The organism is Corynebacterium neomassiliense (assembly GCF_900626215.1).
Classification (GTDB): domain Bacteria; phylum Actinomycetota; class Actinomycetes; order Mycobacteriales; family Mycobacteriaceae; genus Corynebacterium; species Corynebacterium neomassiliense.
Genome location: NZ_LR131106.1, coordinates 2,148,705 through 2,263,299 on the forward strand (window position 1 = coordinate 2,148,705; position 114,595 = coordinate 2,263,299).

A 114,595-nucleotide genomic window follows, 5' to 3' on the forward strand; every position below is an offset into this window, starting at 1 on the left:
TGGTGCGGCGGCCGCCGAGATCTACACTATGTTCTTGGTCGGCAGCGTCAGGTGTGTATAGGAGGCAGGGGGGTCCTGTGGGAAGGGGGGAGTGGAGGTCATGAAACGTCTCATTTCGTGTGGGTGACCGTCGTCACAGACGTCCGGTCCGGTCGGAAGGTCATGAAGTCAGGTGACCCGGGCAGCCGGCGACATGAACACCGGCCTGCCCGGAGTGTCCGTGGTGCTTGGTGGCGGTCGGAGGTCTGGTCTCTCCGTAGGACACGGTGAGCATCATGGCGCAGGCACCGGACACGGAAATCCCGTGTTCGAGTGTTACGGCGCAACCTGTTCGAACAGCGGCGTATCGGAGGGGTGGCGCCGTTGCGCGCAGCCTGGATGCGACCATCGGCGGGGCACATGACAGTGAAGGATGCGGAAAGCACCGTAGCTTCAGCTGGGGCTTCCTCCGGGCCATCTGGAGCAACGACTGCCTGCTGTCCAGGTTCAGGGCTACCACAGTGGTGTAGACGAGGGCGGTCTCTCAGGCGACCTGCACAACCAGAACACAGGATTCTCGAGGATGGTCCTCACGAGCCTTCCACGGTCAGAATTCTGGTTTCACTCAGCGGTCCCGGTTCGGTGAACGCCGAGTCGCAGAAGTCACGCCGATCGCGGTCAACGTCGCCCCGCCTAAAACTGCCACTCCGCTCATAACAAAACCCATCACTGCTGAGAGGAGATAAGTCCTTGTGAGGGTGCTCTCGATGCTAAGTATCTTGTGTGGGTCATTCTCTGACACATGCGCGAACGGGGTCCCGTCAGTTTCCTCCAGCAAATGTGTCTGGACCACCTCGGCCTGGGAGAATGCGCTTAAGGGGCCGTCCACTGGTTGGCCGGGGAAGAATCTCCCCTCCTGGGATACGATGATGTGCTGACTGGCGAGCTCTTCCCTCCAAGAGCCCCACCCTGCCACCCCCAGAGTGAGGATAACTGCACCAGCGAGTGCGACCATGGTGCCGACCACGGGGAACGGTGGACGGTCCGGTGAACTGTGATCAGACATGGGCAACCACGAACGGTCGGGTGAATTCTCGGAAGTCATGATCACGCACTTCTTGTGGATATCGTTTGGTTCGACTGGTGCAGGTTCTCGAAATGACCTAATTCATCGGACGCAACTTTCTTAATGTAAAAACCACATGGTGCCTCATTTTTTCTGCCGCAGCGGGAAACGATAGAAGAAAAATACTATTGGCGATGTTGTTGAAAAATCCACGAAAGAGCTGCATTCATAACCGCGACCATTGAGGGTTCATGCGATTTTTTGGTACCACCTGTCTAGGTCGTGTTCTGGTCAGTGGTGCGGTTCTTCTGGTCGGGTGATTCGCCGACCGACGTCGGCAGAGAATCTTTTTTCATCTCGGACATCTCTGACTTGAAGATGCGCATCGACCTGCCCAGGGACCGTGCCGTGTCCGGCAGGCGCGAGGAGCCGAATAACAAGATGAGAACGATAACCACTATGAGCAGGTGATATGGAGAGAGTGCGCCCATGGAGAACCCCTATGCGTAGACAAGATCGTTACCTCGGACCTTACGCTGTCAGCGGGAGTATCACACCCTCCGTGGCCAACTGCGTGGGGCAACGGGCAGCCGGGGGCAGGGACGGGACCGAGTGCGTCGGGGCCGGGCGGATCCGGTGACCGACGTGGAGCTCTTAATGTCGGCATCGTACGACCGCGCACACTCCGCCACCGTTGGGTGACAGTGATCTTCGTGGGTGAGGCACCGGTGGTGCGTCCCGGAGGGTGTAGAACGCAGAGATCAGGCACCGCTGACCTGGGGTAGTGGACCCGATTGCCACGGTACAGCTGTCCGGATGGTGTCCTCCAAGCTCGTTCACCGTCGCTGTACCCGCTCTGAAGTCTCTGCGAGTAGACCACCGTTGCTCGGGTCGATCAGCGAGGTGGTGGCCGGCGTGACCCTCGGCAGGAGTCTGTTCAGATTGGACTTCGCACTCGGCGTCACTGCGTCAGTGGTGTTCGTGAAAGGGAATGGCCGACACCCCGACGCAGAACGGAGTCAGGGTCCACCTGCGGTGGGCAATCGAACAAACACTATGGGAGCACAATCCTCTGTCTGACTCTCACGGACGTGTGCTGGCAGGATTGCGGGGGACGGGCGGCCCGTCATCACCGCGGTGGAGCGTGGAGCCTGCAGGGGGCAGGTACAGGGAACCTCGTACGTGGCGGGCATCCGGGCGATCGCTCCGGGCGGCTACGGATCCGTTCGGACACGGCTTCGGATGAGTCTGAAGTCGCCGGGGGTCGACGACCGTCGGAGCAGGCTCAGGGACCGCCGGGGACCCGCCCGAGCGCTGCCGGTAACCTCGGTGGTCCGCTCGCAGTCGCAGCATTCATCGCGCTCCGACCTGGTGTGGTTCTGCCCCCGTAGAAGCTGTTTCTGGCATTCTTGTGGAACAGCATCGTCAGCGTAGGAGAGTGCACGATGTCAGAAGCTCCGCCAGTCAGCTCCTACAGGAACCGTGTTCTTGCCGGACTAATCATCCTGCTGTGGCTGAGTGTGGCCGCTCTAGGAGGGCCAAGGTTCGGTGACATAGGCGATGTCGCCACTAATGACCAGTCCTCCTTCCTTCCTGAGTCGGCTGAATCAACCGTGGTCAGCGAGAGGCTGGGGGACTTTCAAGACTCCAGATCGGCACCTGCGATAGTTGTGGTCACTTCGGACACCGACGGGGGCAGGGTCAACGCCGATTCACTGGGCGACATCCCCGCCCAGATTGCGGCCGCAGTGGACAGGGGTACCGACACGTCCGGTACAGAGGTGAGTCCCGCGATACCGTCAGAGGACGGTCAGGCGGCGCAGATCGTTGTCGTTCCCCCTGAGTCTGCGGCGTCGGCAGACGCCGTTGAAGTGCTTCGTGCCCAAATGGGATCACTTCTGCCCGAGGGGCTGCAGGCACAGGTGACCGGACCTGCGGGGTTCAGTGCAGATCTCGCGGAGGCCTTCTCCGGGATCGATGGGGTACTCCTTCTAGTGGCCGTAGCTTCTGTTCTTGTGATTCTCGTATTTGTCTACAGGTCTCCTTTTCTCCCACTTATAGTCCTGCTAAGTTCAATGGTCGCCCTGTGCGCTGCAGTTCTGGTCAACGTCGCGTTGGCCAGATCCGGAGCGGTGATGATCAACGGACAGATACAGGGAATCCTCTTCATACTTGTGATCGGTGCGGCCACTGACTACGGTCTGCTCTATACAGCGCGTTTTCGGGAGGAACTGGGCCGACACGCCGACTCCTGGACCGCAACTGCAGCAGCCATACGAGGAACCTGGCGACCAGTACTGGCTTCAGCAGCCACAGTGATTGCGGGTCTGCTATGCCTTCTCTTTTCGGATCTGGCATCAAACGCCGGCCTTGGTCCCGTGGCAGCCGTGGGGATAGCTGCAGCTTTCTTCACCTCGCTGACGTTCATTCCTGCCGTCCTCGGGCTGGCAGGAAGAAAAGCTTTCTGGCCGAAGGTACCCAGATGCACCGAACAAGATTTGGACACAAAAATAGAAATCTCTACTGAGTCAAGAAACATATGGTGGAGAATCGCTGATGTTGTGGAACGCGCTCCCCGCCGCATCGCTGCCGGGGTGGGTCTGCTGCTCGTCGCTGGCTGCGCGGGCCTGGTAGCTCTCGACGCGAATGGCGTCCCGACCAGTGACTACGTGATCGGGGACAGCGATGCCCGAGACGGGCAAACCACACTCGACACTCACTTCCCTGCAGGAACAGGTGCCCCGACCTACATTCTCGTTCCCCAGAAGTACAGTGAAACCGTCGGTGACGCGGTCGCCCGCCTGGATGGCGTCCAGTCTCTGGGTAGTGGGGACGAGTCAGACCATCCGGTGGTGGACGGACAGGTACTTCTTGAGGTCACCCTAGTTGACTCTCCGTACTCTGACGCTGCAGAAGACACTGTCCGGGAGATTCGGGACGCAGTGGGTGACTATGGTGCCAAGGTTGGGGGTACAACCGCCACGGAGCTGGATACGAAGGAGACTGCAGTCTCCGATCTGAACGTCATCATACCGGTGGTACTCCTCGTGATCACGGCCATGCTGGCCCTATTGCTCCGAGCAGTCGTGGCACCACTGGTGCTGTTGGTATCTACAGTGCTGAGCTTCGGAACAGCTCTGGGTATCGGTGCGGCAGTCTTTGTGCTTGTAGGTTTCAACGGCTCAGATCCTTCGGTGCCCCTGTACGCTTTCGTGTTTCTAGTAGCACTGGCGATAGACTACAATATCTTCCTGATGACCCGGGTCAGAGAAGAATCTATGGTGCATGGTACTCCCGCCGGTGTCCGTCGCGGTCTGGTCAGTACAGGCGGGGTGATCACCAGCGCGGGGATTGTCCTGGCGGCTACTTTCGCAGCACTGTTGGTCGTCCCGATCCAGTTCCTGGTGCAACTCGCGATTATTATTTCCGTGGGGGTGCTGATCGACACATTCCTTGTCCGTTCATTCTTGGTGCCAGCAGTCACGCAGATCCTCGGAGATCGTATCTGGTGGCCGTGGCATTTCGCTGCCACCAGCCCTCGTGATAGACAACCCGAACGGCAGTAGACCACCGTCCAGGCTACCTTTGACCTGGACATCTCACCCCACATTCTTTCCGTCAGAATTCGATCGCTATTCTGTACTCTCCGGCCGTAGAGTAAAAACGAACTGTTGAGTGTATGCTGCGTGGAAAAGTGGCTCTTCGTGTTTGGGAGTGCGTAGCTGAGCCGTGATGGGGATCCGGGGTGGGGCTCGGTGTGCCGACATGAAGAGGCCCTGGTCGGTACAGGATGAGAGTCACCACACCTTCATCTGAGGGGAACCAGGACCCTGCCGTGCACCCTACCGGCAACCTCGTCGCCGACACTTTTCACGCCGCACCGCAGAACTCGGCCCGACGATCACCGACGCCGCCGACGCGGGCACCCTCACCGTCATCAACGCCTGCCCGGTGGATGTGGTCGACGCCTGCCCGGGCTGTGCGATGCCTGGGGTGAAGTGGTTCCGCATCCGACGTCGACTCGTTGATCTGCCGGTCGTGGGTTTGCCCACCTGCCTGGACGTCCGAGGTTCCCGCTTAACCTGCACCGACCCCGCCTGCGGCAGGAAGATCTTCGAGACCTCCCTGCCGTGCGCCGACGACGGAGCGAAACTGACCCGCCGGGTGACCGGCTGGATCCTGCGACGCCTCGTCGTCGACAGGATGAGTGTCGCGGCGACCGTCAAGGCCCTCGGGGTGGGTTGGGCACTGGTCACCAACATCGCGGTCACCGCCGCCCGCGATGTTGTCTCCGCCGGTCCGTCGCACCTGGCCGGGGTGCGGATGCTCGGGGTTGCCGTGCACGTGCGGGAAGCGTACCCGCCGGCCCGGTGTGCCGTTGTCGATGGTCACCGTGCTGGTGGATCTGATCCCACTGGGCGACGGGTCAGGCCCGGCACGCCTGGTCGACATGCGGTCTTCGGCGCAGTGCGGACGTCTTGGACACCCGGGTGCAGGACCGTGAGTCGGACTTCCGGGACACCGTCGAGCTCGTGACGAGTGGCACCGGGTCACCGGAGACGGCCTCCGCCGTCGACCACGTCTTGCCGACCGCGCGGAAGGTCATGGGCTAGGTTCCATGTCGTCCACCTGACCGTAGCGAAACACACTGGGTGTCGGCAACGGTTGCGGTGTGAAACCACGTGGCCGGCGCGGGAGGAAGGATGATCTGTTGTGCAAGTACCGTCGGGCGTTGTTGGCCGGGTCGGGCTTCCTTACTGCGTGGGAGAGACAACGGCGGGAGCTGCTGTGGGACACCGATGATGTCTAGGTCGCGTTGCAGGTCACCTGGCAGTTTCTAGCAGGATCTGATCGGCGCGTACGGTCAGCCGGACAGGTCCCGGGGCAGGAAGCTGATGGGTCAGGTGGTCACCATGCTGGGTAAGGGGCTGTCTGCGGGGTTGGAGGGGTTGGTGCAGCTAGGCAGAGCTTTGTGGTGCGCAGAGCTTTGTGGTGCCGGCGGCTGGACATCGTCGCGTGATTCGACGTCGGGGTATCCGACGGGCTGGTCGAGGCCTGAATCAACGGAGGGTTGGAGCACCTGCGGGGTATCGGCCTGGGGTTCTTCGAACTTGGGTCACTACATGTTGCGGTCGATGATCCACTCAGGACAGTTGCAGGACCGGATCAACGCACTGTGAACTGCGAAGAGCCGGGAAAGTATTTGACAATTCTATACCAGGGTCGTGAAATGTCCCATACTCTGTGGCGACCGCGGTAATCATCCCTAGGCATGAGGCTATATCATCTCTGAGTACGACTCCCTATCACGCCGTTAGCGGGATAATGTGTGGGTGAACAGGACAAACAACTCCAAGTTTATGTGTCTTCCGACGGTGGGCAGGGCAGCGGCCGCCGCTTCTCTTGTATGTTCTCTCCTTATTGCGTCGTGTTCTGCTCCTCAAACTAATTACAGTGGAACAGATGATTTATTTCCGAGCATGGGGGACGAGAATATAGACATTGATAGCTATGCATTAAACCTAAAGTACCGTGAAAACGACAGATCAATTGTTGCCCGAGCACTACTTCAGGGAAGACTTACTAAGAGTAAAGTCGACAAAATAGAGCTGGACTTGCTTGGATTAACGGTAGATTCGGTGGTTGTAGATGGCGAGGAATCGGCCTTCTACAGGACTTCAAAAGATCGATATAATGCAAGCAAGCTGGTAATTACACCGAAAACACACCTGTCTGGTACCTTTACTCTGGATATTCGCTACCATGGGGTCCTCCGATCTATGATTGGCGCCGGTGGATCCCGAGAGGGATGGATGGATACACCTCACGGTTTCACAACGCTGAATCAACCAATTGGAGCCATGACGTTCGCGCCGGTAAATAATCTAGTATCAGATAAGTGGCTCTTCACGATTCACAGTGCGTTGATTCGGTCCTGAAGCTGTCCGGAGTGGATCAGTGACCTCAAGATGTAGTGGTCCAGGTTCCTGAAGCCCAGGGCGATGCCACGCAGATGCTCCAACCGGCCGTTGATGGCTTCGACCGGACCGTTGGACGCTCCGATGTCGAAGTACGCCAGGATGTCATCACGGCGGCTCCACAGTGTCCGGCCGAACTGTGCAAGCTCCTCCAGTCCGCTCGGCAGTCCCTTGCGCAGAGTGTTGATCAGGCGTTTCATCAACTTCTTTTCCTCGGTCCTGCGCGGATGCGAGTACGCGGCAATGACGTCCTGGTAGAAATCCCAGGTGACCTGCAGGGCGACGTAGTCGTCGTCGGTGTCCCACAGCAGCTCCAGGTGTTGTTTCTGCCGGTCGGTGAGATAATTCGTCCTGGTCAGCAGACTCCGGCGGTGCTTGTACAGCGGATCATCCTTCCTTCCGCGTCGCCCGGTGGTTTCCCTCTGCAGGCGTTGCCGACACCCGGTGAGCTTGTCGGCGGCCAAGTGCACGATGTGGAACGGATCCATGACCTTCCGCGCCGCCGGAAGGGCGTGGTCCACGGCCGTGGCATAGCCAGCGAACCCATCCATCGTCACCACCGACACCTGGTCACGGAACTGTTGGCCGCGTTGCTGCAGCCAGGTTCTCAGGACATCTGCGCTGCGCCGAAGGCCGCATGTCGATCAGCCGTGCCGGCCCGTGCCCATCGACCAGTGGAGTCAGGTCCACCAGCACCGTGACCATCGAGGAGGGCTCGCCGGGCCGGCGGGTGTGTTTCCACACGTGCTCGTCGACCCCGAGAATCCGCCCCCCGTCTAGATGCGCCGAGTCAGCGTAGACCAGATCACGGACGGCATCGACAGCAATCCTGTTGACCAGCTCCCAACCCACGCCCAGGGCTTTGGCGGTGGCGGACACGCTCATCCGATCGACCGCGAGGCATTGGAGGATCCAGCGGGTCACCCGGTGGGTGAGTTTTGCCCTGTCGTCAGCACAGGCCAGTGAGGGCTGGAAGATTCTCCTGGTGCACCGCGTGTTGGGACAGGTGAATCGTGGTACCCGGACGTGGAGTCGGGTGGGGAAACCTACGACCGGCAGGTCGACGAGTCGACGCTGAACATGATCCCGCTTCACCCCAGGCTCCCTGCAGTCCGGGCAGGAGTCGACCACCGCTACCGGGTCGGCGTCGATGATGGTGAAGGTGCCGGCGTCGGCAGCATCGGTAATTGTCAGGCCGAGTTCTGCGGTGCGGCAGATGGTATCGGCGACGAGGTTGCCAGTAGTGTGCATTGTAGGGTCCTGGTTCGGTCAGATGAAGGCTTCGCAACTCTCATCTTGTACCGGCCAGGGCCTCTACATGTTGTGCCACACCGGGTCCCACCCTTCAGCTATCTACGCACTCCAAACCGCGAAGAGCCGATTAACCCGCAGGGGTCTTATGTTCACCGAGTTGCGATCCACATCAGCGTGACCTACGTCTATGCTTTCACCGCCGCGATAGCTGTGGCCTTGCCCGCAAATCGTGGACAGGTAACTAAGCTGCCTCAGGTTCCTCAGCAGCAGGTTTGTTGAACAGATTCATTTCGAACTCCACCGGCGGCACATACCCCAGCGACGAGTGCAGCCGTCGTCGGTTGTAGACCACTTCAATCCAGCGGGCCACAGCCTGCCGAGCCTCGGCCCGCGTGTGCCAGGTGTACCGGTCGTAGAACTCGGTCTTCAGCGTCGCCCACACACTCTCGGCCATCGCATTGTCCCAACACACCCCGGTCCGGCCCATTGACTGCAGTACCTGCAGGTCCTGGCACACCCGGTGCATCTGTTCGCTGGTGAACTGGCACCCACGATCAGCGTGGAACACCACATCAACGGGCAGCTCACCGCGTATCGTGTGGGCCATACGCAGGGCTCGTTCCACCAGGTCAGTGTGCATGTGGGTGTCCATCGCCCAGCCGATGATCCGCCGGGAATGCGCGTCGGTGACCGCCGCCAGATACACCCAGCCTTCACCGGTGCGCAGATAGGTGATATCGGAAATCCAGCACCGGTCGAGCCCGCCTTTGTCCCAGCAACGTCGTGCCCGGTCGGGGATCGCGTGGGTGTTGACACCAGGCAGCGTGGTCACCGGGGAGAACTTCTTGGGACTGATCCCCTCCAAGCCCTGGCGCAGCATCGACTTCGCCACGGTCTTGCGGTCAACGACCGTCCCCTCACGAGCCAGCTGGGCATGCACCCGGGGAGCGCCGTAGACCTCGTCGGACTCGGTGAACACCGTCCGGACCTTCGCGTCGAGGTCGTCGCGCTCACGGCGTCTGGGCGATGGTTCTCTCGCTTGCCTGGCCGCCCAGGCATAGAACCCAGACCGGGACACTCCCAGCAGGCGGGCCATACGGGTGACCTCGTAATTCGCCTTCTCCTGCGCCATCAGTTCGAACCGTTCGTCGGTGGCTGCTTGGCAGCGAAGAAGGCTGCTGCTTTTCCCAGAAACTCATTGTCCTTGTGCAGATCAGCGACCTGGCGGCGCAGTCGTTTGAGTTCGGCGCGTTCATCCAGGTCCAGCTCACCGGTGGGTTCACCGGCGTCTTTAGCGCGTTCGGTGGCGACCCACTTGCCCAAGGTCTGGGCACCGACGCCGAGTTCGCGGGCGACTTCGGCGATGGTGCGTCCGGTGTCGATCACCAGTCGGGCGGCTTCGTGTTTGTATTCCGGGCTGAAGTTTCGCCGTGGTCGCCGGCCAGCGGTGTTGTCGGTCATGGTGACATCCTCTCGTGCGGGACGGATCCCGCTAAATCGGGTGTCCACTCAACGAGGGTAGGGCCACTGCCAATATAGGCAGAAGAGCGAGAGCGTGACTGCACTTGCCATCCTGACTAACCGTGAGATCTGCCGACGCACGAGCTTCGCCCAGCTGTTCGTCGACCGGGTAGCGGTGACGTGCCCGGCAGGTGCAGTACTGTCGGCCGGTCTCGATGAATTACAGTGAGGTTGACGCCCGTATCTCGCGGACAGCGAAGTACTCGGACTGTTTCCAAGTGTGCGGTACGTCAACGACAGTGCTCCTGGCGATGAACGGATTTGTCTGCGTGAGGCTTGAAGTTTCTGATTCAGACGAGATGGCGGCGATCTTTCTGTACTGGTGGTCTACAGTGGTAGCGTCAATTCTGCAATTACATCAGCAGAGGAGTCTCATTCGGCTGTAGGGTAGATGGACCTCCCCATGGTGGTCTCGGATAACACCAGGATCCGTGGTAAGTCCCCTGGGGGTTCGTGAATACCATGTCATATGAGCAGCTTCGTGGAGAGCAAATGTCGATGATGATCCGTGACTCGGTGTCCGTCGTGCTCGGTGCTGCTATTCGTGCTGAATGACCCCTCCCCAAGACTTTCTGATGGGCCTTCCTTCTCGACTTCTCGAACACACGCTCATCCTCGGCGTATCCTGTCCCCGCACGGTACGTCGACCACTTCTGACGCTCACTAAGAAGATCAGAGCAGGAGAGGTTCCGCCACGCCGGTGTCACTTTTCCCCCGTCACAGCCGCCATATTCTTCGCGTATTTTCCACGAGTTTTTTTGCGGGTGGGGCCGACTCCCGCCGCAGTCACTGACCCCTGTCCCCGGTACAGCGCCGAACTGACGGTCGTGGTGGGTGTTGGGCTGCCGGCGCGGTCGGCGTGTGTGCGGTCATCGGCGTCATTTTTACCGGCCTGCTGTATTTCGGCGCCTACCTTTTTGGTGAGAAGCTCGGAGCCCTGGCCGAGAGACAGGATTCTGGCCGGTGTGAGGCGGAGGGGCAGGGTCTGGTCTACGACAGGATCCACCGCACTGTCGCGGACGGGCAGTTCGTCCTCACGCACTCGGAAGGGTCAGTGGCCGGGGTGCGTCATTCCTATGCGGAGCTCTGGCATCTCAGTGACGGTGTGCTCACCGAGATGTGGGACGCCGTCACCGAGGTACCCGCCGATGCTGAGGCCCTGCACGACCACGGCATCTTCTGACCTGGTTTCCTGACCCCGCTCCCCGTGCCCCTGTGGGTTATTTTTTTACGGAGTAGAGGCGTTTGTTGACGAACTCGTCGATACCCAACGGGCCGAGTTCACGACCGTACCCGGAGCGTTTCACCCCGCCGAACGGCATCCCCTCAGTCTCCGGGGCGGACTGGTTGACCCCGGTCATCCCGGCGTCGAGTCCCTCGGCGAACGCCTCGGCCCGGCCCGGTTCCACCGCGAACACCGTCGACCCCAGCCCGTACTGGGTGTTGTTGGCCAGGGCCAGGGCCTCGGCGTCCGAACCTGCCCGGTACACGGTGACGACCGGGCCGAAGAACTCCTCGTAGTAGATCTGCGAACCCACCGGAATCCCGGTGACCACCGCCGGGGAGACGTAGAACCCGTCGGCGAACGCGCCGCCGACCCGGGTGCCGCCGACATGCACCGTCGCCCTGGCGGCGACGGCCCGGTCAAGCTGGTCGAGCAGGCCCTGCGCCGCCCGCTGCGACGGCAGCGGACCGTAGGCGCGCCCGGCGGTGTAGTCACTGATCTGCGCGGGATCGCGGGGGCTGAGCCCGGAGACGATGTCGACGGCGGCGTCGACGAACCGGTCGTAGATGTCGTCGGCGACGATGATGCGCTTGTTGGAGTTGCAGGCCTGTCCGGTGTTCTCCAGGCGTACGGCCACCGCGTCGGCGGCGGCGGCGTGCACGTCCGTGGTCGACAGGATGACGTAGGGGTCGGATCCGCCGAGTTCGAGGACGGCTTTGGTCAGCGCGGCGCCGGCCTGGGCGGCGATCGCGGCGCCGGCGCGTTCCGACCCGGTCAGTGACACCCCCTGGACCCGGGGGTCGTTGATGACGGTGCTGATCTGGTCGTGGGTGGCGAAGATGTTGGTGTACACCGCTTCGGGGTGGCCGGTGTCGCGTAGGGCCTGGTGGATGATCTTCTCGATGGCCAGGGCGCAGCCGGGGACGGATTCGGCGTGTTTGAGCACGATGGTGTTGCCGGCGACGAGGTTGGGGGCGACGAACCGGGCGATCTGGTAGTAGGGGTAGTTCCACGGCATGATGCCCAGCAGGACGCCGACGGGGCGGTGCTGGATGACGGTGCGGGAGGTGTCGGAGTCGTCGAGGACCCGGTCGGCGCAGAGGGAGGGGCCGTTGTCGGCGTAGTAGGTGAAGATGTCGGCGGAGAATTCCGCTTCGCCGACGGCTTCGCCGAGGGGATTGCCCATTTCGGCGGTGGCGGTGGCGGCGAGTTCCCGGGCGTGTCGGCGCAGCAGGTCGGCGATGCGGGCGGCCACGGCGGCGCGGTGGGTGACGGGGGTGGCCCGCCAGGTTGCTGCGGCTGCCGCGGCGGTGTCGAGGATGCCGGCCAGTTCGGTGTCGGTGAGGTGGGGGTAGGTGGCGGTGGTGGTGCCGGTGGCGGGGTTGACGGCCCGGTACACCGGCCCAGACGACGCAGACGGCCCAGACGACGCAGAGGCAGCGGAGGTGGTGGAGGCGGTGGAAGGGGAATGGGTGGTCATGGTTACTCCTCAGAATCGGTGGATGTGACGTGGTTGACGTGGCTGACGTGGTTGCCGGTATCGGCAGGACTGGCAGGGCTGGCAGGGCCGGCACCGGTGGGCGGTGCGGATACCGGGGACACCACCAGTTCGGTGACCGGGCGGTCGGGAACCTCTTCACGGGAGGACCCGGCGCCCCCGGCGTCCCCGGTGGCGGAATCCGCCTCCGACCGCGAGTGACAGTGCAGGAGTGTCTCTCCCCGGAAGAATGACGGGTCACGGAGCCTCACCCAGAGCATCACCACGACACCGAGGATGAGGACGCCCGCACCGAGGATGAAGACCATCCCCACACCGCCGATGGACGACCCCGAACCGTAGGACGGGTCGAGGGAGTCGACGGCGGTGTAGAAGAACATCACCAGCAGTACCAGGCCTCCGGCCAGCGGGAACAGGAACATGAAGAGCATGTTGCGCAGGGAGTCGAACATCTCGTGGCGGAAGTACCAGACGCAGGCGACGGCGGTGATCCCGTAGTAGAAGCAGATCATCAGACCCAGTGCGCTGATCGTGTCCCACAGGGCGTTCTCACTGACGAGACGGGTGACGGTGTAGAAGGTTCCGGCGGCGGCCGCGGAGATCACTGTGGCGGTGGACGGGGTACGGAACCTGGGGCTGATCTTCGCGAAGGACGGTGGCAGGGCCTTGTAGTAGCCCATCGCCAGCAGCGTCCGGGACGGGGAGATCATGGTCGACTGCAGGGAGGCGAAGGAGGAGCTGAGTATCGCCAGGGACATGAGGATGCCCCACTTGCCGAGCACCGGGTCGGCCAGTGCGGCGAAGATGGACTCCTGGTTGTCGGGGTTTCCGGCGCCGAGGCCCCCGGTTCCGGTTCCGGCCCAGGCGATGACGCCGACCGCGCAGAGTGCGTAGACCGCCATGATGACGAGGACGACGATGGTGGAGGCCCTGCCTGCGGTGCGTCGGGGGTCCTTCGTCTCCTCGTTCATCGTGAGGGTGGCGTCCCAGCCCCAGAACATGAAGATCGACAGTGAGACTCCGGCGGCGACGGTGGAGAAGGAGCCCGTGGCGTCCATGTCGAAGGGGTTGAACCAGGAGAGCTCAACGTCGGTGGGGTCGAAGCTGGTGCCCTTGTCCGCCTGGGCGAGGGCGACGACGGCGAAGCCCGTGAGTACGACGAGCTGGAAGCCGACGAGCCAGTACTGCAGGTTCTTCGTGGATTCGACTCCCCGGTAGGCCACCCACGCCGCCACGGTGATGAAGACGAGGGTGGTGGGGATGTTGATCCACAGGTTCGTCGTGAGGTCGGCGATGTCCGGGTTGTCGAACACCTGGGACAGCAGCAGGTAGAAGAAGTCGACGGCCACGGCGGCGAGGTTGGACAGGACGATGACGGTCGCTGTGACGAGTCCCCATCCTCCCATCCAGCCGACCCACGGGTTGAAGGCTTTCGTCGCCCAGGTGAAGGAGGTGCCGGAGTCCGGGACGCGGTTGTTGAGTTCCCGGTAGCCGAAGGCGATGAGCAGCATGGGCAGGAAGCCGAGCAGCAGGATGCCGGGCACCTGGGTGCCGACTTCGGAGATGGTGGGGCCGAGCCCGGAGGTCAGGGTGTAGGCGGGGGCGATACAGGAGATGCCGACGACGACGGCACCGAGGACGCCGATCTTGCCGGCGGCGAGACCTTTTCCGTTGTCACTCACTGTCACTCCTGTTCGCAGGGTGTGTGTAGTCGGCGGGGATGACCACGACCGGTACCGGGGTGGTGCGCATCATTTTCGTGGCGGTCTTGCCGAGGAAGAGGTGTCCGTGGGCGGCCAGGCGGGAGGACGCCACGAGCACGATCTCGTCGTCCCTCCAGTCGAGTTCGTGCAGGGCGTCGGTGACCGAGCGTCCGGTGGCGATGACGGTGGTGGCCGTGCCTGCCGAGACCATGTCGGCGGCTTCGGCTGCGAGGCGTCCGGTGGCTTCGCTGTACACCTCGTTGATGACCTGCATGTTGATCGCGGCGGTGTCGACGGTCGGGTCGGTGTCTCCGTCGGGTTCGTCGACCATGACGAGGGAGACCAGGCGCAGCGGGATGTCGCGGTCGCGGGCGGTCTCCAGTCCGACGGCGATGACGTCGGTTCCTCCGGGGCGTCCTCCGAACATGGTGGTGACCCGGCCCAACGGGCCGGTGAAGCTGTAGCCGGTGGGTGCCAGGGCGACGGGGACGGGGGAGGCGTGCAGAAGGGTCGACGCCATGGGTCCGAGGCGATGGCGGCGCAGCAGGCCGCCGGAGCGGGCCCCGATGACCAGCAGTCCGGCGTCGAGGGTCCGGGCGGCGGCGAGCAGGCCTTCGGCGGCGTCCACGGCGCGGACGAGGTGTCCGGAGGCGGTGACGTCGGCGGGCACCGTGCCCAGGGCGTCGGTGAGCCACTGTTCGAGCTGGCTGGTGAGGATGTCGTCATAGCTGCGGTCGTACCCGTGGGCGGGGGAGTAGCCGGTGTCCTCGGGGGCGACGAGCACGAGGTGGAGGTTGAGGTTCTGCCGGCGGGCGACGGCGATTCCCAGTGACAGGGCGTCCCTGCCGGTGGCGGTGGCAGAGTACCCGACGACGACGGGGGCACGGTGGCGGGTCTGTGACGGACCGGTCATGAGTACTGCCTGTCGCCCTGCCCGGCATGCAGCCCGGCATGCTGCCCGGTGTGCTGTACGGCATCCTGCGCGGCGAGGACGGCCAGGGCCGCTGCCTCACCCTGGCGCACGGCGCCGTCGACGTGCTGGTAACCCTCGGCGGCGATGTCGGAGCAGGCGTAGTGCACCGGTCCGGTGGGCCGGTTCTGGAGGTGGCCCCACCGGTGAAGGCCGCCGAGATCGTAGCTGGTGGCGTAGGCGCCGCGGGTCCATTCCTCGGCCGCCATGTCGGACAGGTAGAAAGCCACCGGTTCCATGGTCTGCGGTCCCAGGTACTCGGCCATGGCGGACAGGATCCGGTGACGTCGCTCCTCTTCCGGGAGTGCCCACATCTGTTCTGCGTTCACGTCGGAGACGAATCCGACGAGGGTGCCGAAGGGGTCCTCGGCGGTGGTCCCGTCCGGACCGTAGGGACCGTAGTTCGTGTTGTCGTAGACCTCCTGCACCAGGCGTCCTCCGCCGAAAGCTGTGCCGGACAGGCCCGCCTCCCGCCAGAAGGGGGTGTCGTAGACGGCGTGGACCTTGATGACGAGTCCCATGGAGATGTGCTGGTGGGCGATGTGCTGTTCGCGTGGCAGCGGGGGCACGAAGCGGATCCGGTTGTAGAGGTTCGGGGGTACCGCGAGCACCGCGTCGGTGGCGTGGACGGTGACCTCGCCGTCGGGCCCGGTGGCGTGGACGGTGACTGAACCGCTGCTGCCGTTGCCGCTGACGCCGTCGCGTACGTCCGCGGGGATGCCGTTGAGAGGGTCGGCGGTGTCCGGGTCGACGTCATGCCAGTCGATCTGGTGTGCCGGGGTCTCCAGGAGGATGCGCCCTCCCAGTTCGCGGATCTTCTCCGCGAGCCGGACGGAAACTGTCTGCATTCCGCCGATGACGCGTCGGTCGAGGATGAAGTTCTCGTCGACGAGGTTGGAGAAGGAACCGGCGGAGGCTGCCATGAGCACCGCCTGCAGGGTGGAGAAGGCGTAGGAGGGTTTGGTGAGCATCCCGGAGGCGACGTAGATGGACACGTTGTCGATGGCTTCCCGGTCGTCGGAGTGCCGGTGCAGCCAGGTGCGGAAGGCGACTGTGTCGAGTTCCTCGGCGCGGGCCGCCGCCCACGGGGTTTCGGCACCGACCTCTTCGGCGAGGTCGTCCATGAGGGCGATGAGCTTCTCCGTCTCCTCCCGGGTGTGGTCGGAGACGGGGAGCCGGTCGCCGGTGTAGGTGTGGCGGGTGCCGTCGGGTGAGATGTAGACGGACTGTCCGTCGCGGTACCGGGGGAAGGTCTCCAGTCCCAGTTCGTCGACGAGTGCGCTGAGGCGGGTCTGGTCGGGGGAGATCCACTGTCCGCCGATCTCGATGAAGTGTTCCCGGCCACGGTCGTCGAGGACTGTCCCGTTCCAGGTGCGTCCGCCGACACGGTTCCGGGCTTCGATGACGGTGACTCTTCTTCCTGCTTTCGCCAGCGTGTATGCGGCGGTGAGTCCTGCGGGGCCGGCTCCGATGACGACGACGTCGGTGATCTCGGTGACGTCGGTCGCCGTTTCTGCGGCTGGTGCTGCGGTGGTGGCCATGTACGACTTTCCTCTCTAAAAAGAACGGCATTCGTTTGTTGGAGGACTGTACAGTTCCGACAGGCGCATGGGGAGGGTTCCTCTGTAAAATCCTTGTGACATGAACCGACGCCCCCGCTCCCCGTCCTCCGACCCCGGTGTCCGCCGCCGCGCCGGTCGTCCGGCGAAACCTCTTCTCAGCGGGGGACTCATCGCAGACGCGGCCCTGGACATCGTCACGGCGGACGGTATCGACGGGCTGACGATGAAGACACTCGCAGGCCGTCTGGGGGTGTCGGTGTCCTCCCTCTACAACCACATCGCCAACAAGGCTGAACTGCTCGCCTCGGTGCAGGACGCCGTCATGTCCCGGGTGGACGCGCAGGGTTTCACGGACGTCGGGGCGGCCGCGCCGGAGGAGAGGGCCGTCCGGCTCGCCGAGGCCCTGCGCCACTGGTCCCGGTCGTACCGGCAGGTGTTCGCCGACTACCCCTCGCTCGTCCCCCTGATAGCCACGATGCCGGTGACCGGTGCGCCGGAGACCCGCAGGATGTACGACACCGTGGCGGCCGGACTGCTCGCCGCAGGCGTCCCCTCTGCCCGGGTGGTTCCGGTGATCGTCGCCTTCGAGTCCTTCCTCTACGGTTCGGCGATGGACGCGCACGCCCCGGCCGGGATCTTCAGTTCCGCACCGGAGGAGTCCGACGCCCCGACCTTCCGCGCGGTGGTGGAGGCGTTCACCGCCGGCGGGGAAACGGAGGCGTTCACCGCCGGCGGGGAAACGGAGGCGTTCACCGCCGGCGGGGAAACGGAGGCGTTCACCGCCGGCGGGGAAACGGAGGCGTTCACCGCCGGCGCGGGCGGAGGGGATGATGCGGTTCCGCCGCGCTCCGGCGTCCCCAACCCCTACGCTGACCTGCCGTTCGAGTGGGGGTTGGACGCCCTGGTCGCCCGTACCCTCACGCTTCTGGGCTGACCGGACAGGCCCGGCCTCAGCGCCGCGTCACCGTCACCAGCAGCAGCTCCGCCCGCACCACAGGATCGTCCAGGTCGACCTCGCAGGCTTCGGCGATCCGGTTCAGCCTGGTCCTCACCGTGTGCCGGTGCACTCCCAGGGTCTCCGCCGTCGCCGCCGCCTTTCCGCCGGACCGCAGCCAGGTCTCCAGTGTCTGCATCAGCTCCCTCCCCTCCTCCGGGCTGCGTCCGGCGGCGGTGATCCTGTCCACCGTCTCCGAGGCGCGCAGGTCCAGGGCCTCGCGCACCGCCGGCCGGTCCAGCCAGTCGGTGCCCGCACCGTAGGGGCCGACGACCGACCCGGGGGTCAGCGTCCTGGCGGCGGTTTCCAGACGCCTCACCCGTTCCAGTGTCAGTTTCTCCCATTCCACCGGTTCCCCCACCGCGATGCGCACCCGTGGGCGTGCGGTTCCGAAGGTGCCGGCGATGTCCTCCACCGCCCGTGAGCCGCGGAAGAGGAAAACTGCGGTGGATGTCTCCAGCCTGGTGGTGACGAGGTGGCGTCCTCCCCGGGCGGTGGTGCGGTCCGCCTCCGCCCGGGCCTTGTCCAGGTCGGCGACCCTGTCTGCGGCGACGACGGTGGGGCGCACCAGTCCGTCGCCGTCGGCGGCCTGGTCGAGGATCTGTCCCCCTGAGGTTCCGGACCCTCCGAGACCCAGGTGGAGCCGCAGGGCCAGGGAGTTCAGTTCGGTACGCTCCCGTCGCAGGTAGGCGGGCCGTTGCAGCAGGATGTCAGCCAGTCCGGCGGCGTGTTTGAGCACGGAACGGTCGTGGGTGGTGAACGGGTGGTCGGCGAGCACGGTGATGAAGTGCACCCGTTCACCCTGGAGGGTCATGCGCTGGGTGATCCGCCACAGGTCAGGACGCCCCGGGCCGCGGGACACCCGGTGGTCGGCGCTGCTGTGGTTGTTCAGCGCGGCGTTCTTCGCGGCGTCCACCGCGCACAGTCGCACACCGTCGGCGGTCGTCCGGTCGCACCGTCCCTGGACGCGGCCGTCGTTGTCGGTGACTGCCACGGCCGCCGCGAGGTGGGAGGCGGTGTCGGTGATCAGGGCGGTGACGCCTCCCCGTACGGCGGCGGTGGAGAGCTGCTCCTGGGTGCTGATCAGGTGTTCCTGGTCCAGTCGGGCACGGCGGGTCCTCTCTGCCTGGACGGTGTTGAGGATGGAGATGAAGGCGGTGCTGCGGGGGACCTCGAACAGGGCGACACCCCGGTGGCGGGCGGCGTCGACCAGTTCGGGGGGGACGCGGGGGTAGAACAGTCCGGTTCCGAAGCCGACTGCGGTGACCTCCGCGTCGGCCAGCCGGTCGATGTATGCGGGGAAGGGACCGTGCTCCCGGGACAGTGCCACCCCGACGGTCAGGACGACGGCCTGCGGGGCGAGAAACTCCCCCGGATCGGTGAGTTCCGTGGGCTGGACCACGGTAAATCCCCGGTCGGGGGTGGCCGGCACGAGGGGGCGCAGATCGAGATTGTGCTGTGCGTACAACCAGGGCAGCCGGAGGGTGGGCAGATCATCGGGCATGGACTGACTGTACAAAATCAGAGGACATCTTCGACAGTCGGGCCATGAGCAGGAACACATCCTGTCAACCATCATGATCTGCGGTACCGCACCGGTGTATCCATCCCGGTGACCGTCCGGTGAACGCCGGCGGTCCCCCTGGTGAATCCGGTCCGGGGCACCGGCTGAAACCGCGGCAGCACATCGATCACCATCGATCAACACCGCTGAACACCGCTGAACATGAGGAGCATTCCATGACCGACCTCACCGATCTGACCACCCGCCTCCCGCAGGAACGGAAGATCGTCACCGACCAGCTGCCCGGACCGGCGTCCGCCGCCCTGGCCGCCCGTACCTCCGCCTCCGTGGCCCGTGGCATCGCCCCGGCACTCAAGGCGTACATCGTCGACGCCGACGGTGGCGTCCTCGTCGACGCCGACGGCAACTCCTTCATCGACTTCGCGTCCGGTATCGCCGTGACCAGCGTCGGCGCGTCCAACCCCGCAGTTGTCGAAGCGGTCCGTGAGGCGGTGGGACACTTCACCCACACCAACTTCACCACCTCCCCGTACGAGGCCTACACCGCTGTCGCCGAGAAGCTCAACGAGATCACCCCGGGTGACCACGAGAAGCGGACCGTGCTGCTGAACTCCGGCGCCGAGGCAGTCGAGAACGCGGTGAAGATCGCCAGGAACTACACCGGCCGCAACGCGGTCGTCGTGATGGACCGGGCATACCACGGCCGTACGAACCTCACGATGGCCATGACCGCCAAGAACGTCCCCTACAAGGACGGCTTCGGCCCCTTCGCCTCCGAGGTCTACCGTGCACCGATGAGCTACCCGCTGCACGACGGTCTCACCGGCCCGGAGGCCGCGGAGAAGACCATCTGGCAGATGGAGAAGGAGATCGGCGCCGACAACCTCGCCTGCGTCGTCATCGAGCCGATCCAGGGCGAGGGTGGATTCGTCGTCCCGGCCGAGGGCTTCCTCCCCGCGATCGCCGAATGGTGCCGTGCCAACGGTGTCGTCTTCATCGCCGACGAGATCCAGGCGGGCATGTGCCGCACCGGTGACTGGTTCGCGGTCAACCACGAGAACGTCATCCCGGACGTCATGACCACCGCAAAGGGCATCGCCGGCGGTATGCCGCTGTCCGCGGTCACCGGCCGCGCAGAGATCATGGACGCCCCCGGCCCCGGTTCCCTCGGCGGCACCTACGCCGGCTCCCCGGTGGCCTGCGCCGCAGCCCTCGCCGCCCTCGGCCAGATGGAGGAGCTCGACCTCGCCGGCCGGGCCCGCGGAATTGAGACGGTCGTCCGCGAGATCCTCGAGCCGCTCGTCACCGAGACCGGCGGCCGGGTCGCCGAGGTCCGTGGCCGTGGCGCCATGCTCGCCCTGGAGTTCGTCGACGCCGACGGCCACGCCGACGGTGCGACCGTGAAGAAGATCGTCGCCGACTGCCAGGCCGCCGGCCTGCTGACCCTGACCTGCGGTCTCAACGGCAATGTCATCCGCCTGCTGCCCCCGCTGGTCATCGGCGAGGCACTGCTGCGTGACGGCCTGACGGTGCTCGCCGAGGCGATCCGGAAGAACATCTGACCCATGACAGTCATCGGCACCCGGCTGCCCGCCGACCTTCCCACCCAGATCTGGTCCGGGCTGACCCCCGTCGACGCCTCTGACGGCGCCACCTTCGATGTCAGCGACCCTGCCACCGGTGAGGTCATCGCGACCGTCGCCGACGCCACCGTCGATGACGCCCTGACCGCCCTGACCAGGGCAGTCGAGGCGCAGAAGGCGTGGGCGGGATTCTCGCCCCAGGCGCGCTCGGACGTGCTGACCCGAATCTTCGGGCTCATCGGGGAACGCGCGGACGACTTCGCCGTCACCATGACCCTGGAGATGGGCAAGCCCCTGGCGGAGGCGTACGGGGAGGTCACCTACGGCAACAGCTACTTCCGCTGGTTCGCCGGGGAAGCGGTCCGCATCCCGGGCCGTTTCGCCACCTCCCCGAACGGCAACGGTCACATCCTCGTGACCCGCGGCCCGGTCGGCCCGGTGCTGGCGATCACCCCGTGGAACTTCCCCCTGGCGATGGCGACCCGCAAGATCGCCCCGGCGCTCGCCGCCGGATGCCCGGTGATCGTCAAACCCGCCGCCGAAACCCCGCTGACCATGCTCCTGCTCGGCGAGGTTCTCGCGCAGGCGTTCACCGAGGCCGGGGCCCCTGACGGACTCGTGTCGATCCTCCCGTCCACCAGGGACGCCGACATCTCGAAGACCCTCATGGCCGACGAGCGGCTGCGGAAGGTGACCTTCACCGGGTCCTCCCCGGTGGGGCGCCTGCTTGTCCGGCAGTCCGCTGACAGGCTGCTGCGCACCTCGATGGAGCTCGGCGGCAACGCCCCCTTCGTCGTGGCTGAGGACGCCGACCTCGATCTCGTCCTCACCGCCGCCATGCAGGCGAAGATGCGTAACGGGGGAGAGGCGTGCATCGCCGCGAACCGTTTCCTCGTCGCCGCTCCCGTGGCCGCGGAGTTCACCGGGCGACTCACCGCCGCGATGGACGCCGTCGTCACCGGTCACGGACTCGACGAGGGAACCACGCTGGGACCGGTCATCACCGCGAAGCAGCGTGACCGCATCGCCGCCCTCGTCGACGACGCTGTCTCCCGGGGTGCGACGGTCACCACCGGTGGCGTCGTCCCGGAGGGCCCGGGCAACTTCTACCCGGCGACCGTGCTCACCGACGTCCCCGCTGACGCCCGGATCCTCCACGAGGAGATCTTCGGTCCCGTCGCCACAGTCACGACCTTCCCCACTCTCGAGGAGGGGGTCGCCGCAGCGAACGACACCGAGTTCGGACTGGCGGCCTACGGGTTCACCGCGTCCGAGGAGACGGCCCGGTACTTCGCTGAGAACCTCGACGCCGGAATGGTCGGGATCAACCGGGCCGCCATCTCTGACGCCGCGGCCCCGTTCGGCGGCGTCGGACAGTCCGGCTTCGGACGTGAGGGAGGTGCCGAAGGAATCGGGGAATACCTCGAGACCCGGTACATCGCACTCAACTGATCCACCCACAACACCAGAACAGACAAAGGAACCACCATGGCCTCTTCAGCCGGAAGCTCCACCGTTCCCGGAGAGCAACCCGGGGCACACCCGGGCAGCGACCCGGAGAAAAGCCTCGCCCGAACGCAGAACGCCACGAAACTGCGCAACAGGCACGTCACCCTCATCGCGCTCGGCGGCATCATCGGTTCGAGCCTCTTCATCGGCTCGGGCAACATCATCCGATCGACCGGCCCCGCTGCGATCGTCTCGTACCTGCTCGGTGGTCTCCTGGTCTACCTGGCGATGAAGATGCTCGGCGAGATGGCCGCACACCGTCCCGCGGTGGGGTCCTTCATGGACTACGCCCGCGAAGGTCTCGGCGACGGGGCGTCCTACCTCGTCGGCTGGCTGTACTGGTACTTCTGGGTCGGCGTGCTGGCCTATGAGGCGGTCATCGGCGGCGAGACAATGCACGGGTGGTTCGGTGCCGTGCCGACCTGGGCGTGGTCGCTGATACTGCTGGCCGTGTTCGTCGCCTCCAACGCGGTGTCGACGCGCAGTTTCGGTGAGATCGAGTTCTGGCTGGCCGGGATCAAGGTCATCGCCGTGGTCGTCTTCCTCGTCGCGGGCACCCTGTTCGCACTGGGCCTGTGGCCGAACTCCGATTTCTCCGTCCAGAACCTCTGGGACGAGGGCGGGTTCGCCCCCAACGGTATCGGCAAGGCCTTCACCGGTGTCGCCATCGTGATCTTCGCCTACTTCGGTACCGAGATCGCGGTCATGGCCGCCGCCGAGTCCGAGGACCCGGGCCAGTCGGTCAAGCGGGCGACGAACACCGTGGTGTGGCGCATCCTGCTGTTCTTCGTCGGATCAGTCGCACTGATCGTCATGATCGTCCCCTGGGACGAACTGCCTGAGCCGACTGACGTCGCCTCGGCGCCGTTCACCTACGTCTTCGAGCTCTTCGGCCTGCCCGGCGCGGCGACGGTCATGCAGCTCATCATCTTCACCGCCGTACTGTCGGTGCTGAACTCGGGCCTGTACTCGGCGTCCCGCATGCTCGCGGCGATGGGTGACCAGGGATTCGCCCCGAAGGCCGTCACGGTGCGGACCCGTCACGGTGTCCCGGTGCTGGCTCTCATCGCCTCCACCGTCGGCGGCGTGGCTGCGACCATCGTGAACTTCGCGTTCCCGAACACCGGCATCTTCGACTTCATCATGAACTCCTCGGGCCTGGTCGCCCTCTTCGTGTACGTCATCATCGCGGCGACCCACTGGAACATGCGCCGGAAGATGACTCCGGAGGAGGTCAACTCCCTGGAGATGAAGGCCCCTCTGTACCCGTGGATGAACATTCTGCTCATCCTCGGTGTCATCGGAATATTCGTGGTCATGGTCATGGAGGATTCCAGCCGGACCCAGGTGTGGACCAGTCTCGTGGCCACCGCTGTCGTGGTCGTGCTGTGGCCGCTGGTGAAGCGGAACCTGGCGAAGCGACGTGCCGAGTAGGGCGGCGCCCTGTCGGATGCAGGACGCCAGGGCCCGTGAGCGCCGCTCCGGCTCAGAAGGCGGTGTGGACGTGGGTGAAATGCGTTGCTTCCGGCGGAGTCGCGAGGTGAGGCATGACGAGTTCGCGCCAGCCCGCGAACTCCGGGGAGTTCCGGAACCCCTCCGTGTGGTCCTCGAGAGTGCTCCACCGGATGTGCAGCCGGTAGTGGGAGGCATCCTCGAGCTGGCGGACCAGCGCGAAGGTCCGGGCGCCGGTGGCACGCTGGAACAGCGCCGCGGCATCCGACACCGCCTGTTCGAAGGCTTCCTCGGATCCCGGTGTGACGTGCAGGTCGACGACCTCGGTGACGGAGGTCCGCGCCCCTGCGGGCACCGTTCCGTCCGCAGCGTCCGCCGCCTCCCCGTCGATGCGGCCGTACTCGCCGGACCCGGTCAGGGTACGGGTCGCGTCGACTGACGCATAGGTCCACAGGATCCGCATCTCCTCGGTGTCGGAGGCGTTCTCGAAGTGGTGCGGGACATTGGCGGGGACGAAGGTCGTGTCGAAGGTGGTGAGTTCGGTCCGCTCTCCGTCGATGTCCACGACCGCGTTACCGGCGATGACCATGACGGATTCGACGACATTGTGGCTGTGGTGGCCGATCTGTGCACCGGGGCCGAAGATCGTGGTGCCGTTGAGGAAGGTCGTGGCACCCCGGGCGTAGGTGACCAGCGGGACCGTGCGGGCTCCGCCACCACGGTTCTTGGAGGGCAGCTCGTCCGGGCGGAGGACCAGGCTGGGGAACGAGGAGACGGGGGACTCTGAAGGCGTGGTGGTCATGGTTGTGCTCTACTTTCCGATCCAGATGGTCTTGGTGTTGGTGAACTCGCGGATGCCCAGGTGGGACAGCTCCCGGCCGTAACCGGACCGCTTGATTCCGCCGAACGGCAGGCGGGGGTCGGACGCGACCTTGCCGTTGATGAATACGGCGCCGGCCTCGATCTCCCCGGCGACGCGGCGTGCGGTGGCGGGGTCCCCGGAGAACACCGTGGCGCCGAGGCCGTACTCGGTGGTGTTGGCCAGCGCCACGGCCTCGTCCTCGCCGGCGGCACGGGTGATGGTGGCCACCGGGCCGAAGGTCTCCTCGTCGAAGGCGGCGTGTCCGGGGCGGACGTCGCCGAGGATGGTCGGCGGGTAGTAGGCGCCGGGGCCGTCGGGGACTTCACCGCCGAGCAGCAGGGTGGAGCCCTGGGCGATGCTGCGTTCCACCTGGTCGTGGAGGGCGGCCCGGAGATCGGCGCGGGCCATCGGGCCGATCTGGGTGGAGTCATCGGTCGGGTCGCCGACGGTGAGTGCCCCGGCCTTCGCCACGACGAGCTCGGTGAAGGCATCGGCCACGGACTCGTCGACGATGAACCGCTTGGCGTTGACGCAGGACTGGCCGTTGGAGTTGAACCGCGAGGCGACGGCGGTGGACGCGGCGGCCTCCAGGTCGGCGTCGGCCAGGACGACGAAGGGGTCGGAGCCGCCGAGTTCCAGGACCTGCTTCTTGAGCGCCTTGCCGGCCTGGGACGCGACGAGGGCGCCGACCTCGGTGGAACCGGTGAGGGTGACCGCGGCGATCCGGTCGTCCTCGATGACGGTGTGGACCTCGGAGGACGGGATGACCAGGGTCTGGAACAGGCCGGCGGGTGCGGAGACCTCGGCGAGGGCGGTGTCCACGATCTCCTGGATGGCCAGGGCGCATCCGGTGACATTGGAGGCGTGCTTGAGGACGGCACCGTTGCCGGCGGCGAAGGCGGGGGCGGCGAAGCGGAAGAACTGCCAGAACGGGTAGTTCCAGGGCATGATCGCCAGGACGACGCCGAGCGGGTCGTACTGCAGGCCACTGACCGCGGCATCAGAGGCGATCTCCTCGAAAGCGAGGAAGTCGGCGGCGTTCTCCGCGTAGTAGTCCAGCGTGAGTGCGGACTTGGCGACCTCTGCGCGAGCCTCGGTGACCGGCTTGCCCATCTCGGCGGTGATCAGCTGTGCGAAGCGCTCCTCGTCAGCGCGCAGGGCGGAGGCCATGGCGGTGAGCAGGGCGGTGCGGTCGGTGACCGGGACGGTCCGCCACTGCAGGAAGGCATCGTGGGCGGCGGTGAGACGGGTGTCCGTCTCCGCGGCGGTGTGGTCCGTGTACCGGGCGAGTACGTCGCCGGTGGCGGGGTTTATGGTGGTGGGCATCGTAGGTCCTTCCGGGGTTCAGGGTCCGGGAAGATCCTCGGCGGAATCCTCTCCGTGTTCGTGAGTGTACCCACAGGTATACCTGTTGGCAATGACGGTCCCGCCGGTTGGTCTGTGTCGGGGTGGAGGGCGGGTCCGGGGCTCGCACGCGTGCCCGCCCGGCTCAGCCCCGGATGTCGATCTCCCGACTGAAGGGGGAGTTGTCGGTGACCAGAGAGGTGAGGATGCTGCGCTCGACGTGGATGAGGTGCTGGCTGCAGGCCGCACCGGCCGGTCGGGGATCACCGGACGCGGTGGCCGTGCACATGTCGATGTGCTCCTCGACGGACTGACGCAGTCTCGCGGTATCGGCGTGGGCGATGACCCGGAGTCGCGCGGTGTGTGGCCTCAGGCCTTCGATGCTGCTGCGGAGGAACCTGTTCCCGCACCACGAGACGATGAGTGTGTCGAAGCGGGCGGCGGCGGCGCGGAATGAAGCGGAGAATTCATCCTGACCGGTGCTGTCGCTCTGCTCCCCCAGCGAGCGGAAGGTGTCGGCGAGCTCCGTGAATGCGGTCCGGACCGCTTCCGTGGTCTGTGACCGCAGGGCGATCTCCTCGAGCGCGGCGACCTCGACCACCCGTCGGAAAGCGAAGAGATCCCGGACCAGGCTCAGGGAGAGCGGGGAGACCATCGGCGCCTGACGTGGCTCAAGGACGACGAGTTCATCGGAGGCCAGACGGCGCAGCGCGTCGCGCACCGGGGTGCGGGACGTTCCGGTGTGTTCGACCAGCCAGTTCTCCGGGAGGCGCTCCCCGGGGGCAAGTGTCCCGTTCTCGATCTCCTGCCGGACGAGCTGGTACACCTGATCGGCTTTGCGTCCTGCCGGGGGGAGTTTCGGGGTTGTTTCCCGGGAAGTTCCGACATCGTTGAGCTGGTGGTCATCGGCCATGGGGACCACTTTAACCCACGAAGACTATTGCACTTGGGAATACCCGTCTGTATACCTAAGTGACACAATCTAGTGGTTGCCGTCACAGCGGTCGCCGTTCTGTCCCCCAGCTCTCAAGGAGCGTCATGCTCGTCTTCCTCGGCTTCGCCATGATCGCGTGCTTCATGTACCTGGTCATGGCACGGAAAGCCACACCTATCGCCGTGCTCATCCTGGTCCCTGTGATCTTCGGACTCTTCGCCGGAGGGCGGACCGATATCGGGGACATGGTGGAGGAGTCCCTCCTCAAGCTCGCCCCGACCGCCGCCCTCCTGTTCTTCGCGATCCTGTTCTTCTGCACGATGATCGACGTGGGCGTCTTCGACCCGCTGATCAGGTGGATCCTGCGTTTCGCCCACGGCGACCCCGTGCGGGTGACGATGGGGACGGCACTGCTGACCTCGATCGTCTCCCTCGACGGAGACGGATCGACCACCTTCATTATCGTGACCTCGGCATTCCTTCCGATCTACCGGAAACTGGGGATGTCGCCGGTCGTGCTCACGGTCATCGCCGCGCTCTCCAACGGCGTGCTCAACACGGTCCCCTGGGGAGGGTCGACGTCCCGTGCGTCCGCCGCCCTGGGCGTTTCGCCGGTGGACATCTTCGTCCCGATGATTCCCGCGATTCTCGCGGGGGTGGCGTCCGTGCTGGTTCTCGCCTACTTCCTCGGACTCGGCGAACGTCGCAGGATCGGGAAGCTTGAGCTGGTCGATGATCCGTCCGGGGAGCCGGGCGCCGGCGGGGATACTCCCGCCTCCCACCGATCGGACAGCGCCGGCGACGAGGTGGACGACGCGTCCTCCGGTGCGCCTGCCGGCGAGGCCGGCGAGGCCGGCGGGGCCGGCGAGAGAGCCGGTACCGCGGCCGGGATCATGGACCGCCCGAAGGCCCGGCCGAAGCTGTGGTGGGTGAATCTTGCGCTCACCCTCACGGTGATGGTGCTCCTGGTGGCGGACGTGCTGTTTGCACCGTTGATCTTCATGGTCGCGGCCTCTCTCGCGCTGGTGCTGAACTTCCGCAAGACCGGCGATCAGATCGGTCAGATCCAGGAACATGCGCCGAGCGTGATCACGGTCGTCGGAATGATCATGGCGGCGTCGGCGCTGACCGGCGTCCTCGAAGGAACCGGGATCATCTCGGAGATGTCGTCGTGGCTGGTTGACCTCATCCCCACCTCGTGGGGGCCGGTGCTCGCGACGATCGGTGGCGTCCTCAGTATCCCGTTCACGTTCCTCATGACGAATGACGCCTTCTACTTCGGCATTCTGCCCATCCTCTCCGATGCCGGCGGACACTACGGCATTGAACCGGTGGAGATGGCCAGGGCGTCCATCGTCGGGCAGGCGCTGCACCAGTCCAGTCCGCTGGCCCCCTCGTTCCTGCTGCTCGTGGGACTCGCCGGCGTCTCCATCGGGGACCATTTCAAGAAGGTGTTGTGGCGGGCGGTCGTCGTCGCCCTGGTCATGCTCCTGGTGGGCGGACTCACGGCCGCCTTCCCGCTCCTGTGACGCGGTGACCGCGGTGCACGGAGCACGCCGCGGTCGACCTTCTCCGCCCCGTCGGTGTCCCCGGACTTTTTCCCGGACGTTCCCGGACACCGACGGGGCTTCTCCGCGTCCGCGGCCGGGTCGCGTCTTCCGCGTCATGCCTCCCCGGTTCACGTCTCTCCGTGTCATGTCTTCCCGGGAGACGTCGAAGGCCGGGCACCCTGTGCGGGTGCCCGGCCTTCGACGTCGGGAGGAGAGGTGGAGAGAGGGGGCGGCTGTTGTGAGGAGTGGGCACTGTGAGGGGCGGAGCCGCCGTGAGTGCCGGTGCCTACTGGTGGTGGAACAGCCGGTCGGCGAGGACGTTCCGCTGGGAGCCGGGCACGACGTGCAGTTCCACGGCCTTGCGCCATTCCGCGAAGTGCGGGGCCGCACGGTGCGCGGCGACGGCGTCCTGATCGGTGTAGAGCTCGAAGAAGGTGAAGTGGAGCTCGTCCTCGGCATCCTGGCTGACGTCGAAGTAGACGCATCCGGGCTCATCGGTGAAACTGCGCTCGGCGTTCTCGCGGATGGCGCGGAGGAAGTCCTCGAGGTGACCTTCCCGGACGCGGAGGTCGACGGTGAGGGATTTCAGGGGAGTGGTCGACAGAGTCATGGTCAGCTTTCTTTCCTCAGGGCAGGTCGGTGGTGGGGATGTCGGACGCCGCGGCGAGGTCCGCGAGGTCCCGGAGGGTCGTCTCCGGAAGGGTGATGCCCTCGGTGAGCAGGGAGGCCATGCTGCGGTCCTCGATCTCGCCGGGGTAGAAGACCTCGTCGAAGCCGGTGGCCGTCGGACACTCCTTGACCTCGGAGACCAGGTGGCCGAGGGCGTCGTCGAAGTCGGCGGTGTCCCGGAAGGCCGCCACGTCGAGGGCGATGAAGAGGTGGCCGGCGCCGCCGGGCGGGTTGGGCTCGTAGGGACCGTGGACGCCGGTGCCGGACTGCGAGCCGGTGAGGACGCCTGACAGGACGTCCATCATGAAGCTGATGGCGTAGCCCTTGTGCCCGGCCATCGGCAGGATGACGCCGTCGATGGCCTCGGACGGGTCCGTGGTCGGATCGCCGTCGGAGGTCAGCGCCCAGGTGTCCGGGATGGACCGGCCGTTCTGGCGGGCGTTGTAGATCTTGCCGCGGGCGACGGCGGTGTTGGCGATGTCCACCACCGCGGCAGTCTCCCCGTAGGGTGCGGCGATGGACCAGGGGTTGGTGCCGATCTTCTTCTCCCGGCCGCCCCAGGGGGCCATGGCGGGTGAGGCGTTGGTGGTGAGGATGCTCACGCACCCGTCGGCGGCGGCACGGCGGGTGTAGTACATCGCTGTGCCGAAGTGGTTCGAGTTGCGCACGCCGACGGCGCCGATGCCGTGCTTCTTCGCCCGGGCGACGGCTTCGACGCGGGCGTGCTCGGTGAGAACCTGGCCCATGCCGTTGCATCCGTCGAGGACGAGCAGGGCGCCCAGGTCGTTGAGGACTTGCGGCTGCGCCACCGGGGTCATGGCGCCGGACTTCAGGCGGTTGACGTACCAGGGGAGGCGCAGGACGCCGTGGGACGAGTGGCCCCACAGATCGGCCTGGACAAGGCTGTCTGAGACCAGGTGGGCGTCCTTCTCCGGGACGCCGTGCGCGGTGAGGATCCCGGTGCACACGGTGCGCAGGGGGTCCGGATTGACACGGGAGGTTCCGGTAGCGCCGGTAGTGTCGTCAGTCGACGGGTGGTGGAGTCCCATATGATTCATTTCCTCTCTGTATACCTCTCTGTATACACAGAGAAGGTCGGTGGTGCAACATGACGGTGGCGGCGTACCGGTGGACCGTCGGTGCCCGGTGGGTCGGTGGTGGTCGGTGATGAAAGGTCTGTCGGTGGACGGTCAGGGCAGGGGAGTGACACACACCGGACTGCCGGTGTGGGCCACGGTCCGGTACCCGGCACGTCCGTCGGCGAGATCCCCGGCACTGTGCCACGAGACGGTGTCCCCGTACTCATGGGCGACGAGCAGCCCGTCCCGGTGGTCCTGCGGATACCGGACGATGAACCGGGGGAACCGCCCTGCGCAGGGCACGGTGTGGACCAGTCGTGGCGCCGCTGGCCCGGTATGGAAGACGCTGAGGCTGTCGGCACCACGGTTGGAGACCACCAGCATCGCCCGGTTCGGGAAGTGGGCGATGCCGGCTGCTGTGCTCTCCGTGGCATCTGCGCCCTCCGGCAGGGTGCCGGTGGCGTCCCGTACCCGGAAGATGCCGGTGACATCCCTGGTCAGTGTGATCAGGGACGAGTCCAGTTCCCCGACGACGAACAGCTGCTCACCGACGATGACGCCGTGCCGCGGGCCACTGCCGGGTGCGGTCGCTTCCCGGTCGAGGACCCGCAGGTCTCCGTCGGCGGTGAGCTCGAGGGTGACGACGGCGTCGAGCCCCTTGTCCGGGACGAGGAACCGTCCCGTGTCGCCGTCGGGGATGATCTGGTGCGGGTGGGATAGCCGGTCCCCGCCCACTCCGTCGCCCAGCGACACCGTGCCGGAGACCGGCTCCAGCAGGCCGTCGGCCCTGACCGGGTGGGCGGCGACGGTGCCGGTCGCGTAGTTCGCGACCAGCAGGTGTCCGCCGATGCGGGCGCAGTGCACGGGATTGCGTCCTCCCGCCGGGACTGTCTGTGACCTGGTCAGGTGCCCCTCCGGGGACACCTCCACCACGGACAGGGTCCCGCCGTCGCCGTGGAGGACGTAAACGGGGCCGGGACCGGGTGCGGTGATCCAGGAGGGGTTCGTGAGCTTCAGGCGGTCGGACTCCGCCCAGTCGGGGTCGGCGGGGTGCCAGGCGGTGAGTCCGGAGCCGCGGCCGTCGCGTTCGGCGGTGGTGCGGGATCCGATGAGGATGGTGCGGGGTGCCATCAGAAGTGTCCTTTCGTGCGTCAGTGGCTGTGGCCGGGGGGGGGGATGCCGTCATCCGGCGACCAGTGCGACCACGGAGACGAGGACCAGTCCGATCAGGGACGCCAGCGTGGTGAGGAAGGTCATCGACCGGAGGGCGCCACTGGTGTTGACGCCGGTCAGGGACTGGAACATCCAGAAGAAGTTGCTGTTGAAGTGCACGGCGAAGACTGCTCCCGCCGCAATAGCCAGAGCGACGATGACCGGGTCCACGCCGGCGTCGGCGATGACGGGGCCGATGATTCCCGCGGCCGTGATCGCCGCGACGTTGATCGAGCCGATCGCGAGGTGGAGCACGGCGGCGATGAGCCAGGCGAGGAACACGGTCGCGATGGCACCGATCCCGCTCTCCGTGACGAACAGGGACTCCAGGACGTCGCTGAGGTCTGTGGCCCTGATCACCGCGGCAAGAGAGCCACCGAGGCCGGTGATGAGGAGGATGTTGCCGGTCGTGTCGAGTCCTCGCTCGATGGCCGATTCCGCGGTGGTGCGGCCGACGGTCCGGAGTGCGAGCAGGTAGGCGATGAGCAGGCCGAGGAACATCGCCAGCAGGGGCTGGCTCAGGAAGTCGATGAAGGCGTTCTCGAGTCCGGACGTGCGCGCCACGGCGCCACCGCCGACGAGGATGACGGGGATGAGGACGGGGATGATGGAGAGCCGCAGCGGGGGGAGGACGTCGGCGGACTGCTCGACGGCGTCGCGGGCCAGCTGTTCCTCGGCGAGCAGGGCGTCACTGGCGTGTTCGTCCCGTTCCGGGGACCACCATCCGTGCCGGAGCATCACCTGGTAGACGGTGAGCGTGAGGACCGAGATCAGCGGTGCGGCGATCACACCGAACAGCAGCATCGTGCTCAGCGGGATATCGAGAAGACCCGCAATCGACACGGCTCCCAGCCCGGGAACGACAAAGACCACACCCACCGGTATACCCACGACAAGTGCGCCGGCCATGAGACCGAGCCCGTTCCTGCCCAGGCGTTCTGCCGAGGATCTGGCCAGCGGTGCCGCGAGAACCATCTGGACGTCGGGGTAGATGGAGGGGAAGAAGAGGTTGAGCGAGACGGCCATGGCGTAGGGCAGTCGGCGGGGGCCGAAAATCCGGAACAGCAGCTGTACTGTGCGCTGCAGTGCCCCCATTGCGTTGAGCAGCGCCCCGATCAGCACTCCGAAGCCGATGAGCAGGCCGACGTTGACCATGAGGTCGCCGAATCCGTCGGCGATCGTCGTGACGGTGCCGGTCATGCCGAGTCCTGCGGCGATGCCCAGATACAGGGAACCGATCATCAGTGCGATGATCGGATTCACCTTGGTCCAGATGATGAGGGCGACGATCAACGCGATGGTGATCGAGGCATGGAGAACAATCACGGTTCCTCCTCCGGTTTCGGGTGCCGCTCTGCGGTGCGATCCTTAGGTATGCGCTTCGGTATACTTGAAGAGGGTACGTGAACGGTTTGGAGGAGACAATGACTTTTCGTGATCTACCTCACGGGGTGACGTCGACGGCGGAGCCGGTGGACGCCCCGCCAGGCCTCCGGAGACCACCTGGTCCAGATAGTCCCGGGAACTGTCCGGTCAGACGATCAGGTTCAGCAGCAGCACCACGAGCAGTGCAGAGACCGACAGGACCGTCTCCATCACCGACCAGGTCTTCAGGGTCTGCGGCACCGTCATACCGAAGTACTCCTTGACCAGCCAGAAACCGGCGTCGTTGACGTGGGAGAAGAACACTGACCCGGCGCCGATCGCCAGCACCAGCAGGGAGACCTCCGCCGAAGGCATCCCCTCGGCGAGGGGGGCCATGATCCCTGCAGCGGTGACGGTCGCGACGGTCGCGGAACCGGTCGCCAGGCGGATGAACACCGCGACCAGCCACCCGGCGACCAAGGTGGAGACCGGCGCATCCTGCACCCAGCCCCCGATCACGTCGGCGACACCGGTGTCCACCAGTGTCTGCTTGAAACCTCCGCCGGCACCGACGATGAGGATCACCCCGGCGATGGGGCCGAAGGACGCCCCGACCGTGTCAGAGACCTCCTTGGCGGTGCGGCCCTGGAGAAGACCCAGCAGGGTCATTCCGACCAGTACGGTGGCCAGCAGTGCGACGATCGGCTCGCCGAGGAACTCGAAGGTCTTGTAGACGACGGAGTTCTCGTCCACCTGTGTCGACTCGACGACGGTGCGCGAGAGCATCATCACCACCGGTAGCAGGACCACGGTCAGCCCGCGGGCGACGGAGGGCCGGGGCCGGTCGGTACCGTCACCGGTGGTGCCGGCGGTGTCCCCGGCCGCTGCCGGAGGGGCGGAGATCGGCACGTACTTCGCCATGATCTTCGCGGACAACGGACCGGAGACGATCACCACGGGGATCGACACCAGCAGCCCCAGTGCCAGGGTCAGGCCGAGGTTCGCCCCCAGGGCGTCCACCGCGATGAGGGGACCGGGGTGCGGCGGGACCAGGGCGTGGAGGGCGGACAGTCCGGCGAGTGCGGGAATGCCCAGCAGGATCAGGGGCAGCCGGGACCGCCGTGCGGCCAGGATGACCACCGGGATGAGCAGGACGATCCCGACCTCGAAGAACAGCGGGATGCCGAGCAGCATCGCCAGCCCGGCGATGACCCACGGGCGCAGGGCAGGTGAGGTGTGGTCGAGGAAGGCGTCCACGATCGCGTCAGCGGCCCCGGAGGTGACGAGGAACTGTCCGATGATCGCGCCGAGGGCGATGAGGACGCCGACATCACCGACAGTGCCACCGAATCCGGAGGAGAAGGAGCTGAAGGTCTCCACCAGGGGAATACCGGCGACGACGGCGAGCGCCGCTGAGCCGAGCATGAGGGACAGGAAAGGATGGATCTTCGCCCAGACGATCAGGACGATGATCAGCGCGATGCCGATGACCGCGGACATCACGAGGCGGGAATCGGAGGCGGAGGTGACGACCTCCGTCTCCGCCGCCAGGAGCGCGGTCATGCCGGAACTCCGCCGGTGAGGTCACCGGAGACCCCGGTGCCGGGGACTGCCGGGGGCAGTCCCGCGGCGGCGAGGACCTCGGCGACGAGGGTCTCCGGGTCGACCGTGGCGTCCAGGGTGAGGCCGTTCTCGTCCCCGGTCAGCGGTTCGAGTGTGTCCAGCTGACTGTCGAGCAGGGACGCGGGCATGAAATGTCCGCTGCGGTCGTTCAGGCGTTCAAGGAGGACCGGTGCGGGCGCGTCCAGTTCGACGAACAGGACCCTGCCGTCGTGGACACCGTCGGCCTCGCGGAGGACATCCCGGTAGCTGTGCCTGAGTGCGGAGCAGGTGACCACACTGGACTCCCCGGATTCGGCGTGGGCGACCATCCAGTCGGCGAGACTGTGCAGCCAGGGCCAGCGGTCTTCGTCGGTGAGGGGATGCCCGGAGGCCATCTTCTGCTTGTTGGATTCCGGGTGGAAGTCATCGGCTTCGGCGTAGGGGAAGCCGGTGACCTCGGCAAGATGCTCAGCGAGGGTGGTTTTCCCGCTCGCGCTCACCCCCATGATCACGAGGTGAACGGGCTGTGAACTGTCGGTCGGTTTCGAGGGCATAAGGCAGACCATACCGACCTGACGGTCACGGGAACAGAGGACGGGCCGGACGTGTCAGGCACGGCCGTCGGAGCAGGTCCGACGTCCTTCCCCGACCCCGGCCTACTGTTCCACGGCGTGCCGGGACTGCTCGGCCCTGCGGTCGGCCAGACTCGCCCTGTCCACCGCCACCGCGCCGGCCGTCCTCAGACGGGCGACGGTGTCGAGGACGGTGTCGGCGACATCCTCGGGATGACCGGAGGCGTCGACGACGGCACCGAACTCGTCGTCGTCCAGGGGCTCGACGGAGGCGAGCTGGGAGTCGAGGACGGAGACCGGGACGATGTGGTCGGGGCGGTTGGCCAGACGTTCGACCAGCACGTCGCGCGGAGCACTGAGCTCGATGACGAGAAGGCGGGTGGCGTCCTCCCCGGAGAGCTCGGAGAGGCTCTCCGCCTCGCGGAGCAGGTCCCGGTTCTCCCGGCTCAGGGGAGGGCAGGTCACGATCGCGGAAGTGCCGGACAGGGCGCGGTCGGCGATCCAGTCGCGCATCCGGTGCAGGACCGGTGTGAAGTCGGCACTGCAGAGGTCCTGGCCGGTGGCCAGCTTGCGTCGGTTGGTGGCGGGATGGAAGTCGTCGGCGCTGACGACAGGCATTCCCGTGACCCGGGAGAGATATTCGGCGACACCGGTTTTCCCGGTACCGCAGACACCCGTGAGAACAACATGCACAGGCGGGAACTTCGAAGACATGAGACAGCACCATACGCGGCGTTCGGTGCCGAAGACAGTCGGCAGGACAGCGGTGCCCGACAGGCCGGCACGACAGCCCGGCACGACGGGTCGGGCGGTCGTAGGATGACTCCCTGTGAACTCCCCCCGCACCCGCAGCACCCGGCCCGCCACCGCGCGGTCACTGACGGCCGCGGCGTACATCTTCGCCGTCGTGATGATGGGGACGACCCTGCCCACCCCGCTGTATCCGACGATGTCGGCCGCCTTCGGGTTCGGGTCGGCGGCGACAACTGTGCTCTTCGCCGTCTACGCCGTGGGCGTCGTCGCCGGACTCGTGATCTTCGGGGGCCTCTCCGACACCCTCGGCAGACGCCCCGTCCTCGCCCTCGCCCTCGGCCTGTCCGTGCTCTCCGCACTGCTGTTCCTGGTGGCCGGGCTGCCCGCCGCAGGTTCCGGGGCGGAGGCCACGGGCGGGACCGCCGCAGGACTGGTCCTGATGTACCTCGGCCGGATCCTGTCCGGCTTCGCCGCCGGGATATTCACCGGGACGGGGACGGTGACGGTCATGGAGAACGCTCCGGAAGGACGCGCCACCCTGGCCGCCGCGGTGTCCACCGCAGCGAACATCGGCGGCCTGGGTCTGGGCGTCCTCGTCGCCGGGTGCGTCGCCGCTGTCGTGGACCGCCCGCTGGTCTGGCCGTTCGTCGTTCACGCCCTCATGCTCGCGGTGGCGGTGCTGCTGCTGCCCGGTGTGCGCGACCGGGTGGAACGTGGCGGAGGTGGCCACGTCGGTGTCCACGTCGGTGTCCACGTCGGCCGGTACGGGGGATGGCTGCCCCGGCCGCGGGTGCCGGCCGTTCCCGCCCCGGTGCGCGGACTGTTCGTCGCCGCAGTCCCCGGGGTGGTCGCAGGCTACACGGTGTGCGGTGTCTTCTCCTCGCTTGCACCGACCTTCATGACCCACGACCTGGGAATCAGTTCCCCCGCGACGGTGGCGACGGTGACCGCGGCCCTGTTCCTCGCCTCGGCCGGCGCCCAGATCCTGTTGCGCGGCTGGTCCGACCGGACTCTGACCGTGCTCGGACTGGTGCTGATCACCGTCTGCTCGGTGACCGTCATCGTGGCTCTCGCAGTCGACAGTCTGGCCCTGCTGATCGTGGCGTCGGTGTGCGGTGGTGTGGGCCAGGGGCTGACCTTCATGACGGGGCTGCGGGCGATGACCTCCCGGGTACCCGCAGGACAGAGAACTGCGGTGACGACCTCCTACTTCATCGTCGGCTACCTGGCGCTGGCGGTGCCCGCGATGTTGGCGGGGTTCCTCACCATTCCCCTGGGCCTGGTGGGTTCGACGACGGTGTTCTCGGTGGTCACCGTCGTACTGTCTCTGGTGGGACTGGGACTGTCCAGACGGTACTGACCGGCGCCTGACCGGTGGCCGGACAGTCTCCCGGCACAGCTCTGCCGCCCCACGGTTTCGCGTACAAAGGACCACATGAGCGACGGCACCCTCCACAATGAACCGGCCACCGGCACCGGCGGCTTCGACGTCACAGGCCTCACCCTGGAGCAGCGGGCCTCCCTCGGGTCCGGCCGGGACTTCTGGACCACCCGTGAGATCGCCGCGACAGCGACGACCCCCGGTGTCCCCTCGATCACCATGACTGACGGGCCCCACGGCCTGCGCCGGCAGGACGGGGCCACCGACCATCTCGGAATCGCCGGGGCGGTACCGGCGACATGTTTCCCTCCCGCCGCCTGTCTGTCGCAGAGCTGGGACCCCGACCTCGTCTCCCGCGTTGCCGCGGCGATCGCCGACGAGGCACTCGCAGCCGACGTCCAGGTGGTCCTCGGCCCCGGCATCAACATCAAACGGTCCCCGCTGGGCGGGCGCAACTTCGAGTACTACTCCGAGGACCCGCACCTCTCCGGCGTCCTCGGCAGTGCCTGGGTGACAGGACTCCAGGGTCGCGGGGTCGGAGCCAGTGTCAAACACTTCGCCCTGAACAACCAGGAGACCGACCGGATGCGTGTCAGCTCCGACGTCGACGAACGCCCCCTCCACGAGGTCTACCTGCGCGCCTTCCGGCGGGTCGTCGAGGACGCCGAACCCGCCACCGTCATGTGTTCCTACAACGCGGTCAACGGTGTTCCGGTGCGGCACAGCCGTGAACTCCTCACCGACATCCTGCGCACCGAATGGGGGTTCACGGGCGCGGTCGTCTCCGACTGGGGTGCCGTCGGCGGCCGGGTCGAATCCGTCCGGGCGGGACTGGACCTGCAGATGCCCGCCGACGGCGGCACCGCCGACGCAGAGGTCGTCGCCGCGGTACAGGCCGGGGACCTCGACGAGGACGCGGTCACCACCGCGGCGTCGCGGGTCGCGGCCATCGCCGCCCGCTACCACCGGGAACACGACAGTGCTGTCGCAGAAGGCAGGGTGACCCCGGGAGACCAGGGCTGGGGTGCACACCATGAGCTGGCACGGGAGGCCGCGGCGTCCTCGGTTGTCCTGCTCAGCAACAGGGAAGTTGACGGACGCCACCTGCTCCCCCTCGACCTGTCCGGAGTGACCGGCTCCGTCGCGGTCATCGGCGTCTTCGCCGACCAGCCCCGCTACCAGGGCGGCGGCAGTTCCCACGTCAACCCGACCAGGGTGGTTTCCGTGCTGGACGCCGTCCGCGACACCTGGGACGTCCCCGTGACCTACGCCCCCGGGTTCACCGTCGACGGTTCCGGCCGGGACGCCACACTCGTCGCCGAGGCCGTGCAGAACGCCGCGTCGGCGGACGCCGCGGTCGTGTTCCTCGGTCTCGCCGCAGACCAGGAGTCCGAAGGCTTCGACCGCACCGGTGTCGACCTTCCTGAGGAGCAGCTCCACCTCCTTGAGGCGGTGGCGGCCGTCCAGAACCGGGTCGTGGTGGTCCTGTCCCACGGGGGAGAGCTGGCACTGCGTCCGGTACTCGACCACGCGGGAGCGGTGCTGGACGCCAACCTCGCCGGTCAGGCGGGCGGGGCAGCGGTCGCCGACATTCTCTCTGGCCGTGTCTCCCCGTCAGGAAAGACCACCTCAACCTCTCCTCTCCGACTACGGGACACCCCCTCCTACCTCGACTTCCCGGGAGAACACGGTCATGTGCGCTATTCGGAGGGGCTGCACGTGGGGTACAGGTGGTACGACGCCCGTGAACTGTCCGTCGCCGTCCCGTTCGGGCACGGTCTGAGCTACACCACCTTCGGCTATGACGGGGTCACCGTCCACGTGGACGGTGACGTGGACGGTGACGGTGCAGGCGGGGCTGTCACGGTGACTGTCACGGTGACTGTCACGGTGACCAACACCGGTCACCGTCGGGGACGCGAGATCGTGCAGGTGTACGCCGAAGTCCCGGACTCTGCGGTGCAGAGGGTGCCCCGTGCTCTTGTCGGGTTCGGCACCGTCACCCTCGACCCCGGTGACAGTGCTGAACTGGAGATCCACGTCGACCCGCGTGACCTCGAGTACCGGGACACCAGGCTGCACCGGTGGGTGCTGGAGTCGGGTCGTTATGTCTTCCACGTCGGTGCCAGCAGTCGTGACCTGCGAGGACGTGCAGAGGTGGTGCTGGAGGGCAATGCCCCTGACGTACCGCTGACCCTCGATTCCACGGTGGCGGAGGCGCTCGAGTACCCGGCGGTGGCGGAGATGATCGGACGCGCCCTCGGCGGCATGACCGGGCAGACCGCCGATGAGAGCCCCGTCGACCAGGGGTCGGGTACGGCGTCGGACGCCGGGTCGGGTACGGCGTCGGACGCCGGGTCGATGGGGGTGGGGCTGGCCGATCTGCTCGGTGGCGTCCCCCTGGAGCGGCTCATCGCGCTCTCCGGCGGCAAGGTCACCCGGGAAGACCTGCAGAAACTGTTGGACGCCGCCGGTACCCGCTGAGCCGGCGCTGAGCCGGCCGGGAGTATCGATGAGCCGGCCCGGAGTGTCCGCTCAGCAGGCCCGGAGTATCACGGCACTGCCCTGACCTCCGCCCCCACAGATCCCGGCGGCACCGAGGGAATCCCTGCCGACGGCGGCGAGCTGTCGGGCGAGCGTGCCGACGATGCGGACGCCGGAAGCGCCCAGTGGGTGGCCCAGTGCGATCGCACCACCGTGACGGTTGACTGTCGCAGGGTCCACTCCCAGTTCGCGGGTCGAGTGCAAGGCGACGGCGGCGAAGGCCTCGTTGATCTCCACCGCCCGGAGATCCTCCGGTGAGGCGGACAGCCTGCCGAGCGCGACAGAGATGGCGTGGGCGGGCTGGGAGTGGAGCTGCACGTCCGGTCCGGCCACGAATGCCGTGGACTCGATCCGGGCGATGACTGTCAGTCCGAACTCATGGACGGCGGTGGAGCTGGCGATCACCAGGGCCGCCGCACCGTCGGAGATCTGCGAGCTGTTTCCGGCGGTGATGGTGCCCCGGTCCCGGTCGAAGGCGGGCCGGAGGACAGCGAGACGCCCGGTGGTGGTGTCCGGCCGTACCCCGTCATCGGAGGAGACAACGGTGAAACCCTTCCGTGAGTTGACGGTGAACGGGGCGATCTCCCCGGCGAGGAAAGATCCGGAGGCCGCCGCCCGGGAATGGGAGCCGGCGGCGAAGGCGTCCTGCTCCTCCCTGGTCAGCCCCAGTTTCCCGTTCCCCTTCTCGGTGAGGACGCCCATCCCGGTGTGCTCGAATGCATCGGTGAGGGCGTCATGGTCGAGCGTGTCGACCAGCTGGCCGTCGCCGTACCGTACCCCGCTGCGCAGCCGGACCGCGTGCGGTGCCTGTGACATGGACTCCTGGCCGACGGCGAGGACGATGTCCGCCTCGCCGGTGGCGATGAGCCGGGCGGCCTGGGCGACAGCCTCAGCACCGGACAGGCAGACGGCGTTGAGAGTGACGGCGGGGACGGTCATCGGGACACCCGCACCCACGGCGGTCTGGCGGGCGGGATTCTGGCCCGCCCCACCCTGGAGAACCTGTCCGACGACCGTGATGTCCACCCGGTCGGGGGAGACTCCGGCTCGGGCCAGTGCGGCCACGGCCGCGTGGGCGCCCAGCTCGGTCGCCGGGACGCCGGCGAGCTGCCCGTTGAAACGGGCGAAGGGGGTCCTGGCATAGCCCACTATCGAGGCGGTCGCGGTCATCGGTTCTCCCGGATCGTCGGGCCGTCCGGAGACGACAGGGTGGGTGAGATGTCGTAGTCGGCGCCGGTGAGCCGCCGGATCTCGGACTCGTCCACGCCTGGTGCGGTCCGGACGAGAACCAGCCGGTGGTCGATGATGTCGAAGACCGCCCGGTCGGTGATGATCCTGTCGACGACGCCGACCCCGGTGAGCGGCAGTGAGCACCTCTCGACGATCTTCGGGCCGCCGTCCCTGGTGACATGGTCGGTGATGACGATGACCCGGGGTGTGCCGGCGACCAGGTCCATGGCACCTCCCATTCCCTTGACCATCTTCCCGGGGATCGTCCAGTTGGCGAGGTCACCGTTGGCGGCGACCTCCATCGCCCCGAGAATGGCGGTGTGGATGTGACCGCCCCGGATCATGTCGAAGGACAGCCCTGAATCGAAGACGGAGGCTCCTTCTGCCAGTGTCACCGTCGCCTTCCCCGCGTTGATGAGGTCGGCGTCCTCCTCACCGTCGTACGGGAGAGGGCCCATCCCGAGGATGCCGTTCTCGCTCTGGAGGTGGACGCTGACGCCGTCGGGGAGGTTGTCGGCCACCAGCGTGGGGATTCCGATGCCCAGGTTCACGTACTGGCCGTCGGTGAGTTCAGCCGCGGCTATCGCAGCCATCTCGTCGCGTGTCCACATGATCTATCCTCTCTGACCTGCAGTTGCCGGGGCGGGTTCTGTCGTACTGCCGGGCCGGGGTCTCACGGTGCGTTTCTCGATGAACTTCTCCGTCCTGGCCGGCCGGTACAGCCGGTCGACGAAGACGCCCGGAGTGTCGATACGTTCCGGGTCGAGGAAACCGTCGCTGAGAACCTCGACTTCGGCGACAGTGGTTCTCCCGCAGGTGGCCACCAGAGGGTTGAAGTTTTTCGCGGTGAGCCGGTACCGGAGGTTTCCTTCGCGGTCGCCGGTGTGGGCGTGGACGAGTGCCAGGTCGGCGACGATCGCGCGTTCCAGGATCACCCGCTGGCCGTCGAACTCCGCCTCCTCCTTGCCCTCGGCGACGGCGGTGCCGACACCGGTGGGGGTGTAGAACGCGGGGATGCCGGCTCCTCCGGCGCGGATCCGGGCGGCGAGCGTTCCCTGGGGTACGAACTCGACCTCCACGTCGCCGGCGAGGTACTTCTCGGCGAAGATGCGGGATTCTCCGACATAGGAGCCCAGCACCTTCCGGACCTGGTTGTTCTCGAGGAGGATGCTCAGTCCGCGACCGTCCACGCCCATGTTGTTGGAGATGATGGTCAGGTCTTTCACTCCCGTGTCACGCAGTGCTGTGACGAGGTCGAAGGGGACGCCGCAGAGTCCGAAACCGCCGACTGCCACACTCATCCCGTCCCGGACGAGATCTTTGAGGGCCTCTGCCGGGCCCGAAACGGTCTTTGCCACCGCTGCTCCTCAGTTGTTCATCATATGGTCGTCATGCTCTCCGTCGGCCGGACTGCCGCCGGTCGGTATCTGCACTGTATGAGGAGCCGTACGGCAGTTCAACGCATTTTTCTGGATCGGCGGCGATTGCTCTCATGGTGGAGAACGTATGGGGTAGTGTCCGTAATGTGGACACATCACAGAGTGGGAAAGCTACACGGACATCACTGTCCGGCCGGCCCGACCGGCCCGGCGGCACCCAGGTCGTGGCCAGGGTGGCGGGTATCCTCCGTATCGTCAGCCAGATGATGCCGGAGGGTGCCGCCACCGGTGAGATCGCCGCACGGGCCGGACTGACCCGCCCTACGGCGCACCGCCTCCTCAGCTCCCTGACCACCGAGGGGCTCATCGACCGTGACCCGGGGTCGGGACGGTGGATGCTCGGCCCCGAGATCTTCCTGATGGGCACGGTCGCCGCCGACCGGTACGACGTGTCCCGACTGGCCGGGGAACACGTCAGCGCACTCGCCCGGGAAACCGGTGAAAGCGCGTTCTTCTCAGCCAGGAGAGGAGACGAAACAGTCTGTCTGCTCCGGGAGGACGGCAGCTTCCCGGTCCGCTCCTTCGTCCTTCACGAAGGACGCCGCTTCCCTCTCGGCGTCGCCTCGGCAGGGCTCGCGATCCTGGCGTTCATGCCGGACGCCGTGGTTGACCGTTATCTGGACCAGGCGGAACTTCACCGCGACTACGGGGAGAGCCACTCCCCGGGACAGATACGTGAGAGGATCGCCGAGACCAGGAGATCGGGCTATGCGGTGAACCCGGGGCTGATCGTGGAGGGAAGCTGGGGCATGGGCGCGGCGGTCTTCGCGTCCGGTGGTCAGCCGTCCTGGGCGCTGAGCCTCACCGGGATCGAGCACCGGTTCGCAGCCGGCAGACGCCGCCACCTCGGTGCTCTGCTCCTGGACCATGCCCACCAGCTGTCGCAGCGGCTCAGTCAGAGTTGACGGTGTGCTGTGGGGAGAGTGCCCGGGAAGGCGGCGTGCGGGGCGGTCCGGGACCCGGGTGTCCCTGACCCGGCAGTTCGGGTAGCCCGGGCCGTTCAGTTGCCGGCTGTGGTCGGCCGGAACCTCCGCAGCCTCAGCGAGTTGGAGACGACGAACACGGAGGAGAACGCCATCGCGATCCCGGCGAGCATCGGGTTGAGCAGGCCAAAGGCGGCGACCGGGATGAGCACCACATTGTAGGCGAAGGCCCAGAAGAGGTTGCCGTGGATGATGCCGAGGGTCTTCCTCGACAGTCGGACGGCGTCGACGGCCGAATGCAGATCGTCGTTCATCAGGGTGATGTCACCGGCCTCGATTGCCACATCCGTCCCTGATCCCATGGACAGTCCGAGATCCGCTCTGGCGAGGGCGGCGGCGTCGTTGACACCGTCCCCGACCATGGCGACGTTTCTGCCGGCAGCCTGGAGGGCGGCTATCCTTTCCACCTTCTGTTCGGGGCGGACTCCTGCGATGACGTTGTCCGGGCTGATACCGACTTCGGCGGCGACGCGCGCTGCGGCGCCGGCGTTGTCCCCGGTGAGCAGCACAGGGGTCATTCCGAGGGCCTTCAGGTCCGCGACCGCGTCGGCGGAGCCGGGTTTGACCGTGTCCCGGACGGTGATCACTCCGGCAGGGGTCCCGTCGACGGTGACGAGTACCGGAGTGGCGCCGGACTCCACTGCTGAGCTGAAGTTGCTGCGCAGTTCATCAGGCAGTGTGTCGGTGGGGTCGGGGCGTCCCACCGAGACGGTGTGCCCGTCGACCGTCGCGGTGACGCCGCGGCCTGCCGTGGAGGTGAAGTCAGTGGCCTGCAGGCCGGTGGAGTCTCCGGTGTCCGCCGCGGCCCGGACGATCGCCTGCGCGACCGGGTGTTCGGAACCGGATTCGACCGCTGCCGCGAGCTGGAGCAGGGCATCCTGGGGGTGGCTGTCTGTCCCTGTGACGTCGGTGACTTCCATGACCCCGGTGGTGACGGTGCCGGTCTTGTCCATGACGACGGTGTCCACCCGTCGGGTGGATTCCAGCACCTCGGGGCCTTTGATGAGCAGGCCGAGCTGTGCTCCACGCCCGGTTCCCACGAGCAAGGCGGTGGGGGTGGCCAGCCCGAGGGCGCACGGGCAGGCGATGATCAGGACCGCGACTGCGGCGGTGAACGCCTCGGTGATCTCCGCACCGGACGCCAGATGGGCGATGAGGGTGACAACGGCGATGACCATCACGACCGGGACGAAGACCTGGGAGATGCGGTCGACGAGGCGCTGGACGGGTGCTTTCGAGGCCTGTGCGTCCGCGACGAGGCGGGCCATCTGCGCCAGGGTCGTGTCTTTCCCGGTCCTGGTGACCTGCACGAGCAGTCGTCCGGAGGTGTTCACCGTCGCCCCGGTGACCGTGGAGCCGACGGTGACGTCGACGGGCAGCGACTCTCCGGTGAGCATCGATTCGTCGACGGCGGAGGTGCCGTCGGTGACGGTGCCGTCCGCCGCGATCTTCTCACCGGGGCGGACCATGAGGATGTCGCCGACCCTGAGGTCTTCAACGGGGATGTGGACCTCTCTGCCGTCCCGGATGACGGAGGCGTCTCTGGCGCCCATGTCCAGCAGCGCGCGCAGGGCTTCGGAGGAGCGGCCTTTCGCTCGGGTCTCGAACCATCTGCCGAGCAGGAGGAAGACGATGACCACGCCGACGGATTCGAGGTAGATCTCGTCCATTCCGTCGTGGCCGCCGGTGGCGGGCACGAGGTGCATCTGCATGGTCATCCCGGTCATGCCTGCGTTGCCTATGAACAGTGCCCACAGGCTCCACAGGTAGGCGGCGGTCGTGCCGAGGGAGACGAGGGTGTCCATGGTGAAGGCGCCGTGACGCAGGTTGATCAGTGTCGCCCGGTGGAACGGTGCTCCGCCCCAGAAGAAGACCGGGGAGATCATCGTCAGCGCCGCCCACTGCCATTTGTCGAACTGGAGGGCGGGGACCATGCTGACCAGCACGACGGGGAAGGTGAGGATCGCCGAGAGGATCGTGCGGTGGAGCAGGTCGGCGGCCTCGGCGTCGCGGGCGGCGTCCACCTTGGCCTGGCCGGTCTGTGGGCCACTCTTCGGGGAGGACGCCGCGTCTACGTTGTCCGTGTCTGTGTCGCTCTCATCGGCTGAGCTGTCGGCCATGGTGAAGGCGTCGTAGCCGGTGTTCCGGACCGCTTGGATGACCGCATCGGGGTCGGTCTTCGACGGGTCGTAGTCCACCTTGGCGGACTCGGTTGCGAAGTTGACGGTGGCGTCCACGCCGTCGAGCTTGTTGAGCTTGCGCTCGATGCGGGCGGAGCAGGAGGTGCAGGTCATGCCTGTCACACCGAGGTCGAGCTGCACAAGGTTGACCGGGCCGACCGGGTCGACCGGAGGGGTGGTTCCTACCTGCTGTGTCATTGCTGGTCAGTCCTTTGTGGGGTGTTACTTGACGATGTCGTAGCCGGCTTCGTCGACGGCGGCGGCGACCTGCTCGTCGGTGAAGCCTTCGCCGGTGACGACGACGGCGCCGGTGGCCGGGGTGGCCTCGACAGCGGTGACGCCCTCGATGGTGCCGACCTCCTTCTCGACGGCCGCCTTGCAGTGTCCGCAGCTCATGCCGGTGACGGTGTAGTTCTTCGTGGCCATGGTGGTGATCCTTCCGTGTTGTGTGGCGTGCGCGGGGCCCGTGTGGTCCTGCCGTTCGTCCGATTCCGAGGATATACCCCTAGGGGGTATATTTCAAGGGCGGCGGGAGGAGTGGGGGTGCCGACGGGCAGAGGTGGCGCGCATTGATTGGGGACGTGCGGGGCGCCGCGTTCCGCACCTGACTTCTGAATCTTTCAGACGAGAGGAACATCATGTACGGCGAACCTGCATCTGCCGTTCGCACGACACGCTCCGGATCCGCGCAGAGCGCCCGCAGACGACACGGCCTGCGTCGCAGGGTGGCCGCTGTCTCGGCTGCCACACTGCTCGCAGTCGGTGGAGCGACCGCCGTCGCGCCGTCCGCCGCCGCCCAGGGCCTTCCGGAACCCGTCCAGACCTCGTACGACGCTCTGCCTCCGAGCGCGCAGTCGATCGTCGGCAGCATCGTCTGGAGTGGTCCGCTCGCCCTGGCGGCGCTCTACTATTCCGTCTGGTGCCCGATCGTCAACAGTGACAATCCCACTCCCGGCGTCTGCTCGTTCTGACGGCTTTCCCGGGTGGGAGGGGGAGTCTCTGAGGGGTGTCTCAATACCCCGCGGGGGTATACCATCGGCGGCATGAAGATTTCACGTACCCCTGCCCTGGCATCGCTGGTTCTGGCGTCCACCCTCACTCTCGCGGCCTGCGGAGACGATTCCGACAGTGGACATGACGGTCACGAGGGTCACGACATGGCGGACATGACCGGCATGACCACCGAGGACGCTGACGACGGTGACATGGGTGACATGCACGACCACGCCATGGACGGCGGTGAGGCGCCGGCCGGTATCGAGGACGCAGTGAATCCGATGTATCCGGTCGGTACCGAGGTGACCGTGCTGGCCGATCACATGGAGGGGATGGAAGGCGCGACCGGCACTGTGACCGGCGCCTACTCGACCACGGCCTATGCGGTGAGCTACACGCCGACCGACGGCGGCGCACCGGTGAGTGACCACCGCTGGGTCGTCCAGGAGGAGCTGGAGAACCCCGGTGACGCCCCGCTCGCCGACGGCACCGAGGTCACACTCGCCGCCGACCATATGAGCGGAATGGAGGGAGCGACCGCCACCATCGACTCCTCGACGCAGGAGACCGTCTACATGGTGGACATCACCACCGATGACGGGATGACGATGACGAACCACAAGTGGGTCACCGAGAGCGAGCTCGCCCCGGCGGACGCGGAGTAGCGCGGAGCAGGGGCCGTCCCTTCGCCTCTTCCCCTCCTTCCGCCTGATGTCCGCAACTCACCCTCACCAGCAGGATGAGCAGCGATTTCGGCTCCGGTGAGGGTGAGTTGCGGGATGTGGAGGAGGCGCATGTCGAGAAAGCACCCCCACCGGCAGCTGAACAGAGCTACGGCACCGCCAGCTTTCCCGTGTATTCGATCGGATAAGGATATTGGAGGAGAAAAAGCACTCTCACAGGCAGCCGCCGAGGGTTCGCCGGGGGTTCGACGACTGGTGAGGGTGCTGATTTGACGGTGCTGATTCGACGAGGGGGCGGGCGGGGCGTGGTGCCCCGCCCAGACCGGGTACCGCCCTAGATCGGGAGTTTGCGCACCACGAACTGCGGCAGGTTCTTCAGGATGAGCATCACCCAGCGGAACAGCGGGTGCACCCAGATGACGGATCTGCCGGCGTCCACCCCGGCTGCCACGGCCTTCGCGGCGACGGACTTGTCCACGGTGAGCGGTGCATCGTCGAGCCCGTCGGTCATCTTCGTCCTGACCTGGCCGGGCCGGACCGTGAGAACGTGGACCCCGGTTCCCCGGAGAGCTTCACCGAGCATGCGGTAGAACCCGTCGACCCCCGCCTTGGTCGACCCGTAGACGAAGTTGGAGCGGCGGACCATCTCGCCGGCGACGGAGGAGAACACCACGATCTGACCGTGGCCCTGCTTCTTCATCCGGTCGGCGAGCAGCACCCCCACCGACACTGCACCGGTGTAGTTCACCTCTGCGGCGAGCACGGCCTGCTTCTGGTCCTGCCACTGCTGTTCATTGTCGCCGAGGACGCCGAAGGCGACGATCGCGAGGTCGATGTCCCCCTCGACCGAGTTGATGACGGCGTCGTGCGTGTCGAAGGCGGTGGCATCAAAGTCGACGGTCTCCACCCCGGACGCGCCGGCTGCTTCGCACCGCGCGACCGGACCGCTGAGGTCGGAGCCTGCGCGGGCGGCCAGGATGACCCGGGCTGGTCCGCGCGAGAGGAACTCCTCGACGACGGCGAGGCCCAGGTCTGAGGTTCCGCCGAGCAGGAGGATGGACTGGGGCTTACCCACGGCATTGATCATGTGAAAGGACTCCTTGCAGGTAAACGGTCTAGTTCAGTTCGAGACGACGGGACATGTCCGAGGCGAAGACGCCTGTCGGGTCGATCTCCCGGCGCGTGTGGAGCCAGCCCTCGAGACCCGGGTACATCCGGTGGAAGTTCTCCGCCGAGGTCCGGGACTCCTTCGCCAGGTAGAGGCGTCCGCCGAATTCCATGACCCGCTCATCCAGGTCATCGAGGAAGGCGCCGAGACCCGGACGGATCGGGAAGTCCACACAGACGTTCCAGCCCGGCATCGGATAGCTCAATGGTGCGCGGTTGCCCGGTCCGAAGAGTTTGAAGACGTTGAGGGCGGAGTAGTGGCCGGAGGCCTGGATGTCCCGGATGATCTGCTTGAACGGCTCCACCGCCTCGGTGGGCACCACAAACTGGTACTGCAGGAATCCCTTGGGGCCGTAGCCGCGGTTCCACTCTCCGATGAGGTCGAGCGGCTGGTAGAACTGCGTGAGGTTCTTGATCTTGTTCTTCGCCGGAGCCCCCATCGCGTAGTAGGCGAGGCCCACCGCGGACAAGGTCAGCTTGTTCATGGTGAACGAGGGGAAGATGTCCGGGACGGTCATGAGCTGGGGGGCGTTGAACTTCAGCGGGTCGGCGGCCAGTTTCGGGGCGAACTCCTTGAGCTGGTCGAGTGTGGCCAGCGACCCGCGTGAGATCGTGGACCGGCCCAGTCTGGGCTCGGGGGAGATGCAGTCGAACCAGGCAGAGGAGTACGTGTAGTTGACCTCGGAACCGTCGGAGTGGGCGGCGACGGTCTCGTCGAGGGTGTTCGTCCTCTCGGTGTCCGCGATGAAGTAGGCGGTCTCCGTCTTCGTCATCTCCACGGTGGCGCGCAGGATGATCCCGGTCAGTCCCATGCCGCCGACGGTCGCCCAGAACAGAGTGCCGTCCGGGTCGTCAGGGGAGCCCTCGGGTTCGAGGTGGAGCACCCGTCCGTCCGCGACGAGCAGTTCCATGCTGCGCACGTGGTTGCCGAAGGAACCTGCGGAGTGGTGGTTCTTGCCGTGGATGTCCGGTCCGATCGCACCTCCCACGGTGACCTGGCGGGTACCGGGGAGGACCGGGACCCAGAGGCCGTAGGGAAGCGCCGCCTTCATGAGCTGATCGAGGGTCACGCCTGCGTCCACGTCGACGAGGGCGGTGTCCGGGTCGATGGAGTGGATGGTGTTCAGCGGCTGCATGTCGATGACCAGACCGCCACCGTTCATGGCGGGGTCACCGTAGGAACGACCCATGCCCCGGGCGATCACTCCACGCCTGAGGTGGTCCGGCTTGTCCGCGTTGGAGTCGGCGACCTGCGCGACAGCGGCGGCGATGACGTCGACGTCCGGGGTGGACAGAACCTCCGCCGTGGTCGGGGCGGTGCGGCCCCATCCGGTGAGTGTCCGGGTGTGCGTCTGTAATTCCATGGCGTCCACACTACAACCGGGGTCGGACACGGAACGGACTTCCGGTGCCGGCCGGTCGGGGATAGTGACGCATCTTTCACCCACGTCGGTGCACCGGCACCACCACAGATATGCCATAGTAAGGGAATGCTTGGTTACGGTGGCCTCAATCGCGCTGAGGGCAGGGTTACCCGGATCTCCCACGAGTGGGAGACGCTGCGTGCGGCACACCGGCGCGGAGAACTGCCCACCCCGGTACTGCTCGACCGGCTCACGCAGATGTGTGATGAACTTGCGGGTGTCGCGGCGTCCTCGCCCCACCCGTCACTGGTGCGTGCCCGGCAGGCTGCGGCGGACCTGGGCCACCGGATCCGTCTGCACACCGTCGCCCTCGCGCCACGGCCCGTGGTGATCCCCGGGGTGACGGGGCCGGTGCCGGGAGCCCCTGTCGCCGGCCACCCTGTCGCCGGCCACCCGGTCCGCGACCTTCCGGAACTGTGGCACCACCACCGGCACGACCCGGAGCGCTGCCCTGCTCACCCTGACGCCGTCGGCGCGCCGGGCACGGACGGGTCACCCCTCGACGGGGAGGGGGGACGTCTGCCGGACCTGTTCCGGCTCCACTGGCAGGACGCCGCGGTCGCGGCCGTCGCGGACCCCGGGGTGTCCCTGGCGGAGATCGACGCCGTGACCGACCGTACCGCCGAGGTCATCCGCCACTACGGCGGATCAACCTCGGAGGTGGCCGCGGTCCGGGCCCGGGTCCTGCTCGCCACCGGCCGTGTCGAACAGGCCCGGGAGCTTCTGGACCTGACAGGGGAGCAGGCCCGCGGTACAGCGGTGACCCGTGCCGGGGTGGCACTGCTGCGCGGTGACCTCGACACTCTCATGCGGCTGCTGGGACACGCCGAGGACACCGGACGGGCGGGCACCACCGAATGGACCCTGGTGTCCGCGGCGTCGCTGGTACCCCTCGCCCATGTCGTGGACGCTGCGACGACCGTCGACCGGGTCGCCGCCGTCGTCGCAGCGTCCGCGGGCGTGCCGGAGATGGTTCCCGCCATGCTGCACGTCATCGAGTACCTGGCACTTGCCGGACAACCGGAGGTGGCCCTGTCGCTGCTGGTCAGAACGGTTGATCCGGCGAAAGTCCCGGCGAGCGCGGCTCCCGCCCTGCAGGCTGTCGTCCACGGAGGGTGGTCGTCGGACCCTGCGTCAGACCTCGGTCACCGTCGCCTGGTGGAGGGAGGGGAGACAGTCCACGAGACAGCCGAGCGTCTCGCCGGCGAACTGCGGGCCGACGCCGCCGGATTCGACGCCCGCGACGGCCGCAGGATGTGGACCACACTCGTGCCGGCGGTGAAGGAGTATCCGGTCCCGCCGCTCACCACGGACGATCTCGCCGGAATCTCCGGACTGCGGGGCCTCGCACTCCCGGCCGCGCTCCTCCCGGACGCCGTGTGCACCGTGACCGGGCAAGGGACTGCCGTCCCGGCTCACCGCCGGACCGAGCTGCCCGGGGTGGGGCCGGTCGACCCGGAGTCCTTCGACGCCTCCGAGTCGCTCTGCGCCACCGTCATGTACACGCTCCTGGGGCTCACGGACGCCGCGGACCTCGTCGTCGACCGGATGAGGTGTCTCACCCCGGCGGACGGGGACACGGCTGTCCTCGACGTCGCCGGAGAGTTCGTCCGTCGGGCGGACCTGGCTGCCGGGGCCACGGGTGGGAGGGGAGACGGCCGGGAAGACGGACGGGAGGGTGCCCGGGCGAACTGTGCAGGTTGTCCACGCATGACCGCGCCGGCGTCCGTCGGACTGCTGAAACAGGTCGACAGCATGGTGCGGGACTGTGCCTGTGCAGGAAGCGCCCATGACGCCCCCTCCCGGGTCCGCGCCATGGTGGCCCGCAGGTCGGGGGTCCACCCGCTGGTCCGGCGCCTCATCGACCTTGACATCCTCCTCGCCGGAACCCTCCCCACCCGCGACGCCGTCGAGTGTGCCGTCCAGGGGCTGTGGGCCGCGACCCGTCTGCTGCCGCGGGCGGTGCCGCTGACAGGCGGGGCGCTGCTCGGATCGGTGACAGATCCGGCGTACGGACGCCCGGGAAGAGGCATCGTGGACGCCACGGTCATTTCCACGGTCACCGCCGTGGCCCGTACCCTCCCCGCTCCGCCGCCGGCGTCCCCCCTGGGACTGGTCGACCACGTCGCAGACCTTGCGGACCTCGCTGAGGCCCTGGTCCAGGCAGGGGCGCACCATGAGGCCTGCTCGGTCGCGGGGTCGGGGCTGGCAGCGGTGGGGGAGAACTGGGCTGGGGCAGGCCTCACCCCTGTCTGCGGCACCGCTGAGGCAGGTGCGGACGACGACGGCCCGGTCAGACTGCTGCGCGCGGGGGCCGCCGCGCTGGCGTACCTGGGCAACGCGACCACCGCAGCGACGTTCGCCGATGCTGCGGCGGGGGCGGCGGAGTACCGCGGCCGGTGGCGTCTCGCGGAAGCCTGCCGGGAGGACGCCGCGGCCCGCAGGGCCTGAGGCGTGACGGCCCGCCGGGCCTGAGGCGTGACGGCCCGGGCAGATCAGAGGTTCATGATCTCGCGGATCTCCTCGGGGAGCTCCGCCACGCACGTGATCTGCGGTCGTCCCTCCTCCTTGTGGACCCGCAGGGCGTGGTTCACGATGGAGCGGCTGGTGGAGTCCAGGATCGGGAGTTCCTGGGCGAGAAGCCTGGCCATGAATTCGTTCACCGGGGCCTCGATGTGCTGCGCCGCCTCATAGTGGGCGTCCGGGTCGGTGCCGCCCACGACGGATGTCTGTGCCCTGGACCCCCGCTCACCGGCGGGACTGCCGTCACCGGCCCTGGCGATGTCGCGACGCATACGCTCCTTGAGCCGGTCCCGGCCTTCGCCGTCGTCGCCCCTGTTTCTCCTGCCGAACATGGCGACCAGCCTACTCCCGCCGGTCAACTACACTCGGGAAGGTACGCGAACAGCGAGACACCGGAGAAACGGAGGGTGGCAATGTCTGCCGTACCTGACAGGAACAGCACCACCGATCTCGCCGTCCTCGGGGCGACGACAGTCGGCTACTACCTCGTCAACGACCTGGTGAAAGGGCCTCGACTGCGCAGGGCCGTGGCCGCCGGCGTCCTGGCCACAGGTGCCGCCGCAGCCGTGGAAAGGGCACAGCGGGCCCGGGCGGACGCCGCCGCGGTCGCGGCGCGGGACGCTGCGGCGGAGGCTGCCCGGGTCGCCTCCGAAGCCGAGACCACCGGACGCGGTGGTACCGGTGCCGCGGAGATCTCCGCCACTCCCCCGGCGGTGAAACTCGTCGGGGCCGCGGCCGGTGCCGTCATCGTGGCGGCGGCGGGAAGCTGGCTGAACAGGAGGGTCGACCGGGCGGTCACGTCGTGGATCGGCCGGGCAGGCGGGAAGATTCCCCTGGTCGGAGGTCTCTTCCGACGGTTCCCCTCGACGGTCTGGGGGCTCGCGCAGTTCGGTGCGGTTCTTGCCGCGGAGAGGCTGACCAGAGCTGACGCACCCGCCCCGGCGGCGGAGAGAGCGGAGTCGACGAGGGCAGGTGCACGTCCGTGACCGCCGGGAGCACCGCGGCTTCCGCATCTGCCGGGACCCCCGGCATGCCGGCGACCACGACGGACCCCCGTTCAGGCACCCGCCCCCAGGACCCGCCGGTGCTCGTGGCGTCCACCGTCGGTGACGTCACCGCCGTGTGGCAGGTCGAGGTGGACGCCCGGATCCTCCTCGGGGACTTCTCCGGTGCCTGGCTGGTCGACGCGGACGGTGTCCGCGGTTTCGCCGCGGACGCGGAGTGGATCGCGGAGCGCAGTTCCCGCGAGGCGATGCTCCGACTCCTCCTCGCCCGGCCGGTTCTTGTCGCGGGGGACGGTGGCATGCCGGTCAGCGGTCCGGAGGCCGCGGCGTCCTTCCGTCTCCCGGAGGACACCACCGCCGCACTGCAGACCGTGGACGTCCCGGCCACCGTGGAACGGGCCGCGGCCGAGGTCGAAAGGAACAGGGCAGTTTTCGCTGAGGTCAACCCCGGTAAACGCCAGCCGGCGTGGGCTGCGGCCTGGGACGGGTACGAGTTCACCCCGGTCGTCGGCAGGGTCCCGGGAGTCCTCGACCCGGATGCGGCGGAGGCGGTACGCAGGACAATGGCCGCGGCCCGGGGACTGCGTGGACTGGCACAACGGTGGAACGCCCTGGACAAGCTCCGGGTCCAGAGGCTGGGGGAGGACCACGGCGGACCGTTGCGTGCCCTGCCCCTCGTCCTGAACTGACCGGTCGGGCACCCGACCGGCCCGTGGCTGAACCGGTACCGCTCCTGCGCCGTCCCCGGCAGACCGTCCCCGGCCGACCGTGGCCGGTTCCAGGAGGGTGCACCCGACGTCCACGGCGACCGCGCACACTCAGCGCTACGCTGGGCGACATGAGTGCCCAGCAACTGCCGCAGCGTCGGGGAGCCGCCGTGCGCGGTTTCGGCGCACACGGCGGCACCGACGGGCTCGCCTCGGTCCTCGAACTGCCTGGACTGGTCCACGACGCCGTGAACGCCGTGCCCGCACCGCCCCCGGAGGCGGCCGACCATGAACTGACCCTCCTGCTCCTCGCGGAACACCACGTCACCGGTCTCGGGTGGTTCACCCGCGCCCTCGGCCTCAACGGTGCACTGTCGGTCGCGGACACGGTCCGTTCCGTACTGATCTCCCTGGACTGGCCGGGAGCAGCCACGATGCTCACCCCGGAGAAGGAGAGGAACGGCGACAGCCGTATCTCCACCTGGTCTCTGCAGGCCCGGAGGGACGACCGTCTGCGGGTCTACTCGCGTACGGCCGGCTCCATCGGTACACCGTTACGGGAGGCGTTGGGGCGCGACGGGACCGGCGTCCTGGTCGTCGACGGGTACACGGTCACCGTCACCACCGCCGGGGCCATGCCCCGCGACGGACACACCCCCGACGCCGTCTGCCTCGCCGGCGGCTTCGCCCCTGACGACAGCGGCACCCCCTCCTCCGACCTCACCGTCGTCGACCCCCCCACCGCCTTCCCCCCGGGAACCCTGTCCGGTTCTCTGCCGGAGACCCCTGCGACACCTGTGCCCGTCCCCGGGGAGTTCGAGCACCCTGTCGGACTGCCCCGCGACGTCGACCTCGCCGCAGTGAACGTCGCACTGACAGGTGAGGAGACTGTCGCGGAGATCCTCGGCGGACTGGCACCTGAGTTGCGGGAACTTCTCCTCGGCGGGGACCTCTACGAGTTCACCCCGTTGCTTCAGGCCCTTGATCTCGGCAGACCCGCGCAGGTCGCCGACACCACCAGAGGGGTCCTGGAGAGCTTTCCCGCTGAGAAGTCCCAGGTCGGACGGGCGGCAGCCTGGTCGCGGGTCGTGGCCCTGTCGACCCTGTCCGACCGGGAGACCTCCGACGAGGTCACAGCGATGCTCATGGCGGCCCTGGGATTCACCCGGGCGGACGCCGGCCTCGCCCCCGTGGAGGGAAAACTCTCCTCCGACCCCCTGGACGCCGCGGAGATCCGCGCACTGTCCGCCGCCTCCGGCCGGCTGCTCGCCATCTGCGGAGCGGACGTGTGGGACGGCCCCGCCTCCGAGGTGACTCCGCTGGTGCCGAAGTGCAGTCTTGTCGACCGGCTGGAAATGTACCGGTTCCTGCTGCAGGCCTGACGTTTCTTTCAAACCGGTGAATGCTGAGTAACCTGGTGGGATGATTCCTGTCTCCCGTCGTCAGTGAGGACCCACCCGTGACCGATGCCGTCACCGAACGGCCGCCCAGGCCCCCCAGGTCGCCCCGGCCCAGGGGCCGTAAGCGCCGCATCCTGAAGCAGTTCCTCACCTTCGGTACCGTCGGCGCCTCCGGATTCGTGGTCAACCAGTGCGTGATGGTGCTGTCCAACAGGATCACCAGGGCGGTGTGGGGATTCGACCAGTACAGTCCCTTCGTCAACCTCTTCGGTTCGGCGTTCCACGTCCGCTGGTACCACGTCTTCAGCGTGCTGGCCTTCATCGTCGCGAACATCTGGAACTTCTTCCTCAACCGGAAGTTCACGTTCAGGACCCGCCGCGGGACCCCGTGGCTGAGGCCGATGTTCAGTTTCATGCTCGTGGGTGTTTTCGGTCTGCTCATCACCCTGGTGGTGCAGACCGCCCTGGTCAACGATGATTCCCCGATCGCCCTGTCGAGGGAGATCTGGGATGATTCCAGTGGTGTCCGGACCCGTGCCTACTGGGGCAACTTCATCGGGGTGATCGTCGCGATCCCCGCGAACTTCCTGTTCAACAAACTGTGGACTTTCCGGCACCGGCCGGGCAAGGGAGAGGTGAGGGTGGCCAGTGTCGGCTGATCTTTCAGTGGGTTCCGGGGGTCCCGGCGGCTCAGGGGGCGTCGGGACGGCCGGGAAGGACGGCAAGGACGCCACGGGCGTGACTGTCCGTGTGCCCCTGGCCACACAGCTCTTCCGTTTCGTGTGCACCGGCGTGGTCGGTGCGGTCGTCGACTTCGGGTCGACGTACCTTCTGCACCTTGCCGGGCTCTCCGACGGCCTGTCGAAGACGGTGGGGTTCGTGCTGGGTACGCTCACCGCGTACTTCATCAACCGCCGGTGGACCTTCCAGGCCGATCCGTCGACCAGACGGTTCGTCGTGACGATGTTGTCGTACCTGGTGACCTACGTGGTCCAGCTGGGACTGTACAAGCTCTGCATTCCCTGGCTGGAGGACCACGACTTCTCCGATTTCTGGACCAGGGCGGTGAGCTTCGTCATCGCCCAGGGGACGGCGACGGTGCTGAACTTCATCATCCAGAGGTGGGTCATTTTCCGGGTCCTGTGAGGGCGGGTCCTGTGAGGGCGCGGCGTCAGCAGGCTCTTCCCTGTCCGGTCCGGTCCCGGTCTCCTAGGGCCGGTAGAACTTCTCCTGCTGCCCCTGCCTCAGGAGTTTCAGCCATTCCCGGAAACCCTCCGGGTCCTTCTTCTTCACCAGGAAGTACCAGGCGAAGCGGGCGTACTCCTGGGGCAGCAGTCTGCGCATGCCCGGCTGGTTCATGAGGAAACCGCGGTTGCGGTAGGTGAAGTAGCGCTTGAACTCACTGTCCGGGTACTGGGTGTGCATCCTCCCGCCCAGGATCGGACGGAACTCGTCGGAACCGTCCGGATGCAGGTAGGAGGTCGTCAGACAGGTACCGAAGGGTAGCCCCGACCGGACCAGACGACGGTGGTACTCCACCTCGTCCCCTCTGATGAACAGGCGGTAGTCCGGCACTCCGATGACCTCCATCGTTCCCGCGCTGATGAGGGCCCCGTTGAACAGGCTGGCTATCCCCGGCAGGAAATCTCCCCGCAGTTCGGACAGGCGTCGTCGCCACACCACCCCCTGGCGCAGGGGGAAGGCGAGCCGCCCGGGCTCGTCGATGTTGCACACCACCGGCGACACCTCGGCCAGCCGGTTCCTCTCCGCCACGTCATAGAGGGTCTCCAGGACACTGTCGTCCGCGGGGCGGCCGTCGTCGTCGGCGCACCAGACCGCGTCCATGCCGAGGGAGAGGGCGGTGAGGAAACCGAGGGCGAAACCTCCCGCACCGCCGAGGTTCGTCTTGGAGGGAACGTAGACGCCGCGGTCCCCGGCGGTGGCGTCCACCAGGTCCCTGACGGCGTCATCGGCACCGTTGTCGACCACGATGACCTTGTCCACGCGGTGGGTCTGGGAACAGACCACGCCCAGCGACCCTTTCAGCAGTTCGACACGGTTGTGTGTGACGATCACCGCGGCAGTTGTGCCGTTTCGGTCGAGGAGGGTGTTGAGGGGGAAGGAATCGTGAGCGGGCTCCGGCATGGGGATCATTGTGCCACGGGTGAGGCAGTGTACCTGTCACCGGTCGCTGCCGGTACTGCCGTAGTCCGGGTCGCTGAGGGACGGGCAACGGTCGACGGCGCTCTCCACTGTCGAGGTCGTGTCATCGACGAGGTCTCCGGTGGTGGAGGGCATCTTCTCCGCTGCCTTGCGGAGCCCCTCCTCGTCGGCGTCCCGCAGTGCGGCGACAGCATCTTTGTAGTCCCGGTTGAGGTCCTCGGAAAGATGGTCGGCGACCGGGTGGTCATCGTCGGACTCGAAGTCGCGGAGATGGTCGTAGTAGAACTCGTTGAGGAAGTCGCAGGCCTGGGCCTGGTTCATCGGAGAATCACCGCCGCAGGCGGTGAGCAGGAGGGCGGTCGCCGCCACGGGGGCTGCGAGAGCCGCGGTGAGGACGGTGGGGCGGGGGAACAGGCGGGTGATCATGTCTCGGGTTTCTCTTTCGGTCGGGGGACGGTCAGCGGTTGGTGGCGGGGTTCCGGATGATGACGGTCTGTTCGCCGGTGGCTTCCGTGCCACCGTCAGGGGTGACGGAGACACGGACGGTGACCGGTGCCTCGGATCCGCGTTCAGGCAGAAGTGACCGGTCGACCCACTCCACGTCGTTGTCGGCCTCTTCACTGTCTGCGGTGAACCCGCACTGGCGCGAGTCCTTCCGGGCGATGACCTGACCGGCCTGGTCCGAGTAGGTGATGTGCGTGGAACACTTCCCGGACTGTGTGCCGGTCTTCCAGCTCACCGCGGGAAGAGTCTTGTACTGGGTGTACTGACGCAGGTCCTTCACCATCTCGAAGCGGTTCTCGCCGACCTGGATGATGTAGAAGTTGTCGAGCCGCATTGTCTGCTCTTCGGGGGCTGAGACGGTGACAGAGACGCCGTCGATGACGCCGATGTCGCCGTCACCGTCAGCGACGCCGCCACCGCCGTCAGTCGGTGACGGGGTCTGGTCGGTGCCGGTCGGTTCCGCAGTGACACCGGTGGTCGGTGCCTGCGGTGAGGTGGACCTCGGCGTCTGTGCGGACGGCAGGTCAGGCGAGGTCGTGAACGTGACCCCGGGCGGACTCCCCGGTTCCTCCCCGGTGCACCCGACCAGGTGCAGGGCGGTGGCGGAGACCAGGATCGCGGCGAGTGGTCGGTACAGGCGATTCACAGGTTATGTACCCCTCAGTTCTCAGTCAGGACGTTCCGGACGACTACAATGTGCAACCTGGATACTACATAGTGCTCCACCCTCGGTCCTGTCCTCCGGGGAGTGTTCCCCGGTGCACCCGTACTGTGACGGGCCGGATTCCGGGCTGACGGACCGCCTGTCGGGTGGCTGACTCCCCGGGAGGACTGTCGCGGGCACCGGGCTCCGGCAGCTGCTGTTATTCTGTGGACAATCACAGTTTCCTGAAGCGGAGTGAATATGCCTGGTGGAGCCCTGGACACGTTGTCCGTCATGGAGAACCTCACCTCCGTCCACCATGTGACGGAACAGAGATGGGATGAACTGGCGGACGACAGCTGGGGACCCGAGTTCCTGTCGCTGACCTCGGAACTCGACGAAGTGTCGGAGCGGGTCGGGGAGCTGGGCCCGGACGATCAGAGACTCCCCCTCCTGCGCGACCTGGCCTGTGCCAGATGTATCGCGGCAGGCGCGTACGGTGCCGTCCCGGAGCTTGCGAAGGCGGCGACCCTGCTGGCCACCCTCGCACTGTCCGCGGGGGATCCCTACATGCTCGCCACCGGCAGGTTCTACCTGGCAGAGAGCCTGCTTGCGGAAGGGGAGCTCGAGGCAGCCGGAGAACTGGCGGAAAGTGTCGCCCGGTCCGAGGAGAACCTGGACGTCGCGGAGTCCACGGCCCGCCCTCTGCTGGAGGCGGTCCGGCAGGCACAGGAGGCTCCCTCACCCGGGGAAGCTCTCGGACCGGCGTCCACCCCGGAGCCGGTTGACCCCGGCAGGGAGGATGACCCCGGAATTTCCGGGGAGGAGTTCTCCTGGGACGCCGCGGTCGCCAGGCTCGCGTCACAGCCGGACTCCCCCGACCGGGTCGATCTGTGGAACAGTCTCGTCACCGCCGTACAGCAGCTGGTGGCCGGAGCGTCCACGGTTCCCGAGCTTGAGAGGGCGCAGGGACTTCTGGGACAGCTCCGTGAACTGCTCGGCCGGGAACCCTCGGTGACGGAGGGACGCCCCGGTCTTCCGGTGCTCATGTGGGCGACAACGGTACTGCAGACGGGTAGGAGAGTGTCTGCCGCGCTCGGCGACACCGTCGCGGCGTCGGAGGCGGATGAACAGCTGTACCGCACCGTGTTCTCCGCCGACCCGTCAGAACTGCCGCAGGACGCGCCGGACTCCGTCCGGATCGCCGCGGTGAGCCTCCACCTCAGCCTTCCCGGGACCGTGACCGGGCACGGTGACGGCGAAAGGCTCAAGCTCGCCGAACAGCTCGTCACCCTCAACCGGCGGTCAGGAGAAGGGTCAGCAACGGTGACAGCGATGCTGGAACTGGGACAGTGCCTCGAAAAAGTCGGTCGGCCTGCAGAAATGTACGACATCTACTCCGAGGCGCTGGACATGGCCCGGGGCGTCGGTGACCTCTCGGCGGTTGCCTGGGCGACGATCCGACTCTCCTACGCCCAGTACACCGCAGGCAATCCCGATGTCGCCATGGGACTGCTCCTGTCCGTCAACGAGGAACTGTCCGGCACCGGTGCCGGCACAGTGGCAGGTGCGGATCTCGGAGCAGTCGCGGAGGTCAAGGTGTCGCTCGCTCAGCTGTACGAGGTTGCCGGGCCCCGGTACGCGGACCACCGCAGAGCATTCCTCCTCGAGGCTGCGGAACTGTTCGACCGCGCCGGGGTCACCGACAGGGCACTCTGGTGCCGTGAATCAGCTCGTTGACCGTCAGCTCTCTGACCGTCATCTTTCTGACCGCAGTCAGCTGTTCCGTTCGAGGAAGAGTCCCCGGGGCACCAGAACAGAGAGCAGCGGGTCGAGGACCCGGTAGGGCGCGATGCCTCTTCTGCTGAGCTGTTCACCGCGTGGTGACTCGCCGAGAGCGGAGACAGCGAAGTACCGCGCACTGTCCACAGGCGCGCCACTTCCCTGTCCGGTCCAGCAGTAGTCCTGGTTGATGAGGTTCACCAGACGGTCAGCCTGCATGTAGCGGAGCAGGCTCTCAATCTCCATGTGGAGCAGCTGCTGGTCGTGGGCGTTGAACATCAGCCCCGAGTCACGTCGGAACGCCGCGCCGCTGTTTCCCATGATCTCGGCCCACTGGTTCTGACCGGTTTCGGCGAGCTGCTGCAGGGTGTCGAACTTCGAGATCGTGACCGCCAGCCGGGGACGCTGGTCACCGAGTACGGAGATGATGTTCCGGAGGACGTCCTCCGGGTCGCCTCCGGTGAGGTTCTGAGGAGGGATGAGTCCCTTGAGATAGGTGCGGATCTGCTGTACCCCCAGCGGGTCGAACAGGAAGACGATGAGATCCGAGTGACGGAAGAACTCCAGCTCACCCGGGGAGTCCGGAAGATGCTCCAGATCCTCACCGGCGACGTCCCGCAGGACGAGGAAGTGCGGGCGGAATGTCCCGTCAGCGTCCGCCCAACGTCCCAGGGAGAAGATCAGAGGATCACGCTGGTAGGCGTCGGCGTTCGACACCGGGGGCGTCGCAGGCATGTGCTTCATCTCCCGGTACAGGGGAGTCTCGTAGAAGGTGCGGAACCGGTCCCGTGTGGAACTGTTCGCAGGCTCGACCACCCTGTTGAAGCGGCCGGCAAGCTCCTCGAGCTGCTTGATGACGACCGCGGTGTAGAGACTCTTGCCGGACGCCCTGGCACCGGCCATCGCGAAACAGTGGACGTGGGCGTCCGCCCAACCGGTCGGCAGCGGATGGCCGTCGGCGGAATGTGTCGAACCGGCGGCCAGGGGCTGGAAAGTGTAGGGGTCCCGGGAAAGTGTCGTTGAAGAGGTCACCTGTACTCCTCCCGTGCCGTGGAGAGCACACCTGCCACCACTGCGGCCCCGGCGGTGAACGCGGAGCCGTCGCCGCCGTTGATCGCCGAGCTGAGCTGCCCGGTGATTGCGATGAACCCGGTCCGGGGCGTCCTGTCCGGGGACATGGCGTAGAGCTCCTGTTCAGCCGGCGCGCCGGTCCCGAGAGCGATCACCAGTGACGGTGCGGTCGAGCTGAACATCCCGCTCACCGGGGTGGCGGTGAGGTGGATGCTGAGCTCGTCCGGCGGCAGGTCCGCCGGTCGGGGCAGCACTTCCGCCCCGACACGCGTGCTGTCAGCCTCCGAGGCGGACCGCAGGGCACCCTCCAATGAGCTGCAGGGAACCTCGCCCCGCCGGCCGCCGCCGGTGGTGAGATCCACCGTGTCGGCACCGAGAGTTCCGGAGACGCCGCGGACGACAGTCACGGCGGCGGCGAGGTCCTCGTCCGGGACCGTGCTCCCGAACGTTGCACCGGTGTCAGCTGTCAGATGGATACGCGAGATCGTGGGCACCTCCGTGAGGTGGGCACGCAGGGCGGAGGAGACCGCCATCACCGAACCGGGCAGTTCCTCACTGTCGGAGGAACCGAAAGCCGTGAACACGTAACGGTCCCCCTCGTGGGAGATCCGACCGAGTAGCTTCTCGGACACTCCGCCCACCCGAACTATCGGGAACTCGACGGTGGCTTCGGCACCCCTGGTGACCGAGACCCGGACCGACTGCTCTATCGGGAAAACTCCTCCGGAGCCGTGGGTCACCGTGATCGTCGCTGCCGTCGGCACCGACGTGACCACGGCGAGAGAGGGATTCGGGTTCATGCACAGAATGCCCTCTCCCGCCACGGTGACGCGGAGGTCAGCGTTCTCGGCCCCGACAGGGAACACCTGGATCTTCAGCATCCCCCGGTCTTCAAGGGACTCGGATTCGCCGTCATTGAGTGAAATTGAGTACATCGCTCGGTCATCGTCCTTTTGGTCGTGGTGAAGGGTCAGCGGTCGTAACTGCGGTAGTGCCGGTCGTGGGCGTCAACATTCCGGCGCCGGACCTCCTCAGCCAGGTGCCGCAGCAGGGGGGAGGTCAGGTTCTGGAAGGTCACGGGCCCTGTCGGGACCATCTCCGGGGTCCGGGAGGACCGGAAGAAGGCGGCGGCCTCGGCAACCAGTCCCTCCCGCTCGGGGACGGGGACCCGGTCAAAGGTCCATTCCGGCAACCGTGCCGGAATGAAGCTGTCACCGTTGGACAGCAGGGACAGCACCCTCACCCTGGCCAGTCGACCCAGTTCATCGGCAGGATCGAGGAAGAGGTAGTACTCGGCCTTCTTCGGGGCCTGCCGGGGAGGCGTTCTCCCCCTGTCATCGATATTGTTGATCTCTGCGTCCCATTCATCCAGGGTCGCCGTCCTGATGAACTCCTCGTCCTTCGGCGACAGCTGGAGCACTGACCGTAGCAGCGCACACGTACTGTCCCGCTGATCGACCGGGTTCCTGTTCCCCGTTCCCCACGGGGAGTCAGATTCCGGTGGCGTTGCCACTGTTCCGGTGTCTGCATGGTATCCCGCCTGGGCAGGCGCCGGGCGGGGCGGGTGCGCAGGAGGGAAGGGATTCACCGGAGCACCGGACCCTGGAACAGCCCTGTCGGAGAAACCGGACTCATGTGACGTCGGGGCAGCGGCCGGGAACGGATCGGTCGGCCGTCGCTCCCAGGATGCGGAGGTCCAGTTGCGGGATTCCGGGGCCTGTGACAGGTTCCGGCCCGGATCCGGAGCCGTGGCCGGCGGGGCGGAAGGTGAGGCCGCCGCAGCGGGGGACGAGGGCAGGGGGGACCCGGAATCCACGACGGTCACACCTGCCCCCGGCTGCAGCTGGTCCCTGTCTTCAGCCGCCACCAGGCAGAACGATGTGCCGAGGGCAAGGACAGCGGAAACTCCGCTCGCGCGCTCGTACGTCGACCAGGTGAAGGTGCGGTCGCCGGGAAGGGAGCGGGGCACACACCGGGACAGTGCCGCCACCCACAGCGGTCCCTCCGAAGGGTCGGTCACCAGGACCACCTGACCGCCATCGCAGATCCGGGACCTCAGGAACTCGAGAATCCCGGTACGGGGCACCGGGCCACGGTGGTCGCCGACCGTGCTCAACTCCGGGGGAAAGGCAGTTTCCCCGGGGCCGTCGGAGATGTCAGGGGACAGGAACCTGTCGACGACCTCGTCCGTGAGCACCGCCCCCCGTTCCAGGTCGCCGAAAGCCGGTACGACCGCGGCGTCCACCTTGTTCTTTCCATAGGGTGCCGGGACGGACGGGGAGTACATCAGTGGCGCGGCGTCCACGGTGGGCAGTGCCCCGGAATCGGTGATGAACGCGCCGGTGAAGACATTGCCGGTCCGGCCGGAGGAATCCTGGCCCGCCGCCGCAGACGCGAGGAAGACCCCGGTCTCCAACGGATCCCACGGAGCCGGGATCCAGGCGAACCTCCTCACCCTGCGTGCAAGTTCGATCCGGTTCGGGAATGTCGGCAGGGCGGAGTCCCCGCTGATACGGGTCGGGACCAGGGGGATGATCTCGGCGGTGAACATGTCGGGGACATCCCCGGTGCGGTGGCCGATGCCCCACCCGCCCGGTCTGGTGGATGTCGGGGAGAACGAAGCGTATGTGAATGAACCGGACATCTAGACCGCCCCGTTCCAGTCGGCACGGGGGACCGTCAGTCTCCCCGCGACCTCACCCTCGATGATCACGGCCGGAATGTCCGACGAGGTCCACCCGGAGCGGGCACTGGCAGCTACCCCGGCACCGTCACCGGCACTGCCACCGGTGCCGCCACCGTGACCGGTCGGCGGCTCGGCGGCGGCGTGGAGGGCACCGCCGAAAGCTGAGGCGGTGACCCCGGCACCGACCGTGCCCCAGGTCGTGGACTGGCCGTCATCCTCCCGGCTGTGCCCTCCGGCCCCGGCACCGTACCGGTCGTCGATGAAGAGACGCAGATACCCTCCGCGCAGGTTACGGTTGTCGACCCACCAGAGTGCCTCGCCCGTGGCGTCCTCCCCCAGCCAGGTACCGTCACCGGTCGGGGCGACCGCAGTGTTCCCCGCGAAACCCGGAAGAGTCGCCTGGTAGATGTCAGGGGAGGGCGTGACCTCCTGCTGTTGTGCGCGGACATACTTCATGCAGGTCACGGGTTCTCCGTCGCTGAGGGCCAGAGGAAGCCGGTCAGGACGGTACACCAGCCGGAAATGCGGGGCATTGGCGTCGGGGTAGCCCAGTGACCAGATCTTCAGCAGCAGGCCGGACTCGGTGTAGTCAAGGTCGTAGGAGAAGGTCCGCAGTCCCGGGTAGTCGATGACCGCAGCCTCGTCGGCCTCCTTCTCCTCGCCGTCGTAGATCGCCTTCGGCATGAGGCTGATGCGTTCCCCGGAGTTCAGCAGGTTCAGCCTGACCCCGCCCTGTCTCCGGTATGCGGTCTCCTCGAGACGGACCGTCTGCTGGGTCGTCGTGATGTCGACGAAGTCGGCACCGCCGGGCCAGTCGAAGGTCACCAGCTGGCTGGACACACGCTCGATCAGTCGGGGATCGCGGAGAGTGTCCACCTTCTGCAGTACCGCACTCTCGCCGACCCACGCCCTCTCCTCGACGATGTTCACCGGGGTGGCGTACACCTGGTGCCAGCCCGCCGGCCACACCAGTTTCCGCAGAACCGCCTGACCCGGTGCGGTGTCGTCGTCGACGATCCTGTCGGTGGTGCCCAGGGCGTCATCGTCGTCGATGTAGTCCTTGTCGATCGCCTGCAGGGTCAGCTCCGGGTTGGGGGCACTGTCAGTGAGGTAGATGCGGACGGTTCCCGTCGGCGGTGCCTGCCAGGAGAGCATGATGCTGTCCTCACCCTCCGCGGACACTGGTTCGGCAGTGGTGAGCGTGACTTTCTGGATCTCGGCACTGACCTGCTTCTCCAACGGAGGTGTCTGCGCACCGGTCCGGGACCTGCCCCGGAAACTGACGACCGGAGCGAGACTGAACAGGTATGTCAGACCCCGTGTGGACACCCGGTGGGTGAAACCTGACTGCTCCAGGCCGCTGGTGAGCTGGTTCCCGGAATCGTTGAGCCTGCCCGGGTAGTCCTTGCGGGCATGGTAGACGCGCACTTCGGCGTGACCGGGCAGTGAGTCCCAGGAACCGGTGACTATCCCGCCTGACTCTGCGAGCTTGAAGTTTCGCGGAGGGAAGATGGCGACATCCTCGCCGAGGAACAGGGCGGGCGCCTGGTAGATATTCTCGATGCCGTCGTCCCAGGTGTACGCCCACACCATGTAATGCCGGAAACCGCTCGTGGCGGGGCGTGTGTCCCGGAAGGCGGTGCCGTGGGTGATCACCAGTTCATGTCCCGCCCCCGGAGCCCTGTCCACCTCGCGGTCCGCCGCGATGACCCGGTACAGGGTGGTGTCCCTGGGGCGGCCCGGCAGGGGCTTCCAGGTGACCAGGACGGATTCGGCGGAGGCGTCGGCGTCCGCGTCATCACCGGCGGGCCGCCCCTCCGTCTCAATGGTGACATGGACTGAGTCGGGGGAGCTGAACCCCTCCGGATCCTGGTAGTCGTAGGTGGCGTCCAGGTGGGTGAAGACCTCCCTGACAATCGGGTTGGTCTCGAAGTCGTCCGGGTCGACCGTGGCGCCGGTTCCTCCGGTGTGCAGGGCCATCAGTTGTTCGCTGAGTGAAAGTTTCCCGGAGTTCGGCACAGTACTGTCCTCACTGTCCTCGTGGTCGTCGGATACTTCGGTGGTGGCGTCTCCCTGCCCTGCGGCGGCACCTGGTTCTGCTGCATCCCCGGAGGACACACCGCCGGACACATGCCTGCCCCCGTGACTGTTGTCCGGCACGTCGGGGAGCAGGACCGTTCTGCCGGAGAGGAGGGTCAGGATGTCGTCGGCTCTCCCGTGCATCTCCCCGGGAAGTGCGGCGATGACGCTGTCACGGGTCGGGGTGGGGAGAACGGCGAGGCGGCGCACCGTGTCCAGGGGAAGTCCCAGGGACGCGCAACTGCCGGGCTGGTTCGGTGTGTCCATCTCAGATCAGGGAATCTCCGCCGGGGAACTCGGGCAGGGGGAAGGGGTCGGGTCGCCGGCCGCCGGAGTCCGGGGAGGACCCGGGTTGAGGCTCCGGGAACGACCCCGGGAATGATGCCGCCGGGTTGTCCCCGCCGGCCGCACGATCCGCCGTGCCCGGGAAGAGTCGGGCAGCGGACACCGCATCAGCGGCATCGGCCGCCAGGTTGCGCAGTGACATGACCCGTCCGAACTGGGTGAGGGTGGCGGACCGCGTCAGGGTCCCGGTCTGCGTCGGGTCTCCGCCGTTGTCGGACCGGTCGAGCCGGCAGACCACCGGATCGGTCTCGGTGGCACGACTGCCGGAGGCGACCGGATCAACCGCATCCATGAGGAAGGATCCGGCGGTGGCGTCCCCGTGGTCGAGGATCGCCAGGAACTCGTCCTTGGTCGTCTGCTTTTCGACGCCGTTGTCGAAGAAAGTCACCGTGTCCACCATCTGTGACAGTGCCCTGGCCGAGTTCGGGGAGCTCAGGACCCGGGCCCAGTGTTCCCGGGTACGGTCCCGGTTCTCCATCTCCGGTCCCACCGCCCATCCGCTCAGAAGATCGAGGGAGGAGCCGGTACCTGCACCGGACTGGCTGGCCAGCTGGCTCAGTGCCGGCGGGCGGATGCCTCGGTGCTGTTCGACACTTGCGGCGGTGTCGGCGAGAAGGGTGTCGAGGGCCCGGTCGGCCCACTGCGGCGGGAACATCTCCCGGCGGACCAGAGTCACCAGCGGAACCTGCCGGTCTCCGCTGATCACCGACCTGCCTATCCCGGTGGACAGGGGAAGCCCGGACTGCGGCGTCCTCAGGGAGGAGCCGCGGGACAGGTCACGGCCCAGTGGCCGCGAGATCGCCCGGCCCAGCAGTGTGGACCAGGAGAGCAGCTGACGGTAGGCACCGATCTGGCGTTCGAGATTTGTCATGGCCGTGCGGACGTTGATGTCCGCGATCCGCGCATTCTCCTCGGCGAGATGCCTGTCATGCAGGTATTTCTCGATTCCCCGGCGGGCGGTGGCGAAGGAGTTCATGTGGGAGACCATGAGCGCCAGGGACCCGACCACGAGCCAGAGAAGTCCCCACCGGTAGTCGAATCCGGCGTACCAGTCGGGCTGCCATTCCGGCTTCTCATGGATCACCACGGACAGGACGACGAACGCGATGAGGAGCACCTCGAGACCGAGATGCCACAGAGTGTTCCTGCGGTGCCGGTGACGCGCCTTCTCGGTGTCACGTCCCTGCAGTTCACCGAGCCTTCTCCTGTACTCGTCGAGCCGGGTGACCTGGGTCGTCACCGTCTGACGGGACGCGGCAATGAGAGCGCTGATGTTCTCGCCCGTGTGCCAGGCGTAGCTGCGGGACGCCACCTTCTTCCATTCCAGGAAACTCTGCTGGAGCTGGCGGACAGTCGGCTCCTGGGTCTGCCCCACCACGAAGTTGAGACCCTGTTCGTAGTCCGCGGCCTTGCGGGCGTCGAAAGGTTCGATCGTCGCCTCGCTCTCGGTCATGCCGAGGCGTTGCCCGAGCAGGGGGTGGAAGCCGCGGAAGGAGTCGTCGACGTCAGGGACCGACTGCCAGCCCTGCTCCACGATCCGCCGGTTCCCGTACGCGTCCCGGGGAGCTTCCAGCGTGCCCTGTTCACGTTCGGCACCGTCGACGAGGGTCAGGGCGACATTCCGGTACCCGTTCCACATGTCGGCCAACTGCGGATCCGCCCCGACCCGGATACCGGAGCCGAGTGCCTTCTGGAACCGGTGGGACTCCTGGGCCATCTGGTCCAGTGACAGGTCCCTTCCCGGACTCTCGGCGGGGTCCGCGATGACACGCACCGGCGAGTCCTTGCCGTAGAGATTTCCCTGGACAATCCCCGCCGCAGAGCTGTGCGCCGCCGCGACAGCGGCCCTGGCCCAGCTCCGGGGACTGCCCAACCCCTCGGAGAAATACTTCCGGAGGAACCCCGCCAGGGCCCTGTACCAGACCACACTGCTGGACCGGGCACTGACCTCGGGCTGCAGAGGTGACTCCAGCGAGTTCCGGTACTGCTCGACGAGCCGGTCGGCCATGTCCTCGGGGACGCCGGAACCGGCACCGATGTACCCGAGCTGCCGGCCGTCCTTCATCACCGGCTGAGGCAGCTGTCGCCGGATGTCGGTGGCGTCCCGGCGGAGCTCGTCCTCCACCGCGGAGGCGTCGACAATCCGGTGGAAGGACCGGGCAAGTCTGACCTGGTCGATGTCGCCGGTGGAGATCGGGCGTCCTTCATCATCCAGCAGCGGGCAGACGGTCGCACTGCCCCACAAGCCGGTGAGTCCGCAGAGGGCGGGTGCCGCGGTCCGCGCCACCGCCGTGGGATCCCCCTCCCTCAGCACGGGCTGCAGGGTGGTCATCGGAGCCCTGGAATCCTCGGGGGCCAGTGCCACCGCAGCAGGCCAGGAAGGATTCGGGACAGGTGCGGTGACTGTCCTGGGGAGACGAGGCAGGATGACCCGCACACGGGCCCGTTTCCCGAACAGTCGGGCGTCGATGTCAGCGGTCCACTTCTCCACGGAGGCGAAGTCGAGGCCGGGGGTGCCGGGGGTACTGTCGTCGGTGACGTCGAGCGCCACCAGCAGGACCGACCCGGTGATGGACCGGAGTGCGGCGTCCAGGGTGATGACCGAGGGCTCCGTGCAGATCAGCCGCACGGAGGCGGCGGTGGTGGGGAGACGGGGGTCGATCCAGAAGAACCGGTCCGTCAGCCCCATTGTCGCCAGGTCCGTGAGACTGCGACGGACCTGGTCGGCGACGGGTCCGTGACCGAAGAAGATGACGGCGGGCAAGGTACGGTCCGACATCTAGATCACCCCCGTCCCCAGGTCCGGGAAGGGAGTTTCGGCTCCCACCCCCGGCAGGAGTGTCCCCGACGAGTCCGGGTGTTCGGCTTCGGTCCGGGCGCTGGAGAGACTGTCTTTCAGCACCTTCACCATGTCGCGCACGTCCGGGGCGAGATCCCGGTAGAAGGGCATGGAGGAGGCGTGACCGCGGTCCGCCACCTCCGCCCACGGCTTGTCCCCGGACTGTGCTCCGGGAAGTCCGGAACCGGCACCGGGAAGGAAGATGTCGGCGTTCTTCGACGCCTGGTCAAGCTGTGAGAGGAACAGCTGGTACCGGTCGTCGACGGAGGTGCCCGCGACCGGCTGGCCGGGGCGCTCGCCGGTCCGCAGGAATGCCGCGATGCGGGAGACCGACGGGTGCCTGGTCACCCCGGTCGTCGGCCCGGACGGACTGTCGTCGAAGAGTCCCCGCAGCAGGTGGTACGGACGCAGGGACTGTGCCAGCCGGCCCTGGGCGTCCTGGTTCTGGATGTTCGCGTAGGCCAGCAGCACCGACTCGATGATCGCCGGCATCCAGTCCAGCTGGGCCCTGAACTGCGACGGAGGGGTGAGCAGCGGGTGCGGGAAAGACACCCACTCCTGTGCCTCGTCGTCGTAGACGTGGGCGTGGGCGGTGGGTTGCCCCTGGTCCTGGATGTAGATCCTCCCGGTGATGCTGCCGATGATCCATCCGCCCACCATCGCCTGGCGTTCCGCTCTGGACAGCGGGACTGCCCCGGCGAGAGGCCGGCTGCGGCGCAGGGTCCAGAACCCGTCGTGACTGGTGCGTGAATCCCACTCCTTGGCGATCGGGGGGAACAGGGAGCTGAACACCACCGGTGAGTAGTTCGGGTAGGACCCGAACACGTCGATGTGGCGGATCTTCGTCCCCTGGGTCAGTGCGGACTCCAGCGCCCCGGGGGTGGACTCGTCGAGATTCGTGGTGCCGTTGAGTACTGACCTGAGCTCCTCCGCGGCCGAGCGTGCCTTGAACGGGATCTCCGAGAAGTTGTAGTGGTAGCTCTCCGGGGTGTTGTGCACCAGTGACACCATCGCGGAATCGACAGCGGCCAGGGGACGTGCCTGTGCCAGCGCCGTGGAGAACGCGGCCCGCAGACGGGACATACGCCGTTCGAAGGTCACGTCGTTGGTGGTCTCGTCCTGGGTCATGTAACTGCGCAGGTCGGTACTGATGAACCGCTGGAAGTGGTAGTCGGGACGCTGGATCCACATCCGGGCCCGCCGGAGCAGTTCCGCCGGGCGGATCTTCGCCGTGAAGGTTCCCGGGCGGGATTCACGCTCGTCGCCGCCGTTCGGGGGAGTCGCCAGGTAGCGGGACACCCAGCCGCAGCGGTTGCCGCCGGTGCGGCGGGACGCCGACATCGCCAGGGTGTCCTCCGGCGCCTTTTCGGAACCGTTGGTCTGCCAGGAACCGCGGATGACCGACTGGGCGGCTGTCAGCGACGCCTGCCGGGCGCTGAACACCTCCGGATCAGAGACCTTGACGTCCTGGAGTATGTGGGTCTCGTAGTCGGAGGGGAAATGGTCGACGTCGCTGATGAGAATTTCGTTGGCGGATCCGCGGAACCGGTCGCTGATCATCTCGTCCCGGTCACCGGGCCAGGCGACGGGATCGTCGGTGGCGACGTCGGCGAGTCTGGTGTCAGGGTCTGTCTGCCGGTTCGCGTGCTCGAGGTCGGCGTGGGCGTCGGAGAGTTCGGAGCCCAGACGTTTGAGCACATTGTCCGTGAAGTCCTCCAGTACCCGGTAAAGGTTTCCGGCGACATAGACAAAGAAGCTGTTGAAGAACTGGTTGCGGTACTGTGCCGCGATGTTGTCGAGGATCTGGCCGGCGTTGGTGACCGCACCGTTTCCGGTCACAGGCTGCAGCATCTGTTCTACCTGGGCGTTCATCGCCACCGGGTCGACATGTGCGTTCGCGTTGGCGAAATCGGCCAGCGGGCGGACGAGACGCTGCAGGATGTCGTCGCCGAGCTGCCCGACCACCTGTTCCACAAAGGGCAGGCCGACCGAGGCCAGATTCTCCTCCGCTGCCTTGATGACGTGGTCGCAGAACAGGTCGGCGAAGCTGTAGACGAAGGAGTAGGCGGCCGACCGGAGCTGTGTGGAGACCTCATGGCCGGTGCGGGGGTCGGTCAGGCGTGATCTGACGAGGCTTCCCCAGTCGGACGCCTTCATCCCTTCGGCCGCGGGCAGCCGCTGGCGCAGCCACCGGCGGGACTGTTCGACGGCCGGGGTGGCGGCGTTCCCGCTGAGATAGCTGACCCACTGGGCGATGAAGTTCTGGTTCGGCTGTTCGGTCAGGATCGCCGCGCCGAGGCCGATCCGGTCGAGGATCCTCGGGTAGCGTTCGTGGAGCCTTTTCTTGAGCTGTTCCTCACCGGTGTCGGTGCTCTCGGGGTCGAGGTGTCCCTCCAGCAACCGGTCAAAGGCTGCCCGTGCCAGGCGTTGGGCCGCGTATTCCGCGTAGCGGTCCCGGCCCATCGACAGCTGGGCGTATCCCATCGAGCCCCAGGGCATGACGTCCCAGGGCATGTCCGTGGTGCTCGCCCAGCCGAGCAGGCTGCGGTCGGCTTCGGGGGATCCGGTGTTCCCCAGGGAGTAGGAGACGAAGGACTCCGCCGATTTCTCCGAGGTCATCAGTGCTGCCAGGGAGCGTCCGAGGCCGCGGTAGACCGTTTCCGGGGATCCGTCGCCGAAGCGTGCACCGGTGGCGCCCATGCGGGCACCGATCGGAAACAGGCGGGCGAAGGTGTTCCGGGATCCTCCGGCGTTGACGCCCAGGGCACGGAAGAGTGCGACGTCGGAATCTGTGGCGGTGCCGGTCTGGGTGGCGACCGCCTCACCGAACATGGCGAGGGCGTTGGGCCACGCGCCGACCATGGAGTCCGCAGGCAGGCTTTCGAAGACTTCCGGGGTGTACATGAACACACCGGTGTGCTCCGGTTTGGCGTTCGGAAGGGTGGACAGGATCCGGCAGACGTCCAGGAACATGGATGCACCTGCTCCGCCTGCCATGGACGAGATGACGAGGATCACCGGCGAGGAATCCTGGGTGCTCTGGTGGTGACCGGTGATCCTGCGGTTGAGCTCGTCGAGTTCACTGATGGTGGAGGATTCCTCGAGGACATCCATCGCAGCCTTGAGTTCGTCCCTGATACGGGGTATCGCGCGGAGGGTGAGCATCCTGCCCAGACCGCGGAACTGGCCGGCACCGTCCGAGATGGGGGTGGTCCTGTTCTCCGGATGGCGTTCAGCCCAGGTGGCGACCTCGCCGAGAGCCTTCCGGTCGCCGAGCATCCGGGTGATGCCCGAATCAAAGGTCCGGTACTGCTCCTTGGAGCCGATTCCGACGTAGCGACCACCGTTGACCTGGACGTTTCCGAGGCCGTCGGGCCCCTTCTCCGGGTCGATGGGTACATCGACGCTGACGAACTGCCAGGCCTTCGGCAGTGTTGTGAGGGTGGGGTCGAATGACCGGAGGTGAGCTTTGAGCTGGTCGATCATGTAGGCCTGGGTCTTGGCCCCGGATCCGCCGCAGCCGACGACGAGGAACTTCTTCACGCAAACTCCTTGGGTAGTGGTTGTGCTGGTGGTTGTGCTGGTGCGATGAGGAAAACCTGTCAGTTTCCGGAGGGGCCGGGACCTGATGGCCACCCGGAGGGGCCGGGACCTGATGGCCACCCGGAGGGGCCGGGACCTGATGGCCATCCGGGGCCGTTGTCCCCGGGGTTTTCCGGGCCCTGGGCCGGGGGAGTTCCCTGCGGGTTACCGCCGGCGGGGCCGAAGGGTGATGCACCGAAAGCGGGGCCGAAGGGTGATGCACCGAAAGCGGTGTCACCGGGCGAGGCAGGTCCTGCGGGGGTTGACGCGCCGAAGGGTGAGGCGGAGGGGAAACCGCCGGGCATGCCGGTGACGGGTTGCCCGGCGGGTCGGTTCTCCGTGCCGGATCCGGGCAGGCCTGCGCCGTTGCTGTCCTCCGGTGAGGGGTCGGTACCTTCTTCTGCCAGCCTCTCGAGTCGCTCGGGGCCGTTGGCGTCGAGCTCCGAGACCAGGGACCGCAGCCGTTCTCCGGTTATGCGTTCGTCGACGGCGATGACGACATCGCCGCGCAGGTCTCCGGGTTCCTGCCCTGGTGTCCGGATGACGATCCAATGGTTGTGCACGGCCAGCGGCAGTCTGGCCCTGTCCCCGACCCGGTGGCCGTCGTCGGAGATTGACGGTGACGCATCCGCCACGACGACGGGAGCCGACAACGGGTTGGCTCCGAGCCTGACATGGACGGGCACTCCTGCCAGGTTCACGTCCCGACCGGAGGCGACCGTGCGCGGGGTGTCTGTGACGAGCTCGTCGAAGCTGATGTCGAAGTTGCCGCCCCTGTCCCTGCGGACCAGCCGGCCGTTCCTGACCTCGACGGGGATCCGCAGGGCGTGGATGCCCGGGCTTCCGGGGATCCTGCCTGCGTAGGCCTTCATCGCGTAGAGCACGAGCAGGGGGATGACGAGGGTCGCCAGGAGTACTGCGACGAGGACTCCCACGAACACCCCTTTGTTCACCGGGGAGGTCATGTCCCCTTTCAGTGGTGTGACGACGTCCGCCTCGGTTGCTCCGTCGTCGGAGACCAGGTGGACCACCGGTGCCAGTGACATCCTGCCGTCCGCGAGTTGGGGGGTCCTCACGGTGAGGGGGAGGACGCCCTGTTCGCCTTCCCCGAGTTCGAGCGCGGAATCCGGGCCCGCGTTCGGGGAGGAGATGTCGACTGAACCGACGCCGTCGGGCAGGCTGGTGCCCTCGGTGCCGGACTGCAGTGTCGCGGGTTCGACCCACACCTTGCCGGGGCCGGTGACGGGAATGTCGACGGTTGTCTCACCGGAGTCGACGGTGAGCGTCGTTGTGCCGACCGAGGGCATGTTCACCGGGGAGACACTGGCGGCGAAAGAGGCGCTGACGGGGCTGAGTTCTGTTCCTGGTTTCCCGCCGTCACCTCTGGTGGTGATGTTGGTGGCGAACTGGAGCGTTCCTGTCCCCGCGGTCGACACCTGGTCGAGGGGGAAGACCACGGTGCCGCCGTCGCCGGTGGGTTGCTCGCCCAGTGGAACGGCGTCACCGTTGTCGGGTATGAAGGTCGCCGTCATTGTGGCGGTGCCGTCGAGGTGTCGGGGGTTTCCCTCCCTGTCCACGAGTGTCGCGTGGAGTTCACCGTCGGACTTCAGTCGGTTTCCGCCGTTGTCGGTGAGTTCGTCGACCCTGACGGACAGTCCCGGAAGAAGCTGGACCTTCACGTTGTAGCTGGCGTCCCCCGCGGTCGGGGCGTCATATCCGAAAGTCCATTCTCCTGCCCAGTTACCGCCGTCGGGCAGTGTGAGCTCGGCGTCCACCATCCCGTTGACTGCGTCGGTGGTCTCCATCGTGACCTCGGCGTCCCCCAGTTTCGCGGTCCCGTTTCCGGTGAGCTCGAGTTTCTCTCCGGAGGGGGAGGTGAGCACCGGGGTGACGGTGCCGTCGATGGTGGAGGTGGGCTGGGCGGAAAGACGGACGGGGGAGACCGAATTGTCGAGCGTGAATCGTTGGGGCTCGGTCATCGACAGAGTTCCGTCGACACTGCCGGAGGTCGGGACGAAGTTCCGGAACGCCGCGAGCAGGCCGGCCGGGTCATCCCCGGCGTTGAAGAAGGCTCCGTTCCCCGGAACCCCGGTGCAGTCCTTCTGCTCCGCCATCCTGGTCAGGAGCTCTTCAGGGGCCTGCCTGTCCTTCTCCGGGAGAAGGCCCACGGTGAAAAAGCGGACACCGGAGTTGCGCAGCGACGACAGCGCACCCCCGGGTGTGCACACCTCCTCCACGAGCTGTGCGGTACTTCGGCCGGCGTCAGGGTCGGTGATCATGCCGTCGGTGAAGAAGAGCACCGCCTGGCATCCGCCACCGTCTCCGTCGCTGTCCGGGGCGCCGGCGAACTCCTTGAGTGCTCCGTTGAGGGCGGACCCGTACCGGGTGTACCCGTCATTGTTCCTGTCTTTCGCACCGTCGATCTGACGGTCCAGGGCGTCCGGGCGGCCTTTCACCGGTGTCCAGCCGCCGTAACTGTCCGCACCGCTGCGGTACCCGTCACCGAATCCGGCGAGTTTGACGTTTATCTGTGCGTCGAGGTCGTCGGCATGTCGGCTGAGTTGCCTGACAAGGTCTTTTGCGGCATCTACCCGGAGATTGTCCTTGTCGGTGGGCTCTGCGTTGAAACCTTTCAGAGAAGCGGACTCGTCCATGATCAGGAGGATGTCCGCCGACCTGGATCCGACGAGGCAGGCGCCGAGCTCGTTGACGTTTTCCTGCCCCTCCTGGCTGAGGGTGGTGCCGCCGCCGGACGTGCCGGTGTCCTGCGCTCCTGCCCCGGGAAGTCCGCAGAGGGAGGCGCCGGCCAGCAGGGCGGAGGTGAAGGTGGTGGAGAGGATGCGGCGCGTCCGGCGCCGGAGAATGAGATGGTCTGTCATGCGTCTACGCCCCCACCGTCTTGCTGATCCACAATGCGATCTCCACCGCTGTGACGAGGACGCCGACCAGTGCGGTCGCCAGGGCCATCTGACGGATCCTCGACTGTGCGGGATCGGCGACGTAGAAACTCTCAGCGCGACGTTCCGTGTCTTTTCTCATGTAGACCCCGAGAACGAAGAAGGTGACGATCCCGGCGAGTACCCATCCTGTGGCCGCGAGAATAAGAAAAATTCTGTCGGTCGCGGAGCCGCTCAGGAAGGCCGCACCGCCCAGGACGAGGCCTGCAACGGCGGTGACGACGGCGGTCCACAGGATCCCCTTCGGGCCGCTGGCCGGCAGGACCGGCACGATCTGTCCCGCAGGGTCCTGCCCGGGGCCGAAGTCGGGGCTGTCGGTGCTGAACCGGACCGGAGGTGCGGCAGGTGAGCTGCCTGCGACATCGGAGGCAGGTCCCCCGGACGCTCCGCTGGAGGGCACCGGACCGGAGCTGAAGGGCGACTGTCCCGGGGTGCCCCAGGACTGCCCCCCGGAGGAGGGACTGCTACCGAAAGGATTTGTCATGGTTGGACCTGCCTGGGTGAGGTGTAGGAGTTCTTTCTCGTGAAGCGTGCCTGGGCGTCGTGGGCGACACTGTCCGTGTCGTCAGCAGGATCTGTGACAGATTGCTGCTCTTTGTTCGTCTATTCGGCAGAACTAACTTAGCAAACGCTGTCCCCGGCGTCAGTGTCTGAAGAAGGATCACCTGAGTCGACCCGGCACCCGGGATGAGACCGGGGGTGGGAATCGGGGCGGGGAGCGGGGGTACCGGTCACCGCGCCTTCTGGCGGACCGCGTAGTAGTACCACCCGTCGGACATCGAGAAACAGGTGGAGGTTTCTGCAGGCCAGGTGTCCGCGTTCTGGTCACACGTGGACTGGTAGGCGAACGGGCCCTTGGCGAACCACTCCCTGGGTGGGTTTCCGGTCAGCGTGTACGGGGGTGAGGGCCACTGCTCGGTGGGCTCCTGCTGTTGTTGCTGCTGCTGTTGCTGCTGTTGCTGTGCTGCCCGGCGTGCGGCCTCCGCTGCCCGGGAGCTTTCCGCCTGCCTGGATTTTTCCGCGGCACGCGACGCCTCAGCCGACCGTGACGCCTCGGCGGAAGCTTCGGCCTCTGCCTCAGCTGACCGTGACGCCTCAGCTGAAGCTTCCGCCTCGGCGGATGCGGACGCCGCGGCCTCTTCAGTGGCCTCCCGTTCGGCGACCAGGGAGGAGAAGGCTCCGGTGCTGTCGCCGGTGGAACAGCCTGCGAGGGTTGCACCTGCCGCAACAGCTGCCACTAGACAACCGGTGGAAAGGATGGTTCGTCGAATCATGGTCGGTTACTCCTGTGGTTGAAGGGATGCTGTACGGCGAATGTCGATGACCTGTGTGTCCGCAGCTCTGTCGTGGAATCCCTGGAGCCCGGGTGCCTTGGCTGAGGTGGAGAAGGCGCGGCAGCCGAGGATGAAACTCACCGGTGGGCCGATGACCGGGATGTAGTTGACCAGCAGCCAGGTGTTCCTCCTGAAGGCCTGGGAGAGTGACGGGTCAGTACCGGTCACCGACTGCACCCTGATGCCGCACATGCGTTTGCCGAGGGTCTGTCCCCGGGAATGCTCGGGAACCACCGTGAAGAGCACGACGAGGATGAAGCTTTCGATGTAGGCCGTGACGGCTGTGACGACGGCCGCGTTGAATCTGGCATCGTCATACCGGGCAGCCAGGTCGTGGATCTCCTCCCACGTGTACCTGTTCAGAGTGTCCATGTCGGTCGGCAGGTCCGGGACCATCGCTGCGTCCACGATTGACGAGGTGACCGGGACAAGGACGCACGCGGCGAGGACCACCGCCACCAGATCGACCACCACGGCCCCCAGCCGACGCATCGCTGACGGTGCGGCGGGCGGTGGTGCGGCGGCTGCGGGTTCCGGGAACAGCGGCGTCCCGGTCGTCGCAGCCGGCATCCCCTCCTGAGCGCTGAAGGGGTTGGGTGGCCCGCCGGATACTGGTCCGTACGGGTTACCGAACGGTGGTGTGGTCGTCATGTCCTGCTCTCCCTGGGATGATCGTCAACCGCAGCATGTCAGGGATGAGACACAGGAACTCCCGGAAAGTTCCCGGGAAGATCGCCTTTCCGCTCCACAGGCGGGGCATGGCCCCCGGAGCAGGGGTGACGGGGTGGCAGGAGTGGCAGTGGAAGGGACGTGGACGCCGCGACTACCGGAGACGGCCCAGATTCTTCAGGGTGCCGCGGACCTGGTCCCTGGCTTCGGGCCCCTCGTAGTTGCCGACGATCTCATCGACCGGCCCGCACTCCCTGATCTCACCGTGGTCGACCCACAGGGCGGAGTCGCAGAGCTGTGCGAGGAACTCGTTGGAGTGGGAGGCGAAGACGAGGATCCCTGACTTCGCCACCAGTGACTGGAGCCTCACCCGGGCTTTGGCCATGAACGCGGCGTCCACCGCCCCGATACCTTCGTCGAGAAGGAGAATCTCCGGTTCGATGGAGGTCACGACCCCCAGGGCCAGTCGGACGCGCATGCCGGAGGAGTAGGTGCGCAGCGGCATGGACAGGTAGTCGCCGAGCTCACTGAACTCGGCTATCTCGTCCATCTTCTTCTGCATGGACCTCTTGGATTCCCCGAGGAAGAGACCGCGGATGATGATGTTCTCCCATCCGGAGATCTCGGGGTCCATGCCGACCCCGAGGTCGAAGACCGGGGCCACCCTCCCGGACACCACCGCGGAACCTCGGGTGGGTTCGTAGATCCCCGAGAGCAGCCGTAGAAGAGTTGACTTGCCGGCACCGTTGTGGCCGACGAGCCCGATGCGGTCTCCCTCCTTCAGATGGAGGTTGATTTCCCGCAGCGCCTCGACGACAACGGTGTTGTCTGCGTTGCGTCCGATGGCGCCTCCTGCCGCGCCGAGGAATGCCTTCTTCAGGGAGCGGGACTTCGCGTCGAAGATCGGGAAGTCCACGCACGCGTTGTAGGTGTCGATCGAAACCATTGGTGAGATTCTCTCCTAGACCCAGTAGCTGATGCGGGAGCGCCACTGGCGCATGAAGACCATCGCGAACAGTGTGCCCAGCACGGTGAGTACCAGGACGATGAGCCAGGACCGCAGTGCCACCGGCTCCCCGATCATCGGTCCGCGCACGATCGCCATGTAGTGGTAGAGCGGGTTGAGCTCGGCGATGTAGGCCTTGTTGCCGATGTCACCCACACGGTCCTTCAACGTGGAGTCCATCCACACGATCGGCGTCATGTAGAACAGCAGCTGCACCAGGGACTCCAGCAACGGGGCGACATCCCGGAAACGGGTGGCGATGATGCCGAAGAACATGGAGACCCACACGCCGTTCGCGACGAGGAGGGCCAGCCCGGGTACCGCGAGGATGACCTCCCACCCCACCGGCATCCGGAAGACGGCCAGCAGAATCAGCCAGATTGCGAGGTTGTGCAGGAGGAAGAGGAACTGACGCCACACGAGCCGGTACACGTGCACACTCAGTGCGCTGGGAAGCTGCTTGATCAGGCCTTCGTTGGCGATGAAGACCTGCGACCCCTCGTTGATGCATCCGGCGATGAACCCCCAGAGGATCAGTCCCAGTGCGACGTGGGGAAGGAAGGTCTTCACGTCGATGTTGAAGAGCAGGGAGTAGAGGAGTCCCAGTGCGGCAGACATCACGCCGGTGGCGATGGTGATCCAGAGGGGGCCCAGGACCGAGCGGCGGTAACGCTGCTTGATGTCCTGCCAGCCCAGGGCGAACCACAGTTCACGTTGGGCGAAGCCCCGGCGGAGGTCGTCCCAGGCGGCGCCGAATGTCTGGGAGGTGGAGGCAGGAACCTCGTCCTCCGGCACCCGGGCGACGAATCTGTCGAAGTCCGGGGAGAGCGCGACGCTGCCTGCCCTTTCGGTGTTAGGGTGCTCGATCTCTGATTCTGACACCCGTCAACGGTACCCCGGAGTGGTCGCAGGAAGAGAAAACACGCCTGTCTCCCGGCAGTTCCCGCAGCTTTCTCCAACCCTCCGGACAGTTCCCCGACAGCTGACTGCGGAGTCCCTGCGGTCCCGCTGCGGGCTCACTGCCGGGGCTTGTGGAGCTGTCCGGCAGGGGCTGTAGGATCGGGTCACGACGGCCACCGGCAGGCCCGGCAGCGTGACGTCCGAGATGACCTGTTTGACCGTGCAGATACCGTGCAAAGTCCGTGATATGTCCGTGATGTCCTTGATGTCCATGAATGAGGTGCGTTCAGGCGTGTTCGATTCCGCGAGGGCCCGTGGGCTCTATGTCTCCCAGTCCGACGGGTGGACCTACCTCAACGCGGGTACTCGCGCCCAGGTCCCGGAGAAGGTGAGTTCGGCGGTGACCAGGGCGTTCCGGACCGCCCCACTGCAGGCGGACCCCGGCACCGTGCAGGTGGGCGGGGAGGCCGGGACGACCGGGACGACCGGGACAGGGACCAGGGGCGACATCTACGTCGACGAGGCCAGGGCCGCCGTCGCGGACCTGGTCGGAGGGGTTGCCGAGTGCGTGGTGCTGGGACCGAGCCGGGCCGCGCTGCTGAACACCCTGGCGTCCTCACTGCCGGCCAAACTGCGGATAGGCCGGGAGGTCGTCCTGTCCCGCATCGACGACCCGGTGAACATCGCCCCGTGGGAACTGGCGTCCGACCTCTACGGTGCCAAGGTGCGGTGGGCGGAGGCGGAACTCACCACGGGTTCCCTGCCCACCTGGCAGTTCAGTGAACTCATCGGGCCGTACACCTCTGTCGTCGCCGTCGCCGCGGCCAATGCGCACATCGGTACGGTGACGGACGTCCGGGCTGTGGCGGACCTGCTCCACGCGAAGTCCAACGGGTGGCTGGTCGTGGACGCCGCGGCGTACGCGCCGTACCGGAGGATAGACATAGATGAATGGGGTGCCGATGTCGTGGCACTCGACCTGGCCCCGCTCGGGGGCCCCGAGGTGGGGGCACTGGTGTTCCGGGACCAGACGATGCTGGCCCAGCTGAAGCTGGCGGAGGTACGCACGGGCAGGCACTCCACCCCGGACCTCCGTTCGCTGGCGAAGCGGCGGGTTGCGGCACTGGAGCGGGGAGGTCTCGCGCCGGGGCTTCTGGGCGCAGTCCCGGCTACGGTCGATTTTCTGGCGTGCCTGGACGAGGACGCCACCGGTGACCGTCGCTCGAAACTGGCGACCTCACTGCCTGCGGCGGAGGAGTACATGAACGGACTGGCCCGTCATCTCATCGACGGGCTCCGCGATTTCGGGGTGGTTCATGTTGTCGGGGTGACCGGAGACGACCACGGTGCCTACAACGGCGGGGGTCACGGATCGTGGACCGTGGACGACGGGGGGTACACGGATCTGTGGTCTCCGACGGACCGCGTGCCGAGGGTGAGTTTCCTGGTGCCCGGACTGTCTGCCGCGACTGTGGCGGAACGGCTGCTGGACAACGGTGTCGTCGCCGAAGTGGTGGGCCTGGAGGACAGTGCGCTCTTCGACCAGATGGGTGTCGCTGAAATGGGGGGTGCCGTGTGTGTCGCGTTCGCACCGCACAACACCCGCTATGACGTCGATCAGCTGGTCAGGGTTGTCGGCGGAATGGTGTAGGCGGAGTGGCGCATACGCAGTGCCGCAGCCGGGACCGTGTCGACCGTTCCCGCGGTCAGGACAGCGGACGGCCCACGGAATCGTGCGTGTACGCTCCGCCGCCGGTGAGGATCATGATGAACTCGATCAGCACCCAGAGGCTCAGCGCTCCCAGCATGAGGAAGCCGATGACGAAGAGGCTCGTGAACACCCCGAAAACCAGCAGAGCCAGCTGACAGAAGCCCTTTCCGGTGTATCCGAGGTAGAAGTTGTGGGCGCCGAGACCGCCCAGGAAGAATGCCAGAAGAGCCGCAGCGGCTTTGGACTTGGGGGAGAAGGTCACGGCCTGCTGCTGGGCGGGCATCTGCGGCTGGGTGTATGCGACCGGGTACTGGGGGTACTGCGGGTCCTGGGCAGGCTGCGGGGGTGCGTAGGGCTGCTGTGCGAAAGGCTGCTGCGGGTACTGCGGCTGGTTCATGGGGTCTGGCTGACCGGGACCGGGGGAAAAAGGATTCGACATACGTACTCTCCTGGAGTTCAGACTGGATGTTCAGGCTAAGTGTAGCGTTAGATGAAGGGATTCTTCGACGGCCCTGTGATGTGGGCGGACGGGCCTGCATCGCTGGAGCCGGCATCTGCACCCGTGCCGCCGGTTCCGCCGGTGCCGTCAGTGTGGCCGGGGGTCACGGAAGCGGTGGGTGCGGCGGAGTCAGGGGTGTCCTCGACGCCAAGTCCGATGAAGCCGGTGATCATCATGACGATCGCGAGGGCGATGACAATCCAGAATCCGGACGCCAGACTGAAATCCATCGCCGATTCTCCGGGTATCTTCAGGTCTTCGGGAGATGCGCCGATGATCGCATTCTTGATGAAGACAGTCACGATACTGAGGACGAGGACAATGAACCCGGCAGACATGAGACTCAGATTTGCGGAATCCGGGTCATCGCGCCTGGCTCCGGTACGTGCCAGGAATATCAGCAGCACGGCGACCAGTACGTAGCCGTACGGAAAACCACTCATAGATTCGAAGTCGAAATACTGGGGGACCCATACCGTGTTTCCGTCACCGCTTCCGTTGAGTGTCAGAGATGTACTGTTTCCCTCGTAGTCTGTGAGAGTGAACCAGGGGAGTCTGTAGACGATGAAAGCTGTGCCGATGAGTAGGATGTAGCGGAGAAAGCCCATTATTCAGATCCTTTCGGGGTGGGTCTAATCGTAAATGGTCAGATCGAAGTGTTCCATCACAGGGGCGATGGTTTTTCCTCCGGCGTGGGTGGCGTCCGATTCACTGCCGAAGCTGTTCACCGCCACGGCGTAGATATTCGAACCGGTGGGGTCCGACGGGTCGAAGGCCCAGACGGCTCCCCCTGAGTCGCCGTGGTCCGAGATGTTGTCGAAGAGCACCGTGTTCGCGTTCTGCATCTCCGTGAAACTTCCGCAGGAGAGTCCGGAACGGTATCCGAGACGGCACATGTAGGGGTTGTTCTGGCGGAGCCAGTTTCCGTCTCTCCAACCCGCCAGTTGAACAGAATTGCCGGAGAACTGTACCGAGCGCGTTCCCAGTACCGCGGTGTCGAACCGGGAGTAGAACTCGATCAGTGCGTAGTCGTTCCCGCTCTCGATGACCTCCTCTCCGTCGTAGGCCTGCCACACGAACTCGCCGACGGGGGCGGTCTCTCCGGAGTCGGTCTCCACGTAGACCACATCCCCCTTGTCTCCGCAGTGGCCGGCGGTGAGGTTGAAGGTGCGGTTCTGCTGTGGGTAGGAGGTCATCCACCCGAAGGAGCAGTTGCTCACCTCTCCGTTCCGGTGTTCGACGAAGTAGCGTGCCCCGGGTTCGAGGTAGGCGGGGTTTTCGAGGAAGGCGAAGTCCTCGCTGTTGCGGAGGATCGGACGTTCGCCGGGCTTTTCGCTGAGCGCCGCCGACGCCCGGGACTCCGCCTTCAGCGGCATCGGCAAACTGCTTCTCTCCTCGTGCACAGGTGTGGGCAGCGATTCCTCCTCGGCCTCTGGTGCACCGGTCCGTGGTCCTGCCCCTGTAGCGGCGTCGGATTCCGCTGACACTGCCACCGGGCGGGGGTCACCGGTGAGCAAGGGGGTCGCTGTGCTGCACGCGGACAATGACATGGTGAGTGACATGGTGAGTCCGGTGAGCGCGGCGAGTGCAGCCACGGCGGTTGCCGCAGTCGTGGTGGGGAACGGTTTACGGTGCATGGATCGCCTCTCAGGTGTGACCGGAACTGTCGCGGTGTCTCTCACGGTGTCGGCTGTCAGACCCCGTGGAACGGCTTTTGTTCCCGACCGCCGGAGACCGGTGGAGCAACTTCCGCCGTGGGCCTCCTGCCGCAGTCCGCATCCGGGAACGCTCACGGTGGGGTAAGGTGTCCGTGTCGAAACGAGCAGGACACGAACCGGAGAACCTTAAGGGGTGCCACGTTGACGCAGCCAGGAGATGACGGACCACTGTCATCTGAGATTTTCTCCGGACTGTGGGAGCCTCTCAGCGAGGATCAGTTCTCCCGGATCCTCGATGCTGCGATGGATCCTTTGGCTGCGCCCCGGGATCTTTCGGTGATCCCGGACGAGGACGAGGAGCTGGTTTCCGGGGGGCCGGCCGATGCTGAGGACGGGGACATGTTCTCCGGCTCCAGTGAGGAGACTGAGGACGCCGGGGATGACGGCGAGATGTCCGAGGATGTCCTCGACGACGACATGGCCGGTCCCGACGACGTACTGGACGACCCGTCCGACACGGCAGAGGGGGACGGCCTGTGATCCCCCTGGAAGAGGAACGCGAACTGATCGAGAGAGTGCGCGCCGCGGACAAGGACGCCTTCGTGGCTCTCGTACAGGATGCCCGGGAACGGGTGTGGGGCGTGTGTCTCGGTATCACGGGTAACCGGCATGACGCTGAGGACGCCATGCAGGATGCCATCGCGACAGCGTGGCAGGGGTTCGACCGGTTCCGTGGTGCATCAAGGTTCTCCACATGGCTCTACCGCATCGCGGCCAACATCTGCCGGAACAAGGTCAGCCGCAGGCGGGAGTTCCCGGACAGTGACACCGGAGCGGACCTGCCTACCAACACGACCGATATCGGGGATCGGGTGGCGGACACCCAGGTTGTGAGGTGGGCGGTAGGTCAGCTGTCCGATGAATTCCGGGAGGCTGTCGTCCTGCGGGAGATCGGTGGACTCAGTTACAGGGAAATTGCTCTTCAGCAGGGTGTGAACATCCAGACCGTCAAGACGAGGATTTTCCGTGCCCGTAAGGCACTGAAGGAACTGCTGGGTGACCGGATCGGAGGGTGAGCAGGTATGGCGCGGTTCAGGACACCTGGCCTGCTGCTGGCGGCTGCCGTCACAGCGGCACTGCTGTCCTGTGGGAGCGAGCCCGGCACACCGGAGACCACCGGCGACAGGAAACTGAACGCCCTCTACGACAGTGACGGCGTCCTTGACTGTCGGCGCCTCTACTCGGACGTTCCGGTGTCGCTGCTGCTGGATGCAGGTCTCAGTACGACGACAGAGCCCATGGCGTCCAGTAAAAGGTTCCCGTCGGGCCGAACTTTCTGCCCCATGAGATACGTGGGTCCCGGGTGGCCGGGTACTGTCCCCGTTCCTGTCTACGTCGCCACCGACCACAAGAGCTTTGACCTGACGTGGAACGGGAAACGGGAAAACTACGACGGGTGGAAGATCGGCCACATCACACTGAAAGACGGAGATGAGAATCTAGCTGCTGAGTTAACCGCCGAGGACAACAGTTCAGTCATAGTTTTCACGCCCCTCGCATATGTGCCGGATGCGCCGGAAGAAATTATCGAGAATCCGCTGGGTGACGGGATTGTCGATGCCCTGAAAGTCGTAGTGGACGGGCTGGACCGGCAAGGTGAAGAGACTGTCCATGGCAGGACGGAATACTTCTCTGAGGCGGGAGAATTCAACTGTTCCCTGATCTACGACAGGCTGAGTGCTGTAGGACTGCAGGACGCCGGACTGGATGTCTCTGACGTGCGGTTTGCACCTTCGCGGACGATCGAAAGGAGCAACGGGTCGATGTCATGCGACCTCATTCCTTCTGCCAATTCACAGGGTAAGGCGAACATCCAATATGATTCATATTTTTATCCCGTGGAGATAAATACAGGCCCCAGGGACGATCACCGTGGCACCCCTTTCGACAGTCGCGAGAATCTTCCAGGGTGGGAGGAGTACTGGGATTTCAACGGTGCGGACCGCCCGGTGAACAGATCAAATGAAGGAAAAGAATCATACAACGCGAGATTCTGCAGGAGTGACCGTAACTGCATCACCGTCACCAATTTCATGGGATACGGAGAATCTGGAAGCGGCAGACCGGTCAGCCCTGTCGTCGACGACATCAGGAGTGAGATCCTTCCCCTGGTGAGGTGGATTGACAGTACCGAGAACTCCGGGACGGCAGGGGACAGCTGATGGCCTGGTCACTGTCCGTCGACCTCGGTACCACCAACACTGTCGCTGCTGTGCGGTACGGGGACGCAGTTCCCGTGACGCTTCCCCTGGCAGGTGGTGGGAAGCTCCCGTCCGCGGTCTATCTGTCGGGGGCTTCCGTCTACGTGGGTTCCGAGGCATGGAAGCATGCCACAGAGGATCCTGTGTCGTTCTACCCGTCTCCCAAACGGCTGCTGGTCGAGACTCCTGCTGATGAGATGGAGCTGTTGGCCCCGGTTTTCGCGGCGATCTATCGGGAGGTCTACCGCCGGGCCCTGGCTGAGTGCGGCCCCGGCGAACCGGAGTCCGTGGTTCTGACGCACCCTGCGGCATTTTCGGAGAGAGCCGTGGGGCTTCTCGTACGTGCGGCAGTTATGGCGGGAGTGGACGAGGGTGCGGTCCGCACACTTCCTGAACCGGTCGCCGCTGCCGCACACCACTTCCGGGGTCCGAACGCGACCGGGAATATGGTGATCGTCGACATCGGCGGAGGGACCTGTGACACGGCACTGGTCCGTTTCGACTCCGCCGGGACACCCTCAGTCATCTTCTCCGACGGTGACAACATGCTCGGAGGCAGAACACTCGACGGTCGGATGCTGGGACTGGTGGCGGAGAAGCTCGACGGAGGGAGTCCCTCGCCGGAGACGTTGGCCGGACTTTCAGTACCTGATGTCCTGCGTTGTCTGGTTCGGGCCAGAGAACAGCTCTCGGAAATCGACCGGTGCGCGGTTGACCTCGGAGAGCCGTGGGGGACTGTCGAGGTGACCCGGGGACAGCTGGAGAGCGGAATCAGTGATGATGTCGCGCGCATGGTGGAACTGGCCCAGCGGTCCGTTGATGCAGGTGGTCCTGTCGGTAGGCGGGCGGACCTGTTTCTGACAGGAGGTACTGCGCTCACCCCGTCTGTCCAGGGAGCTCTGACGACACTGGGGGTACTCCACCCGGTCACCGAGCCTTTCAGTGCTGTCTGTCTGGGAGCCCTTGAGTTCTGCGCCTCACGCTGTTCGGACCGCCCCCACGACGGCGTCGACGGAGTGAAGAATCAGCCGGGCTGGCGTGAACGGGTGGACCGCCACCGGAGGACCGGGGATCAGCGCGGACGACGTCGCGTCGTACTCGGGGCTGTACTTCTGGCAGTGCTGATGGTCGCTGGTGTCACAGTTTCACAGATGAGCGGTGGCGAGGAGCATCCGTCGGTTGTCGCGTCTCCCGACACAGTGGCAGAAGACTTCGATCCGTCGCCTGTTGTCCCGGTGCACCTGGCTCCCGATTCCCCGTTGTGGTCCGCAGGAAAACTGACCTGCAAAGGTGGAATGCAGACGGCGGCATCGGTGGTCGCGGAAATATACGGAAAAGTGAAGGAGCCGACGGCCACGGGGGTGCACGGGGTCACGAGCTGCAGACTTGGTGCCGACGGTCAGGTGGATCTCTCGCTGGACACCTACCGCAGACATGGTTTCGAAATGTTCATTGACTACCAGAGGAATATCGGCACTGCCCCCGTTCAACTGACAGGCGCGTTGTCGCACTGGTATCGATTCGATTCCGAGACTCTGGGATGGGCTGCGGTGGCACTCTACGTCGCTGACGCCGGATGGCTGGTCATCAACGTACGCGACGAGGCTGCCGCCAAGACCAGTATCGCTGAACGCATTGCCGCGGCACTGGACCCGGCTATCCGAATCGAGGAGTCGTGAGAATTCGTGGATGACAGTTCCAGGCAGGGCCGGTGTGGTGTCGTGGTGGATCTGTGTGCCGACCTGGTGAGGTTGACAGTTGTCGAGCTGGAGTCCGCCAGACCTGTACACGTCGAGGAGTTTCCGGCGTCCCTGCTGATCTACGGTGACACAGTTGTGTCGGAGGCCTCGATATCTCGAACAGGGGACCGCCCGACCGGCGGCGTTCTCTCCCCGACGCGACTGGATTCTCCGCTCACCACGCTGGGCCGGCAGTCGGTGATTGTCGGTGACCGTCGGATCTGGGCGGCTGACCTGGTTGTTCCTCTGCTCACAGAAGCGGTGGAGCGGGCAGTCCTCCGCTGGACCAGGGAGTTCCCGTATGATCCGGGCGACCCGGACAGTTCCGGCTCTCCGGGAGCTGCTGTGCACGCGCTCGTGGTCGTCTGTCCTTCACACTGGTCGTCAACGGTGCGCGAGGTACTGCTGAGCGCGGCAACCCGTGTAGCGGGCACAGAGACCTGCACTGCTGTCACAGCTCAGTCTGTGGCCATGGTATCCGGTACCGGAGAAGATGCTGGTCGGTCACAGAGTCGTCTGGTGGTGTCCACCGGCAGAGAGAACCCCGAGGTGGTACTGCTCCGGGGCAACGGCGCAGAGTGGGAGGTCGAGCATGCTCTGAAGCCGGCAGAAACCGACGGATCTGAGGTGGTCAGTGGGCTGGTCTCTGCCGCCGGGCAGCTGATCCCGGAGGACGGATGTGACATCCTGGTCGGTGGTGGTCTCCAGCCGTCTGAACTGGACAGCCTCGTGGTGAAACTCGAGTCCCTCATCTACCCCCGCAGGGTGACTGTGATTTCTGACCCACGGTCAGCTGTTGTCCGTGGGGTGGTGCAGTACATCCGTCCCGCAGCCGGTTCCGGGACCAGGTCGGGTCCCCGCAGGTACCGGCGTCTCCTCGCCCTCGTCGGAATCCTGACGGTCATCGCGGTCGGTGCAGGCGCAGTGGTCGTCGGAAAAGATGAGACTCGCATGCCCGTCGAGTATGCGGTGGTCCCTCCCGCTGAGCGTCTCGCCGCATTCATCGGAGATGACGGCGAATTTGACTGTGAAGCGCTGTACAACCGGGCTCCTGTCGGTATTCTGGCCGAAGCAGGTCTGGTATTGCCCGAAACGTTCAGCCTGGCGGGAGAGGATCGCAGTTCGGGGAGCGGGGCAGATAACGGCTTCCCCGGTGGACCAAAGGAAAAGAGCTGTCTCATGGCTTACGGGGGGGACCGGCTGGAGACACTCACTCTGGGGTCGGGGGACCTGCAGATATCCAGACCGGTGAACATTGCCCTGCGTGCGCTCAGTGCGGAAATCAAGGCCCCTGAAAATGGGGAAGTGGTGAATTACCGTAATTGGAGAATAGCTACCCGGGTGGTGGACAAGAAGACCGGAAACGGCAGTGATGGAAACGGTAGCGAGAAGGCGGAACTCCGAGTTGCCGACACATTCGTGCCTGGCCACGGATCCCTGTATTTCTTCGTCATACTGCGGGATTCCGGAAACTACAAGGTGATCACCGGTGCCGACAGTGAGCCGGATGAAGCGTTCAAGCAGATTATCGACAGTTTCGAGAATGTGAACAGAAATCCGGTCGGTGCTGGTGATGCTCCCGTTATCGTTGACCAGACGTTATTCAGCTGCCGCAGCTTCTACGACAACGCCTCACTGTCCTACCTGGGTGAGAACGGAATCGAAGTCGCTGACGGGTCCTCGAAGATAATGGATAGGGGCGGGCAGGTTGTACCGGTTTCTTTTCCGATGTTGGACAGTGCGGGAAGAGAGAGATGCCTGATGTGGCAGTCAGGGTCGGGAGAACCGACCGCCGTGACAGTGAACACCGGCGCATCGGACGGTCTTCCCGGATATCCGGTGGCGGGGGTCGACGATATGACCGGGTGGGAGGAGTACTGGGCATTCACCCCGGTACTTGAACCGACTTCCGCCAATCTGGAAGGTATTCCAACATACAATCTCCGGTACTGTCAGGCGGGTAGTGACCACTGCATCACACTCTCGCTGGAGCAGAATCAGTCGATGGGGAACTACAGGTCCTCCCCCGCTGATCTGAAGGAGAAGGTTCTTCCGGTGGCCAGGGTGCTGGCGGGGGTCGGCAGTGCCCCGGCCAGTGCCCCGGCCAGTGCCCCGGACAGTGGCCCGGGAACTGCCGGAACCGGTTCAACCGCTGGTGCTGAATAGCCTCTTCTGCTCTTCCACGACATTCCCGGCCAGGAGTGAGTCCGCCTCGGCGACAGCCCGTCTCAGTACAGCGGAGACTGAGGTGAGCGCGGCCTCCGCCACCGGGACCGTGAATCCTGTGAGTCGTATGTTGACCTTTCTGAGTTGTTCGCGGACACCGTTGGCGACATCCGCAGGGGAGGATCCGACCGGCACTTCCGCCAGGTCGTAAAGGCTGTCGGCGTCAACCATCTGCATCACCAGTGCAGAGTCCCGGTCGAAACCTGAGGCGGACAACTCGGCGATCGACGGGTACAGGCGGATTCTCCAGGCGCCGGTAAGACTCCACGCATGTTCGAGAACGTCGGCGAGCCCACCAGGTTTCCTCGTGGTGAACTTGAGCTGTCCGAGTTCCCCGAGAATCTCCGAGGTCCGCTTGAGGAGGGCGGCCTGTGCCGTGTCCCCGAGCAACTGTGCACGCAGTTCAGACAGTCCTGAGACCGATGAGAGCCAGGCTGTCAGCTCTTCCCTCCGGTCGCCCCGGCTGCTGAGGGCTGACTTTCCGTGGAGAACCCCGTAGGTTCCGGTCCTCACGAGGTCCCGGTGGAGTGAGGGAGGAACTCCGCCCCCGTCGGCCCGGATGAGAACACGACCCAGTGCGGCGGAATCGTATGATGCCAGCCGTTCCGTGAACCGGGTCAGGGCCGCGTCATCCAGATCGGCGACCGTGACCGATGCTGTGGCCAGCAGTGGAGACACTGCAAGGGCAGTGGCCCACGGCGCAGAAGTCAACGGTGACCTGGCACATGGAGCGGTGGACCTTCTGAGGTGGGCCGCATACCTGCGGGCGTCCGCCACCGGATCGACGGAGCCGAGTGCCCCTGCACCGAACTCGTCTGCCCGGGAGATGATCAGCACGGTTCCCGCCGGCCCGAGGCCCGTGCCGCGGATCCTTTCCAGGTCAGCGTCGTTCGGTTCACGGTCGACCAGGTAGAGGCATGCATCGGCCACGGCCGCCCTGTCCTGTTCCGGGACCGGGAGGGGCAGGGATGCCGGGTCGACGAGGCTGATGCTGTGCAGCGACGGGCCTTCCACCTGGCGGATGCTGACCGTCAGCGGAAGATCACGCGGCGGAGGCCGGTCCGCACTGCAGTACAACACCGGGTCAGCCGACGGTGCCGGTGCTGTTCCTGTCAGTGCGTGGACCAGTGTCGTCTTCCCTGTTCCACGGCCGCCGACGACGAGAATTCTGGGGGGTTCGTGGAGCCGCCTGCGCAGATCACCGATCTGCTCTCCAAGGTCGGGACAGGTTTCGACGACCTCTGACAGAATCCTGTCCGCCAGTGCCACGACCGCCGTAGCGGGAAAGCTGAGGGAGCTCATCGCAACATCGACCCCAGCTTCTCCAGGTGGGCGACTCGTCTCTCGGCGAGGTCGCGGGCGTCGGCGGCGTTCTTCTCTCCGGCGAGCAGAGCTGCCCTCGCTTCCGTCAGTCTTCTGCGCTCCGCAGTGACGTATTCGGTGATGTCAGTCTCGAACCTGGTCAACACCACCGGACGTAGGCGGTGGTAGACCTCGTCGAGGTCACGGTTAAGGTCCCGTCGTGCGGCGGCGACAGTCTCGTCGAGCCATGTCCGCAGGTTTCGGCGTCCTCTACCTGCCGCATTGTGCAGCAGGTTGACGGCCAGCCACGTTCCCGCGGCCGCGACCACCGGTAGTACGGCCAGGCCACCGGTGGCCGCGACTGCTCCGCCGACCCCGGGGAGCAGGGTCGCGGCGTACGCCAGTGCCCCTCCCCCCGAGACGGACACCGTCAGCAGGGACGGCGTGACCAGGTCCGCCAGTCGGGCCCTCTCGGGGGCAGGTGACCCTGTCGGATCCGGCACAGGTCCGGTGGAACCGGACCACGAGGACGCGATCTGTCCTGTCACGGCCTCCCATCGCCCGGCACCTGCCGTGTATTCCAGGAATTCTCCACGCACCGCGCGCATCAGGCTGCCGAGGGCGTCCTGCTTGAGGGCGGACAGTTCGCTGCCGAGGCGCGAGATCACCGGAGCAGGGTCGTCGAATATTCTCGTCGGGCGGGTCACGTCGATGAAATGGCGCCACTTTCTCTGCAGGTCAGCCATTGCGTCGGCATGGCTGGTGAGTGCCGAGGTCCGTGCCGCGGCGATCCGGTCGGTGAGGAAGGTCCGGTTCGCCCGGGGAAGGTCGGACAGCAGACGCAGCTGCCCGTCAATCTGGTCCGTTGCCTCTTCTCCGTGTCCGGAAGCATGTTCCTCCGTGGCTGTGGCGAGCAGTCGCTGCCTCTCCAGCTCGCGGGCGACCTGGATGCGGGCCTGACGTACGGCGGTCCCCGGGGGCGTCACCGTCCTGTCTGCGACCCTGGCGACCACCTGGTCGCGAAGTGCGTTCAGGCCGGAGTCATCTGCTCCGGGGAGGCAGCTGATCACGTGGAGCGGGACTGCCTCCCCTACGACGTGGACGGGGTCCCCCTGCGCGTCACCCGGTACCTCACCCGGTACTCCAGCGAGTATCTCCCTGTCACGGCTGACGACCTCTCCGACGGATCTCAGGTTACGGTCCCTGCCGGTGACGACCACCTCGACGCGGGGAGCGAGTCTGAGGATATCCCGGATCTCCGCCACCTCCCCGCTGTCGAGGGGAATATGGGCGTCGACGACATAGAGGACAATGTCCGCCCGGCTGAAGAAGAGTCCGGCGGTACCGTCCGGACCGCTGGAGCTGACCTCCGCGGCGGGAAGGTCGACGAGTGTGACCGGGGTTCCGTCGATCTCGGCGTCCACGGTGACCGGGGAAGCGGTCACCACCCCCACCCCGGCCGGAGTGGCGGGCAGTACGGCAGGGCTTCTGAGCAGCGAATTGAGCAGGGTGCTGCGCCCGGAGCCGGCACGACCGTACAGGCACACCGTTCCGGGGGAGCGGCGCTCCCCGACGGTGGCCTGCAGGGCATCGGCCGCGGTCGTGTCCCCGCTGCTGCGGAAATACTCCACGGTGGCGGCGAGTGCCCGTTCTGTGTCGCTTGTCATGACGGTGCCATCTTACCGGTGACCTCCGGATTCCCTGAGCAGAACCTGGGACACCCGGGCCAGGATCTCGCTTCCGTCGCCGGGGACATCCAGCAGTTCACACACCACCTCTCTGGGGAGAGGCGAGTACGACGCCATGATGTACAGGGAAATCTCCTGTGGTGACAGTCCCGTGGCAGTGTCCTGTGTGCCCGTCTCGCGGTGTCTCCCGGCGGTGAGACTCCCCGAGGCGGCATCGAGCACGCAGCTGTAGATGACCCTGGTCAGGAAGGCGGAGGAGGGGGGTTCATGTGTGCCGGGATCTTCGGGGGAGGGGACGCCGTCGTCCTGTGTGACGGCGCACTGCCGAGCGACGGTCCATGCTTCCGTGAGTCCCCGGGTCAGCACCGCTGCCGCGGTGGCACGGTCCCTGCACCAGGCCACGGCGACGGACCAGAGCTGGTGCTTGTTCATCCGGGCGATCCGTCGGAACTCCATTCCCGTGTACGCCAGGTTGTCTCGCCTGCCGGGGCTGTCAGTCACCGCAGGTCCCCCGGGCCCGGAACGACGGAGGGGGTCAGCGTGCTGACCAGTCCCCACAACGCTTCCTCCACGAGTCCGTCGGGACAGGTCATGGCACTGTCGCTGAAGGGGTGGGGGGCGGGTTCCCGTCCGGGGCCGGGNGCGTCGGTTGTGGATAAGGGACAGTTCCCGTCCGGGGCCGGGCAGTGCGGGGGGAATGTCCGGTTCATCGGGGAGCGGGACACTGAGGAAGGCGTCCTTCACCGGGATGCGCAGGGGAGGACGGGGAGTTCGGGGACCGGACACGGTTTCTCCTTGACGGTCGCTGTGCTTGTCCCCTGTGTGACCCCGTGAACGGGGTGAATGTTCCCGGTCAGTCTGAGACTGACAGCACGATCTTTCCGGTGACCTCCCCGGCCAGCAGTGCGGCGTGGGCGGCGGCGGCGTCCCGGACGGGAATCACCCTGTCCACGTGGTGTCGGACGGTGCCGTCGGCCAGCATCGGCCACACGTTGTCGACGGTCGCCCGGACGATCCGGGCCTTGTCGTCGGTGTCCCGGTAGCGCAGGCCTGTCGCCGAGATGGTGCCCCGTCTGTTGAGTAGTCTGCCGATGTTGAGTTCCCCTCTGACTCCCCCCTGCATTCCTATGATGACGAGGTGGCCGTCACTGGCCAGGGCGGAGACGTTCCGGTCGAGGTATTTCGCGCCGATGATGTCGAGGATGACGTCTGCGCCGCCGGCCTCCCTGATGACGGAGGTGAAGTCCTCGTCGCGGTAGTTGATGAGCAGTTCCGCCCCGTAGCTGCGGCACACGTCGAGTTTCGCGGTACTTCCCGCGGTGACTGCGACGCGTGCTCCGAGCGCTTTGGCGACCTGGACGGCGAACAGTCCGACCCCGCCGCCGCCGCCGTGGACGAGCAGGAGGTCACCTTTGTGCAGGTGCGCGGTCATCATGAGGTTCGACCACACTGTGCATGCGACCTCCACGATGCTGGCGGTGTCCGTGAGACTGAATCCGGCGGGTACGGGGAGCAGCTGGCCTGCCGGGACGGTGACGTACTCGGCGTAGCCGCCGCCGGACAGCAGCGCTCCGACCCGGTCGCCGGAGGCCCAGGGGGTACCGTCGGGACGCACACAGCCGTTGGCGTCCTCGATCACCCCGGCAACTTCCAGGCCGATGATGTCCGTCACTCCGGGAGGCGGAGGATAGTGTCCCTGGGCCTGGAGGGTGTCGGCCCGGTTGACGCCTGCGGCGGTGACCTTCACCAGCACCTCGTTGTCCCCGGGAACCGGTGTGGGGGAGTCTGACCAGGTCAGTGAGGTCGGGTCGTCGGGGTCTTTCTGGATGATCGCCTTCATGCCTGTCCAGGGTAACCGTCGTCACTCTCCCGCACCGGGGTTCCGTGGTCCCCGGGGCACTGTTCCGCCGGGGGTATGCGCTACAATTGTGCCGCTGTGTCCGCCGCCCGGCTTCGGGTGGTTCGGTGACCTGCCGCAGTGGTCGGCAGCGCCGTGGGATACGCGAGGAGACGTGGCAGAGCGGCCGAATGCACTGGTCTTGAAAACCAGCGACGAGTGATCGTCCGCGGGTTCAAATCCCGCCGTCTCCGCAGTTCAGGAAGTCCCTCCGGCGGTAGCCGTCGGGGGTGGAGGACGCCTCACTCCAGGCGGGTGATCCGTTCTACGACGGCGAGTTCCCGCACGCCGCCGTGGGTGAGCTGTACCCGCAGGGGTTCCCCGACGCTCGCGCGGTCGAGCCGGGACCAGTCGAGCTTCTCGCGGTGGAGTTCGCGTCGACCGGCAGTGAACAGCCACAGGGAGCGGTCCACCAGTACTGTCCCACTGTCGCCGGCGTCGCCGAGTTCCAGCAGGTGAACTGTGTCGAGGGTCGCGCGGCGCAGTCCCGTCAGGGACCTGACCTCGCCGTCGGAGGCCGGTGCCGTGACTGTCCGGATCGAGGAGACGAGGCCGAGATGGTGGGGGACGCCGGAGGTGTCGAGGATGACCAGGGGCTGTGCGACGCTGCAGCTGCGTACTCCTGCGTGGTCCCAGACGACGGGCTGGGGCAGTTCGTGCAGTGCCTGGCGGCGGGTGGCGGGGAGCGTCCGGACCGCGGCTCTGCCGGGGCCGAGGGTCACCAGCCGGCCGGCGGTGGTGCCGGCGTGCCCGGTGCTGCCGCTGTCTTCGGTGGTCACGAGGTATCTCCCGTGCACGCCGCCGTCGTCGTCCAGGGCGCCGTGAATGTCCCGGAGACGGGCCGGGGTCTCGGCGCAGAGCCGGCGCAGGACCGTCAGGGTCTCTTCGTCGGTGGCGTTCCAGCCGGCCCCGTGGGTCTCCAGCAGGCCGAGCAGCCGGGGGAGGGTGAGATCGGGACGGGCCTCCCAGAGGTGGCCGAGGGCGTCGAGCATGCCGGGGATGCGGTACGGGTCTTTCACGGGCGTCCTTTCATCCCGGTCATGGTACGTCCGGTGCCGTCAGGCGGTCTCCCGGGAGGTCGTCCGGTACCGCGGCCGGAAACTGAAGAGAAACTACGGAGAAACACGCACGAAACAAATAGACCGCTATGTGGATAACCCGCGCCCACCTGGTGAGACTTCACAGTTGGGTGGGGTTGCGGGGGTGTGCGGGGCTAAGATACAAAGACAACTTCATGTGGAGACCGCCAGCGCACGTACCCATATTGTGTGGCATATATCACACTCTGATGTGAACAGCTGCCCGAGTGAGGACAACCTCATTTTGATCACCCGGACAGCGACCGTATGTATGGGGTGACACCCGACGGTCCACCAGTGACCACCAGTGACCCCGACCAGCGCACCACACCCCGCGCCGGACCGGACCACAGCTGCCCACCACAACCCCGACGCGACCTGCCGACAGTGACTCGTCGACACAGGCCGCCGACCCGGAGCAGCCCGACAACTGCTCCACGACTTCCCCGGAGGCTGACGACCCCATGACCGACTCCACGACAGGCACAACGACAGGCACCCCGACAGGCACCGCTGCAGTTCCTTCTGCGGGACCCGCTGCAGGTGCGGCGACCGGTACCTCGCCGAACTATCCTGCACCCCGGGGGCTCTACCACCCCAGCTACGAACACGACGCCTGCGGTGTCGCCTTCGTCGTCGACATCCACGGACGGGCCTCCCACGACATCGTCGACAAGGGCATCCGGGCGCTCGTCAACCTCGACCACCGTGGCGCCGCCGGAGCGGAGAAGAACACCGGCGACGGTGCGGGCATCCTGCTGCAGATCCCGGACCGGTTCCTGCGCGAGGAAATGGCGTCCCAGGGCGTCGAACTGCCGCCGGCCGGCTCCTACGCCACCGGCACGGCCTTCCTCCCCGCCTCCCGGATGGCGGCGCTCGACGCCATGCGTGCCGTCGAGGACATCATCTCCGAGGAAAAGCTCGAACTGCTCGCCTGGCGTAAGGTCCCCGTCGACGACTCCTCCCTCGGCGCCATGGCCCGCGACGCCGAACCGATCATCTACCAGCTCTTCATCGCCGGGAAGGACGCCGAGGGCCGCCCCCTCGAAGGCATCGACCTCGACCGACGTGCCTGGTTCGTCCGCAAGCGCGCCGAACGCGAACTCGGTTCAAAGGGCCCGGGCGCCGGCAGCGGGGCAGACACCGTCTACTTCCCCTCCCTGTCGGCCCGCACCATCGTCTACAAGGGCATGCTCACCACCCCGCAGCTCCGTGAGTTCTACCTCGACCTGCAGGACGAGCGGACGGAGTCCGCGCTCGCCGTGGTCCACTCCAGGTTCTCCACCAACACCTTCCCCTCCTGGCCGCTGGCGCACCCGTTCCGTCTCGTCGCACACAACGGTGAAATCAACACCGTCCGCGGCAACGAGAACTGGATGAGGGCCCGGGAGTCCCAGATCCGCAACGAGATCCTCGGTGACATCGACCGCGTCCTGCCCGTCTGCGACCCTGCGGGATCCGACACCGGGCGTTTCGACGAGGCCCTGGAACTCCTCCACCTCGCAGGGCGTTCCCTCCCCCACGCCGTGATGATGATGGTCCCGCAGGCATGGGAACGTAACCCGCACATCGACCCGGACGTCAAGGCGTTCTACGAGTACCACTCCTCCATGATGGAGGCCTGGGACGGTCCCGCCGCCCTCGTCTTCACCGACGGCACGGTCCTCGGATCCGTCCTCGACCGCAACGGTCTGCGCCCTGCACGCATCTGGGTCACCAGGGACGGACTGGTCATCGGAGGTTCCGAGGCCGGTCTCCTTCCTGTGCCGCCACAGGACGTCATCGAGCGCCGCAGGGTCGAACCGGGGAAGATGTTCCTCGTCGACACCGCCCAGGGGCGCATCATCCCGGACGAAGAGATCAAGAAGCGTATCGCCGACAAGCCGTACCGCAGATGGGTCGATGACAACATCGTCCGCTTCTCCGACCTGCCTCCCGTCCCCTATGAACCCATGACCCACGACAGGGTTGTCCTGCGGCAGCGCGTCTTCGGGTTCACCGAGGAGGACGTGGACCTGTTCATCAGGCCGATGGCTACCACCGGACACGAACCCATCGGATCCATGGGCACCGACACCCCCGTCGCGGCGCTGTCCGACCGGCCCCGGATGCTCTTCGACTTCTTCGCACAGAGATTCGCGCAGGTCACGAACCCGCCCCTGGACTCCATACGGGAGAAGTCGGTCACCAGCCTGCTGACACAGCTGGGCGCGCAGGTCGACGTCACCACCGAGGTCCCCGAGGCAGCCCACCGTATCCAGCTGGGCAAGCCGCTGATGCTCAACTCCACCCTCGCCACCCTCAGGGAGGCCGGAGAGCACGAAGGTTTCGGGGCCTTCCGCTCGGCCGTCATCTCCGGGCTCTACCCGGTCGCACACGGTGGCCGTGGCATGCGGCAGGCCATCGACCGGGTGCGCAGGGAAGTATCCGCAGCGATCGAGGACGGTGCGACCCTGATCATCCTGTCCGACCGGGAATCCAACGGACGTCTCGCCCCGATCCCGTCCCTGCTGCTCGTGTCCGCCGTCCACCAGCACCTCGTCGCGGAGAAGACCCGCACCAGGGCGTCCCTCATCGTCGAATCCGGTGACGCCCGCGAAGTCCACCACTTCGCGATGATGCTCACCTTCGGCGCCGACGCGATCAACCCCTACATGGCGATGGAGACCATCGACGAACTCCACAAGTCGGGACGCCTCGGCGGACTCGACGTGGAGACCGCCTGCCGCAACTTCATCGAGGGCTCCTGCGCCAGTGTGCAGAAGATCATGTCGAAGATGGGCATCGCGACCGTGGCGTCCTACCGCGGTGCACAGCTCGCCGACGTCACCGGACTGTCCCAGACCTTCCTCGACGAGTACTTCACCGGCGCCGTCAGCCCCGTCTCCGGTATCGGTCTCGACGAGATCGCCGCCGACGTCGCCGTGCGCCACCGTTTCGCCTTCCTGCCCCGGCCCGAAGAGGCAGCCCACCGTGAACTCGAGATCGGCGGCGAGTACAAGTGGCGCCGCGAGGGCGAGTACCACCTGTTCAACCCCGAGACGATCTTCAAGCTCCAGCACGCCACCCGAACCGGCAGATACCGGATCTTCAAGGAGTACACCGAGAAAGTCGACAACCAGTCGAAGAAACTGGCCACCCTGCGGGGACTCTTCGAACTGCACAGTGACCGTCCGTCGATCCCGGTCGACGAGGTCGAACCCGTCAGCGAGATCGTGAAGAGGTTCTCCACCGGCGCGATGAGCTACGGCTCCATCTCCGCCGAAGCCCACGAGACCCTCGCCGTCGCCATGAACCGGCTGCACGGCAAGTCCAACTCCGGGGAAGGAGGCGAGGACCCCTCCCGCTTCGAACCGGAGGCCGACGGCACCTGGCGCCGGTCGGCGATCAAACAGGTCGCCTCCGGACGCTTCGGCGTGACCAGCCACTACCTCAACAACTGCACCGACATCCAGATCAAGATGGCCCAGGGTGCCAAGCCCGGTGAAGGCGGCCAGCTGCCCCCGCACAAGGTCTACCCGTGGATCGCCGAAGTGCGGGTGACCACCCCGGGCGTCGGTCTGATCTCCCCGCCCCCGCACCACGACATCTACTCGATCGAGGATCTCGCCCAGCTCATCTACGACCTCAAGAGCGCTAACCCGGACGCCCGGATCCACGTCAAGCTGGTCGCGGAACAGGGGGTGGGCACCGTCGCCGCCGGCGTCTCCAAGGCCCACGCGGACGTCGTCCTCATCTCCGGACACGACGGAGGGACCGGGGCGTCCCCCCTGAACTCCCTGAAGCACGCCGGCGGGCCGTGGGAACTCGGCCTGGCCGAGACCCAGCAGACCCTGCTCATGAACGGCCTGCGCGACCGCATCACCGTCCAGTGCGACGGCCAGATGAAGACCGGCCGGGACGTCATCGTCGCCGCCCTCCTCGGCGCCGAGGAGTTCGGTTTCGCCACCGCGCCCCTCGTCGTCGAAGGCTGCATCATGATGCGCGTCTGCCACCTCGACACCTGCCCGGTGGGTGTCGCCACCCAGAACCCGGAGCTGCGCAAGCGCTTCACAGGGCAGGCCGACCACGTGGTGAACTTCTTCACCTTCATCGCCCAGGAAGTCCGTGAATACCTCGCCGAACTGGGTTTCCGCACCCTGCAGGAGGCCGTCGGCCACGCTGAATGCCTCCGCGCCGGGAAGATCGACCCGTCCCACAGGACCGCAGGCAAGCTCGACCTGTCACCGATCTTCGCCATCCCGGACAGCCCGTTCATGCACCAGGACCGGTACCGGACCAGGGACCAGGAACACGGGCTGGAGAAGGCTCTCGACAACCGGATCCGGACCGACGCCGAGGAGACCATCCGCCGCGCCGCAGCCGGGGAGGGAACCACCATCGACCTGGCCTACCCGATCACCAACGTCGACCGCTCCGTCGGCACCATGACCGGATCACTGGTCAGCCGTGTCGCCGGCCGGGACGGTCTCCCCGAGAACACCGTCAACCTCACCTTCACCGGCTCGGCGGGCAACTCCTTCGGCGCCTTCGTACCGAAGGGCATGACCCTCACCCTGGTCGGGGACGCCAACGACTATGTCGGCAAGGGACTGTCCGGCGGCGTCATCGCCATCCGCCCGGACGCCCGGGACGGGGCTGTCGGACCGCACCAGACCATCGCCGGTAACGTCCTCGGATTCGGCGGGGTCTCCGGAGAGATGTACATCGCAGGAAGTGTCGGCGAGCGCTTCTGCGTCCGCAACTCCGGCCTCACCGCCGTCGTCGAAGGCGTGGGCAACCACGGCTGCGAGTACATGACAGGAGGCCGTGTCATCGTTCTCGGCCCTGTGGGGGAGAACTTCGGTGCCGGCATGTCCGGCGGCATCGCCTACCTCCTCGACACCGGGGAACCCGGCTACCGCGGAGAGGTCACCGGCAGAGTCAACCCGGAACTCGTGGACGTCGAGGACGTCACCGACCCCGAGGAAATCGAGTGGCTGGTCGAGACCATCGACAGGCACCGGCGGCTCACCGGTTCGACGGTCAACGTCGACCCGGCCGCGCTCATCAAGGTCATGCCGCGGGACTACCGTCGGGTGACCCGGACCATCGAGGCCGCCCGCGCGGCAGGCCTCGACGACGACGGCATCGCCGCCGCGATCATGGAGGAAGTGAAGTAGCAATGGCTGATCCGCACGGATTTCTGAAGTTCCGCCGCGAAGAGGCGCCCCACCGTCCCGTCCCGCTGCGCCTGCTCGACTGGAACGAGGTCACCGAAGCACTGCCTGACGGAAGGGTCCAGACCCAGGCCGCCCGGTGCATGGACTGTGGCGTCCCCTTCTGCCATGAAGGATGCCCGCTGGGCAACATCATCCCGGAGTGGAACGACCTCGTCCGTCTGGGACGCTGGCGGGAGGCCTACGACCGGCTCCACGCCACGAACAACTTCCCCGAGTTCACCGGCCGGGTCTGCCCCGCCCCCTGTGAGGGAGCGTGCGTGCTGGGCATCAACGACGACCCGGTGTCGATCAAGTCGGTCGAACTGCAGATCGTGGAGCACGCCTTCGACAAGGGGTGGGTCACCCCGGTCAAGGCGTCCTTCTCCACCGGCCAGTCGGTCGCCGTGGTCGGTTCCGGCCCCGCCGGCCTCGCCGCCGCACAGCAGCTCACCCGCGCCGGCCACGATGTCACCGTGTACGAACGCGACCCCCGGATCGGAGGACTGCTGCGGTACGGGGTGCCGAACTACAAACTGGACAAGAAGTGGATCGACCGGCGGCTGGCGCAGATGGAGGCTGAGGGGACGACCTTCCGCCCGAACACCTCGCCGACCGCCGCCGACCTCGCTCGCTTCGACGCCGTCGTCCTGGCACTGGGATCCACCGTCGGACGTGAGGTCAACATCTCCGGACGGGAACTCGCCGGGGTGCACCAGGCGATGGAGTACCTGCCGTTGCCGACCCGGTCCCGGGAAGGAGACCTCGGCGACGCCCCCGTCATCGACGCGAAAGGCAGGAGGGTCGTCATCATCGGCGGCGGTGACACCGGCACAGACTGCTTCGGAACCGCCCTGCGGCAGGGTGCCCTCTCGGTGCACCAGTTCGACATCCACTCCGCGCCGGGCCGTGAACGACCCGACGACACCCCGTGGCCGACGTGGCCGCGGATCTGGCGCGTCGCCTCCGCCCACGAGGAGGGTGAGTACACCGTCACCGGTAACGAGTCCGCCGACGAGATCGCCGCACTCGGCCTGGCCGCCAGGGTTCCCGGCGAGCCCCTCGGGTACCGGGACTTCAAGGTCAACACCGTGGAGCTGCTGGGTGAGAACGGACATGTCACGGGTCTGCGTGCAGCCCGCTGCGAACGCACGGCCGAAGGTACGGTGAACATTCCCGGTACCGAGATGACCATGGACGCCGACCTCGTGCTTCTCGCGGTCGGGTTCGCCTCAGTGGACTCCACCGGAATCGTGGAGGAACTCGGACTGCGTATCGACGGCCGGGGCAGGATCGTCCGGGACGACTCCTACCGCGCCCACTGGTTCGAGACCCCCGCCGTACAGGACGCCGGATTCGACGCCCCCGTCTTCGTCGCCGGTGACGCCGGTCGTGGCCAGTCCCTGATCGTGTGGGGTATCTCGGAGGGGCGGGCCTGTGCGGCCGCCGTGGACCGCGCTCTCATGGGCGAGACCGCCCTGCCGACCCCGGTCGCCCCGACGGACATGCCGCTGAGGGCGTAGTTTCCCCGGATGTCGAGTCAGCACGCTCACCGGCAGGTGAATTCGCCCGTATGCTGCCGGTGGGTCCTGTCGGCGCTCCGTTGACGGCGTATTCGACAGTTCCCGGTCTCCCGGTGGCGTGACGGTCGGTGAAGCCGGGTGAAACCGGGGGAACCGGTCGCACTACAATTCCCCCGGTGACCACCGGCGCCCTGATCAGCATCCTCGTGGCGTGGCTCCTCGCCATCGCCTCACCCGGCCCCGACCTCGTGCAGCTGCTGCGCGTCGGTGCCGTCCGCCGCAACGGTGTGGCCTGTGCCCTCGGCATCATGAGCGGCAACCTGTTGTGGATCCTCGCGTCCATGCTGGGCCTGTCCGCCCTCGTGGACGCGGTCCCCGGCGTCCTCACCGCTCTGTTTCTCGTGGGCGGCTGTTTCCTCGCGTGGATGGGACAGGGCGCGCTGCGCGGCGGCCTCGCCGCCCGGAGGAAGGACGCCGCCCTGTCGGACGCGGCGTCCTCCCTGCTCTCCACGACGATGACCACCGGCCGGGCGTGGAGGCTGGGCGTGGCGACGAACCTGTCGAACCCGAAGGCCCTGGTCTTCTTCGGCGCAGTCTTCGCCGGGTTCGTGCCGCCGGAGACCTCCTGGGCCGCGCGTGGGGTGGTGCTGGCGATGATGCTGGTCACCGGCGTGGCCTGGTTCATGTTCGTCGCCTACCTGGTGAGTGTGCCCGCCCTGTCGCGGCGTCTGCAGGCCGCCGGTGCGTGGATCGACATCGTCGCCGGTGCGGTGTTCCTCGGCATCGCTGCGGTGCTTCTCGTCGAGGGGGTGTCCCGGCTGGTCTGACCGGTGCCGGCCTGCACCTGTCACAGTGCCGGTCACGGTGCGGTCACGGTATGCGCCGTCAGTTAGTTAACCGGGGGTGCCGGTCGTAGGATGGTCGCCATGCACATTCAGGACGTCCCTGTCCGTGGTGAGGACATCCGTCTCGGCCAGTTCATCAAGCTCGCGAATCTCGTGGAGACCGGTGGCACCGCCAAGGAGGTCATCGCTGCAGGACAGGTGACGGTCAACGGTGAGGTCGACACCCGCCGTGGCCGTCACCTCCACGTCGGTGACGTGGTGGGCCTCCTGGATTCCGATGACGCCGGGCACCCTGGTGCGGCACCTGCAGTCGCCGTACGTGTCGCGGCGTCAGTCACCGGCGACGGTTCCGGCAGCGGAGACGACTACTTCGACGAAGCCACCGCCGACGACGACTTCGACCCCGAAAAGTGGAGGAACCTCTGATGCCCGCTCTTGTCGCCGAACCCGGCATGCCGATCTGGATAGACCTGGCGACCACGGACCTGGAGACCGCGAAGAACTTCTACGCCGAGGTCCTCGGCTGGGAGTACGACGACCCGTGCGGTGGCTACACCGTCGCGAAGAAGCAGGGGATGCCCGTCGCCGGTCTCGGCGAAGTTCCCGACGACAAGTCCTCCCTGTGGGGGATGCTGCTGTTCACCCCGGACATCGACCGCGCCCACGAGGAAGCGGTCAGGGCCGGTGCGGTGTCCGTCCTCTCCCCGCGTGACGTCGGAAAGCGTGGCCGCATGGCGGTGCTCGTCGACCCGTCCGGGGCCACGGTCGGACTGAAGCAGCCCAGGAGTGACGAGCCGTTCTTCGCCGCCGGCGAACCCGGCACCCCGGTGTGGCACGAGCTCCTGGTGGGCGGCCAGTTCGACGAGACGACGGCTTTCTACCACGAGCTCGCGGGGTGGGACATCCGGGTCCACACCGACAACGACCGTTTCAGGTACGCCACGGGTGAGCATGACGGCGCTCCACTGGTGGGCATGTGGGACACCTCGGCCCTCGACGAGAATCCGTCGATGTGGACCCTCTACCTCGGGTGCGCCGACGTCGATGCCGCGGCGAAGAAGGTGGAACGTGCCGGGGGACGGGTTGTCCGCCAGCCCTGGAACTCGGAGCTCGGCCGACTGGTCACCGTCGTCGATCCGACGGGCGCGTTACTGAACCTGTGTGAGATTCCGGAGCCTGAACCGGAGAAACTGGAGGACTGGCACGAGCCCGACATCCTCGACCCGGAGAACATGCCGAAAGAGCTGAAGGACGCCATGGACGCCGCCCGTGCCGCAGGTGAGGCCGCCGCGGAGCGGAGCGGTCACCGGAAATCCGGGCACTGACCGGAAACGGGAGCGGGGCTAGCCTGCGGGGCTGTACGCGGACCCGTTGACGTGACCGGCGAGGTTCGTGATGTAGTCCTGTGCGCCGAATTCGTTGAGGACCCGGAGCACCCCCTGCAGGGTCACGGTTCCGTTGCCGTCGCCGAGGACGGTGGAGACCAGTTCGCTGATCCTGCCCTGGGGCAGGGTGATGTCGGCGTCCCGGGTCTCGGTGCCGGCGTCGGTGATGGTCTGTGAGGTCTGGTAGTCGAACCCTGAGTTCAGGGCGGTCTGGAGCACGACCTCGGGGGAGACTTCCCCGGCGACGAGTCCGAGCAGGTTGACCAGGAGGTCGGTGCTCAGGGGGATGTTGAGGACGGGAAGTCCGAGGACCGCCGCGCTGTGCTGGACGGCGTTGGTGGTCTCTGCCTCGTCGACCGCGGCGTCCTGGATAGGTTTGAGGGCCTCTGTGGCGTCCCCGACCGTCGTCCCGGATTCCGCGGTCCCGGTCAGTGCCTGCAGCTCCTCGTCGGTGCCGTAGTAGGTGTTGAGGTCCACGTCGGTGATGACACCGTCGACCGACCCCGAGCCCGAGTACTGCCAGAATGTGACCTCGTCCCAACCTCCGGGGATCTGGTCGGGCAGGGAGCTGTTGTAGTACGCCAGCCACAGCGGGTACTCGGAGAACTCGGTCGTGTTGCCCATCTGACCGACCCAGAAGGAGTAGTAGGTGTAGATGATCGGGTCGCGGCCGGTCAGGGTCTTGATCTCGTCGATCCACTCACGGACCCAGTTCTGCAGTTCCGTGGGGCCGAGGCCGCCGGTCTCCTCGAGGTCGAGGGTGGGGGGCAGGGACGGGCTGACGCCGGTGGCGAGCTGGGCCGCGTAATACCTGGCCTGGGTACGGGCGTCGATCTCGGGCTTGGCGTAGTGGTAGCTGCCGGGGGTGATGCCGGCGGCGGCGGCCTTGGCCGAGTCCGAGGAGAAGTAGGGGTTGGTGTAGCCGGTTCCCTCGGTTGCCTTGATGAAGGCGAAGGACTGGCCGGAGGCGGCGACGGCGTCCCAGTCGATCGCGGCTCCGCCGGGATGCTGGTGGCTGGCGACGTCGATACCGTCGAGGGCCCACGAGGGGACGGGGAGGACATCCGTGGCGACAAGCGCGGCGACGGCGGCGGCCGATCCCATGAGGACGGTGGCGGTGAGTCGGGCGGGAGTGGTGGTGCGCGCGTGGCGGCGCCAGGGAAGAGAACGCATGAGCATCACCCTACACAGGTTCCCCGTGAGTCACACCAGTAACACCGGAATGGTGGGGTGCATATCACAGCGCCGTCGGTGGATCACAGACCTGTGATTTCCGTCCTGTCCGCCCCGGCGGCGGTGTCACCAGATCGTGACCCGCCTGTCCTCGTCAAGCCACATGCCGTCGCCGGGGGCGACGTCAAAGGCCTCGTAGAATTCCGCGACATTACGCGCGACCACATTGCACCGGAACTCGCCCGGCGAATGCGGGTCGGTCGCGATGTACTGGGCGGCCATCTGCGGCCGGATCGCCGTCTGCCAGATCCTCGCCCACCTCAGGAAGAAACGCTGCAGCACGGTGTACCGGGTGTCCGGGTCAGCATCCGGGATCCCCTCCACCGTCGCGGTCGGTGCGGTGTCCACAGTCAGTCCCTGCCCGGCCAGCCACCTCTTCAGCGCGACGACGGCGATGCCCAGTCCGCCGAGGTCGCCGATGTTCTCACCGAGGGTGAACCGGCCGTTGACCTTGTGCGCGGTCTGGCCGCGGTCGACGAGCCCGGTGGGGACGAGACCGTCGTACTGGGCGACGAGCCTGTCGGTCAGGCTGGTGAACGCCTTCCGGTCCGCGTCACTCCACCAGTCGTTGAGGTTTCCCTGCCCGTCATACCTGGAGCCCTGGTCATCGAAACCGTGCCCGATCTCGTGCCCGATGACCGCCCCGATCGCACCGAAATTCCCGGCCATGTCGGCGTCCGGGTCGAAGAACGGCGGGCGCAGAATCGCCGCAGGGAAGGTGATGTCGTTGCGGACGGGATTGTAGAAGGCGTTCACCGTCTGTGGCGTGGTGAACCACAGGTCAGGATCGGAGGGCCTGCCGAGCTTGGAGACCTCGAACTCGTGGTTGAACCGGGTGACTGTCCGGTAGTTGGCAAGCAGGTCGGCCCCGGCCGAACTGAACTCCACACCGGAGAAGTCCCGCCATACGTCCGGGTAGCCGATCCGGGCGCGGAAGGTCGAGAGCTTCTCCAGAGCCTTCTCCCGGGTCTCCGGGGTCATCCACTGCAGTTCGCTGATTCTCTCCCGGTATGCGGCGAGGAGATGGTCGACGAGCTCCTCCATCTGCTTCTTGTGTGCCGGCGGGAAGTGCCTCTCCACGAACACCCTGCCCACTTCTTCACCGATGGTGCCGTTGACCAGGGACAGGCCCCGCTTCCACCGGTCGCGCTGCTCGGTGGCCCCGGAGAGGGTGCGACCGTAGAAGTCGAAGGACGCCGCGGAAATCTCCCTCGTCAGCAGACTGGCCCGGGCGGTGACGACCCTCCAGTAGGCCCACAGTTTCCACTCGTCGAGGTCGTGGGACCGGTAACCGTCGCCGCCGGGACCGTCGGGGACCATGGTCGCCACATGCTCCAGGTAGTCGGGCTGGCTGACGATCACCACCGGGGCGTTCTCCGGGGTGATACCCACCCCGCGGAGCCAGTCGGCGAAGGGGAATGCGGTCGGCAGGGCGTCATGGGCGGTGGGATTGTAGGTCTTCTCGGCGTCCCGGCTGGCCACCGTGTCCCAGTGGCCTTTCGCCAGGTCAGTCTCGAAGGCGATGAGTGCGTCTGCGGCATCCGCGGCGGCGTCGGGTCCCGTGCCCGCGAACCTGCCGGGGCGTTGCCGGGACTCGGTCAGTTCGAGGAACCGGGCGACGAACCCCCGGTACGCGGTGCGGGTCTCAGCGTGCTGGTCCTCACGGTAGTAGGCCTCGTCGGGCAGGCCCAGTCCACTCTGGACCAGGTAGGGGACCTCGGTGCCGGGTCCGTCCCCGGAACCTCCGGCGTCCTTCTCGGTCCAGAACCCCACGACACCGCCGACTCCGCTGCGGTCCAGGTCCGCCAGGGCGGCGACCAGGGAGTCGAGGTCCTCCGCGTCACGGACGGGGTCGAGGTCGGCGTCCAGTACCCCCAGGCCGGCCTGTTCGATGCCGTTGTCGCCGTCCTCGTCCATGAAGGAGTGGAAGAGTGCCCCGATGCGGGTGTCCGGCGAGGCCTCCTCCACGACGGCTTTCACGTCCAGTTCGGCACGGTCACGCAGGGCGTGGAAGGTGCCGTCCACGGCCCGGTCGGCGGGAATCTCGTGGGAGGAGAGCCAGGGGCCGTTGACGTGCCGGTACAGGTCGTCCGCCGCACGGGGGGTGGGGCGGGGCGCCTCGGTGATGTTGTCGGGGACAGGGGTGGCTACGGGGTCAGTCATGGCCACCACTGTAGGTCAGGTCAGTTCATGTCGAACTTCATCGGCCCGTTGAACCACAGTCCGCTGCGGCTGACGGTCTCGGAGTCCACCTCCGCGGTCTTCGGGGTTTCACCGGTCGATGACGTGAAGACCGTCAGTTTCGACAGCACACCCCAGTCCCGCTGCCAGTCGTCCTGGAGGTACGTCGGCATCTCCTCGGCTCTGGTGGTCATCTGCATCAGTCCGCCGGCACCGCCGCCGTAGTAGCTCTGGACGGGCGAGTGCTCCTTCTTCGCCGTGTGGTCCGGGGAGATCTGGAACTGGGCGATCTCGGCGACGCCGGCACGGTGGTCGAACGGGCGCTGGCAGGGGAACTGCAGCGGGGTACCCCAGTCGATCAGGGCGGGCACGTCGGGGGTGACGATGTCGTTCATGTCCACCAGGGTGGGCACCCGTGGCGGGGTGAAGGCGAGCCACTGGTTCGGGGTGACGTTCCGGTCCTCGGCGACGATCCGGACGACGTCGGCGTCCGCCGGTATCTGGTCCATGGGGACCCGCAGGTTGCGCCACTGGGGGGAGGTCTCGATGTCCATCGGGACGATCTCGCCCATGACCTCGAAGGAGTTCTCCCCGGTGCCGCCGGTGGACCGGCCGTACTCCACGGTGATGTCCTGGCCGTACTTGTAGACGCCGTTGATGTCGTTGTGGGCGACGATGCCTGCCGCTGAGATGACCAGCAGTGGAGCGTCCGCGCGCCGTTCCGGCAGGGTGTACCACGAGGTGGTGGTCCCGGCGACCTCCTGGAGGCCGTCGGTGTAGGAACCGACGACCGGGACCCGGCTGCGGTCGATCCCGAAGGGCAGGGTCGCGTAGGACCCGTTGACGCCCACGGTGGCCTGCAGTCCGCCGGAGGTCCCGTCCCCGTTGGTGGCCTCATCGGAGCTCCCGAAGGTGCCGCTGGTCGTCGCGGCGGTGGCCGGTGACCCGGTGCCGGAGTCGTCCCCGTCGTCCTCGAGGTCGGCGGGAATGTTGTTGGGGTCGAATCCGCGCGTGGAGCTGTCCACGAGGGAGTCCCTGAGATCCCGGCCGTCAGCGGGGGTGAGGAAGGAACTGTTCGTGTCGGACTCGACACGGACGTCGGAGGCGAGGTTGCAGGTGTCTCCGGCGAGGGCCTCGACATTGCCCTTGCCCACGGTGTACGCCGGCCACTGGGCCAGGAAGCCCTTGCCGAGCGAGGCCAGGTTGAACAGGACGACCACGGAGGTCAGGACGGCGATGGGTGCCGCGGCGACCTTGGTCAGCCGGCGGGCCTCCGCGGAGTTCTCGTCGGCGACCTCGGCCAGTTCCGACGCCGTGGTGGCGTTCGCCTCACGGATGTCGGAGCGGAAACCGACGAGGACGCCGAAGAACATGACCAGCACCGACAGCACCATCATCACCGTGGACGCCTCGATGCCTCCGATCTGGATCGATTTGTCGAACCAGGGGACCCCGAAGCTGGAGATGTACCACCAGCCGTTGGTTCCGGAGAGGCAGAAGGCGAACAGCAGGAGAGTGGCGCCGAGGAAGACGATCCGGTTACGTGCCGACCTCATCGCCAGGGTGGACGCCGCCACCGCTGCGAGTGCGGCGAGTCCGGCGGCGAGTCCGGCGTACACCCCGAAGTGGTGCGTCCACTTCGTGGGCGTGAAGGTCATGAAGAACATGGTGCCGATCACCACGAGGGTGAGGCGGACGGCGGGACCGTTGGCGGTGCCGGGGATCCGGCGGTTGCGCAGCATCGAGGCGATGACCACGCCCAGGCAGAAGATCATCATCAGCACGCTGAACCGGCGGGGGAAGGAGCCGTCGACCGTCTGTTTCAGCAGTTCGGTGTAGCGGACCGGTTCGTCGTACCAGGACAGTGCCGGTCCGACGGCACTGCGCACCCGGATCGCCTCGATGACGGTCCGGAGGGTCTGGTCACCGAAGACGCAGATGAGCACGGCGGTGCCGGCGGCGAGGAACGGTGCGACCTGCGCCAGAACCGCCCCGGCGATGCGCCACCTCGACGCTCCCTTCGGGGCGCCCAGTCCGGGCAGCCGACGTATGACGATCCGTATCAGACCGGACAGGGCGGCCAGCAGGGCGGCGACGGCCATCAGACCGGTGGGACCTGCGGCGAGGGAGAGGGACGCCACAATCACACCGAACGCGGCCGGCAGGAGCCTGCTCGTGGCGATCGCACGTTCCATGCACACCCAGGTCAGCAGTGCTCCGAGGGCGATGACCGGCTCGGGCCGGGTCCCGTTGTTGAATGTCATCCAGAACACGAGGAACACTGCGGCGGCGGTCCAGTGGGCGACCTTCCGACGGTTCAGCGGCGCCCCGAGCCGGGGCAGCACCTCCCGGGACAGCAGCATCCAGACGAGGAAACCGGCAATGAGTTCCGGCAGCCTGATCCAGATCGATGCGCTGGAGACGTGGGTCATCAGCGCCAGCAGGTCGTAGTAGGGCGCCCCGAACGGTGACTCCGGTACGCCGAACCACCGGTAGTAGTTGGCCATGTAGCCGGATTCGACACTGACCCTCGCCATGGTAAGCAGGTAGCCGTCGTCGGAGGTGTTGGCGCCGATGAAGTACCAGACCAGGAGGACGACGCCGACCACGGCGTCCAGCCAGCGGGGACGCCACCAGTTCTCCGGGAGGAAGCGGTGACGCGTCTTCGTCTTCCCGTCGAGACAGTCCATCCGGTGGAGGGCGGCGAGGGAGATGACGGTGAAGATGAGGCCGAGCAGTGCCGCCGTGTACTTCGTGACGGACGGCGAGGAGGTGAACCGGGAGTCGACGGTCACGTCGACCTTGAGGCCGGCGTTGACGGCGTCCTGCGTGTTCTCCGGGGTGTCCGCCATTTCGGTGTAGATACCCGTGAGCATCGGACGCATGTCCTTGATGTCTGCGCCCTCCAGGGCCTCACCGTCGGGGCCGACGAGGGCTGCGCCGTCGGGGTCACCGGGGTCGGTTCCCTCGGCGGGGATCCAGGCGCGGGACTTCGTGAAGTCCGAGTACACCCGCAGCACCGAACCGTCCGGCAGGGAGTTGACCGTGTCCTGGTCGAGGGTGAGCAGCACCGAGTTGCGGTTGACCACGTCCAGCCCGTTCGGGGTGGAGCGGACGAACAGACCGCGCAGGGTCTGGTCCTCGGAGTCCTCCGGGACCGTGGACAGCACCGTGGTCTGGCGGGGGTTGAGGTCACGGACCTCGGACACCGGGAGGGTGATGTCCAGCTTCTCCGGCTGGTATGCCATCAGCGGTGAGGTGACGCTGCGCAGGTCACCACCCTGCGGCCAGGAGTAGCTGGTCTGGTCCTGCTGGACCGGGAGCACCGGCAGCAGGCAGAACATCAGCATGCCGAGCAGACCCGACACGATCGCGGTGAGCTTCAGCCGGGACGGGTTACCCGACGTGGCTGACCGTGAGGGGGACGCGTCGGGGGAAACTTCATCGACTCGTGACATAGGTGGACATGTTACGGCAGGAAGTCAGGGGCGACGAAGCGGACGGAACGGGGTGTCGGCCGCAGTCACCGGGAACGGACCACGACGACGAGGTCCCCGACCTGGGTCAGCTCCCAGGGAGAGGTGGTGGTCCCTGAACCGGAACCGGACCCGGATCCTGAACCGGTCCCCGTGGGGGAGAAGGCGCTGCCGGGGAACTCGACGTCCCGGAAGCGGACGTTCGGTTCATTCGGGAAGATGTCGTCGACCATGTGGAACACGAGGGACCCGTCGACGACGGTGCGGTCACCGTCCCGGGTGAGGGTGCCGTGGAGGAGAAGGGCGTCGGGCGCCTTCCAGCCGTGGTCCTGTTCGGCACGGTCCATGGCCCTGACGAGGGCGTCGGGGTCGGTGATCCGCGACCAGGACTCGATCTCCGCGTTACGGGCGTCGAACATCCCCAGGGGGTTGGCGTAGTGGGCGGTGAGCGCCTGGTAGCCGTGGTACGGGTAGTAGGACATGAAGTTCGGCTCGTCGGTGAGCACCACGTGGGAGCTGCGGTCGTCGCCGAGGGACCGGCGCAGGATCTCGTCGACGGTGCCGAATTCCGCGGACCGGTCCGGGGCCTGGCCGTCGGCCCGCACCCCGTCACCGTCGGTGTCGGTGTACGCGATGTCGAACAGGGCACGGTCCTGGTGGTCGCGGAACTCGGAGGGGACCCGGGCGATCAGGGCGGTGGTGGCCACGCCGAACAGCACCAGGGCCACGGGGACGGTGCGGCGCAGCAGCCCGGGGAAGGATGTCAGACCGGGAAGGTCGCGCAGGCCGGGGCGGGAGAACAGTGACGGCAGGTTGTGCCACAGCTCGGACAGGGCCAGGACGCCGCCCGTGGCCAGGATGAGCACCAGCGGGGACTCCACCCGGAATCCCAGCAGCGTGGTCCCGGCGAGGGGGGCGGTCATGGACAGCAGCATCCACAGGTAGCAGGTGACGACACCCGCGCCGAGGGCGAGGGCTGTCCGCTGCCGCCGGCGGACGACGAGCCACACGAGACAGATGAGACTGAGTACCCCCAGCAGGCTGACCTCGAAGAACGGGAAGGGAAGCTCCGTCCCCGCCTCAGGAAGGTAGTGCTGGGCCCGTCCGCGGACCACGCCTCCCGGGCCGTCCCCTGCGTCGGAGGTCAGGACCCGGTAGAGGTACGGGGCCCAGCCGACTAGGGCGACCGCCACCGCGGTCACCCCGGTGACGACCAGACGGACCAGCGGGGCGGACGCCGCGGACCTGTCCCTGCCCCTGTCCCCGCTCCTGCCCCTGTCCCCGCTCCGGCCTCGGGCACGCCACGCGGCGGCGAGTGCGATGACGACCACGGACAGTGCACTGACCGCGGTGAACAGGGTGTAGGTGTTGGCGGACACGCCGAGGAAGAGTCCCAGTCCTGCCATGGACAGGCGACTGCCGTGCACCGCCCGGTCCGCGAGCAGGAGAGCGGCGGGCATCCCGAGCGCGACCACGGCGGAATAGGGTTCCTCAGGAGCGGTGGCCAGCAGTACGGCGGTGGACACGAACGCCACGAGTACACCCTGGAGGAGTGATCCGGTGAGTCTCTGCCAGACCGGGACGAGGACGGCCGCCGCCGCGGCGATCGTCGCGAGTGCCCAGGGCTGGTAGGCGGCCCACCCTTCAAGACCGGTGATCCTCGCGAAGAAACCGCCGGTGAGGAACCACAGGCGCGGGTAGAACCCGGGGATGTCGGCGTAGGTCATGTCCCCGTAGCCGGGGGTGTCCGTCATCCTGGTGAGCAGCTGGGTCCGGAACGCCTGGTCCACTCCGCTGCCGCCGAGGTAGAGCCTGGTGGAGGCCAGCGGCACGGCGAGGATCGCCACGACCAGTCCGGCGGGGGCGGCCCAGGCGAGGATTTCGCGGAGTGCCGCGGACACCCGTCCCCGGCGGTCTGCGGACCTGCTCGCGGTGCCGTCCCCGGTGCGCAGGACGTGGAGGAGAACCACAGTGGCGGTCACGACCACGACAGTGGTGACGGTGGACAGTCCGCGCAGGACGTTGGATGTGGTGAAGGCGGGGAGGGTGGCGTGGTGGAGCAGGTACCAGGCGCAGAGGGTCAGCAGCGCACCGGTCGCACCTGCCGCCGCCGTCCGGCCGAGGAACGGCAGCAGACCGGACGGCGGGCGGGTGGTGGAGTCTGTCATGCCCGGAATCTTCTCACACCGGGCGTCCGACTCACCGTTTACGGGGGTTGAGCAGGATGCCGCGGATACCGGAGTGGAAGCCGTCCCGCAGCCTCACCCGCTGGTTCTCGGTGAGGGTGAACTCGTGGAGTGTCTCACAGGCGAACTGCACGAGCGGCCTGTCTATGGACGGAGGCAGTCCGCCCCCCGAGAGGATGTGGACGTCCTGCCGCTGGTCGGCGGTGGCTGCGTGCTCGTACCACCAGACCGCGTACTGCTGGCCGACGTCGAAGGGACTCTGTTCCCCGGCGGTCTGCCAGATTTCGGTGGGCAGGGGGATGTACCTGCTGCGGGGACGCCGTCGTGGCGCCATCATCGACGGATTCGGTCGCGCGGGTTCGTCGTCGGAGGATTCCGGTGCGGCACCGGGCGTCAACGGGGCAGGGTCGGCGGGTTCACCGGTACGTTCCCGGGACCCCTGTTTCGGTTCCACCGGAGCCCCGGGGGAAGGGAGGACGCCGGCAGCGAGATCTGCCGGGCTCTTATACCCATCTGACGCTGCCGC

At 66.5% G+C, this 114,595-nt stretch carries 84 protein-coding genes, 1 tRNA gene, 3 pseudogenes and 1 other annotated feature (1 of these 89 running past the window's edge); of the genes and pseudogenes, 34 read left to right on the forward strand and 54 right to left on the reverse strand.

What is annotated here, in order from left to right:
- Positions 1–1,320 precede the first annotated feature (1,320 nt).
- On the reverse strand, positions 1,321–1,536 hold the full coding sequence (tatA, locus tag E0E18_RS09480; RefSeq protein WP_078057289.1) for a Sec-independent protein translocase subunit TatA: 216 nt from the start codon (positions 1,534–1,536) through the stop codon (positions 1,321–1,323).
- A gap of 954 nt (positions 1,537–2,490) precedes the next feature.
- Between tatA and E0E18_RS09485 the strand changes: the two genes are divergently transcribed.
- From E0E18_RS09485 to E0E18_RS09495, 3 genes and pseudogenes are all read left to right on the forward strand, one after another.
- Positions 2,491–4,611: an MMPL family transporter gene (locus tag E0E18_RS09485; protein ID WP_130840482.1), complete on the forward strand. Its 2,121-nt coding sequence runs from the start codon at positions 2,491–2,493 to the stop codon at positions 4,609–4,611.
- A gap of 269 nt (positions 4,612–4,880) precedes the next feature.
- Positions 4,881–6,225: pseudogene (locus E0E18_RS14570) on the forward strand (transposase).
- A 300-nt stretch (positions 6,226–6,525) separates the two neighbouring features.
- On the forward strand, positions 6,526–6,984 hold the full coding sequence (locus tag E0E18_RS09495) for a gluzincin family metallopeptidase (protein ID WP_130840484.1): 459 nt from the start codon (positions 6,526–6,528) through the stop codon (positions 6,982–6,984).
- Here the strand turns inward: E0E18_RS09495 and E0E18_RS09500 are convergent.
- Positions 6,960–8,274 (reverse strand): annotated as a pseudogene (locus tag E0E18_RS09500) (ISL3 family transposase). The gene E0E18_RS09495 and the pseudogene E0E18_RS09500 sit on opposite strands and share 25 nt — an antisense overlap.
- Before the next feature lie 244 nt (positions 8,275–8,518).
- Positions 8,519–9,738, reverse strand: a protein-coding gene (locus E0E18_RS09505) for an IS3 family transposase (RefSeq protein ID WP_130839360.1) whose coding sequence is annotated in 2 segments (ribosomal slippage) — positions 8,519–9,468 and positions 9,468–9,738 — 1,221 coding nt in all. Because the reading frame shifts where the segments join, the coding sequence is not laid out codon by codon here.
- Positions 9,739–10,657: 919 nt separating this feature from the next.
- Here E0E18_RS09505 and E0E18_RS14015 point away from each other — a divergent pair.
- Complete coding sequence (locus E0E18_RS14015; RefSeq protein ID WP_202616717.1) at positions 10,658–10,981, forward strand: hypothetical protein; 324 nt, start codon at positions 10,658–10,660, stop codon at positions 10,979–10,981.
- Between the two features lie 37 nt (positions 10,982–11,018).
- Here E0E18_RS14015 and E0E18_RS09515 read toward each other — a convergent pair whose 3' ends face one another.
- From E0E18_RS09515 to E0E18_RS09530, 4 genes are read right to left on the reverse strand one after another with little or no spacing between them, the layout of a single operon-like run.
- Positions 11,019–12,503 (reverse strand): aldehyde dehydrogenase family protein, encoded by a 1,485-nt coding sequence (locus tag E0E18_RS09515; RefSeq protein WP_130840486.1) that lies wholly within the window; start codon positions 12,501–12,503, stop codon positions 11,019–11,021.
- A 2-nt stretch (positions 12,504–12,505) separates the two neighbouring features.
- Entirely contained in the window at positions 12,506–14,209 is a 1,704-nt protein-coding gene (locus E0E18_RS09520; RefSeq protein WP_419866048.1) for an APC family permease, read from the reverse strand.
- Positions 14,196–15,137: a universal stress protein gene (locus E0E18_RS09525; protein ID WP_110482290.1), complete on the reverse strand. Its 942-nt coding sequence runs from the start codon at positions 15,135–15,137 to the stop codon at positions 14,196–14,198. Before E0E18_RS09525 ends, E0E18_RS09520 begins: the two co-directional genes overlap by 14 nt.
- Positions 15,134–16,735 carry a flavin monoamine oxidase family protein gene (locus E0E18_RS09530; RefSeq protein ID WP_066585168.1) on the reverse strand — a complete coding sequence of 534 codons (1,602 nt, stop codon included), beginning with the start codon at positions 16,733–16,735 and terminating at the stop codon, positions 15,134–15,136. The genes E0E18_RS09525 and E0E18_RS09530 overlap by 4 nt, the downstream gene beginning before the upstream one ends.
- Before the next feature lie 100 nt (positions 16,736–16,835).
- Here E0E18_RS09530 and E0E18_RS09535 point away from each other — a divergent pair, with 100 nt between their 5' ends.
- Entirely contained in the window at positions 16,836–17,690 is an 855-nt protein-coding gene (locus E0E18_RS09535; RefSeq protein WP_130840488.1) for a TetR/AcrR family transcriptional regulator, read from the forward strand.
- Between the two features lie 16 nt (positions 17,691–17,706).
- Here E0E18_RS09535 and E0E18_RS09540 read toward each other — a convergent pair whose 3' ends face one another.
- Positions 17,707–19,254 carry a PucR family transcriptional regulator gene (locus E0E18_RS09540; protein ID WP_130840490.1) on the reverse strand — a complete coding sequence of 516 codons (1,548 nt, stop codon included), beginning with the start codon at positions 19,252–19,254 and terminating at the stop codon, positions 17,707–17,709.
- Between the two features lie 236 nt (positions 19,255–19,490).
- Here E0E18_RS09540 and gabT point away from each other — a divergent pair, with 236 nt between their 5' ends.
- From gabT to E0E18_RS09555, 3 genes are read left to right on the forward strand one after another with little or no spacing between them, the layout of a single operon-like run.
- Complete coding sequence (gene gabT / locus E0E18_RS09545; RefSeq protein ID WP_130840492.1) at positions 19,491–20,837, forward strand: 4-aminobutyrate--2-oxoglutarate transaminase; 1,347 nt, start codon at positions 19,491–19,493, stop codon at positions 20,835–20,837.
- A gap of 3 nt (positions 20,838–20,840) precedes the next feature.
- The gene (locus E0E18_RS09550) at positions 20,841–22,310 is read left to right on the forward strand and encodes an NAD-dependent succinate-semialdehyde dehydrogenase (RefSeq protein ID WP_130840494.1); all 1,470 of its coding nucleotides are present in this window, start codon (positions 20,841–20,843) and stop codon (positions 22,308–22,310) included.
- A 36-nt stretch (positions 22,311–22,346) separates the two neighbouring features.
- Entirely contained in the window at positions 22,347–23,801 is a 1,455-nt protein-coding gene (locus E0E18_RS09555; protein ID WP_237559724.1) for an amino acid permease, read from the forward strand.
- Positions 23,802–23,853: 52 nt separating this feature from the next.
- Here E0E18_RS09555 and E0E18_RS14020 read toward each other — a convergent pair whose 3' ends face one another.
- The 3 genes from E0E18_RS14020 to E0E18_RS09570 form a co-directional block, all read right to left on the reverse strand.
- Positions 23,854–24,621, reverse strand: coding sequence for a cupin domain-containing protein (locus tag E0E18_RS14020; RefSeq protein WP_078057149.1), 768 nt, complete (start codon positions 24,619–24,621; stop codon positions 23,854–23,856).
- Between the two features lie 9 nt (positions 24,622–24,630).
- A complete protein-coding gene (locus E0E18_RS09565; protein WP_066585149.1) occupies positions 24,631–26,007 on the reverse strand; it encodes an NAD-dependent succinate-semialdehyde dehydrogenase in 1,377 nt (458 codons plus the stop codon).
- A gap of 163 nt (positions 26,008–26,170) precedes the next feature.
- A complete protein-coding gene (locus E0E18_RS09570; RefSeq protein WP_078057148.1) occupies positions 26,171–26,938 on the reverse strand; it encodes a GntR family transcriptional regulator in 768 nt (255 codons plus the stop codon).
- Between the two features lie 125 nt (positions 26,939–27,063).
- Between E0E18_RS09570 and E0E18_RS09575 the strand changes: the two genes are divergently transcribed.
- Positions 27,064–28,488 (forward strand): CitMHS family transporter, encoded by a 1,425-nt coding sequence (locus tag E0E18_RS09575; protein ID WP_130840496.1) that lies wholly within the window; start codon positions 27,064–27,066, stop codon positions 28,486–28,488.
- A 307-nt stretch (positions 28,489–28,795) separates the two neighbouring features.
- On the opposite strand, the gene E0E18_RS09580 is transcribed toward E0E18_RS09575, so the two are convergent.
- From E0E18_RS09580 to E0E18_RS09610, 7 genes are all read right to left on the reverse strand, one after another.
- Positions 28,796–29,119: a putative quinol monooxygenase gene (locus E0E18_RS09580; protein WP_237559725.1), complete on the reverse strand. Its 324-nt coding sequence runs from the start codon at positions 29,117–29,119 to the stop codon at positions 28,796–28,798.
- Between the two features lie 16 nt (positions 29,120–29,135).
- Positions 29,136–30,227: an Ldh family oxidoreductase gene (locus E0E18_RS09585; protein ID WP_130840498.1), complete on the reverse strand. Its 1,092-nt coding sequence runs from the start codon at positions 30,225–30,227 to the stop codon at positions 29,136–29,138.
- 141 nt (positions 30,228–30,368) lie between these two features.
- Positions 30,369–31,388 carry a lactonase family protein gene (locus tag E0E18_RS09590; protein ID WP_066585146.1) on the reverse strand — a complete coding sequence of 340 codons (1,020 nt, stop codon included), beginning with the start codon at positions 31,386–31,388 and terminating at the stop codon, positions 30,369–30,371.
- A gap of 51 nt (positions 31,389–31,439) precedes the next feature.
- Positions 31,440–32,795 carry a GntP family permease gene (locus E0E18_RS09595; protein ID WP_066585145.1) on the reverse strand — a complete coding sequence of 452 codons (1,356 nt, stop codon included), beginning with the start codon at positions 32,793–32,795 and terminating at the stop codon, positions 31,440–31,442.
- Positions 32,796–33,002: 207 nt separating this feature from the next.
- Positions 33,003–34,397: a GntP family permease gene (locus tag E0E18_RS09600; protein ID WP_130840500.1), complete on the reverse strand. Its 1,395-nt coding sequence runs from the start codon at positions 34,395–34,397 to the stop codon at positions 33,003–33,005.
- Positions 34,394–34,990, reverse strand: coding sequence for a gluconokinase (locus E0E18_RS09605; RefSeq protein WP_130840502.1), 597 nt, complete (start codon positions 34,988–34,990; stop codon positions 34,394–34,396). Before E0E18_RS09605 ends, E0E18_RS09600 begins: the two co-directional genes overlap by 4 nt.
- Before the next feature lie 102 nt (positions 34,991–35,092).
- The gene (locus E0E18_RS09610) at positions 35,093–35,722 is read right to left on the reverse strand and encodes a gluconokinase (RefSeq protein WP_130840504.1); all 630 of its coding nucleotides are present in this window, start codon (positions 35,720–35,722) and stop codon (positions 35,093–35,095) included.
- Between the two features lie 115 nt (positions 35,723–35,837).
- Here E0E18_RS09610 and E0E18_RS09615 point away from each other — a divergent pair, with 115 nt between their 5' ends.
- Both E0E18_RS09615 and E0E18_RS09620 read left to right on the forward strand, forming a co-directional pair.
- A complete protein-coding gene (locus E0E18_RS09615; RefSeq protein ID WP_066585135.1) occupies positions 35,838–37,121 on the forward strand; it encodes an MFS transporter in 1,284 nt (427 codons plus the stop codon).
- Between the two features lie 75 nt (positions 37,122–37,196).
- Positions 37,197–39,626, forward strand: a complete 2,430-nt coding sequence (locus E0E18_RS09620; protein WP_130840507.1) for a glycoside hydrolase family 3 C-terminal domain-containing protein — start codon at positions 37,197–37,199, stop codon at positions 39,624–39,626.
- 51 nt (positions 39,627–39,677) lie between these two features.
- On the opposite strand, the gene E0E18_RS09625 is transcribed toward E0E18_RS09620, so the two are convergent.
- From E0E18_RS09625 to E0E18_RS09635, 3 genes are read right to left on the reverse strand one after another with little or no spacing between them, the layout of a single operon-like run.
- Positions 39,678–40,856 carry an acetyl-CoA C-acyltransferase gene (locus tag E0E18_RS09625; protein ID WP_130840509.1) on the reverse strand — a complete coding sequence of 393 codons (1,179 nt, stop codon included), beginning with the start codon at positions 40,854–40,856 and terminating at the stop codon, positions 39,678–39,680.
- Positions 40,853–41,527, reverse strand: coding sequence for a 3-oxoacid CoA-transferase subunit B (locus E0E18_RS09630; RefSeq protein ID WP_174217128.1), 675 nt, complete (start codon positions 41,525–41,527; stop codon positions 40,853–40,855). The genes E0E18_RS09625 and E0E18_RS09630 overlap by 4 nt, the downstream gene beginning before the upstream one ends.
- Before the next feature lie 3 nt (positions 41,528–41,530).
- Positions 41,531–42,274, reverse strand: a complete 744-nt coding sequence (locus tag E0E18_RS09635; RefSeq protein WP_130840511.1) for a CoA transferase subunit A — start codon at positions 42,272–42,274, stop codon at positions 41,531–41,533.
- A 167-nt stretch (positions 42,275–42,441) separates the two neighbouring features.
- Between E0E18_RS09635 and E0E18_RS09640 the strand changes: the two genes are divergently transcribed.
- Positions 42,442–43,260, forward strand: coding sequence for an IclR family transcriptional regulator (locus E0E18_RS09640; RefSeq protein WP_419866049.1), 819 nt, complete (start codon positions 42,442–42,444; stop codon positions 43,258–43,260).
- A gap of 95 nt (positions 43,261–43,355) precedes the next feature.
- Here E0E18_RS09640 and E0E18_RS09645 read toward each other — a convergent pair whose 3' ends face one another.
- A complete protein-coding gene (locus E0E18_RS09645; RefSeq protein ID WP_130840515.1) occupies positions 43,356–45,716 on the reverse strand; it encodes a heavy metal translocating P-type ATPase in 2,361 nt (786 codons plus the stop codon).
- 24 nt (positions 45,717–45,740) lie between these two features.
- A complete protein-coding gene (locus E0E18_RS09650; protein WP_066585109.1) occupies positions 45,741–45,944 on the reverse strand; it encodes a heavy-metal-associated domain-containing protein in 204 nt (67 codons plus the stop codon).
- A gap of 212 nt (positions 45,945–46,156) precedes the next feature.
- Between E0E18_RS09650 and E0E18_RS09655 the strand changes: the two genes are divergently transcribed.
- The 3 genes from E0E18_RS09655 (at position 46,157) to E0E18_RS14335 (ending at position 47,385) form a co-directional block, all read left to right on the forward strand.
- Positions 46,157–46,489: a hypothetical protein gene (locus E0E18_RS09655; RefSeq protein ID WP_130840517.1), complete on the forward strand. Its 333-nt coding sequence runs from the start codon at positions 46,157–46,159 to the stop codon at positions 46,487–46,489.
- A 72-nt stretch (positions 46,490–46,561) separates the two neighbouring features.
- The gene (locus tag E0E18_RS09660) at positions 46,562–47,179 is read left to right on the forward strand and encodes a YdhK family protein (protein ID WP_474077609.1); all 618 of its coding nucleotides are present in this window, start codon (positions 46,562–46,564) and stop codon (positions 47,177–47,179) included.
- Between the two features lie 74 nt (positions 47,180–47,253).
- A complete protein-coding gene (locus tag E0E18_RS14335) occupies positions 47,254–47,385 on the forward strand; it encodes a hypothetical protein (protein WP_261796852.1) in 132 nt (43 codons plus the stop codon).
- Positions 47,386–47,531: 146 nt separating this feature from the next.
- Here the strand turns inward: E0E18_RS14335 and E0E18_RS09665 are convergent, their stop codons facing one another.
- Both E0E18_RS09665 and E0E18_RS09670 read right to left on the reverse strand, forming a co-directional pair.
- A complete protein-coding gene (locus E0E18_RS09665; RefSeq protein ID WP_066585103.1) occupies positions 47,532–48,284 on the reverse strand; it encodes a decaprenylphospho-beta-D-erythro-pentofuranosid-2-ulose 2-reductase in 753 nt (250 codons plus the stop codon).
- A gap of 28 nt (positions 48,285–48,312) precedes the next feature.
- The gene (locus E0E18_RS09670) at positions 48,313–49,728 is read right to left on the reverse strand and encodes a decaprenylphosphoryl-beta-D-ribose oxidase (RefSeq protein WP_130840519.1); all 1,416 of its coding nucleotides are present in this window, start codon (positions 49,726–49,728) and stop codon (positions 48,313–48,315) included.
- Positions 49,729–49,854: 126 nt separating this feature from the next.
- Here E0E18_RS09670 and E0E18_RS09675 point away from each other — a divergent pair, with 126 nt between their 5' ends.
- Positions 49,855–52,239, forward strand: a complete 2,385-nt coding sequence (locus E0E18_RS09675) for a hypothetical protein (protein ID WP_237559726.1) — start codon at positions 49,855–49,857, stop codon at positions 52,237–52,239.
- A gap of 44 nt (positions 52,240–52,283) precedes the next feature.
- Here the strand turns inward: E0E18_RS09675 and E0E18_RS09680 are convergent, their stop codons facing one another.
- A complete protein-coding gene (locus E0E18_RS09680) occupies positions 52,284–52,643 on the reverse strand; it encodes a hypothetical protein (protein ID WP_110482277.1) in 360 nt (119 codons plus the stop codon).
- Between the two features lie 81 nt (positions 52,644–52,724).
- On the opposite strand from E0E18_RS09680, the gene E0E18_RS09685 reads away from it, so the two are divergent.
- The 5 genes from E0E18_RS09685 (at position 52,725) to E0E18_RS09705 (ending at position 56,568) form a co-directional block, all read left to right on the forward strand.
- Complete coding sequence (locus E0E18_RS09685; protein ID WP_130840521.1) at positions 52,725–53,297, forward strand: hypothetical protein; 573 nt, start codon at positions 52,725–52,727, stop codon at positions 53,295–53,297.
- A complete protein-coding gene (locus E0E18_RS09690) occupies positions 53,294–54,004 on the forward strand; it encodes an N-acetylglucosamine-6-phosphate deacetylase (protein ID WP_202616718.1) in 711 nt (236 codons plus the stop codon). Before E0E18_RS09685 ends, E0E18_RS09690 begins: the two co-directional genes overlap by 4 nt.
- 149 nt (positions 54,005–54,153) lie before the next feature.
- Complete coding sequence (locus E0E18_RS09695; protein WP_130840523.1) at positions 54,154–55,404, forward strand: hypothetical protein; 1,251 nt, start codon at positions 54,154–54,156, stop codon at positions 55,402–55,404.
- Between the two features lie 77 nt (positions 55,405–55,481).
- The gene (locus tag E0E18_RS09700; RefSeq protein WP_078057142.1) at positions 55,482–56,081 is read left to right on the forward strand and encodes a GtrA family protein; all 600 of its coding nucleotides are present in this window, start codon (positions 55,482–55,484) and stop codon (positions 56,079–56,081) included.
- On the forward strand, positions 56,071–56,568 hold the full coding sequence (locus E0E18_RS09705; protein WP_272914249.1) for a GtrA family protein: 498 nt from the start codon (positions 56,071–56,073) through the stop codon (positions 56,566–56,568). Before E0E18_RS09700 ends, E0E18_RS09705 begins: the two co-directional genes overlap by 11 nt.
- 63 nt (positions 56,569–56,631) lie before the next feature.
- Here E0E18_RS09705 and glfT1 read toward each other — a convergent pair whose 3' ends face one another.
- From glfT1 to E0E18_RS09720, 3 genes are read right to left on the reverse strand one after another with little or no spacing between them, the layout of a single operon-like run.
- Positions 56,632–57,567, reverse strand: a complete 936-nt coding sequence (glfT1, locus tag E0E18_RS09710; RefSeq protein WP_227871091.1) for a galactofuranosyltransferase GlfT1 — start codon at positions 57,565–57,567, stop codon at positions 56,632–56,634.
- A 36-nt stretch (positions 57,568–57,603) separates the two neighbouring features.
- Complete coding sequence (locus E0E18_RS09715) at positions 57,604–58,011, reverse strand: hypothetical protein (protein ID WP_130840525.1); 408 nt, start codon at positions 58,009–58,011, stop codon at positions 57,604–57,606.
- Positions 58,012–58,042: 31 nt separating this feature from the next.
- Positions 58,043–58,735 carry a hypothetical protein gene (locus E0E18_RS09720; protein WP_130840527.1) on the reverse strand — a complete coding sequence of 231 codons (693 nt, stop codon included), beginning with the start codon at positions 58,733–58,735 and terminating at the stop codon, positions 58,043–58,045.
- A 258-nt stretch (positions 58,736–58,993) separates the two neighbouring features.
- Here E0E18_RS09720 and E0E18_RS09725 point away from each other — a divergent pair, with 258 nt between their 5' ends.
- The gene (locus E0E18_RS09725; RefSeq protein ID WP_130840529.1) at positions 58,994–60,472 is read left to right on the forward strand and encodes a tetratricopeptide repeat protein; all 1,479 of its coding nucleotides are present in this window, start codon (positions 58,994–58,996) and stop codon (positions 60,470–60,472) included.
- A gap of 36 nt (positions 60,473–60,508) precedes the next feature.
- On the opposite strand, the gene E0E18_RS09730 is transcribed toward E0E18_RS09725, so the two are convergent.
- The 12 genes from E0E18_RS09730 to wzm all read right to left on the reverse strand — a co-directional run bounded on the left by E0E18_RS09730 (position 60,509) and on the right by wzm (position 79,964).
- On the reverse strand, positions 60,509–61,546 hold the full coding sequence (locus E0E18_RS09730; protein WP_130840531.1) for a TRAFAC clade GTPase domain-containing protein: 1,038 nt from the start codon (positions 61,544–61,546) through the stop codon (positions 60,509–60,511).
- Positions 61,543–62,520 carry a hypothetical protein gene (locus E0E18_RS09735; RefSeq protein WP_130840533.1) on the reverse strand — a complete coding sequence of 326 codons (978 nt, stop codon included), beginning with the start codon at positions 62,518–62,520 and terminating at the stop codon, positions 61,543–61,545. The genes E0E18_RS09730 and E0E18_RS09735 overlap by 4 nt, the downstream gene beginning before the upstream one ends.
- 35 nt (positions 62,521–62,555) lie before the next feature.
- Complete coding sequence (locus E0E18_RS09740; protein ID WP_130840535.1) at positions 62,556–64,229, reverse strand: GAP1-N2 domain-containing protein; 1,674 nt, start codon at positions 64,227–64,229, stop codon at positions 62,556–62,558.
- The gene (locus tag E0E18_RS09745; protein WP_130840537.1) at positions 64,230–66,617 is read right to left on the reverse strand and encodes a SaeA-related protein; all 2,388 of its coding nucleotides are present in this window, start codon (positions 66,615–66,617) and stop codon (positions 64,230–64,232) included. It abuts the gene before it with no gap.
- 1 nt (position 66,618) lies between these two features.
- Positions 66,619–69,474 carry a hypothetical protein gene (locus E0E18_RS09750; protein WP_130840539.1) on the reverse strand — a complete coding sequence of 952 codons (2,856 nt, stop codon included), beginning with the start codon at positions 69,472–69,474 and terminating at the stop codon, positions 66,619–66,621.
- Positions 69,475–73,077, reverse strand: a complete 3,603-nt coding sequence (locus tag E0E18_RS09755) for a tubulin-like doman-containing protein (protein WP_130840541.1) — start codon at positions 73,075–73,077, stop codon at positions 69,475–69,477.
- A gap of 59 nt (positions 73,078–73,136) precedes the next feature.
- Positions 73,137–75,995, reverse strand: a complete 2,859-nt coding sequence (locus tag E0E18_RS09760; protein WP_130840543.1) for a vWA domain-containing protein — start codon at positions 75,993–75,995, stop codon at positions 73,137–73,139.
- A gap of 4 nt (positions 75,996–75,999) precedes the next feature.
- The gene (locus E0E18_RS09765) at positions 76,000–76,557 is read right to left on the reverse strand and encodes a hypothetical protein (protein WP_130840545.1); all 558 of its coding nucleotides are present in this window, start codon (positions 76,555–76,557) and stop codon (positions 76,000–76,002) included.
- A 247-nt stretch (positions 76,558–76,804) separates the two neighbouring features.
- Positions 76,805–77,347, reverse strand: a complete 543-nt coding sequence (locus E0E18_RS13885; protein ID WP_161972270.1) for a hypothetical protein — start codon at positions 77,345–77,347, stop codon at positions 76,805–76,807.
- A gap of 6 nt (positions 77,348–77,353) precedes the next feature.
- Positions 77,354–77,977: an RDD family protein gene (locus E0E18_RS09775; protein WP_161972271.1), complete on the reverse strand. Its 624-nt coding sequence runs from the start codon at positions 77,975–77,977 to the stop codon at positions 77,354–77,356.
- Between the two features lie 253 nt (positions 77,978–78,230).
- Positions 78,231–79,022, reverse strand: coding sequence for a galactan export ABC transporter ATP-binding subunit Wzt/RfbE (gene wzt, locus E0E18_RS09780; protein ID WP_130840549.1), 792 nt, complete (start codon positions 79,020–79,022; stop codon positions 78,231–78,233).
- 15 nt (positions 79,023–79,037) lie between these two features.
- Positions 79,038–79,964, reverse strand: a complete 927-nt coding sequence (gene wzm, locus E0E18_RS09785; RefSeq protein WP_078057141.1) for a galactan export ABC transporter permease subunit Wzm/RfbD — start codon at positions 79,962–79,964, stop codon at positions 79,038–79,040.
- Positions 79,965–80,253: 289 nt separating this feature from the next.
- Between wzm and E0E18_RS09790 the strand changes: the two genes are divergently transcribed.
- Complete coding sequence (locus tag E0E18_RS09790; protein WP_419866050.1) at positions 80,254–81,633, forward strand: aminotransferase class V-fold PLP-dependent enzyme; 1,380 nt, start codon at positions 80,254–80,256, stop codon at positions 81,631–81,633.
- Positions 81,634–81,688: 55 nt separating this feature from the next.
- Here E0E18_RS09790 and E0E18_RS09795 read toward each other — a convergent pair whose 3' ends face one another.
- From E0E18_RS09795 to E0E18_RS09805, 3 genes are all read right to left on the reverse strand, one after another.
- Positions 81,689–82,132, reverse strand: a complete 444-nt coding sequence (locus E0E18_RS09795) for an NINE protein (RefSeq protein WP_130840551.1) — start codon at positions 82,130–82,132, stop codon at positions 81,689–81,691.
- Between the two features lie 47 nt (positions 82,133–82,179).
- Positions 82,180–82,635, reverse strand: a complete 456-nt coding sequence (locus E0E18_RS09800) for a hypothetical protein (protein WP_202616719.1) — start codon at positions 82,633–82,635, stop codon at positions 82,180–82,182.
- 189 nt (positions 82,636–82,824) lie between these two features.
- A complete protein-coding gene (locus E0E18_RS09805) occupies positions 82,825–83,829 on the reverse strand; it encodes a trypsin-like serine protease (protein WP_130840555.1) in 1,005 nt (334 codons plus the stop codon).
- Positions 83,830–84,051: 222 nt separating this feature from the next.
- Here E0E18_RS09805 and E0E18_RS09810 point away from each other — a divergent pair, with 222 nt between their 5' ends.
- Genes E0E18_RS09810 through E0E18_RS09830 form a run of 5 tightly spaced genes read left to right on the forward strand, consistent with a single transcriptional unit; the run spans position 84,052 to position 90,016 of the window.
- On the forward strand, positions 84,052–84,390 hold the full coding sequence (locus tag E0E18_RS09810; protein ID WP_130840557.1) for a hypothetical protein: 339 nt from the start codon (positions 84,052–84,054) through the stop codon (positions 84,388–84,390).
- On the forward strand, positions 84,387–84,926 hold the full coding sequence (locus E0E18_RS09815) for an RNA polymerase sigma factor (RefSeq protein ID WP_237559727.1): 540 nt from the start codon (positions 84,387–84,389) through the stop codon (positions 84,924–84,926). Before E0E18_RS09810 ends, E0E18_RS09815 begins: the two co-directional genes overlap by 4 nt.
- Positions 84,927–84,932: 6 nt before the next feature.
- The gene (locus E0E18_RS09820) at positions 84,933–86,072 is read left to right on the forward strand and encodes a hypothetical protein (protein ID WP_130840560.1); all 1,140 of its coding nucleotides are present in this window, start codon (positions 84,933–84,935) and stop codon (positions 86,070–86,072) included.
- A complete protein-coding gene (locus tag E0E18_RS09825; protein WP_130840562.1) occupies positions 86,072–87,790 on the forward strand; it encodes an Hsp70 family protein in 1,719 nt (572 codons plus the stop codon). The genes E0E18_RS09820 and E0E18_RS09825 overlap by 1 nt, the downstream gene beginning before the upstream one ends.
- Before the next feature lie 6 nt (positions 87,791–87,796).
- Positions 87,797–90,016 carry a hypothetical protein gene (locus tag E0E18_RS09830; RefSeq protein ID WP_130840564.1) on the forward strand — a complete coding sequence of 740 codons (2,220 nt, stop codon included), beginning with the start codon at positions 87,797–87,799 and terminating at the stop codon, positions 90,014–90,016.
- Here the strand turns inward: E0E18_RS09830 and E0E18_RS09835 are convergent.
- From E0E18_RS09835 to E0E18_RS09850, 4 genes are all read right to left on the reverse strand, one after another.
- Entirely contained in the window at positions 89,996–91,378 is a 1,383-nt protein-coding gene (locus E0E18_RS09835; RefSeq protein ID WP_130840566.1) for a hypothetical protein, read from the reverse strand. The two genes, E0E18_RS09830 and E0E18_RS09835, sit on opposite strands and share 21 nt — an antisense overlap.
- On the reverse strand, positions 91,375–93,045 hold the full coding sequence (locus E0E18_RS09840) for a GTPase domain-containing protein (RefSeq protein WP_130840568.1): 1,671 nt from the start codon (positions 93,043–93,045) through the stop codon (positions 91,375–91,377). Before E0E18_RS09840 ends, E0E18_RS09835 begins: the two co-directional genes overlap by 4 nt.
- A 12-nt stretch (positions 93,046–93,057) precedes the next feature.
- Positions 93,058–93,567, reverse strand: coding sequence for a hypothetical protein (locus tag E0E18_RS09845; RefSeq protein WP_130840570.1), 510 nt, complete (start codon positions 93,565–93,567; stop codon positions 93,058–93,060).
- Positions 93,568–93,919: 352 nt separating this feature from the next.
- Entirely contained in the window at positions 93,920–94,906 is a 987-nt protein-coding gene (locus tag E0E18_RS09850) for an NAD(P)H-quinone oxidoreductase (RefSeq protein ID WP_066585068.1), read from the reverse strand.
- Between the two features lie 166 nt (positions 94,907–95,072).
- On the opposite strand from E0E18_RS09850, the gene E0E18_RS09855 reads away from it, so the two are divergent.
- Positions 95,073–95,157: transfer RNA gene (locus E0E18_RS09855), tRNA-Ser, on the forward strand.
- Between the two features lie 48 nt (positions 95,158–95,205).
- On the opposite strand, the gene E0E18_RS09860 is transcribed toward E0E18_RS09855, so the two are convergent.
- Positions 95,206–95,982 carry a hypothetical protein gene (locus E0E18_RS09860; protein WP_130840572.1) on the reverse strand — a complete coding sequence of 259 codons (777 nt, stop codon included), beginning with the start codon at positions 95,980–95,982 and terminating at the stop codon, positions 95,206–95,208.
- Positions 95,983–96,506: 524 nt separating this feature from the next.
- Here E0E18_RS09860 and gltB point away from each other — a divergent pair.
- The 5 genes from gltB to E0E18_RS09885 all read left to right on the forward strand — a co-directional run bounded on the left by gltB (position 96,507) and on the right by E0E18_RS09885 (position 104,933).
- Positions 96,507–101,204: a glutamate synthase large subunit gene (gene gltB, locus E0E18_RS09865; RefSeq protein WP_237559728.1), complete on the forward strand. Its 4,698-nt coding sequence runs from the start codon at positions 96,507–96,509 to the stop codon at positions 101,202–101,204.
- Positions 101,205–101,206: 2 nt separating this feature from the next.
- Complete coding sequence (locus tag E0E18_RS09870) at positions 101,207–102,763, forward strand: glutamate synthase subunit beta (RefSeq protein ID WP_066585062.1); 1,557 nt, start codon at positions 101,207–101,209, stop codon at positions 102,761–102,763.
- 176 nt (positions 102,764–102,939) lie between these two features.
- Entirely contained in the window at positions 102,940–103,590 is a 651-nt protein-coding gene (locus E0E18_RS09875; RefSeq protein ID WP_130840574.1) for a LysE family translocator, read from the forward strand.
- Positions 103,591–103,689: 99 nt separating this feature from the next.
- Positions 103,690–104,034 (forward strand): RNA-binding S4 domain-containing protein, encoded by a 345-nt coding sequence (locus tag E0E18_RS09880; RefSeq protein ID WP_066586144.1) that lies wholly within the window; start codon positions 103,690–103,692, stop codon positions 104,032–104,034.
- The gene (locus E0E18_RS09885) at positions 104,034–104,933 is read left to right on the forward strand and encodes a VOC family protein (RefSeq protein ID WP_066585059.1); all 900 of its coding nucleotides are present in this window, start codon (positions 104,034–104,036) and stop codon (positions 104,931–104,933) included. Before E0E18_RS09880 ends, E0E18_RS09885 begins: the two co-directional genes overlap by 1 nt.
- Before the next feature lie 18 nt (positions 104,934–104,951).
- Here E0E18_RS09885 and E0E18_RS09890 read toward each other — a convergent pair whose 3' ends face one another.
- The 5 genes and pseudogenes from E0E18_RS09890 to E0E18_RS09910 form a co-directional block, all read right to left on the reverse strand.
- Entirely contained in the window at positions 104,952–106,166 is a 1,215-nt protein-coding gene (locus E0E18_RS09890; RefSeq protein ID WP_078057227.1) for a glycoside hydrolase family 25 protein, read from the reverse strand.
- Positions 106,167–106,292: 126 nt separating this feature from the next.
- Positions 106,293–108,389: a M13 family metallopeptidase gene (locus E0E18_RS09895; RefSeq protein ID WP_130840576.1), complete on the reverse strand. Its 2,097-nt coding sequence runs from the start codon at positions 108,387–108,389 to the stop codon at positions 106,293–106,295.
- 20 nt (positions 108,390–108,409) lie between these two features.
- The gene (locus tag E0E18_RS09900) at positions 108,410–111,865 is read right to left on the reverse strand and encodes an arabinosyltransferase domain-containing protein (protein WP_130840577.1); all 3,456 of its coding nucleotides are present in this window, start codon (positions 111,863–111,865) and stop codon (positions 108,410–108,412) included.
- 65 nt (positions 111,866–111,930) lie between these two features.
- Positions 111,931–114,051, reverse strand: a complete 2,121-nt coding sequence (locus tag E0E18_RS09905; RefSeq protein WP_130840579.1) for an arabinofuranosyltransferase — start codon at positions 114,049–114,051, stop codon at positions 111,931–111,933.
- 31 nt (positions 114,052–114,082) lie between these two features.
- Positions 114,083–114,421 (reverse strand): annotated as a pseudogene (locus E0E18_RS09910) (NYN domain-containing protein); the annotation flags it as partial.
- Positions 114,422–114,549: 128 nt separating this feature from the next.
- Positions 114,550–114,595: a sequence feature (23S ribosomal RNA rRNA prediction is too short), on the forward strand (it continues 515 nt past the right edge of the window).

What these genes read in the sequence shown, in the direction of transcription:
- tatA (WP_078057289.1), bottom strand. Translation starts at nt 1,536, where the DNA reads ATGGGCGCACTCTCTCCATATCACCTGCTCATAGTGGTTATCGTTCTC.
- E0E18_RS09485 (WP_130840482.1), top strand. Translation starts at nt 2,491, where the DNA reads ATGTCAGAAGCTCCGCCAGTCAGCTCCTACAGGAACCGTGTTCTTGCC.
- E0E18_RS09495 (WP_130840484.1), top strand. Translation starts at nt 6,526, where the DNA reads ATGGGGGACGAGAATATAGACATTGATAGCTATGCATTAAACCTAAAG.
- E0E18_RS09515 (WP_130840486.1), bottom strand. Translation starts at nt 12,503, where the DNA reads ATGACCACCCATTCCCCTTCCACCGCCTCCACCACCTCCGCTGCCTCT.
- E0E18_RS09525 (WP_110482290.1), bottom strand. Translation starts at nt 15,137, where the DNA reads ATGACCGGTCCGTCACAGACCCGCCACCGTGCCCCCGTCGTCGTCGGG.
- E0E18_RS09530 (WP_066585168.1), bottom strand. Translation starts at nt 16,735, where the DNA reads ATGGCCACCACCGCAGCACCAGCCGCAGAAACGGCGACCGACGTCACC.
- E0E18_RS09535 (WP_130840488.1), top strand. Translation starts at nt 16,836, where the DNA reads ATGAACCGACGCCCCCGCTCCCCGTCCTCCGACCCCGGTGTCCGCCGC.
- E0E18_RS09540 (WP_130840490.1), bottom strand. Translation starts at nt 19,254, where the DNA reads ATGCCCGATGATCTGCCCACCCTCCGGCTGCCCTGGTTGTACGCACAG.
- gabT (WP_130840492.1), top strand. Translation starts at nt 19,491, where the DNA reads ATGACCGACCTCACCGATCTGACCACCCGCCTCCCGCAGGAACGGAAG.
- E0E18_RS09550 (WP_130840494.1), top strand. Translation starts at nt 20,841, where the DNA reads ATGACAGTCATCGGCACCCGGCTGCCCGCCGACCTTCCCACCCAGATC.
- E0E18_RS09555 (WP_237559724.1), top strand. Translation starts at nt 22,347, where the DNA reads ATGGCCTCTTCAGCCGGAAGCTCCACCGTTCCCGGAGAGCAACCCGGG.
- E0E18_RS14020 (WP_078057149.1), bottom strand. Translation starts at nt 24,621, where the DNA reads ATGACCACCACGCCTTCAGAGTCCCCCGTCTCCTCGTTCCCCAGCCTG.
- E0E18_RS09565 (WP_066585149.1), bottom strand. Translation starts at nt 26,007, where the DNA reads ATGCCCACCACCATAAACCCCGCCACCGGCGACGTACTCGCCCGGTAC.
- E0E18_RS09570 (WP_078057148.1), bottom strand. Translation starts at nt 26,938, where the DNA reads ATGGCCGATGACCACCAGCTCAACGATGTCGGAACTTCCCGGGAAACA.
- E0E18_RS09575 (WP_130840496.1), top strand. Translation starts at nt 27,064, where the DNA reads ATGCTCGTCTTCCTCGGCTTCGCCATGATCGCGTGCTTCATGTACCTG.
- E0E18_RS09580 (WP_237559725.1), bottom strand. Translation starts at nt 29,119, where the DNA reads ATGACTCTGTCGACCACTCCCCTGAAATCCCTCACCGTCGACCTCCGC.
- E0E18_RS09585 (WP_130840498.1), bottom strand. Translation starts at nt 30,227, where the DNA reads ATGGGACTCCACCACCCGTCGACTGACGACACTACCGGCGCTACCGGA.
- E0E18_RS09590 (WP_066585146.1), bottom strand. Translation starts at nt 31,388, where the DNA reads ATGGCACCCCGCACCATCCTCATCGGATCCCGCACCACCGCCGAACGC.
- E0E18_RS09600 (WP_130840500.1), bottom strand. Translation starts at nt 34,397, where the DNA reads ATGACCGCGCTCCTGGCGGCGGAGACGGAGGTCGTCACCTCCGCCTCC.
- E0E18_RS09605 (WP_130840502.1), bottom strand. Translation starts at nt 34,990, where the DNA reads ATGCCCTCGAAACCGACCGACAGTTCACAGCCCGTTCACCTCGTGATC.
- E0E18_RS09610 (WP_130840504.1), bottom strand. Translation starts at nt 35,722, where the DNA reads ATGTCTTCGAAGTTCCCGCCTGTGCATGTTGTTCTCACGGGTGTCTGC.
- E0E18_RS09620 (WP_130840507.1), top strand. Translation starts at nt 37,197, where the DNA reads ATGAGCGACGGCACCCTCCACAATGAACCGGCCACCGGCACCGGCGGC.
- E0E18_RS09625 (WP_130840509.1), bottom strand. Translation starts at nt 40,856, where the DNA reads ATGACCGCGACCGCCTCGATAGTGGGCTATGCCAGGACCCCCTTCGCC.
- E0E18_RS09630 (WP_174217128.1), bottom strand. Translation starts at nt 41,527, where the DNA reads ATGTGGACACGCGACGAGATGGCTGCGATAGCCGCGGCTGAACTCACC.
- E0E18_RS09645 (WP_130840515.1), bottom strand. Translation starts at nt 45,716, where the DNA reads ATGACACAGCAGGTAGGAACCACCCCTCCGGTCGACCCGGTCGGCCCG.
- E0E18_RS09650 (WP_066585109.1), bottom strand. Translation starts at nt 45,944, where the DNA reads ATGGCCACGAAGAACTACACCGTCACCGGCATGAGCTGCGGACACTGC.
- E0E18_RS09655 (WP_130840517.1), top strand. Translation starts at nt 46,157, where the DNA reads ATGTACGGCGAACCTGCATCTGCCGTTCGCACGACACGCTCCGGATCC.
- E0E18_RS09660 (WP_474077609.1), top strand. Translation starts at nt 46,562, where the DNA reads ATGAAGATTTCACGTACCCCTGCCCTGGCATCGCTGGTTCTGGCGTCC.
- E0E18_RS14335 (WP_261796852.1), top strand. Translation starts at nt 47,254, where the DNA reads ATGAGCAGCGATTTCGGCTCCGGTGAGGGTGAGTTGCGGGATGTGGAG.
- E0E18_RS09665 (WP_066585103.1), bottom strand. Translation starts at nt 48,284, where the DNA reads ATGATCAATGCCGTGGGTAAGCCCCAGTCCATCCTCCTGCTCGGCGGA.
- E0E18_RS09670 (WP_130840519.1), bottom strand. Translation starts at nt 49,728, where the DNA reads ATGGAATTACAGACGCACACCCGGACACTCACCGGATGGGGCCGCACC.
- E0E18_RS09675 (WP_237559726.1), top strand. Translation starts at nt 49,855, where the DNA reads ATGCTTGGTTACGGTGGCCTCAATCGCGCTGAGGGCAGGGTTACCCGG.
- E0E18_RS09680 (WP_110482277.1), bottom strand. Translation starts at nt 52,643, where the DNA reads ATGTTCGGCAGGAGAAACAGGGGCGACGACGGCGAAGGCCGGGACCGG.
- E0E18_RS09685 (WP_130840521.1), top strand. Translation starts at nt 52,725, where the DNA reads ATGTCTGCCGTACCTGACAGGAACAGCACCACCGATCTCGCCGTCCTC.
- E0E18_RS09695 (WP_130840523.1), top strand. Translation starts at nt 54,154, where the DNA reads ATGAGTGCCCAGCAACTGCCGCAGCGTCGGGGAGCCGCCGTGCGCGGT.
- glfT1 (WP_227871091.1), bottom strand. Translation starts at nt 57,567, where the DNA reads ATGCCGGAGCCCGCTCACGATTCCTTCCCCCTCAACACCCTCCTCGAC.
- E0E18_RS09715 (WP_130840525.1), bottom strand. Translation starts at nt 58,011, where the DNA reads ATGATCACCCGCCTGTTCCCCCGCCCCACCGTCCTCACCGCGGCTCTC.
- E0E18_RS09725 (WP_130840529.1), top strand. Translation starts at nt 58,994, where the DNA reads ATGCCTGGTGGAGCCCTGGACACGTTGTCCGTCATGGAGAACCTCACC.
- E0E18_RS09735 (WP_130840533.1), bottom strand. Translation starts at nt 62,520, where the DNA reads ATGTACTCAATTTCACTCAATGACGGCGAATCCGAGTCCCTTGAAGAC.
- E0E18_RS09740 (WP_130840535.1), bottom strand. Translation starts at nt 64,229, where the DNA reads ATGTCCGGTTCATTCACATACGCTTCGTTCTCCCCGACATCCACCAGA.
- E0E18_RS09745 (WP_130840537.1), bottom strand. Translation starts at nt 66,617, where the DNA reads ATGGACACACCGAACCAGCCCGGCAGTTGCGCGTCCCTGGGACTTCCC.
- E0E18_RS09750 (WP_130840539.1), bottom strand. Translation starts at nt 69,474, where the DNA reads ATGTCGGACCGTACCTTGCCCGCCGTCATCTTCTTCGGTCACGGACCC.
- E0E18_RS09760 (WP_130840543.1), bottom strand. Translation starts at nt 75,995, where the DNA reads ATGACAGACCATCTCATTCTCCGGCGCCGGACGCGCCGCATCCTCTCC.
- E0E18_RS09765 (WP_130840545.1), bottom strand. Translation starts at nt 76,557, where the DNA reads ATGACAAATCCTTTCGGTAGCAGTCCCTCCTCCGGGGGGCAGTCCTGG.
- E0E18_RS13885 (WP_161972270.1), bottom strand. Translation starts at nt 77,347, where the DNA reads ATGATTCGACGAACCATCCTTTCCACCGGTTGTCTAGTGGCAGCTGTT.
- E0E18_RS09775 (WP_161972271.1), bottom strand. Translation starts at nt 77,977, where the DNA reads ATGCCGGCTGCGACGACCGGGACGCCGCTGTTCCCGGAACCCGCAGCC.
- wzt (WP_130840549.1), bottom strand. Translation starts at nt 79,022, where the DNA reads ATGGTTTCGATCGACACCTACAACGCGTGCGTGGACTTCCCGATCTTC.
- E0E18_RS09790 (WP_419866050.1), top strand. Translation starts at nt 80,254, where the DNA reads ATGAATGAGGTGCGTTCAGGCGTGTTCGATTCCGCGAGGGCCCGTGGG.
- E0E18_RS09795 (WP_130840551.1), bottom strand. Translation starts at nt 82,132, where the DNA reads ATGTCGAATCCTTTTTCCCCCGGTCCCGGTCAGCCAGACCCCATGAAC.
- E0E18_RS09800 (WP_202616719.1), bottom strand. Translation starts at nt 82,635, where the DNA reads ATGAGTGGTTTTCCGTACGGCTACGTACTGGTCGCCGTGCTGCTGATA.
- E0E18_RS09805 (WP_130840555.1), bottom strand. Translation starts at nt 83,829, where the DNA reads ATGCACCGTAAACCGTTCCCCACCACGACTGCGGCAACCGCCGTGGCT.
- E0E18_RS09820 (WP_130840560.1), top strand. Translation starts at nt 84,933, where the DNA reads ATGGCGCGGTTCAGGACACCTGGCCTGCTGCTGGCGGCTGCCGTCACA.
- E0E18_RS09825 (WP_130840562.1), top strand. Translation starts at nt 86,072, where the DNA reads ATGGCCTGGTCACTGTCCGTCGACCTCGGTACCACCAACACTGTCGCT.
- E0E18_RS09835 (WP_130840566.1), bottom strand. Translation starts at nt 91,378, where the DNA reads ATGAGCTCCCTCAGCTTTCCCGCTACGGCGGTCGTGGCACTGGCGGAC.
- E0E18_RS09840 (WP_130840568.1), bottom strand. Translation starts at nt 93,045, where the DNA reads ATGACAAGCGACACAGAACGGGCACTCGCCGCCACCGTGGAGTATTTC.
- E0E18_RS09850 (WP_066585068.1), bottom strand. Translation starts at nt 94,906, where the DNA reads ATGAAGGCGATCATCCAGAAAGACCCCGACGACCCGACCTCACTGACC.
- gltB (WP_237559728.1), top strand. Translation starts at nt 96,507, where the DNA reads ATGACCGACTCCACGACAGGCACAACGACAGGCACCCCGACAGGCACC.
- E0E18_RS09870 (WP_066585062.1), top strand. Translation starts at nt 101,207, where the DNA reads ATGGCTGATCCGCACGGATTTCTGAAGTTCCGCCGCGAAGAGGCGCCC.
- E0E18_RS09880 (WP_066586144.1), top strand. Translation starts at nt 103,690, where the DNA reads ATGCACATTCAGGACGTCCCTGTCCGTGGTGAGGACATCCGTCTCGGC.
- E0E18_RS09885 (WP_066585059.1), top strand. Translation starts at nt 104,034, where the DNA reads ATGCCCGCTCTTGTCGCCGAACCCGGCATGCCGATCTGGATAGACCTG.
- E0E18_RS09890 (WP_078057227.1), bottom strand. Translation starts at nt 106,166, where the DNA reads ATGCGTTCTCTTCCCTGGCGCCGCCACGCGCGCACCACCACTCCCGCC.
- E0E18_RS09895 (WP_130840576.1), bottom strand. Translation starts at nt 108,389, where the DNA reads ATGACTGACCCCGTAGCCACCCCTGTCCCCGACAACATCACCGAGGCG.
- E0E18_RS09900 (WP_130840577.1), bottom strand. Translation starts at nt 111,865, where the DNA reads ATGTCACGAGTCGATGAAGTTTCCCCCGACGCGTCCCCCTCACGGTCA.
- E0E18_RS09905 (WP_130840579.1), bottom strand. Translation starts at nt 114,051, where the DNA reads ATGACAGACTCCACCACCCGCCCGCCGTCCGGTCTGCTGCCGTTCCTC.